We start from the raw sequence: 110,726 nt of genomic DNA, 5'->3' as shown, positions 1-110,726 counted from the left end.
AGTAGTTGGGCCCGCCCCCGACAGAGGGGGCGGGCCGGCTGCCTGAGCGGAGGGGTGGGAGATGGGCTCGACCTCGGGTTCGGAGGAGCCGTCGACGACGGGCTCGTCCTCGGGCGCCTCAGAGGTGAGGTGAAGGCCGATCACGCCACCGATGATCGCGAGGAAGCAGAACACCTTGCCGAGCGTGATCTCCTCGCCGTACAGCACCGCCGCCAGGAGGACGGAACCGACGGCACCGATACCGGTCCAGACCGTGTAGCCGATGCCGACGTCAATGGACTTCAGGGCGAGACTGAGGATGTAGACACCGCCGCCGCCCGCGACGACAGTGATGATGGACGGGACGAGCTTGGTGAAGCCGCCGTTCGCGCCGGAGCTGAGTGCGAAGACGACCTCGATCGCCGCGGCGGTCAGGAGCAGCGTCCAGGCGGTCGCGGCGCTCTGCTTCTGGGGGGCCGGCTGCTGGGGTGCATTCATCGTCACACCCCCGAGAGCGACTTGAGACCGACGACGCCGCCGATGATGGCGAGGAAACAGACCACCTTGGCCGGGGTGATCTTCTCCTTGAAGATAGTGCGCCGAAGAGCACCGTTCCGACCGCTCCGACCCCGGTCCAGATCGGATAGCCGACCCCCACGTCCAGGGTCTTGAGTGCGAGGCTGATGAAGTAGATGCCGCCTATGACGCCGACCACGGTGATCACTGACTCTTTGAGCTTGGTGAAGCCCTGGGAGGCGCTCGCACCGAGCGCGAAGATGATCTCGAAGACAACGGCGAGGGCTAAGTAGATCCAGGCCATGGTGGTGAAGGTATTCCTCTCAGACGGTCGATGCTCGGGCTGGGGCCTCGTCGGCCAACGACCCACTGCCCGCGACCACATCGTGGTCGGCGAACATGTCGGGATGCTTGGCACGCATCCGCTCCAGTAGGAGGTCGAAGGGGACGTCACCGTAGGCACCGTAATCCTTCAGGAATTCCATCCGGGCGCCGTCATGTCCGTCGTACGGGCGGTAGAGGCTGTCCGACGCGCCGTCGAACTCCAGTGGCGCCATGCCGTACAGACGACACAGCAGTTTGTTGAAGACCGGGGTCACCCGCAGCCAACGTCCGCCGAGGTGGATGGAGACCAGACCGTGGTGGAAGACCACCCCGCCGACCATCTTCTTCAGCCGGTCCGAGGCGAGATGGTTGCGCACATGGGCGTACACCAGACGGCTGGGGATGCCGACGGCGCGCACGGCGGGGGCGTACAGAATGGATTTGTGGACGCAGAAGCCCACTCCGGCACCTGCTCGACATGGGCATCGGCCACGTCCGCATCAGGCCCCGCACCCCGCGGCTGAACGGCAAGGTCGAACGATCTCACCGCATCGATTCCGAAGAGTTCTACCGCCTCCTGGAGGTGCACGTCATCGATGACGTCAACCTCTTCAACACCAAGCTCCAGGAGCGGGAGGACTACTACAACTACGATCGCCCCCACGGCGCACTCACCGCCCAGACACCCTACGAACGACTCCGACAGAAAGCCCAGAACCCACTGTCATAGGCCCCGTCAGCTGCACACCTAGAGCGTTTCGACAACCGACGCCGACTGGCGCCGCTCCTGGCCATATACCGACCGTACCGCAGTCCAGCGCGCGCACCTCGGACTGCCGCTGCTGCCACAACGACGATCGGTTCGTTCCCGCAGACCATCGAGCTGCGCACGGCACGGGCCGATCTGCTGACCGGGCGGATCGACACGGCCGACTGCGAGGACCGGGTCACCACATCCGCGTCCTGCCCGGCGGACTCACCGAGGAGGACGGCGCCGCGGCCGCCCGCACTCTGCTGGCCGCCCGTCCACGGCCCAGCGCGGTCCTCGCGTTCAACGCCCGCTGTGCGACGGGTGTCCTCGACGCTTCCTGCGCGCCGGTGTCCCGTCCTCGACGAGATGTCCGTGGTCGGCTTCGACGACAGCCGCCTGGCCCGCCTCGCCCACATCGGCCTGACCACTGTCGGACAGGACATCCCGCGCCTGGCGGAACTCGCCGTCGGCCGGGCCATCGCCCGGATGGAGGCGGAGGCGGCGCCGGGCCCCGAGACCGTCATCGCGCCGCGACTCGTGGTCCGCGCGACCACGGCGGCGCCGCGCCGGGCCCTGTCGTAACTCCCGTCGTCCGCCCGCCGGACAGGCCAGGCGTCGCCCGGCAGGCGCGAGGCCGACAACAGGGCTCCAGGGCTCCGGGCTGAGGACCCAAGGCTGACGGGATCACCCGGACGGCGCCGACCGGATGGCGTCGGGCGCCGACGCGCGGCAGGGCGCGGGCGCTCTTATGCTGGAGGTTCAGGACCTTGCGGCCCGTGTCCCAGGGCATTGCCGTGACCTGCGGCTTCTGTGCAGTCGCGCCGTAGGCGGACGCATGTTCATCCCGCGCTGGTGCTCACACGGGTGTGCACACACGCTCGTGCTCGGAGTTGCGGAACGTGGCCTCGCATGGTGGGGAGTCACTCCATGACGCATTCCCGTTTGTGTCGGGCTGCTGCGACGGCTGCCGCGGCAGGGATGTTCGCACTGCCGGTCGCGGGCGTGGCCGGATGCGGTGGCCCCGCCGTGCCGGCGAAACCGTCGCCGTCCGTTTCCCCATCGGCGTCCCCGGACGAGGTCCGTGACATCACCCCTGGCGTAACGCAGCAACTCGACACCGTCGTCCAGCAGATCATGCGGGAGGCGAACATCCCGGGTGTGACCGTGGGACTGTGGACGCCCGACGGTAACTATGTGCGGTCCTTCGGGCTCGCCGACCAGAGCAACGGCCAGGCCATGTCGCCGGATCTGTACATGCGGATCGGGAGCGTGACAAAGACGTTCACCGTGACGGCGCTGCTGCAGCTGGTCGACCGGCACAAGGTGGACCTGGACGATCCGATCGGGAAGTACGTCGAAGGCGTACCCAACGGAAGCAAGATCACCCTGCGCGAGCTGGCCGGGATGCGCAGCGGCCTGTTCAACTACTCCAAGGACGAGGCCTTCTACCAGGCATTGACGTACGACCCACACCAGCCGTTCGCCCCGAAGGAGTTGCTCAGCTACGCCTTCCAGCACCCTGTGCTGTTCCCGCCGGGAAAGAAGTACGAGTACTCCAACACCAACCTCATCCTGCTCGGCCTCGTCATCGAGAAAGTCACCGGTCAGCAACTGCACGACTACATCAAGAAGGACGTCCTTGAACCGACCGGCCTGGACCACACGCTCCTGCCGGTCGACGCCACGTTCCCGACTCCGCACGCGCAGGGGTACACGACCCAGACCGCGAACGGCGACGTCCAGGACGCGGCCGACTGGAACTCTTCATGGGCCTGGGCGGCCGGCGCGATGATCTCCAATCTGCAGGACCTGCGCGTATGGGCGCGTGCGGTGGCCACGGGCAAACTGCCCGGCGGCGGCGACCTGATCAGTCCCGCCCTGCAGAAGCAGCGGCTCACCACACCACCGACCCCCATCCCGGGCATCGGGTATGGCCTCGGCATCTTCAGCGTCCAGGGGTGGATCGGGCACAACGGTTCGCTGCCGGGCTACGAGTCCCTGGTGGTCTATCTGCCGTCGGCACGGGCGACCCTCGTCGTCCTGTTGAACACCGACATCGACCATGACAACCAGGAGCCCACCACGCTTTTCGGCGAGGAGATCACGAAGATCGTCACGCCGGGCCACGTCTTCAACCTGCCCGCGGAGCCCGCGGCCAGGTAGGCAAGGATGCCGGGGCCGGTGCGGGCGGAAGAGAGGGAAATCCAGTGCTCCGCCGCCGACCGGCTCTCACCAGGCAGTGCGCGCCGCCCCGTTCTCGCGGCGCGCGTTCCGTGACGAGTGAGGGGAGCCAGGCCGTGCGTGAGCGCACCGCTGTCGTCGTTCCCCGGTCACGGTACGAGGTGATCCTAGATGAATGAGTCCGATGTTTGTGCTGGCCGCGACCACGGCGAAGGGCGCCCGTTGGCTCGTGTATGACGCTACCGATTCGCTTGGACCGGAACCATCGACGGCCAGCCGCGATCAGGAAGAGGCCGCGGCACCAACGTGCTCGTCAACCACGCCGGAACCTGGCAGATGCTTCACGAACACCTCAGCGCATCACCGGGCGGCGCCATCGATCCATAGGAATTGACAATTACTCCGGACAAAAACCCACAGTCACAGACCTGAGCACAGGGCCAGCGAGCACGAGGTATGTGGAGAGAGAAATGAAGGCAATCGTCGCGACTGATCAGGGCGCGGAAGCGGCCGGGATCAAGCTGGCGGAGCGGCCTGAGCCGACGCCGGCGATCAACGACGTCGTCGTTGAAGTCCATGCGTCGGGCTTCGTCCCGGCAGAGTGGGAATGGCCCTCGACGTGGGTCGATCGCTCCGGTCACGACCGAGCCCAGGCGATCATCGGCCACGAGTTCGCCGGAGTGGTCACCTCCCTCGGCTACGGCACGACGGGACTCTCGCTGGGCCAGCGGGTGTTCGGGATCACGGACTGGCACCGCGATGGAACCCTGGCCGAGTACGCGGCCGTGGAGGCACGCAACCTCGCGCCGCTGCCCGGGGCCGTCGACTTCACGGTGGGTGCGAGCCTGCCGATCTCCGGCCTGACCGCATGGCAAGGCCTGTTCCGGCACGGTCGTCTTCAGGCGGGGCAGAGCGTCCTCGCACACGGCGCCGCTGGCGCGGTCGGATCCGTGGTGACGCAGCTCGCCCGGGAGTTCGGCGCCTACGTCATCGGTACCGGGCGGGAGCCGGACCGTCAGGCGGCGCTCGACTTCGGCGCGAACGAGTTCCTCGCCCTCGACGACGAGGATCTCGAAGACATCGGAGGGGTCGACCTGGTCTTCGATGTCATCGGTGGTGACATCCAGAGGCGCTCGGCGAGCATCATCCGGCCTGGCGGGACGCTGGTGTCGGTGGTCGGGCCTGCTGAGACTCGCCCTGTCGACGGTCTCGCGGTCGACTTCGTCGTCGAGTCCGTTCCGAGTCAGCTGGTGGAGATCGTCGACCGGGTGCGGGACGGGCGCCTTCGCACGCACATTGGAACCGTCGCGACCCTCGACGACGCCGTCCCCGCGCTCAACCCGACCGAGCGGCGCAAGGGCAAGACCGTCATTCGCGTGCGCCCCTGAGCTTCCTGGAACGGCTGGAGCAGCAGGAGCTGACGAGCGGGAAGTTCAGACAGGCCGAGGCGTGGCCGCTCGTGCGACCCGACCGATGGCTCGTGAACGAGGCGCTTCAAGGCCCACGCCGCCGGAATCGTCGCCGCGGTCGCTGCTGCCGGCGGGTGACGCAGCCTTGCCGCCGGTCGGGAAACCGTCACGGTGACGGTTTCCCGACCGGCACCGAAGCCGAGCTCCTGCGGCAGCCACTCCCATGGGATACCGGTATGCAGTACGAACAGAATCCCCTGCAGACACCACCGGTCGTCCCACGGCAGGCGCCCAGCGTTGCGGGATCTGCACTCACGCACTGGCAACAGAGGCTCGAACCGCCCCCACAAGTCATCCGGGCTCCTCACCTGACGAGCTCGTGCATGGTTGGCGGTGAAGTGCGATGAGCTCTTGATCGTCGATCACGGTGGCGTGGTGGGGAATGCGAACCGTGCGGCAATCATCAGCGATCGGCGGATCACGGGCCTGGCGGCCGATGCGATCGCTGAACTCCTGCCCGAAGTAGATCCGTTGTGGTTGGAACGGCATCAGGCCAGGCCGGCCTCCCGGCCGCGGAAGCGAGCCGTGGGCGCCGGTGCGAAGCACCGGCTGGTGTTCGTCGACCGTCTCCTGGCCACGCTCGTCCATCCGGCAAGAGACCTGGTGCCTCCCAAGCCATCAACGAGGGCGGTCAGACGTTGGGGACCTGCAGCTTGTCCCAACTGGTCTTGCCGGGGGTGCCGTTGGCATCGTCACCTTCGAAGCCGAGCTTCTCCTGCCAAGCGGCGTAGGACTTCACATCGCCCGGGCCCCATACGTCAGCGTTGGCGCTCGACTGGTACCGGTTGCAGCCTTCGGCAACGAGCCGCTGGTGCATGGCGGCGATGATCGGCGATTTCCGTCCCGTGTGGAAGAACGACGCACCAGGGAACGGCTCGGTAGCCGGCCCGGGGACGGGGTGTGAATCCTTGAAGTGGTCGTACGCCTCCTGAGCCGCCGCGAGGGCCTTGTCGTAGATCTGGTCCATGAACGGGCCGGCGCACTCGGTCGAGGACCAGTGGTGGTGGTAGAAGAGGTTGCTCTTGCTGGGGCGTTCGCCGATCACCTTGGCGAAGAGCCAGCCGGCGAGTCGTGCGGCGTTCGTCCAGGTGGTCTCGGCGACCTTCCAGCCGGGCGCGAGCGTTTCGTCCGCCATTTCGATGCTGATCGACCTCTGGTTGCCGGGCACGTCGCCGACGGCCCAGGCATACTCGTTCACCTTGACGTACTGAGCGACGGCACCGGCGGCGTCCACGTCGAAGTGGGCCGAAGCCCGACGCTTCGTCCAGAGGTCGAGCAAACCCTGGTGCGAATACCGGCCGGCGTTGTGGTGCAGCGTGACCGACGTCTTCCTGTAGGACTTGTGGGTGACGTGGCCCGTCGCGTTGAGCTTGCCGATGAGGTTCGAGACGGTACGGTCGTAAGCGATGGTGGCGGTCATTTGGGGTCCTCCGCGTCGTTCTCGACGCCGTCCTCGGCGAAGGCGACGAAGTCGCTCTCCGGAAGGTCATCGAGGTTGTCGGTGCCGGGTCCGTCGGCGGTGTCGGTCTTCTCGAGGGCCGCCTTCACGTCCTCGTCGTCGAAGTTCTTATCGGGCATGACGCCGTCCTTTCAGTTACCAGAACTTTGTGTCGCCAGTTCTACGTTCGACGAGCGGCCGGGAAGAATCCTCTCGTCGCCGTTGTGAATGGCGTGGTAGGTTCGATGGTTGTTGAGATCAGGTGCTCTGGGTCAGGAATTCTCGCGTCACCAGTCGAGATGTCGTCAACCGTCATCGAATTCATTTGGATGTAGATACGGTCGTAACTCTCGTAGCCATCTACACCAAGATCACATCCATCGTCACGAACGATGATCTGGATTCGAATCTGAGGCCACTGAGTCGAGGCGTAGAACTGCTGGTTGATGTAGCGGTCGAATAGGCAGCTTCCTAGACGTTGGGAACCTGCAGTTTGTCCCAACTGGTCTTGCCGGGGGTGCCGTTGGCATCGTCACCTTCGAAGCCGAGCTTCTCCTGCCAGGCGGCGTAGGACTTCACATCGCCCGGGCCCCATACGTCGGCGTTGGCGCTCGACTGGTACCGGTTGCAGCCTTCGGCGACGAGCCGCTGGTGCATGGCGGCGATGATCGGCGATTTCCGTCCCGTGTGGAAGAACGACGCACCAGGGAACGGCTCGAAGGTGGCGGGGCCGGCGGGGCCGTCACCTGACTGGTAGGCGGTCAATGCCCTGTTCGATGGTGAGCGGCGTTGCTTGAAGACCGTCTGCACGCGGGCGTCGGCGCGTGGCAGTTTGCTGTGGCCGCTGAGAATGGCCCCTGGAATTTCGAAGTTGTAAACGACTTCGTCGCTTGCAGCCTCAACCGACACCACCTGGCTGGAAAGGACATGGTGGACTCCGGAGTAGCTCGTACGCAATTCGTGGTCGAGATAGTCCAGTTGGGCATCCATGTTGAACAGGACGTCCGCCCCGAGCGCAGCTCCGTTGTAAACGTGGCTGAAAAGCCCCGACCGCCGAGAGGGCGAAGTCCACTGGGCGAGGCCGACGCCGGGTAGCTTGGGCCCCTGATGAGGTGATTTCCGATCCATGATTTGGGCGGCTGTGAAATTCGTGGTTACTCCGGCGAAGTTCTTCGCTCGCATCGGGGTGGACGGCGAGCTGCCCTCGATGCGATTCGGCAGAATGCCCGACTCTGCCCACAAGTTCCCGACGATCCCGGCGGCGCCTGCGGGCGGAAAACCGTACCGGTCGACGAGTTGCTTCATGCAGTAACGCATGCGGTCGTCGGTTCCAACCTTTGTCCAGTCGCCAGCCGACGGAACCACCGCGACCGCGGCGGGCGCGTGTCCCAGTCCGGGGCCGGGAGAGTCGGCATCGGCTGGAAGATGCCCTGCTTCGATGTGCGAAAATTTGTCGTCCATTTCAGGCTCCTCGCGCGAAGCCCGCTTCGCCGGTCGCGAGGGCGCACGGCGTCCACCACGGCTGGAGAAGCCGGGTAAGGGGAGGACAGACATGCTGTCTTCGAGTTGTGCACTGGTGGGCCGCCAGTGGCGATCGCCCTAGCCCCGTTCGAAGCCCAACCCAAAACCAATCTCATTGTACTGCGAAGCATTGCAGCCCGCTCTGCATCACATTACGCGGCCATCAGGTAACCAAACGCGGCCGCCTGGCAGGCTGTCACGCGGGGTCACACGTCTGGGACGCGCTACCGGACAACATGAGCTTCAGGCACGGGCATAATCGCGACGACCAAACGCATAGACATCTCTCACAGCGACTAACGAGCTCGTGCACAGTCGGCGGTGAGACGTCCGGGTCTTCGGTGGGGCCCGGTGTTCACATTTGCCGTGCCGATGACTGACACTGCGAATCACGGAGAAACTCATCAGCTGTCGCCCTCCTCCCGGCGGCCTCGGCCGTCCGGATCACCTCGGAGAGCACACACACATGCCCGACTGCGGGACCCACCAGCAGCGCATCAGCGCAGAGCGGTGCATAGCCCGCCCCAACCCGTGGCAAGGCAGCTTCCCTTCGTTCCATGCCAGATCGCGATGGATGACCTCCGGCGTACAGCCTCAATGACGAGTTGCGACCTCGCGACCCCTCACGCATCGTGACTATAAGGGCGGCTTCCAGCAAACCCCAGGGGCACTCGATGGACGAGAGGGACTGGAATCGACTGATCGACCAGCTGAAGGCGGGAGAATGCCCCCCTTTCTCGGAGCGGGAGCCAAGGGGGACACGCTGCCGACCGCCTCCCGTCTCGCAGAAGAGTGGGCCACCAAGTACAGCTATCCGTTCAGCGACCGCACGAACCTGGCCCGGGTCATGCACTACGCGGTGATCAAGGAGGGAGTTGACGGCGGCTTTCTCAAGCAGAAGTTGGTCAACGAACGCTTTGCGAATGTTCGGCCCCCGAATTACGGTGATCCGGTCGAGCCCCACGCACTGCTAGCCGTTTTCCCGGTCCCTGTTTACCTGACGACAAACTACGACAACTTCATGGCCGAGGCGCTGAGTAGCCGCCAGCGTACGCCTGCGTGCACAGGAAATTCCCGTCAGCCGTTCCGACCATGCAGGTGGTTACCTGTGCAACCACATCTTCTGCATGGCCGGACCAACGGGTGCGGCACGCGGTACGCCTGTGCACCGAGGTCCGCCTAGGTCCTCTTGAGCTGACGAGTCCTGGGCCCTCGCGGGCGGATCTGCTGAGTCTTGACAGTCGCACGACTTCGTGAATAACTGGATAAAATAGACGAAATATATAGATTCTACCGGCTGCTGACTTAGCGTCACGGCGCGGGCGGGCGTAGTGGCCGGCTCGACGAGTGAGGCCCTGATGAGTGCTCCCAAGAACGGCATCGAAGATCTTGTCGAGCACACCTTGGCGCCTGGCAATATCTCGGCACCACCCCAACGCCAGGCGGAGCCGGACGCAGCCCCGGCATCCCGCCTCAGGGTGACTGTGGTGTGGGGTGACCTCCCCCAGGTAAGGGCCGACTTGCATGTCACCGGGCACTACCAGGGCATCGCACCCACGGCCGCGGAGCGTGCGCTGGACCGGACGATCTCGGCCGGTGAGCGGCAGGTAATCGCGGAACACAATCGGCGTGGCTGGATCGACGCCAAGTTGGGAAAAGTGTCGTACTTCCCTTGCCAGGCCGGCGATTCGGTCCATTCCGCCGCTGTCGTGGGCATGGGCCGGATGGGCACCTTCACCGAGCGGCGCGCTACGCGCCTGTACGAGTCCCTCCTCAGCGAGCTGCTGGCGCTCGGTCATGTAGGCAAGGCGGCGACTGTACTCATCGGTTCGGGCGCCGAGAACCTGCCGGTGAAACATGCCGCGCGCGCCCTCATCCGTGGCTTCGTGGCTGCGCTGAAAGCTGCCGCGCTCCCGACACTGACCGAGGTGCTGATCGTCGAGATCGATCGGCTGCGCGCCGAGAAGCTGCGTCGCGCCCTGCGCGTGAGCGGCGACGCCCTGCGGTACCTCGACGTCGCGGACGAGGTGACCGAAGCTGCCGGTGGAAGGGTCAAGCGCACTTCAGCGGCTGCCTACGCGGTGGCCGAACTCGTCCGCCTTGCCGGGGCAGTCGCAGCGTTGGAGAAGGGTGAGGGCGGGCCGGATGCCGCAAGCGACGGCCTGGCTCTGCGCGCAGTGCTAGCGGGAATCCCGAACGATCGTCTCCGTGACGAGGTCAGCCGGACGCTTTTCGACCTCGGGCACGTCGACCCCACCGACATCACAATATCCACTCATATTTCCTCGGGGCCACAGGACTCGCTTCCGGTCAATTTCTCGGTTCTGAAAGGGGAACAAAGTTTGCGCTGGACGGCTCTGGCCGAGCGCGCCACGCTGCCGGAGCGCAACGTACCCGTCGACGGGGATCTGCTCCGTCAACTGGCGGACCGTCTCACCGAACCAACCGTCACGGACGCACGCGAACTCCCCCATCTTCTTTCCCGACTGGTGGTACCGACCGAGTTTCAGTGGCTGGTTTCGGACGAGGCGCCGGTGGTCCTGGAAGTTGACCAGAGTACGGCGATAGTGCCTTGGGAGTTCCTGGCCGACATCCAGCCGGATGTGGGCAGCGGTCAAATCCCACTGGCTGTCCGCACTCCCATTTCTCGAATTCTCCGCACCGAGTACTCGGCGGCCGAGATCGTCGACGTCGCCGAGGAACTGAGGGGCGGACCGCCGCAGGCACTCGTCATCGGTGACCCCGGCGATCCAGCGAAGGGCATGAGCCTCGCAAAGGCCCAGGCAGAGGCGCGTACCGTCAAGAATGTACTGCGCCGCAATAACGTCAGTGTCCAGGCGTTGATAGGCGCGCCGAATTATGAACTGCGGGAGCCGGATGAAAGGCCGGCGAGCCGTATCGATGTCCTGCGTGCCTTGCTCAGCGGGCGGTATCACATCGTCCATTACTGCGGGCACGGCACATTCAACGAAGCCGGGCCGTCCGGCTGGGTCTTCTCTGATGGTCTGCTGACGGCACGGGAGTTGGCGCAACTCGCCCGGCCACCTCGGATAGTCGTCGCCAACGCCTGCTATTCAGCAAAGGTGAAACCTTCAGCTGCCGGAGCTTTGAATGTCGCCGACGAATTCCTGCGGGCGGGCGTGCTGCACTACATCGGCGCGGCATGGCAGGTGCCTGACGAAGAGGCCCAGATATTCGCTGACGTCCTGTACCAGGAGCTGTTCGGCGGAACACAGACGGTGGGCGATGCCGTCCAGATTGCCCGCCGAAAGACATACGAAGCCGCGCCTCCGGACCATCATCGCTGGAACGCATGGGCCGCCTATCAGCACTACGGCGACCCGACCGACCGGATCCGTGGCCCCGTACTGCCCTGAAGGAGGCCGGATCATGAGCAAAACCCCGTTCGGCGATATCATCGTCCTTCTGCCTGGTATCACCGGAAGTGTTTTGAAAAAGGATGGCAAGGATATCTGGGCCCCGACACCCAGCGCGGCTTTCAACGCCCTGCGCACCCTCGGCGAGTCGGTGACCTCACTGGCTCTCCAGGGCGACGACTGGCATGCCCCCGACCTCGGGGACGGGATCGTCGCCGACCGCCTGGTGCCAGATATCCACACCCTTCCCGGGCTGTGGAAGATCGACGGCTACACCGCGATCAGGAATTTTCTGCTGGACCAGTTCGATCTGACGGAGGGGCGCAACTTCTTCCCGTTCCCGTACGACTGGCGCCGTGACAACCGGGCCTCCGCGCGCCGTCTAGCCGAGGAGAGCCGAACCTGGCTCAACGCATGGCGTCAGGGCCCCGGCGGCGACGATGCACAACTCGTCCTGGTCGGACACTCGATGGGAGGGCTGGTCGCTCGTTATTTCGTCGAGGTGCTCGGCGGCTGGGAGAACACCAGGGCCGTGGTGACCTTCGGCACCCCGTTCTACGGGTCTTTGAATGCGGTCGATTTCCTGGTGAACGGGTTCCGCAAGAACTTCGGCCCGTTCGTACCAGACCTCACCACCATGCTGCGCTCCCTCACGTCCCTGCACCAACTGGTCCCCGTCTACCGCTGCATATACGGCGCCGACGGCCAAGCCGTTACCCCGGCGCGTGCCGGACTGCCGGAGTGGAAGACAGCCTGGGACGACCACGTAACGCAGTTCCAGAAGGAAATGGAAGACGCTGCCACCGAGAACCGCGCCTCCGCCGCATGGCAGAAAAACCCGGTCACGTACCACCCCATTGTCGGGACCGACCAGCCCACGCGGCAGTCCTGCCGCCTCACCGGACAGAAGCTGGAACTCCTGATGGACCGGGGCGGGGATGACGAGACAGGCGACGGCACTGTGCCCAGCATCTCCGCCTATCTCTCCGGCGCCAAGGACGCCCGTACGTTCACACCCCAGTTGCACGCACAATTGCAGAGTCAGCGCTCCATGCAGGACCACCTGAAAGGGCTGCTCGAAACCCTGCACGCCCGCTCGGCGATGGATCTGCGCGACGCCGTGACGACCTGGTTCAGCTACCGCGGTGATGACCTCTACCTCCCGGACGAGCCTGTCACCGTGGACCTCTCCATGAACAGCAGAGCCAGTGAGAGCCAGCTGGCCCAGGTCGAGGCGAAGGTCACCGTGCACAACCGGGAAAACAACACCACTGTGCTCGACCGCCCGGTCACGGTGACACGACAACAGCAGCCTCTTCGCCTCGGTCTGCTCCCTACCGGCACCTACGACATCCAGATCGCCAGCAAGGCGGCCGCTGCCCCCGTGTCAGATATCTTTCTCGTTGCTGGAGCAGACTGGTGAATGCTCTCCGGCCGGCTACCGCACAGCGCCCTGGTGCTCGTGACCGGCACGACGCCGAGTACAACGAAGGTGCGGAGCGCCGAGGCCGCCCTGGACTGGTCCGCTGTCGCTTCCGGACCGGTCCCAAGGTGTGCCGGACTCGTCCACCGGAGCTCCTGGCGTGTGGCCGTTCGTGGGTGTGGGGTCAGGTGCTGGCCGCGCCATCCATGGTGATGACGCCACCGGGCATGTAGGCGGTGTCCGAGGTCAGCAGGTCAGCCGGAAGTCCACGAGCGTAGCGCCCCCCGGATGCGCTTTAGGTCAGCTGTGCCGCGGCCCGCGCACTCCATCTCCGTCGTCTGTGCCCTTCCGGCATCGCTCGGCGCCCGTCCCCTCTGTCGAGAGGGGACGGGAGCCGAACTGTCCTCAGGCGCGGGGCGTTGACGCGGGCGTCATCAACCAGGGCCTGGATTGACTCGCTCGGGCTGGACGAGAACGCCTCGGCCACCACGGGACGGGCGATCTGGAGGCAGCGCTGAGGCACTCGGGCTGCCCGGACCGTTCGGCACCTGGAGCGACCGCGACGACCAGGAGGAGCCCGCCGAGCCCGACTGGCCGACGCGGGTGGCGCCGAGTTCTGGTGCTGACAGTCCCCGGCTCGGCGTGCGGTGAAGACATGGCGGTGGCCAGGCCGAGCCCGGCCGGAGTGACCATGTGGGCGAGGCAGGTGCGTCGGTGCGGGCACTGCGGAAAGCCGCTGCCAGCGAGCGCCCGCACCGGCGATTGGCCCTGAAGCCGGGCCCGGCGGTGCACGGAGCCGGGGGGTGGGAATCGGTGCACCGCCGCCCTGCGGCCGCAGGTGGCGGATACAACGAGCGGACCCACAGCGGGGGCACGCAGGCGTACAGCGTGCAAGGCCACCCGGCCACGGCGCTCGCGCCGTGCCGTGGCCGGGCCGGCGGGGTCAGACGCCGGGGGCGTCGAGGTAGGTGTAGGTGCTTGTGGTGCTGCCGCCGAGGGTGGTGACGGTGACGGTGATGTCGCCGGCGGGGTGGGGTGGGGCGGTGGCGGTGATCACGTGGTCGGAGATGACGGCGAACGGTGCGGGCGCGTTGTCGAAGGTGACCTCCTGGGTGGTGGCCAGGCGGTCGCCGGTGAGGGTGACGTCGGTGCCGCCGCCGGTGGATCCGGAGGCGGGGCTGGCGCCGGTCACGGTGGGGGTGTCGAGGTAGATGAAGGTCAGGCCGCCGGCGCTGCCGCCGGGGGTGATGACGGTGACGGGAACCGGGCCGGAGGACGGGGCGGCGGGGATGGTGACGGTGACGGCGGTGTCGGTGGCGGACACGATGGTGGCCGTTCGGGAGCCGAAGCGCACCGAGGTGGCTCCGGCCAGGTTGGCCCCGGTGATGACCGCGGTACCGCCGCCCGTGACGGGGCCCATGGCGGGTTCGCCGCCGTTGGTGGTGATCCCGGTCAGCAGCGGGGCGGGGAGGTAGTAGAAAGTGCCGAAGACGGCGGTACCGCCCGGGGTGGTGACGGTGACAGGGACCGCGCCCGATCCGGCGGGGGTGCGGACGGTGACCGAGGTCGCGGTGTCGGCCAGGATCGTGGCGGGGGTGTCGCCGAAGCGCACGGCGGTGGCTCCGGCCAGGTTGTGGCCTCGGAGGGTCACGATGGTGCCGCCGGCGGTGGTGCCCTTGTTGGGCACGAGCGTCAGGGCGATCACGCTGACGGCGTTGTCGGTGTTGTCCGTCACGTACAGCCGGTTCCCGGCGGGGGTGACCGCGATGCCGACGGGGCCGTTGCCCACGGGGAGGCTGCCGGTGGCGGTGTTGGTCGCGGTGTCGATCACGGTGACGGTGTTGTCGGTGAAGTCGGCGGTGTAGGCGGCGGTCCCGTCCGGACTCACGGCCACGAAACGCGGCAGGGTGCCCACCCCGACGGTGGCGACGGTGGTGTTGGTGGCGGTGTCGATCACGCTGACGCTGTTGCCGCCCGCGTTGCAGACGTAGGCGCGGGTGCCGTTCGGGCTGAAGGCGACGATCACCGGCACGTCGCCGGCGGTGAAGCTGCCCGTGACGGTGTTGGTCGCGGTGTCGACCACCCTGACCGCGCTGTCGCCGACGCAGCAGACGTAGGCACGGGCCCCGTCGGGGGTGACGGCGACGCCGATCGGCACGGGGCCGGTGGTCACGGTGGCGGTGACGGTGTTGGTCGCCGTGTCGACCACGCTGAGGGTGTTGGAGGTCTGGCCGGTGACGTAGGCGCGGGCGCCGTCCGGGGAGAGCGCCACCCCGAGGGCTCCGGCCCCGACCGCGACGGTGGCCGTGAGGGTGTTGGTGGCGGTGTCGACCACCCCGAGGGCGCCGGCGTCGTTCAGGGTCACGTAGACGCGGGTGCCGTCCGGGGAGACCACCGTGAGGGTCGGGCCGCCCGCAGTGGCAACGGTCGCGGTGACGGTGTTGGTGGCGGTGTCGATCACGCTGATGGTGTTCGACCCCCGGTTCGCGACATAGCCGCGTCCCCCGTCCGGGGACAGTGCCACCCCCAGCGGGGAGAGGCCGACGGGGATCGTGGTGTCAGCCGACAGCGCAGTAAAGCGCTGCCGGAGCAGCGCGACGGCGGACAGCAGCGCATCGGGTCGGGTCAAGTCGGTCACGGCGCGGCCTTTCTGAGTGCGGATCGGGGCCCCGCAGGCCACTGCGCCGGGCGGAGATCAGTCCCCGGGACAGTGGCTGCGGTTGATGCCGCCACGAGACTCTCCGCCTGCGGCGGGTCGGCCCGCGCTGGGGCGGCCGACGGTCCTCGCTGGTGCCACGCAGGAGAACCGCTGCGACCGCTCAAGCACGGCCCCCGGCAAGGGATGGGCAGCCCACCGGTTCCACTACTCAAAGTGACACATAATATCAAATGGGTGACAAGGCTTGGTTGTGCGAATCACCCGAACAGCCCAGTGCGTGACGCCGGCGGCTTCTCGAAGGCCCCGCCTGGCAGGGCGGGAAAGCCGCGCCACGATGCGTGCAGCGCCGGCCTCCGCAGCGGCCGCGGCCGAGCCTTGGCGTGGCGTGGCGTCAGGCGACGGAGTGGGGCACGGTGCCCGTGTAGGTGCCCATCGCCGCGGTGGCGGGGATCGTGATCACCACGGTGGGGTCCAGCCCGTGGAGCTGTTCCCGCTGCCGGTGGAGGTGAAGGCCGGTCTCGGGCTGCTGAGCGCCGGTTTGGCCGAGGCGTCGCTCCGGCCCGGTGAGGCCGTGACGGTGCCGTTCGTACTGGTCGCGGGTCCGGACCAGTAGTTCGCGGTGGTGATCGTCTCGGCGGATGTGGCGCCGCCGGTGGTGAAGTTCGTGGCGGACACCGTCGCAGCGCTCAGATCTTCAGCGGCTCGTTCCGCCGCCTCGTCCCACGACAACCGCCTCGGTCCCCGCCGGCGCCGAACCTCACGCCGCCGCTCAAGGACACGGGCCACTCCGCCCACCGCACACCGGAGTTCGGCTCATCACTCCTCGAGCAAGATCATCCTATGGCCCCTTTGGGGCTCACCCCGGCGATACCCCTACAGCCCTCGGCGATACCCCTACAGCGGTTCCCGGATCACCGAACAAGATCGATCTCAGCGCCAACGGCTGTACCGCTGGTCCAACTGCCACCGTCATTACGCGAACTGCCCCGTAGCCGTGGCTACCGGCCGAGGCTTCGGCGGATCGCCTGCTCGACCGGCGATGTCCCGTGGTCCACGTCGTACGGCTTGACCGGGTCCAGGGGCGGCTGGGCGAGGAACCGTGGCCGGGTGCCGTGGTGCGCTTGGGCGGAGTGGACCAAGAACGGGTGGCACAGGTAGACATCGCCGGGCCGGCCAGTGGCCAAGGTGATCGGACGATGCTCGGTCGCCGGTATCGCCCGCGTCGAGATCTCCATCATCGTGAGGCCGTCCTCGCCGTAGGGCGCCAGCAGAGGTGCCACGTCGAGGTGCGAGCCAACCCGGATGCGCGTGGGCGCGTCGTTTTCGTCGATCTCGGAGAAGAGGAAGAGCATGAGCAGGGCCCGCCCTTTGGATGCCACGTTGACGCGGTATCTGAAGTAGTCGCCCGGGTCGGCGTCACCTTGGAAGCTCGCGTCGAGGTGCCATCCATCGTCGCCGGGTGGCGCGGCGCTGGGGAACCGGATCGGAAACGTTCCGAGGCCACCGCGCGGCGCCCAGTGGCCCGGCCCGACCAGCCGGTCGAACGCGGCCGTCAGCCGTGGGGTGTTGGCGGCCTCCCGGAACGGCTCTTCGGTATGCCCGTTGATCCTGATCACCGGCTCGGTCCAGGTGGCCGGGTCATCGGGGGCGCAGCCGGTCTCCCTCCAGAGGATCGTCCGGCACTCAGCAGCCGTCTCCTCGGGGAAAGCCTGCTCGACCTTGACGAAACCGTCCTCGATGAATCGGGTGACCTGGTCATCAGTCAGCATGGCCCTATGTTGCCAAGACTCAATTGTCAACGGCGAACGAATTTCAGGCGTACATCGCGAACTCAACCGCCACCCGCAGGCGCGGCGGGAAGGAGTTGGAGACCATCGGCGACTACGCACGGCCACCAGCAGGACGGGGCCCAGGGAGAACCGACGACAGTTGAATACTCAAGCTGCTCACCTACGCCCCCACCGGCGCGATCGTGGCAGCCCCCACCACCAGCCTGCCCGAGCAGCTCGGCGGCGGCCGCAACTGGGACTACCGCTACGTGTGGGTGCGCGACGCCGCGTTCGCCGTCTATGCCCTGCTCAGGCTCGGCTTCACCGAGGAGACCGAGGCGTTCATGGGCTTCCTCACCCGGCACACCGAACGGCGCGGCCACGCACCGTCCGGCCCGTTGCAGGTCATGTACGGCATCGACGGTCGCACCGAGTTGCCCGAACGCGAGCTGTCCCACCTGGAGGGTTACCAGGGCTCGGCGCCCGTGCGGGTCGGCAACGGCGCGGCCACCCAGTTGCAGCTCGACATCTACGGCGCCCTGCTCGACTCCGTCTATCTGTATGACATGTGGCGCCGGCCCATCTCCAGTGGCCAATGGCGCGCGGTGTGCGCACTGGTGGACTGGGTCTGTGAGCACTGGGACCAGCCGGACGAGGGTGTGTGGGAGACCCGTGGCGGGCGCAAGAAGTTCCTCTACTCCCGCCTCATGTGCTGGGTGGCCATCGATCGCGCCATCCGCATAGCCCAGCACCGCAGCCTGCCCGCCGAGCTCGACCGCTGGGGGCCTGTCCGGGACGCGATCTACTTGCGGATCATGGACAAGGGCTGGTCACCCACCCGGCAGGCGTTCGTCCAGCACGAGGACGGCGATGTGCTCGACGCCGCGGTGCTGATGATGCCGCTGACCAAGTTCGTCTCCCCCAGCGATCCCGTCTGGCTGTCCACCCTTGACGCCCTGGGCCGCGAACTGGTCTCTGACTCCCTGGTCTGGCGCTACGACCCCAAGGCCGGCCCGGACGGTCTGGAAGGCGAGGAGGGCACCTTCTCCATCTGTTCCTTCTGGTACGTCGAGGCCCTCACACGCGCCGGGCGCCTGAACGAAGCCCAGCTGGCCTTCGAGAAGATGCTCACCTACGCCAACCACCTCGGCCTGTACGCGGAAGAGATCAGCCACACCGGAGAGCAACAGGGCAACTTCCCCCAGGCCTTCACCCATCTTGCCCTGATCAGCGCCGCCTTCAATCTCGACCGCGCCCTGGGGTGACCTCCCCCGCTCCGCAGTCTGCAAGAACTGACGATGCGGCAGCTCGGCCCTCTGTACGGCTTCTCACCCGCGACCGTGCACCAGTTGGTCCAAAAACTCTGTCCGCTTCTCACACTCGAGGCGGCCCGAGCCTCTCAGAAACCAGTCGAGCGGCTTTCGAGCTGGCCGGCGCCCTCGGCACGCACGTGCCCCGGCATCTCCGGGTGCTGCATTTCCTCACAGGCGCGTTCTCCATCCTGCTGGGGTTGATCTGCTTCCGGGGCGCCCTGGAGTCGGTCCTGCTGCTCGCCCTGGGGATCGGCTTCAGCTGGCTGCTGCGCGGCACCATGGAGACGGCCGCGGCGGCCTCCGCCCAGGACATGCCGGCCCGAGGTTGGCACGTGGCCTTCGGGATCATCAGTGCTCTGGCGGGCATCGTGCTCATCGTCTCGCCGTTCGCCTCGATCGCGGCACTCCTTCTGGTGGTGGGCATCATGGCCATCGTCGTGGGGCTGTCCGAGGTGGGACGGGCCCTCATGATGCGCGTCGAAGTCGGCCGTCTTGCTCCGCCCCCCGCCAAGCAGCGGCGCCCCCTGTTCCACCGTCCGCACCCGCAGCACTGATCGATCGCCCCGACGTCCGCCGCCCGCCGTCCGCTCGGCACCCTCCCCAGATCACCGCCGCCCACCACGATCGGGAGTGATCCCGCACCTGTCCGGGGACGTCCGCGCCGTGCCCCGTTCGGCTTCGGTCAGCCGGGAGGACGGCCGTGAACCGTGCGCCCTACAGCCGAGGCCACCCGCCGGATGGCGCCCCAGCCTGGCGGCCGCCCGGCGTGCGCGACGTCAGGTCGATGGCGGGGAACCCGCACCCGTAGCGTCCCGGGGCTGATCCGGCACCGCACGGGAGTCGGCAGGGTGACGGCTTCACCGTCCAGCCCGACGGGGACGACCGGGACGTCGGCATCGACGACAACCTCCTCAGAGGTGGCCAGATTGGTCAGGCCGTGCTTCTGCCCCCCTCGCAGCCGGGCAGCCGTCTCGGCGGGCGTCTCCGCCCTGGCGGCCAGTACCCCGAGGAGTCCGGCGTCGAGCTGCGCACGCTGGCCAAGCCCGGCCGGGTCCTCGGCCTGGTAGGGGTTGTTGCTCACGAGCACGGCATCCGGCCGGTCCACAGTGAGCAGCCCAGCGTGTACCACCAGCTCCGGTCCCTCGTGGCGGGCCAGGAATTCCGGGAGGATCCGCACCACGGTGCCGATCTTGTCGTCCCGATAGGCCGGGTCCTGCACCAGGGCGGCATACGCTCCGAACGACACGTTGTTGACGAACGCCCGCTCGCCTGCGTACCCGAGATCCACACACAGCTCGACGCCGTCCGTCAGGGCCTCCAGCGCGGCCGAAGGGTCTTCACGGTCCAGGCCGAGATCCATCGCGAAGTGGTTGCGGGTACCGGCCGGAACGACCAGGAAGGGGACACCGCTCTGCGCAGCCACCCCGGCGACCACTGCCTGCGTGCCGTCTCCGCCTGCCACTCCCAGCAGGTCCGCACCGTTATCCACTGCGCGTCGGGCGACAGCCACCAGGTCCTGGGGCCGGGAAGGATCAAGCAGGAGGACCTGGGCCCCCGACTCACGGGCTCTTTCAGCGATGCGGAAGCGGCTCGCCTTTCCTCCTCCCGAACGGGGATTCACGATGAGATACGGCCGCCGTGCGGCGGCCACCGGTCGGAACGCGCTCTCGGTCATGGCAACCGCCAGCAGGCCGCGTTCATCAGCCCGGTGCCCGTCACAGTCACAGGCGCCGGCACAACTGCTGTTACTACGCCCGCTGCTGTCTGTGCCGTCCGCCACCGGCCCGGGCCGGCGATCGCACCGGTCACCGTCTCCATGACGTCTCCTCCGACAGTTACGGCCTGCGGCACCGGCCCGGTCACGTTGAGGGCAGTACTCACGGGTGGGGGGTGATGACGGCGCGTCCTTGGATCTTGCCGTCGTGCAGGAGCTGGTATGCCTCGTTGGCGCGTTCCAAGGGGAAGTGCTCGACCAGCATCTTGATTTTTTGCTGCTGGGCGAGAGTGATCATTTCCATCAGTTCGGGAAGGGAGCCCCAGTAGGGCGAGGAGACCGAGCACTCGTGCGGCGGGCTCGCGAAGTTGACGGGCAGGGCTCCGCCGCCGAGACCCACGATGGTCAGGTGGCCGAGCATCCTGGCCACCTGAGCGGCCATCCGCAGGGTCGAATCCATGCCGACCATGTCGAGCACGAGCTGAGCGCCCTGTTGTCCCGTCATGTCCTTGATGCGTGTGACCGCCTCCTCGCCCGAGAGCAGAGCCTCGTCCGCACCCATGCGCTTGGCGGTTTCCAACTTGCCGGCATCGGTGTCCACGGCGACGACGGTGGTCGCCGCGCTGAGCGCTCGGACCATCTGGATGGCCATCTGGCCCAGCCCGCCCACCCCGATCACCACCGCGGTCGAGCCCGGCCCCAGCAGGTGCACCGATCGCTTGACGGCGTGATAGCTGGTCAGCCCCGCGTCGCTGAGCGGGGCAGCCTGGCGGGGGTCGAGGGTGCCCAGTGGAATCAGGAATCGCGCCGCCGGGACCATCAGGTACTCGGCCATTCCGCCGTCGTGACCGCCGCCCAGGCCCCCGCCCTGACCACTGGCCTTCTGGCAGTAATTCTCCCGGCCCTCCCGGCAGTTGACGCACGTCCCACAGCCCCAGGGACCGTAGACCATCACAGGGTCTCCGGGCGCGAACCCAGTCGCCCCCGGCCCCAGGCTCTCCACCCATCCCGCATTCTCATGGCCGAGCGTGAAGGGCAGTTCTGTGGCGAACCCGGGTGGTGGTCCGGGTGCCTCCATGAGGTGCAGATCCGAGTGGCACGCCCCGGCACCCCCGACCTTCACCAGGACCTGCCCCGGCCCGGGCTCGGGCACCGGCACCTCGCGCAGCTCGGGCGGTTGCTGCCATCCGACGAGTTGAAAAGCCTGCATGGCGATCCCTTACGCACGCTGATTCAGTCGCGGATCCCGTCGATGTCGACCAGGACGTGGCGCGGGCCCCGGAAAATCTGGTTGTGGCGGTACGGCGGTGGGTCCTCCACGAGCCGGGGATTCTCCACCCGGCGGACGAACTCACCGACCGCGACCTGGACCTCGAGCCGCGCGAGCGGAGCGCCGAAGCAGAAGTGGATGCCCTGGCTGTATCCGAGGTGCTGGTTGTCCCGGCGTTCGAGGTCCAGCTCGTCAGGGTTGACGAACCGCTTCGGGTCGCGGTTCGCCGAGCCGTATGCCAAGAAGATCGGCGCGCCCTTCGGGATGGTGGTGCCTGCGATGTCGATGTCTTCCACGGCGGAGCGGGTGTGCCAGAACTGGACCGACGACTCGAAGCGCAGCAACTCCTCGACCCCGGGCACGATCAGCTCGGGCCGGCGGCGCAGCTTCTCGAGCGCCTCGGGGTGCCGCAGCAGGGTGAGCACGCTGTGGGAGATGAGATTGACCGTGGTTTCGTGCCCGGCGAAGATCAGGAGCAGGGCGTTGCTCGCGAGCACGCCCTTGGGCATCCGTCCCTCCGGGCCGTCGTCGTTCACCATCGCCGAGAGCATGCCCGAGCCGGGCTGCTGGGCGTACCGGTCGAGCAACTCAGCTGCGTACTGCCCGAACTCCTGCACGGCCTGCCGCCCCCCGGCCTGTCGGCTCTGGATCTCTTCGGAGGCGGCCTCGGGGCCGAAGTCCAAAGCGTCCAGGGCCGTCTCGATCCAGCTGTGGAAGCGTGGCTCGTCTTCCAGTGGCACGCCCAGGACTTTGCAGATCACGGTCACCGGCAGGGGGTAGGCGAACTCGTCGACGGCATCGATCCGGGTCTTGCCCTGCATGCTGTCCAGGAGGCCGGTGACGATTCGGCGAATCTCGGGTTCCAGATCGGAGATCAGGTGAGGTGAAGGGGGCGGGCCGACGAAGTGCGGCGTCATCATCCGGCGATCTCGATCGTGCTCGGGCGGGTCGCAGGTGATGATGGTCGGCTCGGTCAGCGCCTCCCTGATCGGCTCGGCCACCGGCTCCGCGGAGCCCTCGTCCTGGGCCGCGACCGGGACGGGACACTTTCTTGGATCCGAACTGACCCGGGGGTCGTGGAGCAGCGCGACGACCTCCCGGTAGGTGCTGACGACATAGGTTCCATCCGGCTGCCTCGCCACCGGTGTCTTCCGCAGTTCCTCGTAGAAGGGGTACGGATTGGCGCGGTTGGCGTAGCGGAGGGCCTGCTGCCAGGGGGTTTCCTCGACCACGAGGCACCCCTCCTTCTTCCTGTCGATGCGGTCCGCTTGCACGCCCATCCGGCGGGCGCGTCAACGAGGGCGAGGCCGGAACTCGGCCCTCCGCTCGCTCGGGTCGTGGCCGGTCAGGACGACGTCGGGGATCGCCGTCGGGACGCCGGGTTGCGGGAACTCGGCCGGCATCGGCTTCACGTCCGGAGGCTGGTCCCAGCCTGGCGGCGGAGGCGGGAACGGACCCGAACGCTCGATCAGGTTCCCGTAGTACTCGAGCCACTTGCCGTGATCGAAGGTGACGGCGGCGACGATGCGGCCGCGGCGGCCGTAGGCGGCCGCGAAGTGGCGCTCCTTGACGGACCCCTGTGTGAAGACGATCTCGTCAGCGAAAGGCGGCACGCCGACGGACTTGATGTTGACGCCGAACTGACCGGACCAGAAGCCGGGCAGCAGCAGATGCGGGCGATAGAGGGGCTCGAGGTTCACCATGTTGTGGGCCGCTACCTCGGCGCCGAAAACGGCATTGTCCCAGTGCTCCATCGCGAGGAACTGGTACTCGTACAGCACATGGGGCGCGCGTGCCACGTCCCCTGCCACGTAGATGCTGTCGGTGACCACGCCGTTGACGTCGAAGGCGCGACCGCCGGCGTCGCAACCCACGCCCCAGGAACCGGAGGCCAGCCCGGCGCCCTCCAGCCATTCCACGTTGCGGATCGACCCCAGCGAGGCCACCACCACGTCGGCTTCGATGGTGGTTCCGTCCGAGAGCTGAGCACCCCGCACGTGTCCGCCGGAGTCGCCCTCCAGCGACGACACGCCCAGCCCGCAGCGCAGGTCCACGCCGTGGTCGCGCTGCATCTCCGCGGCAATCTCAGCGATCACCCCGCCGAGCGCGCCGACCAGCGGCGCCGAGCCCCGCTCCACGACGGTCACCGGGAGATCGAGTTCCCGGCAGACCGAGGCCACCTCCGAGCCGATGAACCCGGCGCCGATGACCATGACCCGCGACGGCGGTGCGGCCAACGCCTTTTGCAGCTGGGCGGCATCATCGCGCGAGCGAATCGTGTGCACCCCGTCCAGGGCCGCCTCGTCCGGGTTCGGCCACTGTCGCGCCCGGGTGCCCGTGGCGATCAGCAAGCGGTCGTACGGGACGTGCTCGCCGTCGGCCAGGCGCACCTGCTTGGCGACCCGGTCCAACCCGGTGGCCGTCACCCCGAGCCGCCATTGCGCATCCACTTCTCGCAGACGGGGCAGCTTGGTGTGATCGGCCGGCACCCAGCCTTTGAGCACCTGCTTGGACAGCGGGGGACGGTCGTAGGGCTCGTACGGCTCGTCCCCGATGATGGTCAGAGATCCGGTGAAGCCCTCCGCACGCAGGGCTTCAGCGGCCCGCAGTCCGGCCAGGGAGGCACCGACGATGACAATCCGGCCATTGGCCCTGAACTCGCGCACCAGCTCTGCGACCGTAGCCCGCACGGTCATGGCGTCTCGCTCTCGTCTGCGCCGTCCAAGCGCTCGATCACGATCGCCTGCACGGGACACGCCGCAGCGGCTCGCTCAACCTGCAGGCGCCGCTCGTCATCGGGGTTCGGCTCGTAGGTGAGCGCCTCCTGGCCAGTCAATCTGAAGTCCTGGTGCGCCAAATACACGCATTGTGCGTATCCCTGACACCGATTCAGGTCCACGGCGATCCGCATGGGCAGACTCCTTCCGATCTGCTGCCCAGCTGGACAGCCCACCCGTCGCCCCCGGCTGAGCACCCGTATGCTTTGGTCTTCTCCGCCACGGCGGCGCATACGGCCGGTGAGCGTCACGGTCCGAAGGTCGCGGTCCGATCCGATGGCATCGGCATCAAGGTTGCCCCACCGTTCGCCTAAAAATATCCTCGCGCCGTCTTCCGACGACCGCAAATCCGCTGTTCCGGAAAACACCTCACCGGTCAGCTGTAGTTCTTGACCTCTGACTGTGTCGTGCAGACCCAGGGGACTTCCGGGGTGCTCGCCCGCCCTGGAAACGGTCACCGTCACTATGAGCGCTTGCGGAGGCAATACGGCCCCGGCCGCCCGAGCAGACTGAAGCCGCTGCGCTGATCACACCCTGATACGCCCGGCCGCCGCCCGGAGATGTTGTGACCTTCAACGAAGCTCTACATGAGGGCATCCGCTCCGCGTACGCGGAGATGCTCCGTGGTCGCCATCGATCTGGGGATTCCAGTTCTCCGCGCACGGCTTTCAGCGCCTCATGACCCGCATGCACCGTGTGAGCCCGCAGGGTTGCTTCATCCCGCAAAGTCCGGCGTCGAGCCTCCCGGGTCGGCTCGCCAACGGCCAGCAAACGAATGGAACCTGAGCATTATCGGCCTCGCCGCCGCCCTGTGCTGCCAAGCGCCTCACCACATAGGACACGGTCTTAAGAAGCGTTAACCGCATATCGTGGTTGACCCTGCGCGCGCGAGGTTTGATCCTCGATCCAACTCTCCTCGCGCTGCAGAGATGATTTTCGATTGAATCGGGCATGGCCCCTTTTCGCGAGGGCGGTGTCAATTCCCTCTCGAAGGGAGGTCCAGCGGTTGCTCCTTGGGGCGTGTCTCGCTGTGGCTGATCAGCCTGGAACGCACTGCGAAGTTCTGCGCAAACTTCTTCCCTGGTGGGTCTGTCTGCACTGGTGGGTCTGTCTGCTGGGTTGCGGATCAACTCTGTTCAATGAGCTTGCCCAGGGGACCCGGTACGGTGATCGACCGGCGTGGCTTGTCCACGATGGCTTGCCGCTGATCCTCTGGGCTTGCGTCGTCCGGAGGGGACGCGTGCCGCCGGCCGGTTGCCGCCGCGCGGGTCAGTGAACCGCTGACTCTCTGAGTCCGGCGTTACGAAACCAGCGATGGATACCGCGTGACAGGCAGGGCCGACTGATCCTCGACAGTTCGGTCCGCCCGGCTGATCTCGGCCCAGACGGCGTCGAGAGACAGGCCGAGGGTGTCGGCGATCGCTGCGATGGTCGGAAAGGCGGGGGTAGCCACACGGCCGGATTCGATCTTCCGCAGGGTTTCCGGCGAGATGTCCGAAGCGAGCGCCACGTCCAGCATCGAGCGGCGGCCCCGGGCTCGGCGGAGCAGGGCGCCAAGGCGCTGTCCGCGTTCTACCTCGGCGGGGGTGAGCGGCAACCTGACCATGACCCCATTCTAATACCGGTACAGTTAGACCGGGATAGTTATTGGACACACATGAGAGGTCCCCCATGATTGAGATCCTGAACTCCGCGCAGCTTGAGCGGGCGAGGGACACCGGCGCCCTGGTCGGAGACATCCTGCACACGCTGAAGCAGCGCAGCACGGTGGGGACGAACCTGCTGGACATCGACCAGTGGGCCAAGGAGATGATCACCGAGGCGGGAGCGCAGTCCTGCTACGTCGACTACGCGCCTTCCTTCGGGCGCGGCCCGTTCGGGCACTACATCTGCACGGCCGTCAACGACGGAGTGCTCCATGGGCGGCCGCACAACTACACGCTGGCAGACGGAGATCTGCTGACTCTCGACCTCGCCATAGCCAGGGGCAGGGTGGCCGCGGACGCCGCGATCAGCTTTCTGGTGGGCAAGGCCAGGCCGGCGGAGAGCGTCGCGATGATCGAGACGACCGAACGTGCACTCGCCGCCGGCATCGCCGCCGCCAAACCTGGGGCGCGCATCGGCGACCTCTCCCACGCCATCGGCACGGTCCTCAGCAAGGCCGGCTACCCGATCAACACCGAGTTCGGAGGCCACGGCATCGGCTCGACCATGCACCAGGACCCACACGTCGCGAACACCGGACGGCCCGGCCGCGGATACAAGCTGCGCCCCGGACTGCTGCTCGCCCTGGAACCCTGGGTCATGGCCGACACCGCCACACTCGTCACCGACGCCGACGGTTGGACGCTGCGCAGCGCGACGGGCTGCCGGACCGCGCACAGCGAGCACACCATCGCCATCACCGACAGCGGAGCCGAAATTCTCACCCTGCCCACGCATCTGCGTGTCGGCTGATCCCGCAGCCGCACCCAGCGACTTGTCCTTCTCCGGCGACTCGACGAGCGTGGCGACATCGACCTAAGTGCCGCTGACGGCGGCCGAGATGACACCAACGGCACGTTCGGCGGCTTGTGGGTCCGCACGGGGGTCGCGGATGCTCGTTCTACAGGAAAGCGCACTCTTGGGGGCTTGCTGCCATCAGGCGAGGACGGGGACGCCCAGGGCTTTGCCGATGTCGGTCCCCTCAACCCAGCCGCGCGAGGCAGACAGCAGATCGAGGAGCCTCCTTTCCCCGAGGCCCGGGGCGTCGCGCAGAGACAGGCTCCCCGTCCTGCGTGACACCGGTATCAGGACCGTGACGAACTGCTCGTACAACTCGTCCGCCTCGGGGTGCGGAGCATGCTCGTTCAGGTGCCGGCAGATGCTCTCCTCGAGGGTGACGGCGAGTTCTGCGAGGGTGGCGCACCGGTGTGCCGCGTCCCGGAAGGAGCCCATGATCACAGAGGCATCGTTGATGGCGGTCATGCCTTTGCCGCGGACGTCACCGATGAGCAGGCGCGCCCCGTCTCCCGTCCGGGTCGCCGCATACAAGTCCCCGCCGATCAGTGCCTCGTCATCCGCGGCCCGGTAAGCCGAGGCGATCCGTAGCGGACCCATGCGATGGGGCAACGGCGGCAGAACCACTCGCTGCGTGGCTTCAGACACCGAACGTACTCGTTCCAGCTGGCGCCTGCGGCGCTCGCTCTGATGGCTGAGGACCACGATGACGAACGAGAGCAGCGCGAGAGAGGCTATCTGTACCTGGTGGTTCGTTGAGAACAGCTCGCTCGGGTCGCGCAGGACAGCGATGATCGCCTGGCCGCCACGGCGAGTACTCCCACCAGACCGGTGAGCCAGGGCCCGGCGAGCCACGGAGTGATGGCGGGGGCGACGATCAGCAGCGGCCCCAGATGGATGTCACCCGGAACCAGCACGTCCACGACCGAAATGGCGACGATCAGCCCGAGCGGTATCGCCACGAGCGCGTGACCGGTGTGCCACGGTTGCCACAGATCGGCAACGCGCCGCCGGAAGCCCATGCCCCCATACTGCACCGGTTGCGAACGCGCCGCAGGGCATCTCGCGGCCCTCGCGTGCAGACGATTCCAGCCGGAGAAGCGGAGCCGATAGCGCGTACGCACCTCCGCGCTCGCCCCCTGTGGGCTGCTCCAGATGAGCCGCACGCACCTCCCGCCGAAGGGAAGGTCTTATCGCCTCCGGCGTGGCGGGAAGGGGCCCGCGGCAAGTGTGCGACGTGCTGGGCAGCGCGAGCACTTGTCGCTCGCAGCCAGTCACGATGCGACGGCAGGTCTTCGGCCCGCGCCGGAGGCGACGCCGGTGTGGCCATGCAGCCGTGACTGCACCGGCGCCGTTCGGACATTTCAGGCTACGACTAGGCTGCGAATATCCAACCCATTGGTGTCCGTGTAGTGAGCGCTCCATGATGGGGGCATGACGGCGGCCTCGCGCGCCATGACCCAACTTGTCAGCCGGCCCGACCTCGCGGAGGCCCGGCCCAGCTGTGGCACCGGCCGGGCCCTGCGCTCGGTCAGGGCGGAGATCGCACACTTCCGCTCCGACCGAAGCGCCGACCTGCACCTCACGGCCGGGAAGATCCCCCGCCTCGAGGACAATCTGCGAGGATCGTCCGCCATCCGGCTCGTCCCCGACTCGCACTGGGTGACCATCCACCTGGAATGCAACGCGGACATCGACCTGCTTCTGACCTTGGCGAGTGTCGCTCTCCAGGCCCACCAGCAGTGGCTGGATACCGGCGACGCATCAGCCGCCCGGTGCAACGATCGCCACGGCGGTCGTGCACGAGAAGTCCGGTGACGGCCGAAGCGACCATTCTCCAGTCAGGGGAGAACACTGTGGCGATCGATGCGCGCGAAAAGGAAGCCATCCGGGCAGTCGCTGAACGTCTCGCGGACGCATACGGCGCGACGCGGGCCCCGGAGGAGATCGAGGCGGCCATCGCCGAAGCGCATGCGTCCTTCACCGACCGGCCGGTCCGTGACTTTGTACCCGTCCTCGTCGAACGCAAGGCCCGCACTGCCCTCGACAGGAAAACCTGAGGCGGCTGGGAGGTGGCGATGAGAGTCGTGTTCGTGCACGGGGCGTGCGTGCGCGACGGGTCGTGGTGGTGGCACCGCACCGCCGAGCTGCTGCGGAAGCGGGGGGTGCCGAGCGTGGCCCCGGCACTGCCGAGCTGCGGCGAGGCGGGTCCGCCCGGCGGCATCGACGGTCCGGGGCTGCCCGAGGATGTTGCCGCGGTGCGGCAGGTGCTGCAGGCCGACGACGAACCGACCGTCGTGGTCGCCCACAGTTACGGCGGCGTCGTCATCGCGGAGGCCGCTGCGGGCATCGGGGCGGTGCGTCACCTGCTGCTGATCTCCAGCTACCTGCCCGAGGCCGGGCAGAGCCTGTCGGAGTTCGGGGACGGCAGCCCCGCCCCGTTCCTCGACGTCGACCCCGACGCCGGCACGTTCGGGGTCCGCCCCGAGCTACTCGTGGACACGTTCCTGCAGGACTGCGACCCCGAGGTCCAGGCGCAGGCGGTGCACCACCTCTCCCGGCAGAACGTGCAGGTCACCACGCAGCCCGTCGGGGCGGCCGCATGGCAGCAGTTGCCCTCGACGTACCTCGTCTGCGCTCAGGACCGGGGCACCCCGCCGCGGCTGCAGCGCGAGTTCGCCCGCCGTGCCGGCCGCGTCATCGAGCTCGACGCCGGCCACCACCCGTTCCTGTCCCAGCCCGCAGCCGTCCGGGACCTGCTGCTGAGCCTGTGACGACAGCCGCGGACGAGCCGAGCCGACGATCCGCGGGCCCCGCGCCGACAGCCCGGTGAACGTCTCCACCCACAACGCCTCAACCTCAACACCGCACCCATACAGGGAAAATGCCCGGATCAAGCCTTCTGCAACACGCTTTGGGCCCAGCTAGGACTTGTCCGGTCGATCATGTGCGGAGCCAGATGGTGAGTGCCGTACAGGCGCCCGCGGTTCCACCTTCGGGTGCGTGTGATGGCGGTGTCGCCACCGTGGTGCGAACCCCGACCCTGCGGGGTTCGAGCGGCTCCACAGGGCGATCTTCAGGAAAAGAAGGTTTGCTGAAGGGACGCGCAAGCCTCCGGTGGGCCGGCTCCGCAGTCCGGTGCGTGGTCGATTCGATCAGGGTCAGTTCAGTGCGAGGCTGCATGACGCCTGCCCAGGCCCCTCCTGTTTGGTGCCATACCGCCGACCCGAAAGGACGTGGCCATGTCCTATCCAGAGCCCCGCTATCTCGGCGAAAGGGGCCAGGTCAGCGCATTGTTCCGACCTGCACCCCCGGAGCCCGACACCGGCTACATCAGCTACGTGGCCAAGCAGGAGAACACCAACGGCGAGTTCGGCCTGTACAAGATCGACATGGGACCGAAGGCCAAGGGCGCCGCGGAACACTTCCACCGTACGATCTCCGAGTCCTTCTACGTCCTCTCCGGCGAAATCCGGCTCTACAACGGCGAGCGCTGGGTCACGGGAGGCGAGGGAGACTTCCTCTACGTACCGCCCGGCGGGCTCCACGCCTTCCAGAACGACAGCGACGACCCGGTGTCGTTCTTGCTGCTCTTCACACCGGGCGCTCCCAGGGAGGAGTACTTCGAGAAGGTGGCGGAGTACTCACAGCGCAGCAGCGAAGAGCTGAAAGCCTTCCGGATCAGGCACGACCAGTACAACACCACCGATATGTTCGACGACTAGCCAAGGGCTGTCCACGCGCATCACGCCCGATCGAGCCAAGCACGCCCGGGCAGCCTGTATGTGGCACCGAGCCAGATGTGCGCCCACCGGAGGCGGACAGGGGCGTGTGGCAGGGGCGTGGGCTGACGAGTGGTGCGGTTGGCCCCAACTGGGCGGCGTCGTGGGCGTTGGGGGCTTCCTACCTGTTGTCCTTGCTCCGGCCGTCCTCGAAGAGGAACAGGGGTTTGGTGCCATGTGCGGGTGCTTCGGCAAGCGAGATGGCCTCGGTGAAACGTTCGAGTGGGAATGGCTGGCCTTGGGGGATGCTCAACACTTCATCAGCGACGAGTCCGCGAACCTGGGACAGCGCGCGCAGCGCATCCTCGGGTGAGGCAGTGCCGAACCAGCGGTTCAGCCAGAAGCCACGGACTGTTTTGGTCTCGTAGATGACCGAGCGGGCCTGCAGCGGGATCGTCAGCGCTGCCGGGTCAGTTTGCCGATGGGTGGAGAGCGCGCCGTAGACCACGACCTCTCCTCCCGGAGCCAATGCCTGGGATACCTGGGCACCGAGGTCGCCCGCGACACAGTCGGTGGCCTTGTGCACGCCGGTCGGTCCTGCAATCTCAGCCACGCGCTGCAACAGGTCCTCGTCCTCAGTGCAAATGACCTCGTCACCACCAAGCGCTTTGATCTCCTCCACGGCAGCGCGTCGCCGCACGACATTGATCGTGCGAATACCCAGATGCCTGGACAGCTGAATGACGAGTCGGCCGACGGTGGAGCCCGCCGCCGTCTGCAACAACCATTCACCCGGCTGTACGTCGAGTTTGCGAGTCACCAGGAGCAGCGCGGTCAACGGGTTGACTGCGAGTTGACAGGCGCTGGAGTCGCTCAGATCGTCGGAGACCGGCAGGAGCCTTCGCGCATCGGCAACAAGGAATTCCTGCCAAGTGCCGGCCACGTGGGGCCCGGGTACTACCGGGACTGCAGCGACCACCACGCGCTCGCCGATCTTTAGTCCCTCGGTGTCGGGGCCCAGGGCCTCAATACGGCCCACACATTCCATGTGCCCCCCAACAGTGGGAAATGCGGGGGAGAAACCGTAGCGGCCGCGCAGCACGTGCAGATCACTGGCGTGAATCGGAGTCGCCTTCACACGGATCAACGCCTGACCGGCTTTTGGCGTGGGCACAGGCCGGGATTCGAGCCGCAGGACATCGGCAGGCTCGCCGACCTTTCCTGCTACGAGCGCGCGCATGTGATTCATTTCCCTCGCTGACCTTGTCCACGAACTCGTCCAGCGCCTCGCCGACGCCCTTGAGCCGTCGCGTGTCCACGACCATCAGGTTCGGACTCGGAACCCTGTGTCGTCATGGATCTCTCCTGCCGGCTGGGCTGCGAAGCTGCTCCCGTTCCGGGATTGCGCCCACAACCAGCCTAGTGAGCCGGGCACCATCCGGCTTGGCGATCACGACGTTCTCACGCCCATTGATCTCCTGGAGCCGATCTGTGTTCCAAGCGGTGTGCGCAGCGTTGCCTGTACCTGCTCTCCGTGACGCGTTGTCCTGGCGTGGCACCGCAACTCCCCTTTGGGAGTGGCACGGGCGCTACGAGCGGAGGGGTGGCGCAGATTGCTCAGCGCGCGGTGGGGGCGGTGCCCCGTCGACTGGAAGTTGCGCTGGGCAAGGTCGCGGAACGCTGACGGGCCCCGGCCCGGCACCGCTCCGCCGCGCGACGTATTCGGGCGTGTCCACCGTCGGTCATCGCGGGTTCGGAACGCTCCGCCCGTACGCTGTCGGCTGGTGCACGTGGACGGCGGTCGGGAGTGGGCATGAGCGGCGCGGCAAGCGGTCCCGGTGGGCAGGGTGGTCCGAGGGGCCCTGGCGGCCTGGCTCTGCGGCTGCAGCGCGAGCAGGACGTGCTCGCGCGGATGCGCGGGACCGAGGACCGGATCGCGGACGCGATCACCGCCTTCGCCGGCACCATGCTCTTCGTCTACATCCATGCGGCGTGGTTCACGGTCTGGATCGTCTGCAACGAAGGCGTGTTCGGTCAGGAGACCGTCTGGGATCCCTTCCCCTTCGGGCTGCTCACGATGATCGTCAGCCTGGAGGCCATCTTCCTGTCCACCTTCGTGATGGTGAGCCAGAACCGCCAGGCCGCTCGCGAGAATGTCCGCGCCGACCTCGACTTCGAGACCAATGTGCGCTCGGAGGTGTGGTCGATCCACATGGGCCGTGCCCTGGGCGTCGACCCGACGGAGGTCGAGCGCAAGGTGCAGGAAGTCCTCGCGGAGAACCGCGCTCGGATGACCGGCGCCGGCCACTCCTCCCGATAACTAGTCCTCCCGTGAGAGGGACGAGGTCCCTCGGTCCGACTGACGGCGCAAGGCCTGGCTCGGGCCGCCCTGCGGTAGGACGATGAGAGCCAAGTCCGGGCCAGGCCGTGGGAGCCGTGCGCGAGGCTGTGGATGACCTCCGGATTGAGCGGACAGCCGGGTTCGTGGCTCAGCACCCCTGAGGGTTCTTGACATCCAGCCCGGCCGTTCACTGGTGAGCCAGGGCTCACAAGGATGAGAGCCTGCCGACCTCGTCCGTGATCCCGCTTCTCCGCAAACTCGAGAGAGCGGCCCCGAAGCCGCAGGCGGTGGGGAGGCCTGACAGCGATTCACGTCGGGAGTTCGACCCGGGCAGTCCAACCCGTCCGCTGGAGCCCCGCCATTCCGTCAGGGCGCCTGACGCACTCGATGGACGTGGGGTCAGGCGAGCCCCTGATTCACCCGTGCGGGTGCTGCGCCGAAATTCGAACATGTGATGCAATCCGAGGGTGATGTCCTCCTTCGAATTTCCCGACGATCTGCTGCAGGCCCAGCGGGCCTGGTACCGCGCCTACCGCCAGCTAGCCCAGGAGGGGAACCCCTCCCAGACCACCGTCCTGCGCCGTACGCTGCAGCGTCTGTCGGTCCGGATCGCCACACACCCGTACTGGGCGACGATCCCAGGCGAGGCGCCCGCGGCACGGATGGCGCTCAAGCAGCAGACCTGGGAATCGGGTCCGGCAGAGGCCCGCCGATGACCGCTTTCCTCACCGCCAGCCAGCGCCGGATCGCACGGGCCCTGCGGGAGTTGACCGACGAGGCCGGCTACCCGCCCTCGATACGGGAGAGCGCGGATGCCGTCGCGCTGGCCGCCTCGACGGTCGCTCACCACCTGCAGGCCCTGGAGCGCCGCGGCGTCGTCAGCCACGAGCCACGCCGCAGCCGCTCGTACCAGGTGCTCTCGCAACCAAGCGGGATACGAGGACTGTTGCGTCAATGTAGTTCTTTGACGTTGCGCATGTCTGCGCATGTCGGGGCCGGCTTCTGGCCCTTCCGCGCCGACCTCTGGGTCTTGTCCCTTCCGTAAGGGTTCGCTCCCCCAGGTCAGAGTGCTTCGATCTGGATGAAGTTCAGGTCCGCTCGCGGAGTGGGAGCGGGCCATCGGCAACTTGCGGGCACCGGCGAGGCCTACGCCCCGGCGGCCGACACCATCGTCCAGCTGACGATCGTCCAGCTGATGCGTCCGGTCAGAGCCGGCCCGGCCGGACTCCACGTGCCGAAGCAGGGCGGGTTCACGGGTGGCGCTGTAGCGTCTTCGCATGATCACAGAGAGCGCCTCCGTGCTGGTCGACATTCGAAAGTACGACGGCACCCTCAGCGCGCAGTGGACCGCCACCCGGCTCGGTGAGGACGAGCACGGGGTGTGGTTGGGCACGGCGCAAGGTGTTCCCGTCACTTCGAATACGGGCAGCCGGACAAGCCGGTACGCCTACGTGATGTTGATCCCGCGCGGTCAATGGTGGACGGCCACCTTCTGCGCGGACCCGGGCCCCGAGATGTACTGCGACGTGTGCACGGTGCCCGAGTGGAACGCGGACGAGACCGTCCTGCGCACAGTTGATCTCGATCTCGACGTCGTGCGACCTCGTGGCGGCGAAGTTCATATCGAGGACGAGGACGAGTTCGCTGAACATCGAGTGAGCTACGGGTACCCCGACAACGTCGTCGTCAAGGCCCGAGAGACCTGTGAGTGGCTGGCAGAAGTGGGTCGTCGCGAGGGCGAGGTCGTCGAACCCTTCGCCTCCACGTACCGCCACTGGCTCGGCCTCGTGGAGTAGGCCGGGGGCACGTCTCGCCGCGTGCACTGTGAAGTAGCACGCCCCTTGTCCATACTGGACATGGGCGCAGGTGGCGGGCCATGCGCGGCCTTGCATGCCCTGTCAGAATCAGGGCATGGCGGACTCATCTCTGCAGATCAACGCCCTGATCGTCGATGCCACCGACCCCGAGCGGCTTGCCGCGTTCTGGTCAGAGCTGCTCGGCAGGCCCGTCGTGGGGCGCACCGGTCCTTACGTATGGCTGCGGCGCGAGAACGGCCTGGGCCTGGGTTTCCAGCAGACCGCCGAGCCCAAGTCGGGCAAGAACCGCATGCACTTCGACATCACCTCATCCGACCCGGCCGCCGAGCAGCAGAGGATCGAGGCGCTCGGCGGGCGCAGGCTGGAGGAGTACGCCGACGGCGGGTTCCTGGTGATGGCCGACCCCGAGGGCAATGAATTCTGCATCATCCCCGACAGCACCTTCGAGCTCGACAACGAAGGGCGCGCGAACTATCTCAGCTGACCGCCACCATGTTGCGCTGCTTGTCGAAGGCCGGCGGGCGCCCGCCGGGGCTGCCGCGCCGGAGCCGGTTGCGGATCTGTCGGCCCGTTCAGGGATGGTGTGGCTGATGCCCGTCGCCGCAGCCTGGTCCGGATGGCAGCAGCGCATGCGACATCACCGGCGACAGGCTCCCGATATGGACAGCGCACTCCCCCACTACGGGGCATGCCGCCACCACACGTGGAGCACCACATCACCACCAGCGGAGACCGCGGCGGCCTCAGTGGCACATCAGGCGCCTGGACGGGGAGCCCGCAAGTGTTGACGCCGGGCCAGCTCTTCGTCGTCGACCAGGGTGAGCATGGGCTGGCCCGGTGCGCACATCATGGTGACGAGAAAGCGGCTCCTGGAGTCCGTCCGGTTGTTTCCGTCCTGGTAGTGGATGACATCGCCGCCCGGTTCCCAGAACGTCTCACCGGCCTTGATCACCCGCTCCGGCTCTCCTTCCAGCTCGAAGAGCATCTCCCCCTCCAGCATGTAGCCGAAGGCGGGCCCCGAGTGGCGGTGCGGAGGGGTGCCGGGGTCGCCGGGAGGGAACTCGACCAGAACCGTCATCGCCTCTGCCCCCTCCGGAACGGCCGGCGGCTTGACCGACTGCAGCACAGTGAGTGCCGTCTTCCACGCCTCCGAGCGAGGTTGGCTCTCCGTGCCATCCGCTACCGGCTCATCGTGGGACATGCGGGGGCCTCCAGTGGTGGGCCGGCTGGTTCAGGAGAGCCAGTCGCTGTAGTGGGTTGGGGCGATACGGGCGTCGTCCTTAGCGGTCAGAACGTCACCCGGAACAGCGGCGAACATGCCGGCGGTGTCGTCGGTGACGACCGTGCGGCCGTCGGGATGGGCAACGAGGGTGATCCGGCCGAGTTCGTCGAGGGGGACGACATCGGGCCCGGCAATGTCGAGGGCGCCGTTCAACGGGGCGCCGACAGCGACGTCTGCGACGGCGTCGGAGACGTCCTCGGCGGCGATCGGCTGAAGCGGGGTGGTGGGCAGGCGGACGGTGTCGCCCTCGGTGGTCCAGGACAGGAACGCGTCCATGAACTCCATGAACTGGGTGGCGTGGACGATCGAGTAGGGGATCGGCCCGGCCTTGAGGATGTCTTCCTGCAGGACCTTGGCCCGGTAGTAGTCGAGGCCGGGCACCTGGTCCGCGCCGACGATCGAGAGGATGACGACGTGGCCCACCCCGCCCTTCTGAGCAGCGGCCAGAAGGTTGTCCATCGAGGTCTGGAAGAACGCCGGTGACGCGTCGTCGAAGGTCGGCGAATTCGTCAGGTTGACGACAACGTCGGCGCCGGCCACCGCCTCCGCCAAGCCTTCCCCGGTGATCACGTCGACACCTGTGGACTGCGAATGCGGCACAGCCTCATGCCCGGCCGCGTTCAGCTTTTTCACGACCCGCGACCCGATCAGGCCGGTACCACCGATGACTGCAATCTTCATGGGTCACCTTTCGTCGCCCGCCAATAGGTCATACGTCCAGATTGCGACGGGGCGGTGCGCGGCGCACGCGGACCGTGCGCTCCTGCACACACCGGTGGCGCTCGTGCAGCAGGCCGATGTCGGCCAGGCAGTCCCCGCCGAGTGCTACCGCCAGTGCCACAACCAGCAGGACCTTGCCCGGATCGTGGATCGCACGCGCCTTGCACGGCGCCAGGGCTGTGGATATCACCTGATCCAGACCGGTCTTGCGGAGAGATCTTGGCCTCCGGGACCTCCGGGACCTCCGGGACCTCCGGGGAACTGAAGCGGAGTCAGCTTCATGGGTCCACCCATGGCACCAGGCCGCGTCTACCGAGGAACCAAAGCCGGGAGCGCTTCTTCGCACCGCGGGCAGCTCACGGGAGCGCCTGCCCACGCCGGGTGACTTCCACGGTCTCGACGAACTCCCTGACGGTCGCGGCGCCTGCCTCTCCATGCGGAGGAAGATTTGGCCGGCCTCTCGGCGATTGCCATCGCCCTTGTCGACGTGGAGCTTTCGGCTCCGCCCCGTTCGCCCTCCTGTCAGCCTCGCTCCTGGGCGATCAACTCGATGCCCGGCACGAGGAGCTGCGCGCCACGCTTCCCATCCGGCGGGTCGTCGGGCCGGCAGACGTCGCCGCGCTGGCCGTCCATCCATGTGCAATGACGCCCTCACCGGCGGCACCTACGACATCGACGGCGGACAGCAACTCCTCGCCCACTGATGCCACGACGCAGGCCAGGGACCACCGCGGGCAACGCCTTCGGCCCATTCGAGCAGTCGCGGGCCGTCGGCCGACGACCTGGGGTTCACGCCGCCGTATGCCATGACGTCCAAGGCCCACGAAAGGGGATGGTGCGCGAGAACCCCAGCGCAGGCCGCGTGGCGACGGTGCTGCTCCAAACCGAGGGCCGATACTCACTCCGGCAAGTGTTTCAGATGCATTCCCCGATGCCGGAAGCGTGAGGCAGAAGGAGACCCCGGTGAAGCTGAACCTGACGGACAAAGTCGCCGTTGTCACTGGAGGCAGCAAGGGCATCGGCCTGGCCGTCACCGAGGCACTCGGCTGTGAGGGAGCGCGCGTGGTCGTGGGCAGCCGCACGGAAACACCCGAGCTGGCAGCCCTGCGCAAGCGGTACGACGTCGCCTTCCACGCCGTCGATCTCGCCGACCCCGACGGTGCCGACATGCTGACCCGGGCAGCAGCAGACCGACATGGCCGGATCGACGTACTCGTCAACAACGTCGGCGCCACTCACCCACGCGTCGGCTTCCTCGACGTCGATGACACCGCATGGATGCGGTCCCTCGAGATGACATTCCTGAGCGCGGTGCGTGCCAGCCGTGCGTCGTTGCCGCACTTGCTGGCTCACGGGGAGGGGGCGATCGTCAACGTCAGCTCGGTCAACGCCCGGCTGCCCTTCCCCATGGTGGTGGACTATTCAGCGGCCAAAGCCGCCCTGAGCAACCTGACCAAGGCTCTGTCGGAGGAGTTCGCTCCCCGAGGTGTCCGCGTCAACGCCGTCGCCCCCGGCCCGGTACGCACCCCGTTCTGGACGGCCCCCGGCGCCTTCGCCGACACCGTCGCGGCCGGTGCTGGCGGCACGGCACAGGAGGCACTTGACCAGGTCGTACCTCAGCAGATGGGCATCTCCACCGGACGCATCACCGAACCCCAGGAGGTCGCTGACCTCGTTGTCTTCCTGGCCTCCCCGCGCGCCGGCAACATCACCGGTGCCGAATTCGTCATCGATGGGGGCCAGATCAAAACCACCTGACATGAACGCGAGCCAACCGGCACGGTGGGCACTTCTGTTGCCGCCAGGGACGGGGCCATCCCCCGGAGGGAGAGGACGTTTCGTCCCCGTGCCTGGCAGCTGTCGACACCGTCCGACGATGGTGCGAAAGACGGGAGGTCGGCCGCGTCCCCATCGACGTGTGGAGTTGCGCTTGTCAATGATCGACTGCCGACATCCTGGAGGCGTCGGTTGGTACTCCGTCCCTCCAGCGGCGTCGACAGTCGAGGATCGCAAGGGCCGCGACTACGATGGGCATATCGCCCCATCGAGGGCTTGGCCAGGGACTCGGCCAGAAACCGGACGTGCGGTGACGCCGAGGCCCCGGGCGGGTAGCACGTGCCTGGCCCTCTTCACCATGGGCTTCTCGGTAGTGACAGGGAGCATTGTCATGACTGCTCGATCCGCCTCCATCGTCCTGGAGCCGCCGGCGCAGGAGCTTGCCGACGCGACTTCGCACCACCCGTTCCTTTACGAGCTGAAGCCCACCGAAGCGCGCAAGGTCCTGGACGACCTGCAGGCTGCGCCCGCCGACAAGCCGCCGGTCGACGAGGAGTGGATCACCGTAAGTGCCTCCGTGGGCGATGTGCGGGTGCGCATCGTCAAGCCGAAGGGCGCCACCGGCACGCTGCCCGTCGTGCTGTACATGCACGGTGGCGGCTGGGTACTGGGCAACGCCGACACCCATGACCGTCTGGTGCGGGAGCTATCGGTCGGGGCCCGCACAGCGGTGGCCTTCGTGGAGTACACACCCTCACCAGAGGCCCACTACCCCGTGGCCATTGAGCAGGGCTACGCCACCGCGCAGTGGATCACGCGCGAGGGGGCGTCGAAGGGCCTGGACGCGCGGCGCATGGCGGTGGCCGGCGAGTCGGTCGGCGGCAACATGACCGCTGCGCTGGCCCTCATGGCCAAGGAGCGCGGTGACGTCACCTTCGTGCAGCAGTCGATGTACTACCCGGTCACGGACGCGGCCATGGACACCGCCTCCTACGACGAGTTCGCCGATGGCTACTACCTCAGCCGCAAGCTGATGGAGTGGTTCTGGGACGCCTACACCACGGACCCGAAGCAGCGCGCGGAGATCACCGCATCACCCAATCAGGCCACGGCCGAGCAGCTCAGCGGCCTGCCGCCCGCCCTGCTGCTCGTGGACGAGGCCGACGTGCTGCGCGACGAGGGCGAGGCCTACGCCGCAAAGCTGCGGGGCGCCGGCGTTCCGGTCACCACGGTGCGCTACGACGGCACGGTGCACGACTTCATGATGCTCAACTCGCTCAGTCAGTCCAAGGCCACCCGAGCAGCCGTCAATCAGGCCGTCTCATTCCTGCGCGACGCCCTCGGAACTATCTAGCTGTTGCGGGTCATCGCTTTTGACAGCGCACGGCGGTGAAGACGGGTGGTTACGTCATCGCCGGAGGACGCCGAACGCCAACGGGACCAGGCCAGGGACAGCACGAACCTCGCGACAGGCACCTGAGCGAGACCCGCTCGAACCCACCGCGCCCCGCAACTGCCCGCACTGCCCGCAGCCCGTCACCATCGTCGCTCTCCTTGCGACACCGGAAGCCGCCCGGCCGTCGATGCCGAGCGGCCTTCCCGATGTCGTACCGCTCCGCAGGGCTCCATGACAGCCAGACCGATGGGTCGGCAGTCCGGAAATCCGGCTGCCGACCGCAGGCCGTAATGGCAGGCTCTGCCCATGGTCTTCTTGCGTTGCGAAGCGGTCCGATGGGTCAATGACGAACCGCAGCCCGGCCTGGTCGAGGTCCGCTTCGCCGACGCCCACCAGCAGCGATGGGCCTTCGTCGACAAGTGGCCCGTCTTCACCGGCGACGGCCTGACCCCCGACTCCGACTATCCCGTTGAGGTCGGCATCCTCTGCGACATCCTGACCACCGACAACACCGCGGACACGGTCACCATCTCCGTCGCCCCTTGGGGACTCGAATCACTCGACGGACGCGTCGAGTTCGAAGTGCGAGCTGATCAGTTGACCACGAGCTGAGGTTCACGATCACCGGGCCCCGCCGACCTGACGGCTGGCGGGGCCCACGCATGCTTGCCGATCTCCGCCTTACCCACACCGTTCAACCAACAACAAAGTGAGGCGAAGAGCGGCAGCGGCCGTTTTCAAGAATCGCCCTCCACCACTGTCGGATGGCACGAAAGTGTCACTGCCCGGCGACATGTGCGTTGTCAGTGAGACCCTGTGGTCCAAGTGACGGATCAAGAAAAACAAGCCTCCCCCAGGGCAGTCCGACCCGGCCCCTTTCACGTGCGGTGACTTGCTGTCACGAAGCGACTGATCCGGAGCTCGCCACTGACGTGGGCCCGGACGACGACCACCTTGGCGAAGTTCAGGAACGGCCGAAGGCGGCAGCAGGGGTCTCGCCCTTCAGCGCCTGCTGGGTACGGGTGGCAACCGTCTGGCTGAGGGCGCTGAGCGTGTCGAGATCGACGCTGCTCCCGTGCTCGTTCATGACGTAGACGCTGAACATGACAGTCCCGCAGCGGACGACGCTCCGTGCCTCCCCTCTGTCCACGCCGTCGAGGATGCCGGGATAGGCCACGCTGAAGAAGGCTGATTGCTCGCAGTAGGAGGTCAACTTTTCCTCCGTCACGCCGCTGGGCGGGTTGTTGGCCTCCTCCGCTTTCTCACCGAGGTATCCCTGAGCGGCGGCGTCATGGCTGGAGTACGTCACGACCTCGATGTGCACCTTGTCAAAACCGGCCGCGGCTCCCGGGTCGTACCACGCTGTCAGGTCCAGCAGCGAGCCCTTGCAGATGTATCGGAGCGTCCCATCTTTCTCAGTGCCCAGACGGCCCTTGCCGCACGAGTCCCTCTGCGGTGAGCCGCTGGCGAAAGCCCATCCGTCGGGCAGGCTCTTCGGACCGGGAAAGATCTGCTCCGCCAAGGCCGCGTCACGCACTACCGGGACGGAGGCGTCACCGGACGGCGACGGGGTGGAGGACGCCGTGCGGAGACTTCGCGGGGAAGTGCCACTGGACACCCCAGGAGAGTCGTCGCCGGCAATCACCTGTGCCCCGCCGTATGCAGCCAGGGCCAGCAGCGCGAGCAGCAGCGCGGCGGCCGCAGTGAGGGATACGCGAGCGCTCCGGGTGTTGTTGATCGTCAGCGGGCCCAGTGAGATCTGGCTCCGCCGCACCCTGCTGCCGGCGCCGATGACGATACTGCCCTCGTACGAGTGGCTGATCGTACAGTCGGGGGGAGCAGCCGGAGACGGTCCGGCCAATGCTGCCGCCACGCGGCCCTGAAACTCGGTGTCGGCCGCGATGGCCTCGCGGATCGCCTCCTGGAGTACCTGTGCCGCCGCCGGATCCGCTGGGTCTGCGCTCACCCTGGCCAGAGCGGCCCGGCCCTCATCCGAAGTGCCCAACCGCGCCCGTACCACGTCTCCTAACGCTCGGCCTGCCTCGGTCCCTGCCCCTGTCGCCATGGCGGTCAGTACCTGTACAGCCGATAACGCCATGCTTCCCGCTGCGTCCATGCGCCCCCCCTACATATCCGGGCCCTGAGACAACCACGGCAGCCGCCGGCAGCGCTAGATGTGGGCAGCCGCGCCGGCCACACGCAGGTCCTCCACCGTCGTTTCCGTGGCGGCGCCCTGTCCTGGTCCGGCCCCCGCCGCGACATCGCGCTCGACCACGCGCGTACCCCGCGCGCAGAAGCCCCGCCGAAGGTTCCGGCGGGGCTTCTTGTCTCACGGGCTTCTTGTCTCACGTGCCCTCACAGACGCGTGCCCGCAGCATCGTCAACGGCACTTCTGCTCTCCTCCTGGCTGACTATCGGGAGGCGTAGGGGATGAGTGCCATCTCGCGAGCGTTCTTGATGGCGCGGGCGATCTGCCGCTGCTGCTGCCTGGTCACGTTGGTCACCCGGCGGCTGCGGATCTTGCCGCGGTCGGAGATGAACTTCCGCAGCAGGTTGGTGTCCTTGTAGTCGATGTAGGTGATGCCGGCGGCGTCCAGCGGATTGACCTTCCGCCTGGCGGGCTTGTTCTTGAGATGGGGGCGGCGGGGCATGGGGTTCGGTCCGTTCCTTCCGGTTCTTGCGGGTGACTGGGTTTCGGGCTCAGGCGACGGAGTCGAGCAGTTCGTCGAAGGCGTGCGACAGCTCTCTCCAGGACGGCGGCCCGGCCGCGTACTCGGCGTCGGTGAGCAGGCACGAGTCCAGCAGGGCCAGCAGGTTGTCGCGATCGAGTCCGGGACAGGTGAAGGTGAGGTGCTGGCACCGGTCACCGTGTTCGGGGTGCCAGTCGAGGGAGGCGGCGACGCGGCGTTCGGCGGGCACCATTTCCCAGGCGGCGTCCGGCAGCGCGGCAAGCCAGGGGCCCGCCGATTCCACGCACAGCGCGCCGCCGGCAGCGTCCCACGACAGCAGCGTGTCGGGCCGGTCCGCCAGCCAGAACCGGCCCCGGATGCGAGCGGCGGCGCACACCAGATCCTCCAGGGCCGCGTGGAGCCGCCCCGGGTGGAAGGGCCGCTCACGCCGCCACACGAGGGTGTCGACCCCGTGTTCGTCGGCCTCCTGCGGCAGCAGCGCGCACGCCGGATGCTGCCGGGCGGCCGCCGCCTCGACGTCGAATCCGGCCGTCAGGGCCGGGCCGAGTGTGCCCTCGCCGACCCACAAACGCTGTGCGGCCGGGGTGAGTTGGGCGAGCAGTGCGAGGTCGGCGTCGTCCGCCGTTTCGTCGCCTGGGGCGAGGGCGAGCACCGTGGGGTATTCGATCTGCCGGGCGAAGGTGTCGGCGACCGTGCGCTGATCGGCGGGAGCGGCCGCGAGACCGGCCTCAGCCAAGTCGTCCCCGTTCGACAGGTACGGCAAGACGAGGGCGGGGTCGACCGCGGTGGCGACCCCGGTCAGCTCCAGCGATTCGCTCTCGGCAGCGATGACGGCGGCCATGGCCTGCGGCTCGACCGAGTCCCACAGCTCGACGACGGCCAGGCGGTACGTTCCGGCGTCGGCCAGCCGCACCAGTTCGGGGACCAGGTCCTCGCGCAGCGCACAGCAGGCGCAGTCGTTGACCAGAGGGGTGTGACCGCTGTCGACCGGGCCGGTGTTGTCGCGAATGGTGCGGTGGACCGAGCTTTCGGGCCCGGACGACAGGTCGTGGTGCAGCACCACGGTCCCGGGCACCGAGTGCAGGATGTCCCCCACCGCGGCGCGGCGGGCGCCTTCGCACAGCCCGCCGACGATCACCACCGGCAGACGACGCTCGGCCGGACTCACCGTTCCCTCCGCCCATACCGGCGCTGGAAGCGCTCAACACGGCCCGCGGTGTCCAGCACGCGCTGGGTACCGGTGTAGAACGGGTGGCTTGCCGAGGAGATCTCGACGTCGATGACGGGGTAGGTGTTGCCGTCCTCCCATTCCATCGTCTTGTCGCTGGTGGCGGTGGAGCGGGTGAGGAAGGCGAAGTCTCCGGCGCTGTCACGGAAGACGACGGGCCGGTATTCGGGGTGGATTCCGGGCTTCATGGGGGTCAGCGCTCCTCGCGGAAATCGACGTGACGACCGACGACGGGGTCGTACTTGCGCAGGGTCAGGCGATCCGGGTCATTTCGGCGGTTCTTGCGGGTCACGTACGTGTAGCCAGTCCCGGCCGTGGACCGCAGCTTGATGATCGGACGCAGTTCGTTACGAGCCATGCCGAGCAGCATACACAAATGGTTTTCATTTTCACCAAGCTGCTACGGTGCCAACCTGACGACCACCCACGACGCAAGAGGGACCATGTCCGCCCACTGCCAACTCACCGGCCGGCAACCCGGCTTCGGCAACAACATCTCCCACTCACACCGCCGCACCAAGCGCCGGTTCGACCCCAACATCCAGCGCAAGCGCTACTGGCTGCCGAGCGAGAACCGCTACATCCGGCTCACGCTCAGCACCAAGGGCATCAAGACCGTCGACACGATCGGCATCGAGGCCGCCGTGGCCCGTATCCGCAACCAGGGAGGAAAGGTCTGATGGCGAAGAAGAGCAAGATCGCCAAGAATGAACAGCGGCGCGGGATCGTCGCCCGGTACGCCGAGCGCCGCGCCGAGCTGAAGGCGATCATCGCCAATCCGGGGACGTCCGACGACGCGCGCGCGGCCGCGCAGCAGGAGCTGCGCCGTCAGCCGCGCGACGCCAGCGCCACCCGGGTCCGCAACCGCGACGCGGTCGACGGACGTCCCCGCGGCCACCTGCGCACCTTCGGCCTCTCCCGCATTCGTGTACGCGAAATGGCCCACGCGGGCGAGCTCCCCGGCGTCACCAAGAGCAGTTGGTGACCTTTATCGCGCCGGACTGACGCCGGCCCCCGGCACTTCCACCGAAGCTGGGGGCGGGCACAGGATGCCGACCCCCGTGCCGTCCGGACTCCCGGACGGGACACCACCTTCAGCCCGGATACACGTCTGCGAGCGCGGCCCGTGCCGGGCGACGATCTCGTGACGGGCACGCATTGCCACGTCCGGCCCGCTCCAACTCGGACGATATGTCCGGGTCGCCGTCTGCCTCACGCTGACCGCGGCCGGCATGTGCTGATGTCCGGCATGTGCTGATGTCCGGCACGGGCCTCCCATGTGGGCCTCGGCCGCGGCCACCATGGCGGTGTTCGCGGCCGCGACCCTCGCGACCCGCAAGGAGCGTTCCCTGAGCACGATCACAGCCGGTGCGCTCATGTGAAGCCGCCACTTCCGTTTGGCAGCCCCGACCGCCGGGCTCCCCAGCCAGTCGACGCGGCACCTCGCACCCGAGGCGGGCCTGACACCACGCTCCGTCCACACACGCCATGCCGTCCCCGCACCATGTACCGGAATATGATTGCGGTGCACCTCGCCGCGGCTCTCGCGTGCGCCTGGTCGCCAAGGACGACTGGATCGAAGGCCACCCGCACAAGCCCGAGAGCTGGCCCGGCCTGCGCACGATGCCCGGGCTCACACCGGCTGAACTGGCCGGTGTCGAAAGACTGGTCAGGTCGGCCACCGGCGCGCGTCGGCTGTGGCAGGAAGCCGCCCCCGGCGGCGGCACCCGCAACCACAACTGCATCCAGGTCGTGGGCGAGGACGAGTGCGAGCCGCGACCGCACACCGATTCACGATCGCTGTGCCGCTACGCCGCTGTGCTCTACCTCAACCCCAATGCGCCCAAGGACTGCGGAACCAGCTTCTACCGCCAGGGCCTGCCCGGCGGCCGGCTCGGCGGAAACATGGTGGCCTCGCCGCACAACAACCTGGTCGACCGCCCTCGGAACGCGCTTCGTGCCACCTGACTCCTTCACCGGGGACGTACGGGTACCGCACCGCTACAACCGGCTGCTGCTCTACACCGCCAACATGATGCACGGCGCCACCGGCTACTGGGGCAGGAATCTGGAGGACAAGCGGATGACCGCCGTCTTCTTCTGGATGGCATAACGCCAATGCCGGACCAGCAGGTAGCTGATCCGGCATTGGTACATGGCTTTCAGCCGGCGGGGACGGGCTCGCGGCCCTGCTCATGCTCGCATGCATCGTCGTTGCCGTACGTCTCCCAGGACGGGAACGGGTCGTCCAGCCCGGCGGCGGTCTCGCCGTCCCGCAGGAGGCAGGCGGCGAGCCGTTCGGCCAGGGCCTCCCTGCGCAGGGCGGTGCCGATGAAGACCAGCTCCTGCGCCTGCTGTTCGCCACTGCGGACGCCGGCCGGCTCGAAGCGGGCGACCACGCCGGCCTGGGACCACAATCCGGTGACGGCGGGCCGGGTCGCGAGCCGGAAGAAGCCCTTGGAGCGCAAGATGTCGCCGTGCGCCCCGCTGCCCAACTCCTCGGTGACGAAGCGCCACAACCGCACGGGGTGGAAGTGCCGTTCGGCGCGGAAGACGACGCTGGAGATCCCGTACTCCTCGGTCTCCGGAACATGGTCTCCGTTGAGTTCGGCGACCCAGCCCGGGGCCTGCTGGGCCTTCTCCACATCGAACCGGCCGGTGCCGAGGATCTCGGCCGGGTCCACCTGCCCGTGGCGGACCGGCACGATGTGGGCCGAGGGGTTGAGGCGGGCCAGGGTGGCCTTGAGCCGGTCCGTCTCGTCCTCGCCGACGAGATCGAGCTTGTTGAGCACGATCACGTCGGCGAATTCGACCTGGTCCATCAGCAGGTCGCTGACCGTGCGTTCGTCGTCCTCATACTGGTCGAGACCGCGCTCCGTCAGTTCGTCGCCACGCGCCAGTTCGGAAAGGAAGTTGGCGGCGTCGACGACTGTGACCATGGTGTCCAGGTCCGCGACGTCCGCGAGCATCGCCCCGTCGTCGCGGGCGAACGAGAACGTGGCCGCCACCGGCATGGGCTCGGAGATGCCGCTGGACTCAATGAGCAGGTAGTCGAACCGGCCCGCGCGAGCGAGCCTGTCCACCTCCTCCAGCAGGTCATCCCGCAGCGTGCAGCAGATGCAGCCGTTGGTCATCTCCACCAGCCGCTCCTCGGTACGCGACAGCTGCGCTCCCCCGTCGCGCACCAGCGCCGCATCGATATTGACCTCGCTCATGTCGTTCACGATCACCGCCACGCGAAGCCCCGCGCGGTTGTTCAGGACGTGATTGAGCAGCGTGGTCTTGCCGGCCCCAAGGAATCCGGAGAGCACGGTGACGGGCAGAGAGCGGTCGATGGCGGCGGGTACGGCAGCGGCAGGCACGGCCGGTTCCTGTTCGTACGGGATCGACTGGGGTACCACGGCGTGCACCTGTCACTTCCCAGGGAGCGGCAGCAGCCCACGCTCATAGGCACGCGCCAGACGACGCGGCACCTGGTACTCGACCCCGTCGACGTAGACCGGGGCGAGGTGGGGGGTGCTCGCCTTCCACTGCGCGCGGCGGTGGCGAGTGTTGCTGCGGGACATCTTGCGCTTGGGAACGGCCACTGAGGGAACCTCCTGATGAATCAAGGCTGCAGACCCAGAAAGCTACATGAAAATGAATGTCATACGCAAAAAATCCCCGTCCGGAAGGCTGCGGCGCTGACCCGGTGCATGCGCTTTCCGGTCGCCACACATCACCTACAACGTCACCGAGGTGGTCGTCGCCCTCACCACCGACGCCGTCGCCTCGCCCCCTGCCCTGATCAGCTTTGGGCTGGACCTGGTCATCGAAGTGCCCTCCGTCGCCGCGGTCACCGCCCCCCTACTCCGCCGATAGCAGCGAGCCGGAGTACAGCAAGACCGCGTCGAACAGCACACACACCAGACCCATCCCCGAACGCAGAAACCCCCGCCGGAGCATCCGACCGGGGCTACTCACCTCTCACCTGCTCTCACAGCATTCGCCCGCGGTCTCAAGGCGAGCCGGCCCCCTGCGCCGTACGGCTGCATCAGGACAACGAGGGAGCTGCGGCTGTCGTGGAGGGGGTGACGAACTCGACGTCTGTCGCGAACAGCGGTGCTCGGCCATCAGAACGCTTGTGAACACCGTGGGCCTTCCCTCGGCGCACCCGGACCGGTGCGGACGGTGAGAGCGACACCAGCTGTATCCGGCGCCGGCCGACGGCCGTCGATGTCTTCTCGGTGTCGGCGACCAGCGCGCCCTCGGCCGTCGCGACCGGTGTGCGCGGCGTCCGCGACGGGCGTGTGCGCCCCGGACGTCCGCCTCCTGTTGCGGTGGAAGTGGTGGGTGTTGACCGCGAGCCCGTTGGCGGAACGCCTCTACCACCTGTGGTGGCTCAGCCACCGCGAAGACCAGTCCGAGGAGTTCCGCGAACGCGTCCCCGGCACAGACGAAGGTGAACTCGACCTCGCCAACCCCGACGGTGCGGCCGGCCAGGTCATCGCCCTCGCCCAGCGCCTGGCCGAGCAGCGCCGCGCCCTGCCCTGGGGCAAGACCGAAGCGGACCTGGCCGCCAGTATCGATGCCCACTACTCCCACTACGGCTCACGCGCCGACCGGCGGCTGATCCGCGTGCCCGCCCAGGACTACGAGTACTCCGCAGACCCCGTGCTCGCCCTGCAAGGCGCTCATCTGCACGCCCCGCTCACCCGCGACACCCCGCTGCCCTGCCGCACCCCCGACCGGCTGGTCACCCGCGCATCCGGCATCACCACCAGCGACGTCGCCGACCTCGTCACCCAGGTAAACCTCAGCCACCTGCCCCCTGCTTCCACGCGCTGCTGACCGAATTCCTCATCCTCGACCGCGCCCTGGCCACCACCGGCCAGATCCGCGACGTCACCGGCACGCTGCCCGAGTACGGCACCGACGCTTGGGAGATGCCCTGGCAGCCGCTGTATCTGATGTGGAAGTCCGAGTACTTTCCCCTGCCGTTCCGCGACGGCACCACCGCACACTGGGAGTTCATCGAACGCTCCCGCTACCAGTGGCAGGGCACCGGCACCCCCGGCACACCGCTGACGATCTCCGGACGGCAGATCCTCACCCCCGCCGCCGGACACGCCCTCGACGGCTCCCTCACTGCCTATGCCCGCGTCCGCGACCAGCTCCCGGCCGACAGCATCCAGCACCTGCACGCCAAGGTGCGCAGCACCGACCTGCTCTCACAGACCCTCGACGGCTTCGGCGCCGCCATCGCCCAACGCCGGCCCGACTCCGGCCTGCAACCCGCCGGCCCCCTCGCCGACCTCGTCGGCAACGGCAACTACCCCCCGCCGGACCCCGGCGGCCTCCCGTCCAGCGACTGGGATCCGTGGCCCGAATCGACCTTCCAGGAACTGCGCGCCGGACAACTCGCCTTCCACGCACTATCTGTCGTCGACCGCTTCGGCCGCGCCGTCAACCTCATCGGCGAGGCCAGCCACTTCCGGCCCGAAATGCCCCGCACCATGCGGCCCGCCCACCCCGTCAGCGGCCACGACAGCGAACGCCCGAGGCGGCGAGTCACCAGTGGTTCACTGACGACGAGATGCACGGGCGCAAGCACCGGATCTTTGTCAGCACTTCGGGGATCACGTACTACTTCGACCTCGTCGCACACGGGAAGAAGACCCAGCAGGGTTCTCAGGGAATCTGGGGAAACACGTCGGTCCCGCTGGCGAAGGGCTCCACCGTCTCCGTATGGATCACCGACGTCGACAATGCGGGAAGCACGAAGGACCGGGTGGCGATGAACATCTGCTGGTACACACTCGGCGCGTGACCCCGGCAGGGTCAGGTCACGAACGCGATTGAGGTCTTCCGCCGTCCGGCCGCGGGCCAGGATGACCGCGCAACTCCTCCGAAAAGTAGGCGCCGCCCTGGGCTGCGTCCTGGCCGGTGCCTGTCCTCGCCGAGCCGCCCAGGTCGTCGCACGAGACGACCCGTTGCACGCACGGGTACCGCCCGTCTTCGTCGTCGACCGAACCGACAACACCACGGCGTCAGGCGCGGCACGGCGCAGCGTATCCACTGCGTGGCTGCGGGCGTGCGGGCCTGCGGCCCTCCGGTCGACCGGGCGGCACCCGTCGGCCTCTCCCGTTCAGCAGTGATCAGGAGAAGATTGCATGCACCTGGTTGACCGCTTCAGGGCCGTAGCCGACCGTCCCCACGGGCACTGCACCGTCGATCGCGTCGATGATGCGCCCGGCCCAAACGGGGCCGAACCCTCCGCACAGCTCGATCAGTTGCACACCCTCGTCCACCAAGCGGCGCGCGACCGCAATGGCCTGCTCGGGTTTCTCCACCCCCACGAGGGCAGTTCGGCATTTGCCGGTGTCCACGACGTTGACATCGCCGTCTGCGGCGCTGCCAGCTGCTGTGTAAATGAATCCCCAATGTGTGAGCGCCATATGCGTGGGCCTCCTGTGACCGCCGAAGCCACTAGCCAAACAGAACTCGGACGAAAGCGCCCCGGATTGGGGGTACCTCAGGTGTGACCCGCACCTCACTCCGGTCCCGGCACCGGCTGGAGGCAGCAGCCTTCGCCACGTCCACGCAAGTTCGTCGGACGGGCCACTCAGCCCGCACCTTCCGCACCTACCTCCACCGAAGCGGGATCAAGGCGACGATTCCCGAACGCACCGACCAGCTCGCAGGCGGAGTGCGCCGTCGTGAACGTCCGTGCGGGTTCAACAAGGCGGTATACCGGCGCCGCAACGTCGGCGAACGCTGCTTCCACCGGCTCAGACAATGGCGCGGCATCGCTACTCGCTACGACAAACACCCCGACCGCCACCTCGCCGCGCTCACCCTCGCCAGCACCCTCAGCTGGCTCGACCAGTGATCGACAAGACGCTCCCCAGGCGTCACCGATGGCAGCAGCCGGCATCGGGACCGCAGGTTGGAGGGCCCTGACGCCGAACTGGTGCCCGGAGCGAGTCAGATCAGGGCGGTGGGGCTCTCGGGCACGCCTTCTCAGCCCTGAACGCGTCGGTCATAGTCCATTTGGTGCGCCCGGATCTCGTCCGCGTGGTTGACCGTCCAGTCGTACAACCGGCCGAACGGCTCCCGCAGGGATTCGCCGAGCGGGGTGAGGGAGTACTCGACCCCGACGGGCGAGGTGGGCAGCACGCGGCGCACGACCATCCCGTTGCGCTCCAGACGGCGCAGGGTCTGGGTCAAGACCCGTTGTGTCACGCCCTCAAGACGGCGCTTGATCTCATTGAACCGAGTGGGCTTGTCAAGGACTGCCATCACCATCATCGACCACTTGTCAGCGATCTGGTCGAGGATCGGGCGGCTGGGGCAGTCGGACCGGTAGACGGGGTCGATGCCGGCGTCGGCGCCGGATTGAGAAATGGCCATGTCGGTATCCTCCGCGATCCTTGCGATGCCGAAAGTGCGTTATTGACTCCGGTCGCCCACCCTCGCACCGTAAGTATGCATCAGGAACCTAGATGCATACCAGGTACCGATCGGAGATCTCCATGAACCACGACGCCTACGCGACCCTGCGGGTGAGCCTCGAGGAGGGCATCGCCCGCGTCACCCTCGACAACCCACCGGTCAACGTCCTGAACGTCGCCCTGATGGCCGACCTCCGGCACCTGCTGACCACGCTGAGGGACGACGACTCGGTCCGGGTGATCGTGTTCGACAGCGCCAGCCCGGAGTTCTTCGTCGCCCACGCCGACATGACGCTCGTCGACACGCCGGACGCCTTCGACAAGCTCGCGGCCGACCTTCCGGACGGCGTCAACGTCTTCCAGGCTCTGGGGGAACTGCTCCGGCACCAGCCCCAGGTGACCATCGTCAAGCTTGCCGGGATGGCGCGCGGCGGAGGGGCGGAGTTCGTCACAGCCGCGGACATGGCGTTCGCGGCGATCGGTCGCGCCGGCATCGGCCAGATCGAGGCTCTCATGGGCATCGTCCCCGGCGGAGGGGGCACGCAGTACCTCGCCGGCCGGGTCGGCCGCCATCGCGCCCTGGAGGCGGTGCTGGGCGCCGACCTCTACGACGCCGAAACCGCGGAGCGCTACGGCTGGGTCAACCGGGCCGTTCCCGCTGACGAACTCGACGGCATCGTCGACCGCCTCGCCCGCAACATCGCCGCCCTGCCCGAGGGTGTGATCGCGGCGGCCAAGCGCGCCATCGCCCCCGAGGACCTGGCCGAGGGGCTCCTGCGGGAACACGACGCCTGGGCGGCTCAGTTCGCCCGCCCCGCGGCCGAGCGGTTGATCCGCGGCGGACTGGCCAACGGCGCCCAGACCCGTGACGGCGAGCGCAATCTGGTGTCGCCTTCGCGATGATGGCGTTCTCGCAGCACGGTGCCCTACGTGCTCAGCGCCAAGCGTCCCTCGTCGGACGAGGTCTGAGCTTGAGTCAAGCAGGCCATCGCGAAAGTCGGGATGCCGTCCGAGTGTCACCCCGCGCGCTGCCTCATGACTCCACGAGCTCTGCGCCACAATCCCGGCATACCCAGGAGCAGTGTCTGCGCACCGATTTCTCGTTGGAGCCGCCATGCGCACCACCGTTAAATGCCGTCGCACCCGGTCATTCGGGGCTTTGACGGCGACGGTCACCGCAGCTGGCCTGCTGCTGACTTCCTGCGGTGGCGATGGCTCGCCGCCCCGGCCCGCAAAAGGCAGCGGCAAGACCACTCTCACCGAAATGGACTATTATATTTCGGAACCCGGGCGGAGTGCGCTGGCCAAGCAGCTCACCCGGTGCGGGAAGCCGGCGGGGGTTGTCATCAAGCGGCAGATTGTGCCGGACCTGCGCACAAAAGTGCTCCAGTTGGCCAACAGTCGGGCGCTACCGGCCCTGATTCTCCTGGACAATCCTGACCTCCAGCAGCTCGCTGCCACGGGAGCGCTCGTCGACCTCGGTGCGGCCGGCGTGAAGACCGACGGACTGTATCCGAACATCGTCGCCGCGGGTAAATACCGGGGTAAGACGTACGGTGTGGCGCCCGGTGTGAACCAGTTGGCGCTCTACTACAACACGTCGATGCTGGCGAAGGCGGGCGTCAAGCCGCCTGCCACATGGGATGAGTTGCGCATCGCGGCCAAGAAGCTGACTCAGGACGACAAGGTGCACGGAATCGGCTTTGCCGTACCGGCCACCGAAGAAGGCAGTTTCCAGTTCGAGTCCTTCTTCTTCAGCGCCGGCGCTTCCCTGAAGAAGCTCGATTCACCGGAGGCCGTGTCGGCGCTGAGCCTCCTGAAGGACCTGGTCTCCTCCGGTTCGGCGCCCAAGGACGTGCTCAGCTGGAATCAGATGAATGTCGGGGAGCAATTCACAAACGGTTCGCTGGCTATGATGATCAATGGTCCCTGGGAGATTCCCCTGCTACGAAAGGCAGGCATGAAGGATTTCGGCATCGTGCCGGTGCCCGCCCCGGCCGGGAGAACCTCCTCCGGTGCGCTCGGCGGTGAGGTGTGGGCGGCCGGCAGCAGTGGGGCCAAGTCTCACAAGGCAGCCGAGGTCATCAAGTGCCTGGTGTCGAAGGGAAACAGTCTGGAGTGGGCCAAGCTCACCAATTACGTGCCGTCCGACCCGAAGGTGGCCGCGGAATTCAGTGCCGCTGTGCCCACGATGAAGACCTTCGTGGAGACCATCGGAAGCGCCAAGAGCCGCACGGCGGAAGTCGGGCCGGACTATCCGGAGTACTCGCAGGCGCTGTGGACCGCAGTGCAGGCAGCATTGTCAGGGGGCGAGTCGCCCGGCGCGGCGCTGACTGACGCACAGAAGCAGGCGACGCAATGAGCACCGAGCCGCCGATCCGTGGGTGGTACACGCCGACGGCCACCCTCCCGGAAAGGTAGCCGTGGTTCCGGCAGCGCCCAAGAACTCGGCGTCGGTCGTCGGCGGCAAAAGGCCGCCGCCGGACCGCTCCGTGGCTCCGGCGGCTCGCAACCGACGGCTCGGGATCGGGTTCATCGTGCCGGTCGTCGTATTCGTCGCCGTGTTCTATCTCTATCCGCTGGCCCGCAATGTGGTGCTGTCCTTCCAGGACTACGACATCAAGTCCCTCTACAGCGGCAACGCCCCGTTCATCGGCCTCGGCAACTACCGCCGACTGCTGAGCACCCCCGCCTTTGCCACTGCCGTCGTCAACACCGTGGTCTTTGTTGCGGGCTCGCTCTTCTTCCAGTTCACGATCGGCCTGGGACTCGCCGAGTTCTTCCGCCACTCGTTCCCGCTCAGCCCGCTGTTGCGGTCGCTCATGCTGATCCCCTGGCTCTTGCCCCTGGTCGTCTCCGGCACGCTGTTCCGGTGGCTGCTCGACACCAGCAACGGCGTCGTCAACCAGATCCTGCTCACCCTCCATCTGATCCAGGCCCCGGTGCCGTGGCTCAACACCCCTCACACCGCGATGGCGGCGGTGCTGATCTGCAACATCTGGATCGGTGTGCCGTTCAACATGGTGATCCTCCACAGCGGAATGCAGGCCATCCCGGCGGAGCTGTATGAAGCGGCTTCCCTCGACGGTGCCGGCCGCCGGCAGCAGTTCCGCTATGTCACCCTGCCCCAGATCGGCCCCGTGATCGGCATCGTCGTGACGCTCGGCCTGATCTACACGCTCAAGGTCTTCGACGTGATCTGGGTGATGACCAAGGGCGGCCCGGCAAATGCCACCCACACGATCACCACCTACGCCTACCAGCTGTCCTTCGGCGGGCTGTCGGAGTTCGGGCTCGGAGCCGCCGCGGGTGATCTGCTCATCGTCGTGGCCGCCGTCTTCGCCCTGCTGTACCTGCGTGCGCTGCACGCTGATCCTGGAGCCCGTGCATGACCGCCGCCCGCGCCGCTCGGAGCCGGCCCACCACGGTCCGTGGCAGGCGGAGCCGGGCGGCCGTGGTCACCTGGGCGAAATCCGCGTTCGGTGTCGCCGTCGTCGCCGTCATGCTGTTCCCGCTGTACTGGATGGTGAACGCGTCCTTCCAGACCAATCAGCAGTTGGCCCGGCCGTCACCGCACTGGCTGCCCCTCGGCGGCACACTCAACGGCTACCGGGACGCGCTGTCCCAGCAGGGAGGCCATCTGCTGGCATCCCTGATCATCGCCACGGGCGCCACCCTCCTGACGCTGACCCTGGCCGCGCCGGCGGCCTACGCGCTGGCGCAGCTGCGTTCCCCGGGCGGCAGGACGCTCCTGAGCGTGCTGCTGGTCGTCCAACTCGTGCCCGGCATCGTCATGGCCAACGCGCTGTACCGGATCTTCGCCTCGGTCCGGATCCTCAACTCGGCCCTGGCGCTGATCCTGGCCGACGCCACGCTTGCCGTCCCCTTTGCCGTGCTCATCCTGCGGGCCTTCATGACCGCCATCCCTCGATCCCTGCTGGAGGCAGCGGCATTGGACGGTGCGGGTGCGGTGCGCACCTTTTGGCAGATCGTGCTTCCCATATCCCGCAACGCGCTGATCACATCAGGCCTTTTCGCGTTCCTCTTCGCATGGGGCGACTTCCTGTTCGCCACCACGCTCAATCTCAACACCACGACGTGGAAGCCGATCACGCTGGGTCTGTACGACTACATCGGTGGCGGCACCAATATCACCACCTGGAACTCGGTGATGGCCACCGCCGTCATCTCTGCCCTACCGGCCGCAATGCTGCTGACCATTGCCCAGCGGCACATCGCTGCCGGAGTCACCAATGAAGCGGTCAGGGACTGACCCGGCGCCGCAACCGCCACTCGCGCCCCTGCACCGTCACTGACCCGTGCGACAGCCCTGCAGAAAGGAGCAGCATGTCTCCGCCCGACGGCACAAGGCCCGCCCCCTCCGCCGCCACGTCCGACGCAGCCGGGAGCAATTCCCGGACTCCCGCCTTCTCCCCTCCGGCCGTCTGCCTTGAGTTCGGTGACGCCGAGCACGTACTGCGGGTGGAGCCCTGGGGAGCCGACAGTGTCCGGGTGCGCTCGGCCCGGCACCGGGTGCGCGACGACCTGCCGGGAGCCTTGAGTGCGCCCCCTGCCGCCGTGGCCGCGGAGTTGGGCGTGGGGCCCCACGGCAGCCGGACCCTCACCGTCGGGCGGCTGCGGGTGGAGCTGTCTCCCCGGGGCCATCTGCGTTTCGCGGGTACGCAGGACGGCACCGAGCTGTTGCGGGAGTCCGTCGGCCACTTCGCCTGGCCCGGTCCCCGCACGTTCACACCGGTCGGCGAGGGCCGCTATCAGCTGGACCAGCGCTTCGCCGCCTATGACGGGGAACAGTTCTTCGGGCTGGGCCAGCACTCCCACGGGCGCCTCGACCACAAGCACATGGTGATCGACCTGGTGCAGCGCAATGGGGAGGTCACCATCCCCTTCACCCTCTCCTCCCGGGGCTACGGTCTGCTGTGGAACCTGCCCGCCGTCGGACGTGTGGAGTTGGCCGCCAATCAGACCCGGTGGGTCGCCGACGCCGCCGATCAGATCGACTACTGGGTCACCACCGGTCCGACTCCCGCCGCCATCATGGCCAACTATGCCGATGCCACCGGACACGCTCCCGTGCTGCCGGAATGGGCCCTGGGCTTGTGGCAGTCCCGCCTGCGTTACCGGACACAGGAGGAACTGCTGAGCGTCGCTCGCGAATACCGGCGCCGGGGACTTCCGCTGTCGGTCATCGCCGTGGACTTCTTCCACTGGCCGCATCTGGGCGACTGGCGCTTCGATGCTGACGACTGGCCCGACCCGGCCGGGATGGTCGCGGAATTGGCGAGCATGGGCGTACGGCCGCTGGTGTCCGTGTGGCCGTCCGTCAGCTTCGTGAGCGAGAACTACCGCCACATGCGGGATCAGCAGCTGCTGCTGGGAACGGAGCACGGCCAGCCTTTCCAGCATGTCTTCCCCGACACTCAGGTCGGCGACGAGCCGCTGCCCGTGGTGTTCTACGACCCCACCGACGAGCGGGCCCGTGACTACATCTGGAGCCGTATCAAGCGCAACTACTACGATCTCGGCTTCCGGCTGTGGTGGCTGGACGCCTGCGAACCCGAGATGTACCCCGAACAATTCGGCAACCTGCGTTACGCGGCGGGGCCTGGCCGGGCGGTGGCCAACTTGTATCCGCGCGAACATGTGCGCGGGTTTTTCGAGCATATGCGGGCCGAGGGCGAAGACGTTCCCGTCAGTCTGGTGCGTTCCGCCTGGTCCGGCAGCCAGGCCTACGGGGCGGCTCTGTGGTCGGGTGATATCCCGGCCACCTTCGAGGCACTCGCGGCCCAGGTGTGCGCTGGGCTGAGCGCGGGTCTGAGTGGCATTCCGTGGTGGACCACCGACATCGGCGGTTTCCACGGTGGCGACCCGGACGACCCCGATTACCGGGAGTTGCTCATCCGCTGGTTCCAGTTCGCCGTCTTCTGTCCGCTGCTGCGGATGCACGGCCACCGCGAACCGCGGGACACCACCTCTGCCGGCCGAAGCGGGGGGCCCAACGAACTGTGGTCCTACGGTCAGGATGCCTACCGGATCCTGACCCGGCAGCTGCGGCTACGCCAGGACCTTCGTGCGTACCTTCACCGTCAGATGGTCTCCGCAGCCGACTTTGGTGCACCGGTCATCCGGCCGCTGTGCTTCGGCTTTCCCGACGATCCGGCGGCGTGGACGGTCGAGGACCAGTTCCTGTGCGGCCCGGACCTGCTGATCTCCCCGGTGACCCGACTCGGTGAGCGCCGCCGCCAGGTCTACCTGCCGGCCGGTGCCGACTGGCGGGCCGCCGCCGCCACAGGAACTGACCATGCCGGCGGCCAGACCATCACAGCTGACGCTCCCCTGGAATGCATCCCCGTCTTCGTACGTCGCGGCTCCACGCTGGATGTGAGATTTCCGGGCTGATCTCCGACCGGATCCGCCGCTGTCCCTGAGTTTCAGTGCAGCTTGTTCGATTCTTTTCACGCAGGCACTATGGGACTGTGGGTAATGACGCTCGGGCGAAATGAGCAAGAATGGCCACTTCCGTGGGGGGAAATGGTCACTCTGGGTGGTTGAATCATGTCCCCATGGCCATTATCAGCGTGGGGGGCACGGTCACAGGGTGGAGTGAAGGGGCCCGGAAACTGCTGGGCTATCGCCCCCCGGAGGTTGTCGGACACCCCGTCTCGGACCTCCTGATCAACGGGGAGTACCCCGCGGTGGCCGGGCCCTGCCTGAGCGAAGCCCGGGAGTGGAGCGGCACAGCGGCAGTCCGCCACCGGGATGGCCACCGCGTCGATCTGCCCCTGCATCTCCATCCGACATTCAGTGACGACGAAACGCCCCAGGCGTTCGTCGTGACGGCGGGTGCGGGCGAGGCGGAGCCCGACCGGCGGATGGTGGAATGGGCGTTCGCCCAGTCCTCTGTCGCGCTCTCCACCTACAGCACCACGTCACGCTCCTGGCAGTGGAACGCGGTCGCGCACGGGGGCGAGCAGCCCACGCCGACCGGGCGCAGGACGGGCAGCCCCGCTGACGGCGACGGGGCGCAGACGGCCGCAGGGCAGGCCGGAGCTGTCGAATCCAGGCAGGGGCAGGCGGCTGAAGCGGGCGCCTGGCCCTACGCGGACCTGCTGGGCGCAGGCCGCGCCGACGAGGGGTTTTTGCGCTGCGTCCGCAGGGTCGCCGAGGAGGCCAAGCCACGCCGCTATGAGCACCTTGCACCGGCTACGCCGTCCGCGCACCGGCGTGCCTGGACCATCGAGATGTGGCCCGTCCGCAGCCCCGACACCGGCCAGGTGGCCGGTGTCGGAGCCGCTGCGTTCGACAGTACCGAGCAGGTTGCCGCACGGCAGCGCCTGGCCCTCCTCAACGAAGCCGGCAGCCGTATCGGACCCGCCCTGAATGCGCGGCGCACCGTTCAGGAACTCGCCCACCTGGCCGTTCCGCGGTTCGCCGACTCCGTCACTGTTGACCTGTTCGACTCCGTGACCCGTGGGAAGGAACCGCCGCCCGGTCCGGCCGCCGCCGCCGTGGTGTTGCGCCGGGTCGCGCACCAGACCGCCGAGGGAGTGCCCGAAGCCGACACCGAGATCGGCGCAGCCGGCACCTACCCTCCGCGCTCACCCCCCGCACGTGCCCTGACAAGCGGTCGAACGGTGCTGTGCGGAGCAGACGACCCCGAGTTCGCCCGATGGGTCGCCGCCGGCATCGGGGGATCCGCTCACGCGGCGGAGCACGGATTCCACTCGATCATGGCTACCCCGCTGCGAGCTCGGGGCTTGACCCTCGGGGTCGTGGTCTTCGCCCGCGCAGAAGGCTCGCAACCGTACGAGCCGGATGATCTGCTCGTCGCTGAGGAGCTTGCAAACCGGGCGGCCGGCAGCGTGGACAACGCGGGCCGCTTCTCCCGCGAACGTGCCAATGCCCTGACCCTCCAGCGCAGTCTGCTGCCCCGTCACTTCCCCAAGCAGGCGGCCGTCGAGGTGGCACACCGCTACCTGCCGATCGGCAGGGGGGCCGAAGTGGGCGGCGACTGGTTTGATGTGGTCCCCCTGTCGGGCACTCGCGTCGCGCTGGTCGTTGGCGACGTGGTCGGCCACGGCATCCATGCCTCGGCCGCCATGGGCCGACTGCGTACAGCGGTGCGCACGCTCGCCGGAGTCGACCTGCCTCCGGACGAGCTGCTCACCCACCTCGACGAACTGGTCACCCACCTGACCTCGGACAACGACGTCCGGAACGCACCCGACCCCGGCCAGGTCGGTGCGACCTGCCTGTACGCGGTCTATGACCCGGTCTCCCGCCTCTGCACCATGGCCAGTGCCGGCCATGTCCCACCCGTCGTGCTGTTCCCCGACGGCACGGCCAGCGTCGTCCAGCTCGCCCCGGGGCCGATTCTGGGTGTCGGCGGCCTGCCTTTCGAGCCCACCGAGCTGGAACTCCCCGAGGGAAGCCTGCTCTCCCTCTACACCGACGGCCTGATAGAAGCCCGCGGCCACGATCTCGGTGTCGGCCTTGAACGACTCTGCGCAGCCCTGGCTTCCGCCGAGCCCTCGCTGGACGTCACCTGCGACATCATCCTCAGGGCCCTGCTGCCCGAGAGCCCCGCCGACGACGTGGCGCTGCTCCTGGCGCGCACCCGTGCGCTGCACACCGATCAGGTCGCCGCCTGGTCGCTGCCGTCAGATCCCGCCATCGTGGCCGATGCCCGGGCACAGGCCTCCCGTCAGCTGGCGACCTGGGGGCTCACCGACGCAGCGTCCATCACCGAGCTGGTGGTGAGCGAGCTGGTCACCAACGCCATCCGCTACGGGGACGCCCCCATCGGGCTACGGCTGATCCGGGACCGGACCCTGATCTGCGAGGTCTCCGACGCCAGCAGTACGTCCCCCCATCTGCGCCGGGCCCGCACCTACGACGAAGGGGGACGAGGACTGCACATGGTGACCCAGCTGACCCAAGGCTGGGGCACCCGCCACACCCCCACCGGCAAGACCATCTGGGCCGAACAACGTCTACCGGTCAACGGACCATGACGGAGCGCACGGTCAACCTGTCAACAGGACGCGGCGCCCAGACCCATAGTGGTGCTGCGGCCCGGGACCTGACACATACGCTCGCGCTGCTCTATCCACCGTCCGGCGCCAACCGGGACTACCCGGCGGTGCAGCTCGCCTTCATCGGCGGGGTGGCGGAAACCGCCACCACATACGGCTATGACCTGCTGCTCACGCCCTGCACGTCGGGTAAGGACCCCGCGTTCCGGCGGATGGTCAGCGAACGGCGCGTGGACGGCGTCATCGTGATGGAGGTCCGCCGGGAGGACGACCGCATCCAGCATCTGACGGAAGCGGCCTTCCCCTTCGTCACCATCGGCCGGAACAGCGAAACCGACGGGGTCGGCTGGGTCGATCTCGACTTCGCCGGCCTGGCAAGCGGATGCGTTCGGCACCTGACCGAACTGGGCCACCGCAGCATCGCCTTCGTCAACAAGTCGGAGCAGATCGTCAACAGCGGGTACGGATACGCGCTGCTCGGGAACGAGGGCTACACCGAGGCGATGACGGAGATGAACCTGACCGCGCGTGCGTACCCCAGCGGCGACGATGTCGGCGCCGGGGAGGACGTCGTGGAACGGATCTTGCAGGACGATCCGGCCACCACATCCCTGGTCGTCATGAACGAAGCCGCCCTGGAAGGCATTTACCGCGGGCTGACCCGTCACGGCCGCAGCGTACCGCGGGACTTCTCGGTCGTCGGTGTGGCGGCCAGCCGCTGGGCGGAAGAGGTGAGCCCGCCGCTGACCGCTGCCGAGATACCGGCCAAGGAGATGAGCCGGCTCGGCGTCGACCTGATGATGGAGCGGCTCACCTCGCCTGCCTCGTCACCCCGGCACATCCTGCTGAAACCGCTGATCACGCTGCGCGCCAGCACCGGCCCCTGCCGGCCGGTTCTCGATTCGGAGCCTGACCTGGAGGACGAGTTCCCTGACCTGGACTTCTGACCCGCCCGCCGCCCCCGGCTGTGACCGGGTGACCGGCGACGCGGGACAAGGAGACGCTCGGGGCCGGCCAGGTAACCCTTGGTGCCGCCCTTGAACGGGACGATCTCCAGGGCCAGGGCGACGTCGTAGCCGATTTGACTTCAGCGTTCCGTCTCCCGAGAGAGCGGCCGCACGGGAGGATGGGGCCATGCCTGCTGACCACACGCCCGTGATGGAGCTGCTGTACGCCTCCCACGCGGCCGCACAGCGAGAAGCCCCGATGCGCCGGGGCGATGACCCTGCCTGCCAAGTCGTGCTCCGCGCCGCGAAGGCCGACGCGGACAACGGCGGCATGGAGCGGCTGACCAGCCTGGCTCTGGGCACGGCGGTCTGCGCGAGCGACCTGACCGCTGTCCTGGCCGGCCACAAGAACATCACCCCCAAGCAGCTGATGGACGAGCTGGTGGCCGCCCGCCGCGACCAGGGCGCCGAGGACACCGCGATGCCGGACCTGCTGCTCGCTATGCGCGCGAAAGACCCGGACCAGGCCGTCGAGCTGCTCGGCAACCTCATCGCAGGCGACGACGACGTCTTCCTCGACCTGATCGTGGAGCTCGGCGGCTACGCCGCCACGTGTGTGTCGCTGCTGGCGATCCTTGAGATCAGCCCCGTTGAGGACACCCTCGCCGAGCTGACAGAGACGATGCAGCAGTTCTTCGCCGACAAACAGCCGCCCCGCACCGGGACCACGGGACAGCGCCGATAGCCCGTCCCTGCGGAGAGAGAAAGCGGCGTAGCCACAGGGGAGGGCAACACACGATGGGCACGGTGCTGTTGGCGGCGTTAGCCGCGGTCGTACTCGCAGTCGTCGTCACGGGGCTCGTGCGCGCCGGGCGGCGCGAGGCACGGGCGGAGAAGAAGCGGCTCGCCGAGGACGCGCAGCTCCAAGCCCGGCGCTCCTTGGCAGCGGTGTGGGCGATGGACGACCGCGCCTTCGAGGAGTATGTCGCCGAGCTGTGCCGCCGCGACGGCTGCACCAAGGTGGAGCGCGTGGGTGGCTCGGGCGACCTCGGCGCTGACGTGATCGGCTACCTGCCCGACGGCAGGAAGATCGTCGTGCAATGCAAGAGGTTCGCCAAACACCGCTCGGTCGGAAGCCGCGACATCCAGACATTCAACGGCACGGCCCGCGCCGAACATGACGCCGATGTGCCGGTGTTCGTAGCGTCCTGCGTCTTCACACGTCCGGCCCGGGACTTCGCCGCGCGGCACGGCCTGTGCCTCATCGACGTCGACCTCCTCGGCTTCTGGAACAGCGGCACCACCCTCAGCTCCCTGGTGGAACTCGACATCCGTCGGTCCGGAACCCACCGCAAGCTCAGCCCCGACCACGACTGACGAGGACCCGCCGTGCAGGAAACCGAGACCCGCATCCACGCGTGGCGCATCGAGGAGCGCGAGTACCGGCGCCAGCAGGAGCGGCGCGGCCGCCGCTTCGCCTACCCGCGCCTCACACCCGCCCGCACCGCCCTGATCGTCATCGACATGGTGCCGTTTTTCGTCGACGCCAACCCCTACGCCCGAGGCATCGCCCCAAGCATCCAGCAACTCGCCGACCGGCTGCGGGCGGCCGGCGGGACCGTCGCCTGGGTCCTGCCCGCGCGCACCGAACGCACCCCGGTCGGCGACGAGTTCCACGGCCCCGAGGCCGCCGAGATGTTCCGCAACTCCGGCGGCACCGGACCGCTGCCCGGCCGGCTGTGGCCGGGCCTCACCACCGCCCCGGACGACATCTTCGTGGAGAAGAGCGCGCCGAGCGCCTTCTTCCCCGGCCGCTGCCCGCTCCCGGCCCTCCTCCAGGAACACGGCATCGACACCGTCCTGATCACGGGCACGGTCACCCAGGTGTGCTGCGAATCCTCGGCCCGCGACGCATGCACCCTCGGCTACCGGGTGGTGATGGTCGCCGACGCCAACGCCACCGGCCGCGACCAGGACCACAACGCCACGCTCGCCACGATCTACCGCTCCTTCGGCGACGTACGCCCCACCGCAGAAGTCCTCGATCTGATCGACGCAGCACCGGCGCCATGAGACCCCGCCGACGTCCCAGACCCCGGCAAGCAGCCAACTAACACGCATGGCACCCGGCCAGGGCCGGGGTAAGGGGGTCCAGCCGTCCAGGCCCTGGGGCCGACTCATGCAGGGGCCTGGGACACGTCGACCTCGTTGAAGCAGCTCCTGGCAAAATGCGCGGCCGGTGGCTGAGTCGTGAAAGAAGGCTCTGGCCACCCGGGAAATGCACGGCGGCGCGGTGGCCGCCGGCCTCAGAGCGCGGGTGCGGTCGTACACGGGCAGGTAGGCGTGCCGAAGGAGCCTGCTGCGCGCCGTGCTCCTCGGTGTACGGGATCGCATCCAGTTCGATCGCCTCCAGCGGCAGCATCAGCGGCTCCTCCGAATCCGCATCCCCCAGCACCGCCGTCTAAATATGCCGCCTGCCACCCCGCACGAACCCCACCCTCCGTCCCAACTCAGCGTGCCACCCCGAAGTTTGGTCACAAAGGTCATCGCTGGGATCAAGACGTCGTAGAAATCGCGGCCGCGCTCGAAAAGCTCGTGGCGTCTCAGCGTCGGAAGGCGGCCCGGCGGCGGTGGCGGGCCCACACGGTCTTCCAGGATCCGAACCCGGCTGGGAGGTCTCGCCAAGGAATACCGGTGCGGTACCGGTAGACGATCACCTCCACAATGCGGCGGTGATCGGCCCACGGCCTGCCGCGACGACCGGTACTGGAGGGCAGCAGAGGTCCGCTGCGGTCCCACTGCCGGTCGGTCAGCCGGGCGTGACGAGGCATCAGGATCAGACTGCAGAGGTGCTGCGCAGTCGGCCAGTGGCCCGACCGGGCTCAGTCGATCGTCTTGATCACCCGGGCGGGCACTCCCGCGACCACGGTGCCGGCCGAAACATCACGCGTGACCACCGCACCGGCAGCGACCACCGCACCGGCGCCGATGGTCACCCCCTGCGTGATCACGGCAGCCGTCCCGATCCAGACGTCGTCCTCGATGACGATCGGGGCGAAGGAGAGGTACTCGCGGCGCTCGGCCAGGGGCAGTGGATGGCCTCCGGTGATGAGGCTGACTTTCGGGGCGATCATGACGCCGTTCCCTATACGGATGCCTCCCTTGTCCATGAAGGTGCATCCCTGGTTGACGAAGACGTTCTCCCCGAACGTCGTGTTAAGCCCGTGCTCGGTGAAGAACGGCGGGTAGATCATCACCGACTCCGGCAGCGGGCCACCGAACACAACAGAAAGTAGTTCCGCGCGGCCTTCGCTGTCGCTGAACGGAAGCACGTTCAGTCGAGACGTCGCATCGGTCACCTCCCCGATCCGCTCCGCATGACGCGCGAACTCAGGTGTCTGGACATACATGACCTGCTCTGTGCGGGTGGACATGCGCTGATCCCACCACCGCGCAGAGCACTCGATCAAACAACTCTGCACCGCCCAGACACAACCAATGGTTGTGGAAATAGGGTGGAAGCGTGGATGTTGAAGCGCTGCGGACGTTCGTGGCCGTCGCTGGTACTGGCCAGTTCCAGGCTGCGGCCGACGAGCTGGGCATCAGCCAGCAGGCGGTCTCCAAGCGGATCGCGGCCCTGGAGAGGCACATCGAGGTCACGCTCCTGATGCGGACCTCCCGAGGCTCCCGGCTGAGCCTGGACGGGCAGGTCTTCTTGCCGCACGCCAAGAAGGTTCTGGCGGCCATCGAACAGGCCGAGCAGGCTGTGCGCCCCGGAAGCCGTCCCTTGCGTGTCGATGTCCTCAATCGGCGCATCTCCCCGGCCCAGGCCGTCTACCGGTTTTACCACTCCCACCCCGGGGCGGACCTGGACGCGGTCACGCTGAGCAAGGAGAACGCCGCCCAGGCCGCCCAGGCGGTGCTCGAAGGGGCCGTCGACGCGTCCTTCCGTGCCCTGCCGGCAGACCATGTCCCGGCCGGGATCAGCGCCGAACGACTTCTGGACGCACCACTGGAGCTCCTGGTCGGGCCCGGCCACCCGCTGGCTGACGTGCCCTGGGTCAGCCCTGCGGACCTGGGCGGTCACCGCATCTGGATCCCCGGGATCAGGCCGGGCACGGAATGGGCTGCGTTCTACCAGGCGCTGTCCGGGGCCTTCGGCCTGAGCATCGACGCGCTCGGCCCCAACTTCGGCGACGAGGCCCTGATGGACGCTCTGGCCGACTCGGCCTCGCTGGCCACCCTCGTCGGCAGCGGGGACCGGTACGTGTGGCCCCAGGCCCACGACCTACGGCGCATCCCGTTGCACGACCCAACCCCGGTCTACCCGCACGTGCTGCTGTTCCGCAGCGGAGACCAGCACCCGGTGCTGACCGCGCTACGCGACCATCTGCGCACCGCAGGCCCGCGAACCCCGCACGACCTGTGGGCACCGGACTGGGTAGCCCGCTGACCGGACGACCGAATTAACAGACACGCCCTAGTTGTGCGGAGCTGACGGGGGCCTATGACAGTGGGTTCTGGGCTTTCTGTCGGAGTCGTTCGTAGGGTGTCTGGCCGGTGAGTGCGCCGTGGGGGCGATCGTAGTTGTAGTAGTCCTCCCACTCCTGGAGCTTGGTGTTGAAGAGGTCGACGTGGCCGTGTACTGGTAGCAGCGCTTCTTGCGGCCCGTCTGGCCAAGGGGCTCGATGAACTTGACGTCTACCTGCGGCTGGTGGCCCGGGCGCTGCTTCTCGTACCGCTTCCAGGGGGTAGAACGGCGCTTGTAGCGCTGGGAGGCCGGCAGCCGGTTGAGACCCACCTTTTTCAGAATGCGCCACACGCCGGACGAGCTGACCTTGACGTCGTGGTACCGCTCCAGATACATCGCGATCTTGGACGGCCCAAAGTGGTACTGCTGACGCAGCCACAAGATCTTCTCCACGACGTCCGCCTTGGTGGCATGCGGCGTGTGGTGCGGTGCGCTCGAGCGGTCCTTCAACCCCTCCAGGCCCTCAGCCTCGTAGCGCCGCAGCCATATGTAGCAGCACTGACGGCTGATGCCGTCATAGCGGCACGTAGCGGCCACACTGCCACTCACCTCTTCCCCATGGCGCAGCACCGCCAGCCGGTGCCTCGCACGCCTCGATAGATCGCGTTCGGTCATCATGCACGCCGGGGAGGGCCGGGTGTCCCGGCCCTCCTGCCCGGCTCGGTTACGGCCAGCCCTGCTTCACCTCGGCGGGGGCGGTGTTCCAGCTCTTGGGTATGAACGTGATGACGTAGGTTCCGCGGTCGAAGTCCGCGTACCCCGCGGACCAGTTCCGGAACTTGCTCTCGTATACGTTCATAGGGCCCATGCCGTTGGGCGCGTGATAGTGGTTGGCGTGGGTCCATATGGTCTTGTCGGCATCCGCTTCTGCCTGAGCCCCGAACCAGCCGTAGTCGAAATTGACCCAACTTTCGCCAGGCTTGGCGGGACTGCGCGGAATGTTCCTGTCCCTCGACATGTCCACCAGGCCTGTGCCCTGGTCGGGGCGGAAGGCATCCGGGTCGCCGTACTTCCTCTTGTCAGACGAGTCCCGCTGATCCTGCCCGCTCCAGAAGTGTTTCGAGTAGACCACCGCCTTCATCTTGGATGGGTCGTAGTTACCCCCATCCCTTTCCTTGAAGGACGGCGTATTCCTCAGCGCCGAGTAGAAGTTCGAGCGGCTGTCCTCGTAGAGCAGAGCGTCGTTTTTGTTCGTGAGCTCTGTCTTGAGGTGGTCGATGTAAGTCCCCTCGTCGTGCGCGTTTTCCAGGGCCTTGTTCATGACGGACGCCACCTCACGCGCCCGCTTGAAGCCCTTTGCCTCGTCGAAACTGTCCTTGGCGATGCGTCCCTCGAACTCCGCCTGCGTCTCGTTGGGTCGTGGTCTGCTGTTTTCCAGGTCATTCTTGTACTTGCTCTCGTCGAAGAACGCGAACGCCAGTTTGTTCGTCGGGTAGGGGCCCGTATTGACCCAGGTGACGCCGACGCAGCCGTAGGACAGCTGCTCCCGCTGCTCTTCGGTCATTTGCTGTTGGCTGCCGCCGCGTTGACTGTAGACCTGCTGCCACTTGCGTATGTAGTTGTTGACGACCGTAGTGGCCCGGCCCCCGTTAGCCCGGTACGCGTCCGGCATCCGGTTGAGCGGCTCGGCGGGAGGGGTCACCCTGTCGTCGGCAGCGTCGGGGGCCCGGAAGAGTGCAGTGGCGCTCGGCGGCAATTCCGCCGGAGAATTGCCTGGTTGACCCGCAGTCAGAGCCCTTTTGTTCAGTGCGTTGATGTTCTTGACGTCCTCCGCCGTCAGACCGTGCGTTGCGGCGTAGGACCCCTCCCATTCCTCGTCGCCGCCGCTGGCGGCATGGCTGACCGATGGCATGACTCCGGAGGCGCAAATCACCGCACCCACAGTGGCGAAGGCGAGTAAACTCCGGCGTTTGAACATGGAAATCAGTAACTCCCTTGTTGTGGATTCTTCTGAAACGGGACATGCGGGCGAACGACGCAATGAGGGGTTTGCGGTAAACAGCCGCTCCGGGCCTCGGCCGCGCCGTCCTGGGGCACTGCGCCGGCGGCAGGAAGGAACGCCGCCACGAGGCGGAAGGAGATGCGGCTGAGGCGGGAGATGGCGGTGGCAGTGCGGTCGTCGCCGGTCATGACCTGGTGTCCGGCGGGCCGCCCGGCTCGGGCGGCACCGGTGCCTCGCTACATCAGCCTCGCCGCCGAAGGGACGACGCGGGCCCGGTCCGAAGGGCCGGGGTCGCTGTAGCGGACCTCGACGCGCGGGTGGGAGCGCATGAAGTCGGTGTCGAACAGGCGGACCTGGCTGGGATGCCCGAGAGCGGCGGTCGCCGGGGCGACAGGGGTCGGGGCGGCCGCCTGGGCTCCCTGGGCGAGGGGCAGGGCGGGGGCCGCGGTGACGGCAACGGCAGGGAGAGCGCGGAAAGCGGTTGGGCGTATCACGTATCGACTCCTGGATGAGTGATCAGGTTGATACGAGCAGTGATCATGTCCCCGCGCCGGCTCCCTGGCAACGTCGCGGTTTCAAAGTCGGCCAATCTGTCACGCAGGCCGTATCCGGCCATGCAGGAGCCGGCCCGCGGGGAGGCGATGGGGCGGCGTTTCCCCTGCTGGTGGCGTGTGGTGCGCAGCGAGGCCGGTACCGATGTTGTCGAGAATCCCACGGTGCAGTGGAAGCCGTCGCTCGCCGCCCGGGACGAAGAGCCCCGTTCAGCGGGCGAACCGGCTGTGGGAGCTCCGTCAACACGCCTCGGGGCCGCAGTCGAAGGGCCATCGCCCACCCGAAGTACTGGAAGGTCTTCGCCACTCGCGACCGGCGGACCCCTCGCTCGTCTGGGGTCATCCGTCCCGCAGTGCGTCGAGCCGGTCCGGGGCAGGGAGATCGGCGGGGTGCGGTCCTTCCATCCCTCGTCTGATGCACTGCGCTGCCGGCCTGCAAGCCGTGCAACAGACGAGCCTCACCTGGCCCGTGGCAGCGGTGCGCCGCAGGAGCACGATCCTGCGGCGCACCGTGGGTGGCCGGGGAGGTGACTTCAGGTCTCACCGGCGGGTCTGGTGGGGGCGGGTAGTGGTGGTGGCTCGCAGTGGCCCGAGCCACAAGTACGGGCCCCGGGCGAGTGCGACCGGTATCCGACGATGCCGAAGTGGGTGGCGGTCGACAGGACTTGGGTACGGCCGCCGCACTGCCCGTTCCCGCGTGGCTGAACGCCCCGCCGCGGGCGAGGGGTTATGGCTCGATGGTGAGGGGCTTCTCGGCGTGCAGATCGCTGACGAAGCCGTCCTTGACGACACGGATCCAGTAGGCATGCGTACGGGCCGCAGGGGGGATGTCGGAGTCACGCTCCAGCTTGCGGTCCATCGATGTGGCGCGGACCTGTACGTCATGTTGGAACGTGTAGGGATGCCACAGTCCGATCTCGCTGCTGTAGAAGGGCTTTCGCTCCATCAAGAGGACCTGGTCCGGATGGTCCGCGGCCGGTTTCCAGGTGACGCGGACGGTGTCCGCGCCAAGGCGGTCGATAGACGTCATCGCCGGTGCCTTGGGAATCACCGAGGCGGCAGCGGGCTTGAGGGCGTCGCTGTGGATCGTCCGCGGTACGGACGGGTCATAGTGCTCCGGGTTCTCCAGCTTTCCTGTGACGCGGAGCATGGTCGGTCGCTGGTCCTGCTCGCCCGCGCACGCATCGACTTGGGTGACCTTGCGCCAGTCGCCGGCGACTCTCACATCGTCCTCCGCTTGGATCTTCAGCTCGCGCGTGCCGCCGCCGGCGGCTCCGCTCACGGAGTAGGCGTAGCGGGAGTCGTGGGAGCGGACTATCTGGTAGCTGCACCGGTCGATGGCCGCGGCACGCGCGGTGATCGCCGACCGTAACGACGGCGCGTCACCGGCAGGCCCGGCGGGGGACGATGAGGCGGCCGTGGCAACGCCTGCGTTCGAGGCGAGGGCCCCGAGACTCAGCGCGCACGTGGCGATTGCGGCAGCGATACGAGAGGGCATGCATCCTCCGGTGACATCCAAGCAGAGCCGCTTGGCAGTTGGCGTGCTGGGCCAACCCCAGCCGCTTGTAGGACCCGGGCACGGAACGTCTCCGATGCGGAACACCTCGGCGGTGCCTTGGGCCCTGATCGGGGTCACCGATCAGGGCTGGACACTACTGGCCGTCAAAGGTCAAAGCCAAGCAAACAAGAGGCAAAGCAAAGGTTTTGCGTCAACGTGCTTCACCGGACGCCCCGCTGGAGGGCGATGGCACTCCAGTCGCGCTCGCCCTGGCCGGCGGAGCCGAGCTCGCTGTTCAGCCCCCGTCCGAGTCTGGAGTGGATCAAACCCGTACTGGACACCGGACCGCAGGGCGTCGCGAACGCACTGGCCGTTCGGATCGTGTCGGGCACGCGAAAGGCTGAGCGGGACCGCCCAGTGCAGTGTTCAGGAGCTACGGGAAGGGTTCGGTCAAAAGGATCTGGTTCCGCTCATGGTCAACCATGGCGATCTGCACGGACATCTCCTGACCCTGGCGGAAGGACTCCGCGGGCGCTGCCAACCCGGTGAGCGGAACGAGTCCCCCGACGCAGTCGGCGAGGCGCACGAAGATGCCGATGGACGCGATCTTCGTGACGCGTCCGCCGACGACCTGACCGACGCGAAAGCGGGGCAGGAGGTCTTCGTGCTCGGTCCACTCGCCGAGCACGATTCCCACCTGGTGATTGTGGTCGGCGTGCCAAACGACCTCGCCGGTGACGCGCTGCCCCACGGTTGGCAACTCCATGCACCTGGGCATTCTGTCGATCCTGGCCAGGCCCACGGCGTTGGGGCGGTCGTCGATGGCGAGGAAGACACCGAATGGCTGCCGGCCGATGACCTCGCCTGCGATGCGAGTACCGACAGGCAGAACGCGCACGGTCTCGGACCAGGCCGAAGCCACGTCGGGCAGGCGCCTGCCGTTCTCCCCGGGCCAGGAGTACTCACGCATTCGCAGATCATGGCACGGGCCGGTCGTTGCCCGGAGAAGCGTCGTTATTGTCTCCTACCGCTGGGAACAGGCCCTGGGGGGCTTCCGCAAAGCCGCGCCTGATTCACCGGACGTCATCTGGCGCAACGCGTCGTTCCGGGGTTACGCCGCCTACACACGCGACCCCGCCTTCGTCACCGCGATGGACAAGCTGCTCCAAGACGCCCTCGCGGCCCGTACGGCAGTGATGTGCAGCGAAGCCGTTTGGTGGCGCTGCCACCGGCGCCTCATCGCAGACTTCGCCGTCGTGGCCCGAGGTGTCACCGTGCTGCACCTGATGCATGACAAGCGACTCGTAGCTCATGCACCGACACCCGGGCTGCGTCAGCGTCCCGATGGCCTTCTCGTCTACGACGACACCGCAGCAGTACTGCCCAAAGACCCGTGAAGACGGGACCCTGGGTGTCCTTGTTCAAGAGCCTGGGTGCTCGTTGCCTCCGACGGCAGGCGAACCGCAGACCGTTCCGGCTCACGCGCCGGATGGCGCCATGCTGCTGCCGCGGGGCCCGGCGGAGTCCGCTCGGGCGAGCGGCTCACATAGTCGCGATCGCCGCCTTCATGCGGGCGGCCAATGCGGTCTACGACGTCGATGAGGGCCGCCCGGTGTGGAAAACGCTGCCGGCCCGTCTCGGCATGCAACGGAGGGCCGGGGAAGGACAGTTGCGAGGCATCGGGCACGGCTCTGGTCCCCTTCGTGTGGTTCACGTACGCAGGGGTGAGTCCGGCGGACGGTGTCGCGGAGCCAGTGGTGCACTGTCGGCCGTGTGTGGGGGCCAGGCCAGCTCCATGAGGCCCTTCGCCATGATGGGGTGATGCGTTGACGGACTCGATCGCGGTGGTCGTGCCGACGGTGCGGCGGAGCTCGGTGCCGAAGCACCGGAACGGGGTGATCTCTTCCCACCCGTCCGGCGAGGCGAAGTCAGGTAGGGGCCGAGTCGCGGTGGCCTTCTTCTTGTGGTCCGGGTGGGCCGAGCCGGTGGTCGAGCGCGGCACCGACGTCGGGGCAGTTCGTGCGGATGACGTTGAGGAAGGCGTTGAGTGCCGGGGAGCGGTCCCGGGCTTGGAAGGACAGGACCAGATCGGGCAGAGGTGTGTGCGGGGTCACCTCGCAGAACCACGTGCCCCGTCGTGGGGCCGTCAGCATCCGGGAGGGTCCCAAACCGACGCCCACCCCGCAGGCGGCGAGGCCGATGATGGTGTGGATGTCCCTCGCGACGGTCGCGCCGGAGAGCGCCGGGGAGTCCTTGCCCAGCAGGGTCCGCAGCCCGGTGACGACGGCGGGCTCGTCCTCGCCCGGCGCCACGATCAGCGCCTGTCGCCGCAGCTGGTCCACGTCCACCGACGACTGCCCCGCGTACGGGTGCGTGCTGCTCACGACCGCGACCAGGTGGTCATGTCCGATCGGGACCGATACCAACTGCTCGGCCCCGACGCCCCGTGGGCGGCCGAGGCCGATCGCCACGTCCAGTTCGCCGGCGACGAGCGCGGCCGTGCTGCGGTTGGTCGCCATCTCGTGCAGTTCCAGCCGCACCTCGGGCCGTTCACGACCGAACCGGCCCAGGACGTCCGGCAGGGGTTCGAGCAGCGCCGAGGCGATGAACCCCAGGCGCAGCCGGCCCGTCTCGCCGCGTGCTGCCCTGGCCGCGTCGACCGAGGCCGCCGTGATCTCGTCGAGCGCCCTGCGGGCCCGGGCGAGGAAGGCCGCGCCCGCAGCCGTCGGGAACACCCCCTGGCGGGTGCGGTCGAACAAGCGGGCGCCCACTTCCCGTTCGAGGTCGGCGATCTGCTTGGACAGCGGAGGCTGCGCGATGCCCAGCGCACCGGCCGCCCGGCCGAAGTGTGCGTGCTCGGCGAGGGTCAGTGCGTATCGCAGGTGCCGCGCCTCCATATCGGCCTCTCGGTCATATCTCACATGTATTGTCGGCCAGCTTGCCAGATCTTTCGCTGGATGATCGGGACAGGGTCGCATGGAATGCGGTCATGACCGATTTTTCCTCCACAGACACCGTCTTCGTCTTCGTGCACGGGGCCTGGCACGGCTCCGGGCAGTGGGCGGCGACGCAGCGAGCACTCGCACGACTCGGTGCCGCGAGCATGGCCATCGACTTGCCGGGGCACGGCTTCGACGCGCCACTGCCCGGCGGATACCTCCAGCCGGGCCAGCCGGGCCTGTTGACCGAGAGGTCCGCGCTCGCCACCGTGACGATGGACGATTGCGCCGCGGCCGTGCTGGACACGCTGCGCCAGGCCCGCCACCACCGTCGTGTCGTGCTCGTCGCGCACAGCGCGGGCGGCGGCCCCGCGTCGCTGGCCGCCGAGCGCGCACCCGAACTCGTCGACGAGATCGTCTACCTCTCGGCCTTCGTGCCCGCCGGACGGCCCCGGTTCTTCGACTATCTCGGCTCGCCCGAGAACGCCACGGCACGAGGCCAGAGCCTCAACCTGGGCGACCCCGGAGAACTGGGCGCCGTGCGGATCAACCCGCTCTCGCAGGATCCCGCCTACGTCGAGGAACTGCGGCAGACCCACTACCACGACACCCCCCTGGACCGCTTCGACCGCTGGCGCTCGGCACTGAGCCCCGATCTGCCGCTGGCGATCCCCACCACCCCGGTCATCGTGACCCCGGGCCGGTGGGGGCGCGTCCCGCGGACCTTCCTGCGCTGCGCGGACGACCGGGCGCTGCCGGCGGCCGTGCAGGATCTGATGATCGCGGAAGCCGACCGGGCCATGCCCGGCAACCCGTTCACCGTGCGCACCCTCCCCGGCAGCCACAGCCCGTTCGCCGCCCGGCCCCGTGAGCTCGCCGCGGCTCTGCTGCCGTGAGCGGCGGACGCCTCGTGCTGCCGGTGGTGCTCAGCGCCACGGGCCTGGGCGACATCCTGGAGCACACCGGAACCGGGCAGCTCCCGCGGCTGCGGTCAGGGGCGAACCAGAAGTCCTGCTGGGCCTCAGGCTCGGGCACTGCACCTCGGCACGGCCCGGTTCAAGGCCGGAAGGGACGCAAGGCACGGCCCAGGGCATGACCACGACACCGCCGCCGGGTGGCCAGTGGGTCGGATAGCCAGCAGTCTGAAGAAGACGAGCACGGACCCGCCCAGACCCTCGTTCTCGGCTCTCGGAACGGAGGTGCTTGATGAGCACGTGGCCGGCCACGCTCCCCCGACGCCATCCGCTGGTGACGCTTGCCGGTGTCTATCTGCCACAGCACGACACGCGACTTCTGTTGCGCGCCCTGTACCGCGAAAACGTGGGGTCGGGCACCGAGCTCCTGGACCTCGGTTCGGGCAGTGGGGTCCTCGCGGTGGGAGCAGCGCGACGTGGTGCTCTGGTCACTGCCGTCGATATCTCCTGGCAGGCAGTCCTGGCCACAAGGGTCAATGCCTGGCTCTCCCGGCAGCGCGTCACCGTACGTCACGGCGATCTGACCGCAGCCGTCGGCGGCCGTTCCTTCGACGTGCTCGTCAGCAACCCGCCTTACGTCCCCGCACCCGGCAACCGGACTCCCCGGGGGCCGGCCCGTGCCTGGGACGCGGGACGCGACGGTCGGCTGCTGGTCGACCGCATCTGCGACGCCGCACCGCGGGCGCTCCGCCCTGGTGGTGTCCTGCTCATGGTCCATTCCGGACTGTGCGGCACCGAGGACACCTTGGAGCGGCTGGCCTCCGCGGGGCTGCGGGGGACGGTCAGCGACCGCGCGGTCATACCGTTCGGCCCGGTCCTGCGCTCCCGGTTGGCCTGGCTGCGGTGCGAGGGCCTCCTGGACGAGGTCCAGGACTCAGAGGAATTGGTGATCATCCGTGCCGAGAACTCCTGAGCGTCCACGCCGCGTCACCCTCGTCCGAAACGGCCCGCTCCTGGTGGAGGGGCCGGTGGAAGTGGTCGGTGACGACGGTTCGGTATCCGTCTCCCGACGCTTCACCGTCGCGATCTGCATGTGCCGGCGCAGCCGGAGCTACCCCTGGTGCGACACCAGCCACCGCAATCATTCGAAACTCTCGTCCGACCGCGCCGCCGGCACCCGCTGCCCGGCAGCCGACCGGGGCTCCAAAGGAGATCAGCGGTGAAGGCCGGCCTCGGAGCCGCCCGGCCCGGCAAGCCACAGCTTCCGCGAGCGCGCGGCTACCTGTCCGACACGGTGATCTCGTGGCTCCGCACCGGGGAGGGGCCCTTGCCCACGCGCGAGGAGGTCCAGCGCGAGGACCCGTACGCGGCAGATCTCCAGCTCGCCCTGTACGTGCTGTATGAACTGCACTATCAGGGGTTCGACGGCGTGGACGACGACCGCGAATGGGCTCCGGCACCACTGTCGGCGCGACGTCACCTGGAGGAGCGGTTCCTCCGGGCCCTCCGAGCCGACGTCCCGGCGCTCGGCGCGCAGGAGGCGATGGCGAGCCTGCTGACCGAGCCCGCCGACGACGGCAGCAGCAGCGTCAGCCACTACTTGAAGCGCGAGGGCCGGCTGTGGCAGCTGAGGGAATACGCGGCCCTCCGCTCGCTGTACCACCTCAAGGAAGCGGACCCGCACGCCTGGGTCCTTCCCCGGCTGCGGGGACGCGCCAAGGCGGGGATGGCCGCCATCGAATTCGACGAGTTCGGCGCGGGACACGCCGAAGACATCCACGCGCAGCTCTTCGCCGACCTCATGGCAGACCTCGCCCTGGAGACCGCGTATGGCCACTACCTCGACCTGGCGCCCGCCGAAACTCTCGCCCTCGTCAATCTCATGTCCCTGCTGGGACTGCACCGATCTCTGCGCGGGGCCCTGATCGGCCACTTCGCCACGGTCGAGGTGACCTCGTCGCCAGGATCACGACGTCTCGCGGAAGCCATGCGTCGTACAGGTGCCGGCCCCGCTGCGGAGAGGTTCTACGACGAGCACGTCGAAGCCGATGCCGTCCACGAACAGGTCGTCCGCACAGAAGTGGTCGATGGTCTGCTCAAGGACGAGCCGGATCTGGAACCCGATGTCGCCTTCGGAATCAGTGCCACCACGCTTCTCGAGGCCCGACTTGCCGCATATCTGCTTGCCGCCTGGCGGGCGAACCGCACCGCACTGCCGGCACCGTTGCCGCGCGTCCGCGCCCGCAGCCCCGCAAGGAGCGAGACCTGAAAGCCGCGTCCTCATCCATACGACCGCAGGGGACGACAGGAGTGTGTGATGGACGAGAGTGCTGAAAGGTTCCAGGATCCGGCGCAGAGCACGGTCTTTCAGGAGTGTCCGCCCGCCGTGGCGGCGGCGCGCGAGTCCTTGGCCTCGACCGGCGTCCACCTCCTCCCCGCAGCCACCGTGAAGGCACACTTCGGCACCGGGGAGGAGGAGTGGACGCGTTTCGCCACGCACTGGGAAGACCTTTCCCAGGACCGGTACGCCTCCGCACGCGGCACCTGCCGGCTGCGCCGCTACGGACAGTTCTCGGTCACCCCCGCCACCGGTGAGCTGACCCAATTGCCTCACACCCCGTTCGTGCAGCCGGACCGCAGCAACCCCCTCTACGTGGACGTCGACCGTCACTTCGACCCGCTGACCGACGCCTTTGCGGCGGACCCGCTCCTGCGCTCGGTCGTGACGCTCCTCGGGGACGTCGCGGGCGCCCTGGACTCCGCCGCATGCTGGATCGCGAAGGTGCATCCGTTCCGGGTCGTCGCCAGGGCCGGCGGTGAAGGGCAGCCGACTCCGGAGGGCCGGCACCGCGACGGAGTGACCCTGGTCTCTTCACTGCTCGTCGGCCGCAACAATGCGACCGGGGGCCGGAGCTCCGTCTTCACTCCGGAAGGGCCCGAACTGGTTTCGGCCACTCTGGATGAGCCCGCGAGCCTGCTGCTGTCGGACGATCGCCACACCTTGCACGGCGTGTCACCCATCCGCCCGTTGGATGCGTCCCGGCCCGCGCGCCGGGATGTGCTGGTCACCACGCTCACGCCGGCCTGCCGGTGAGGCGTCCCGGTGGGCGCCCTCCCGGTGGCTCTCCTCGCCGAACGTCAGCCGCTCAAGATCGTCCACTACGTCCGCCAGGACTGCACGACGGCGCCACGAGGCCCGCTGACGCTGAGCTCCACAGCCCCGCTCGGCAAGGCGGCGCAGGAAGGCGACGGCTCGGTCGAAATCCCCGTGCCGCTCCAGCGCGGGGCGGACATGCTCGACGAGCCGGGCGGCCTGCACGGAGCAGGGCAACATCCGGCCCGTCAGTGCATCGAGCCCCTTGCCGGACCACCCGTCGCGCGCGGTTCGCCAGTAGGCGGCGCGCACCAGTTCGCCACAGGCCTCGGGGCCGGTGTGGCCGCGCTCTACCGACCCGCCGGCCGTCACCACGAGTGCCCGGATCAGCACCGCCAGGCCGACGGTGTCGGCCGCCTCCGCCGGGACATCCATGACCCGGATCTCCAGCGTGGGGAACCGGGGATTGGGTCGCACGTCCCAGAAGGGGATGTTGGCATCCAGCATCGCCTCGGACTCCTGCAGGGCGGCGGCAAGCCTCTGGTAGTGGTCCAAGGACTCGACGTACGGCGGGGGGCCCAGGGCTGGGAAGCGGCCTCTGATAGCGGTGCGCCAGCTGGCATACCCCATGTCACGCCCGTCGAGGTAAGGCGAGTTGGCACTCATCGCCACGAGCAGCGGCAGCCACGGCCGCAGGTGATTGCCGACCAGCACAGCCACTTCTCGGTCGGGCATGTGCACGTGGACGTGCGCGGCGCAGATGGCGAATCCCTCGAGCAAGGTCCCGAACTGGCCCAGGCCGGCCCGGTAGCGCGGATGGTCCCCCACGATTGCCGGGCCCTCGCGCCCAATGACGGGTGTACCGGAAGCGCAGATACCGAGCCCTTCGGCCTGCGCGGCTGCTGCGGCGGCCCCTCGTACGGCGACCAGCTCGTCGTACAGGTCAGCGCCCTCCCGGCGGGGAGGCGTTTTCACCTCGACCTGACACTCGTCGAATTCCCCCGAAACGAGGTCCCCCACCGCGTTCCGGGCACGCGCCACCACCCGGCTGCCCAGCGATGCCACCGCCCGGCTGCCTGGATCGATGAGAAAGAACTCTTCCTCCACGCCCAGCAACGGGGCCGGGGCGCGGCCCGTCGGCCCCGCTCCAGGGCACGGCCCGCTGTTCATCGTCCCTCCGGCCCCTGCCGGCTCTCTGCCACTGTTCCGGGCCGGCGGCCGCGGAAAGGACCGGGAGCACGCCCGGTCGAGCAGCTCCGCCGAGCCCCGCTCTCGCCCGGTGCGGCCCTTGACCCCGCCGACCAGGCGGTGGCACCCGAACTGTCGACGACATTCACCGTCATGGTGCCTCCTTGCTCCAGTTTCTCCTGTCTACGCCGTACCCGGTCAGGGCGCGACTCCAGGAGCCGGGGTGGCAAAGCCGGCAGGACCAAGACCTCGCGGAGAGGGCGCCAGACCGGAGTGGAGCGCCACTTCGGCACTGACCTCAGTCCGCCGGTGCCCCAAGGGGCACGGGCTCTGGAAGGACCCCGCTCGCCCCACCGAGTGATGCGGCGCACGAGTCGCGAGCCAGGACAGCCAGCATGACTCGGCCGCCAGTAGACGGGCCTGGATCAGCGGCCGAGGGCCTTGCGCAGCTCTTCCTTGTTCATGTGGGAGCGGCCGTCGACGTTCTTCTTCTTGGCCTCCTCGTACAGCTGGTCCTTGGTGGGGCCCCCGGGCCCCTTGTGGGAGCGCTCTCCGCCACGCTGTGGGGCGGATTTCCGATCCCGGGTGGAGGTCTTGCTCGCTGACTTCGCCTCGCCGGAGCGGGCCCGTTCCTTGTTGACGGTGCGCGCGGCGATCTCCTTCGCCCGCTTCTCGGACGTGCCCCGTTCCTCGGCCTGTTCCTTGATGTGCTCGTACTGCCGCTCACGTTTCTTACTCGACCCCGCAGGCACGATGCGCCTCCTCAACTGACCCATTCCGGTGTCTGGGCGCACCTGGCGACAGGGACCACTGGCACTCCGCGAGGACGTCAGGTGCGCGTTTCTACTCCACGCCGAAACGGGCACTCGCGCCACCCGGGAGCAAGCCGACCGGGCCCTCGCCGGTGCCGCGAAGTGGCGGGTTCAGCCGGTGGAGAGGGCTTCGGGGCGATGCTGCCGTTACTTACCGGCGCGGTAAGAGCAGCGATTCCCTACAGGGAGCGCGCACCAAGAAGGGCCTTGCCTCAGCCGTCAGCCGCCCGCCGCGTATCGTCCACCACCGACTTGTCCAAAGAAGCTCGCACCAGCGCCGACGCGAACGCAGCTACGTCGCCCTCCTGGACCAGCCTCGCCAGCTTGCCACTGTCCGTTGGCAAGCCCAGCCGCTCAGCCCCCTGCACGGCCTTGGCGTCGAGGTGCGGGGCGAACTCGGTCCAGACGCCCTGCACCTCGCGAAGGAAGATGTCGGAACCCGCCGGCCCGAGGCCGGGGACTTTCCGCAAGGCCTCCCGCAATTTCCCGAGGTCGCCGCCCGCAGCATCCCGCATCCGCCGCAGATCGCCCTTGTACTCCTCCAGTAGAAGCTCCGCGGCGTCACCGAGCTGGGTAGAAGTGCGCTCGTCGTAACGTCGGTAGCCGCCCTCGCCCAGGGCATCGACCCGTTGCTGCCAGGTAGCGTCCGCCATCCGCCGTGGCGAACGCATCCCCGCATCGAACAGAGCACGCGCCGATGCCACAGCCACCGACGCGCGGATGCGGGCACTGAGCAGATGGGCCAGCACCAGTACCTGGTAGAGCGGCTGCGGGGTATTGCGCAGCCGGATACCGCTCTCCTCCGCATAGGTCCGGCCGTGTCGCTCCACCAGCGTGCGGGCAAGGGCCCGGCCCGAAGTGCCGCCCATGTCTCCTCCTCCGTCGCGGTCGCTGCCCGGTCTGCAGAGGCCCCACTGTCCACGTCCCCGTTCCGGAGTGGCCCCCGCCCGGGACGGGTTCTACTCAACCGGCTTCCAGCCGTAACGAGTGCCGCACCCGGCCGCTGTGTGTGACCGGCTTCCCTCGCAAGGTCAGCACATGCCGGACGGGCGCGCACGTCGGCTCTGTGGTGGCCTGGAACCGGGCTTCATCCCCGCCGGGCCAGTGGGGAGCGCCGCCCCAGCGGCCCGATACCACCGTGTTGGCCCCACGCGCGGCTCACCCCCTGGAATCTCGGTGAGACCCCCCTGTGGCAGGTGATGCCGCAGAGTGGGCTGGTGACGGGCGCAGTGATGTCGCTTCGCGCCCTTCTCAGGGGTTGCTGCGTTTGTCGTGGCTCGCCTGCCGGAGCTGAGCGGCGTGCTCGCCGAGCGCGGTGATGCGTGCGGCGAGGTCGGGGCGACATTGCTGCAGGTACGGCTCAGCAGTGAGGAGGGGCTCCATCAGAGTGGCGGGATCGTTGCCGGCGAGCGCACGGTTGAGGTTATCGAGGGGAGCGCGTGCCGCGGCCGGCAGGTCCGTGAGGGCGGTGATCTGCCCGGCGAGGCCACGCAGTTCAGCGGCGTGACGGCGCGCCCACTCGGTGACGGTTCGGTTGGCGGCACGATGGTCCCGGGTGGCCTGGACCGGTAAAACGGTACCCACCCTTGCGCGCTCGTCGGACAATCGGCCGCATGGTCTTGTCATCTCCCGTACGCCTGTGGCTCCTCCCCAACGCCACTCTTCTGACCGCACTGGCCGTCTGGGGCATCATCCGCTATCCGCAGCTGCCGGGCCGGATACCGCAGCACATCGGCACCGATGGGGTGGACGCCTGGACGAACCGGTCCGTCGGTAGCGCCTTCGTCCTCGTATTCGTGCACATCGGCGTCACTGTCCTGCTGACCGCCTGCGCAGAGCTGACGCTGCGGGTAACTCCAAGCGCCGAACTCCCCGACAACGTTGCGCCCTTCGGCAACGGGCTCGTGAGGTCGTCGCTCAACCGGCCTCGCACACGGGCCTCCGCCCTCCGGACCGCCCGGGCGTTGTTGGCATTCAACGCCTGCGTGGGCATGTCGCTCCTGATCGGCTGCGCAGTCTTGTGGCGTTCGGCGCCGGAGCCAGAGGTATCCGGCTGGCTGTTCATCGCGATGATCGCGCCGATCCTCGCCGGGACTGCGCTGACGGTGGCATCCGCCGTTCGCGACCGCCGGGCACCTGCACACTGAGCTTCACCTAGGGGGTGTCGTTCGGATCATGGCGGGCTCGCGGGGCCTGGCACGCACTCCCCCACGCCTGAACGGCGCGGGGGGACCCCCATCCGCGTTGTCGTCACTCGCCGACGCTCCGCGTCGACTCCCTCCTCCGCCTTGCGATCGCACGCGCCAGGCCCCGCTCCCTGATCCACCATGATCCGAACGACACCCCCTAGCTTCCGCCCTGACCATCCGATGCGAAGGTTCACTGCCCTCACACCTCAGGTCCGGTCTTGAGGCAACAGTCAAGGTCGAACGGCAGAGCCGCCCCGGCCGGCGGCACGATGCGCACAACGGACGCAGACGAGCCTCGCCGGGATCGGCGCCCCCGAACGATCAGCGAAGGCTGTGGCGGTGCCCCGTGACACATGGGGCCGGGCGACCACCTCGACGGCGGCCACAAAGCCCTCCCCTGCTTCCCCGCTTCCCCGTCGACGTCCGCACCGCTGCTGCCAAGCACCGCGCTCATGGGCCGACACCTCGCGCTGCATGATGCATGAGATAACAGCCCCTGTAGCTGGCCGGCACAGCGTCCTGAAATGGGCATCCGGAGCCCCGCCTCTGGAATTAACGCGTGTCGCCAGACCTCTCGACCGGTCGGCCACCTCGTCCAGCGGGGCCACGGCGTGTTCCTCCCGTCGCAGCAGACCGGGTGACGTGGGGTTTTCGGAGCCGGTGCGATCAGCCCGGGAGGGGGATGAACAGCAGGATGCCGTGGGCGGTGGCGGGGGTGTAGCAGGCAGTGCCGGCGAAGGTGGCGGTGTAGAAGGGGGTGGCGATGGCGAAGACGGGGACGATGGCGTTGTGGAGGGTGGCGGTGCCGTTGGCGTCGGTGACGGCGGTGCCGAGGTTGACCGGGCCGAAGAGCGTGGTGGCGGTGAAGGTCACCGGCTGACCGGCCACCGGCATCCCCGAGGTGGTCGTCAGGGTGGCGCTGAGGGTGGGGATGTAGAACTCGGGCAGCGGGGTCAGCCGGAGCCGGATCGTGCCTGGCTGCGCGGTCAGCGTTGTGGGGTTGGGGCTCACGGTGACGGGGGTGCTGGCGTTGGAGCCGGTGAAGCAGCTGTCACCGCTATAGACGGCGGTGAGGGTGCCGGTGGTCAGCGCGGTGGTGGCGAAGCAGGCCTGCCCCGATGCGTTGACGGGGACCATCTGGGTCTGGCTGTTGGGGAGGGTGAAGGTGACCGTGCCGGTCGGCACGGAGGTGGTGCCTGGTGCCGGGGTGATGGTGGCGCATACGGTCACACTCTGCCCGCAGGCGGAGGGGTTCGGCGTCACCGACAGCGTCGTCGTTGTGGGGTTGGGGCTCACGGTGACGGAGGTGGGGTTGCCGTTCACGGTCGCGGTGAACGTACCCGCGGTGTAGGTGTGGGTGGTCTGCCCGCTCCCGGTGGCGTCCAGGGGGACGGTGACCGTGGGGCCGGCGTCCCCGAAGTTCACCACCGCCGTCCCGTTGGGAGTCCCCCCGGAAATGTTGAACGTCACCGGTTGCCCGCACACCGGCGACGCCGGCGAGGTCGTCACCGTCAACGGCGAAATCTCCGTCACGTTTGCCGAATTGGCGTTGGTGACATAGACGTTGCTGTTCTGCGCCGCCGCCACCGAGAACGGGAACGCGCCGACGGGGACGGTGGCCAGGACGGTGTTCGTGGCGCTGCTGATCACCGTCACGTTGTTGGAATTGCTGTTGCCGACGTAGACGTTGCCGGTCGGCGCCACCGCCACTCCGAACGGGCCCAAGCCGGTGGGGACGGTGGCCAGGACCGTGTTCGTGGCGCTGCCGATCACCGTCACGTTGTTCGAAACGGTGTTGGTGACGTAGACGTTGCCGTTCGGCGCCACCGCGATCACTCCCGGGACCGTGCCGGCGGGGACGGTGGCCACGACCGTGTTCGTGGCGCTGTCGATCACCGTCACGTTGTTCGAGCTCTGGTTGGCGATGTAGACGTTGCCGTTCTGCGCCACCGCCGCCGCGCCCGGGAACCCACCGGTGGGGAGGGTGGTCAGGACGGTGTTCGTGGCGCTGCTGATCACCGTCACGGTGTTCGCGTTCCGGTTGGCGACGTAGACGTTGCCGTTCGCCGCCACCGCCACCGCGTCCGGGACCGCGCCGACGGGGACGGTGGCCAGGACCGTGTTCGTGGCGCTGCTGATCACCGTCACGTTGTTGGAAGTGCTGTTGGCGACGTAGACGTTGCCGTTCGGCGCCACCGCCAGCGCGAACGGGCCCCCGCCGACGGGGACGGTGGCCAGGACCGTGTTCGTGGCGCTGCTGATCACCGTCACGTTGTTCGAGCTCTGGTTGGTGACGTAGACGTTGCCGTTCTGCGCCACCGCAATCATGGCCGGGTTGCTGCCGGCGGGGACGGTGGCCAGGACGGTGTTCGTGGTGCTGCTGATCACCGTCACGTTGTTGGAATTCGCGTTGCCGACGTAGACGTTGCCGTTCGGCGCCACCGTCACCGCCAGCGGGCTCGTGCCCGCCGGGATCGTCACCGTGGAGAACGCCGCACTGAAGGGCGCGACCGCAAGCCCCCGGATCGCGGCCACCTCGGATTCACCGGCCGGTACAACCGGCCGAACCCCGCCGGCTACCGCCGGAGCTCCCCACCAACCCGTAATCGGTTCCATGACAAACCTCTCTCAGCTGAGAGGGCCGCCCGAGAACTCCCATCCGGGGCCCGTGTCGCACGGCGCCGGTATACGCGCCGGACCACCGCTTGCACACCGGGACAGAGAGACCCACCGACACGTACCGCGCATCCGCGCACCACAGGGGGTGCCTCTCTCCCCGGAGAGATGGGCAACCCACCGGATAACGGTCGCCACCATTAACCCGAAATGGCCAACGAAACACCACCGCCTTGACCCGACTATCACCCGGACAGACCAACACACAGCCCCACCCGGGCACGACGGCGCCGGCCCCAGGTCAGTGACCTGGGGCCGGTGTGTTCTCGGCCGAGGAGGTGGCCGGGGGTGGTGAGGGCTCCTGTTTACCGGTGCGGGGCTCGCGATCCGCACCGGGTCGGCAGGCCCTCATCCCGACTTGTGGCCTTTTACGGAAAGGCGGTGGCCGCCGGGACTCCGCGCGAACTGGTCAGCTGGGGCTTGTGTTGCCGCAGCGGGTGGTGCGCTCTTCGTCGGTCATGGGGCGGGACTGGATCCTGATGATCTTGTAGGTGATGTCCCCTCGACATCGGTGAAGTCGTGGGGACCATGGGAGTTGTGATCGTTCACGGGAGCGAAGGGGTTCGACTGGTCGACGCCGTTGAGGTGCCAGTTGCCCTTTGCCTTCCGGGTGACCGACACCTCGTCGACCCAACCGATTTCGCCGGGCTTCAGAGTGCCCGTGGTATCGCTGCTCTCCGTGTTCTGCTTGAACCAGGTGTGCTCGATCTTCGGCAGCACCGAGACGGGGTTCGCACCGACCGACATGCCGACGACCGTCGACTCGCCAGTGGTCTCCGCCTCGCCCTGCTTGAAGTCGGCGTTCTCGGTGGTGCAGTTGTCGCGGTAGTCCCCCACCTTCGTCGGCGTGCCCTCAGTCGGCTCACCGACCCATGAGGTGGGGGTGAAGGTGCAGTTCTCGCCGCAGTCGGCGAGGAACTCCGCGACTTTCTCGGGGGTGCTCCAGATGCCGTCGCCCTGGGGAACGGGCATGTGATAGTCGGGGTTCACCCAACCGCCACCGCCGCCGTCCGCCTGCGCCGGGGTGATGGACAGGCACAGCGCCGCCGCGAGGGTCATCGATCCCACCGCGACCGCCTTTGCCCGCCGGCTTCTGCCGGACGGGAAAACATCGCGTACTCGTATGTTCATCTTGTGCGTCCCTTACTTTCCACCTGAAGCGCGATGACGTCCTGCGGTTGCGCTCACGACTCCAGGCGTTGCCGTCCCGGGAAGGTGACACCCGGGGTGAGTGAGGTGTGCGTCAGCTCCAAACCGGCAGGCACGGAGCCCCACCGGTCACGCGCCCCTGAGGGACTGCCGCTGCGACCGGCACACCACCGATATTTGGCCCCATGGCTCATGTTCGGCTCACAAACCGCTCACAGGCGCCGACCGCGCGGCCGTCGCCGCCGGCTTGCTGTGCGCCCGTCGGCACTTCGCCGCGCTATGGGCGGGCAGCGCAAGGCGAACCACACCGGCCCCGACGAGTACGACAACAAGGCGGGCCCCTACTTCGAGGTCGGGCGCGCGACGGCGGCCGAAGCACCCTGGGGGTGCCGGCGAAGGCGGGCCGATGAGGACGACGGTCAGGGAGTCGCTTGCGGACAGCGGATGGTCGTCGCCTGATTCGGATAAGGCGGCGCGCGGACGAAGCCTACGGTTTCGACGACATCAGATGCTCTGGAGGCGTACATGAACAGCTGTCGCGGTGCGCGCACCGCCATGATCGTGGGAGCGGGCGTCGCCGGTCTGACAGCGGCCGCCGCCCTGGCAGGCGCGGGATGGCAGGTGGAGATCGCCGAGGCCAGCCCGTCCAGGGCGACTTCCGGATGGGGGTTGTGCCTGACCGGTCCTGCCCTGCGCGCGCTGGCCGGGCTGGGTCTCGCGGACGACTGTCTGGCCGCGGGCTACGGCATGAGCGTGATCACGCACGTGGACGTGGACGGCGAACCCGCGGGCCGGGCCCGGCTGCCGAGCTTGATCGGTGCGCGGCGGCCGGCGATGGCCGGCATAGCGCGCCCCGTGCTGCACCGCATCCTGCACGCGGAAGCCGAGCGGCGCGGCGTCGTCGTACGACACGGGCTGACCGTCACGGCGGTGGACCAGGAGGGAGAACTGGTCCACGTGCAGTTGTCGGACGGGTCGGTCCGGCAGGTCGCGCTGTTGGTGGGCGCGGACGGGATCCGCTCATCGACGCGGAGCCTGCTGGGCCTTGCGGCCTCGCTCGACTATCACGGGCAGATGGTCTGGCGGGCTCTGGTGCCCCGCCCGCAGTGGGCCACCGGGATCCACCAGTTCGCCGGGAAGGCCGGCACGGCCGGCCTGGTGCCCCTCTCGGTCAGCCAGGCGTACGTGTTCCTGACGGAGAACGGAGTGGAGCGGAGCGTCCTGCCCGAGGCCGAACTCGTCCCGCGCCTGCAGCAGATGCTGGAAACCTTCCCGGGCAGGGTGGCGGAAGTCCTCCCTCTGGTGTCCGCGTCGGAGTCGGTGGTGCGCCGCCCGGTGCTGACCGCGTTCCTGGCGGGCGCCTGGAACCGGGGCAGCGGCGTCGTCATCGGTGACGCCGCGCACGCTCCCGCACCGCAGATGGCGAGCGGCGCGGCTCTGGCCATCGAGGACGGGCTGGTGCTGGCCGAAGAGCTCGGGCGGCACAGGCCGGTCGGGGCGGGGCTCGAGGCGTTCGTGAGACGGCGCGGGCAGCGGTGCCGAACGCTCGTGGAGACCTCGGTGACGATCGCCGGCCTGGAACGTGCGCAGCGCCATCGCGAAACGTATCCGCTGACGGAGGCCGGTCACCGGCTCATGGCCGAGCCCGCGTGACCGTCCGGCGCGAAGTGAACAGCCGGCGCGAAGTGAACAGCCGGCGCGAAGCGACCAGACGACGCGAAGCGTCCAGACGACGCCAAGTGGACGACGAGACGAGGGAGTTGTGGCCAGGACCCGCATCTTCGGCGGCAGCACCTTGACCTGACCAGTGCGACTCAAGGGAGTTCACCATGAGCAACAGCAGCAGCCTGATCACCCATCTGCGGCACATCGATGTCGCCATGCCGAACTTCGCCGAGCAGCGTCAGTTCTACACCGAGCTGTGGGGGCTGACGGAGACCGCCGGTGACACCGGTGTCTCGTTCCTGGCGGCCGAAGGCTCCCCTGAGCAGTACGTGGTGCGACTGCGCGAGGACGCCCACAAGCGCACCGACCTGATCGCCTTCGGCGCCGCCGGCGCGGGCGATGTCGACACCCTGGCGGCTCAGCTGATCGCGCAGGGCGTGCGGCTGGTCCACGAACCGAAGCGGCTGGACACACCCGGGGGCGGCTACGCGGTGCGTTTCTTCGACAACGAGGGCCGCGTGGTGGAGGTCTCCGCCGACGTCGCCGCGCGCCGGCACCGCAGGATCGAGGCCCGCGAGCCGATCCCCGTACGCCTCTCCCACGTCCTGATGAACTCTCCCACCCCCGAGGCCACGGTTGCCTGGTACATCAGGCACCTGGGGTTCCGTCTCTCGGACACCATGTGCCGGGGCGACCGCGGCGAGATCATGTGGTTCCTGCGGTGCAACCCCTTCCACCACAGCTTCGGTATCGTGCGCGGGCCGCACGCGGCCTTCCACCACGCCTCCTTCGAGATGCGCGGAGTCGACGAGTTCATGCGCGGCACCGGCCGGATGCGGCGCAGGGGCGTCGAGCGGCTGTGGGGGCCGGGCAGGCACCGTGCCGGCGACAACTCCTTCAGCTACTTCCTCGACCGGGCCGGCAACACCGTCGAGTACACCACCGAGCTGGAGATCCTGGACGAGGACACCTGGCACCCCCACCTCTACGACCTGCGCGACCCCGCCAATGCGGATGAGTGGGGTACGGCCAACGAAATGGACGAGTTCATCGCCGCCAAGTCCCACAACGACGTGGACCCGGGGCTGTTCGTCGCCCCGCCGATGTGAGCCCGCCCGCACCGGGCACCGGGCACCGGCACCGGCACCGCACCGGGCAGGCCACCACGGCTGAGACTTGAGACACTGACGCCGTACGCGGGCCCCGCCGCATACGCCCCCAGCGCCGCGGCGGGCGCACCAAAGGAGGAGGTGAACGCCGTGCCGGAGCCGCTGCGCACCTACCTCATCAGCAAATCCCGGAACCCCGTCGACCTGCTGAACGCCGCCACCCTGATCTTCGGCGGCTCCATCGCCACATCGCCGCTGGACGGCCTGGGCAGCGGCGATCACGAACTGCGCGGCGTGGCCGCCCACGGCTTCGCAGTGGGCTACTTCGTCTCGCCGCTCGACGTGCGCGTCGCCTCGGCCGAGGGCCGCAGGTCCTACTTCGTCAACATCGGCGTCTCCGGCGCGATCTCGGCAGCGCGCGGCAGCCTGCGGGCGACCTTGGACAGGTCGACGGCGGGAGTCGTCAACCCCGGGGACTCCCAGGAACTGCGGCCCGTGCCTGCCCGCGGGACGCGGTTCCTGGGGCTGCGCCTCGACGCCGCCCTGGTCGACCAGGAGTTCAGTGCGCTGACCGGGCACCCGCCGCTGTCCCCCATACGCTTCGACTTCGCCCTGGACCTGGCCACGTCCAAGGGCCGGGCGGTGCGGCTGCTGGTCCGTGCCCTGCTCGAACAGCTGGACTCGGGAGACCCCCTCTTCCAGCGCACGGACGTGCAGCGCAGCCAGCTGCGGGCCCTCGTCACCGCCCTGCTCCTGACCCAGCCGCACTCGCACACGGCCGAGCTGCGCGACGGCCCTCCCCCCGGCCACCCGCGTGCGGTGCGCGCAGCCCTCGCGTTCATCGAGGCGAACCTCACCGAACACATCAGCCTCGGTGACATCGCTCGGGCCGCCCACTGCAGCCCTCGCACCATCAGCTCGGCGTTCCGCAACCGGCTCGGCCTTCCGCCCCTGTCCTACGTCCGCAACCTCCGGCTCGACCGGATCCGTGCGGACATCCTCGCCTCCACCGACCCCATCGGCACGATCGCCTACCGGTGGGGCGTCTCGCACCTCGGCCGCTTCGCGAGCGCCTATCGCGACCGCTTCGCCGAACTCCCCTCCGACACCGCGGCCCGGAGGTAACCCCGACCTCCTGCCTGACCGTCGGATCACGACGATCCAGCCCTGGCGCTGCCACCAGCCGATCGCCTTGCGTGCGAGGGACAGTTCGCGGTTGACGGTGTCGGCGTCCGTCGCGTCCGCCCCTGCCGCCTTTCCGGCGCACCAGGAGGACGCCGCGTCGGGTGCGGTGGCTCCCAGGCGGAGAACGCTCGATTGCAGCGTTACCGGCAGTGCGGCGAAGGCAACGCCCCACAGGGCCACGGCCACCACGGCGAGTGGCTGCAGCCGGACGCTCGCACCGAGCAGAACCAGTGAGCCGGCCATCAGGGCGATGGTGCCGAGCAGGACGGTGTGCGGGCGACGGTCCCCCAGGACACCGCCGAGCCAGGTCCCCAGGAAGCCCGCCAGCCCGTACAAGGCAAGGAGCATGCTGGTGGCGGCCTCGCTGAAGGCAGCGGCGTCGTGCAGGAGCGGGGGCACGTAGGTGTAGACGGTGAAGGCGTACACGGTGACCAGCAGCCCCACCCGTGATCGCGCGACTCCCAGATCGTCGCTGATCGGCGTCAGCAGCCCGACCGGCAGCAGCTCTGTGGTGACGACGACGAAGGTCGTAGTGGCGAGAACGAGCAGGCCGGCCCGTTGCCGGGCCGGCGACTTCGTGAGCGGACCGGCCTGATCCGTGAGCAGCGGTGCGCTCACGCTGACGTGGTGGGCAGAGCGGCGAGGAACTCGCGGACGTGGCGCAGCCAGGTCGCTCGGTCTGCCGTGCTCAGGACGTGGGCGGCGCCGGGCAGTTCGATCAGCTGGGCACCCGGGATGCCGGCCGCCAGGCGGTACGAGCTCTCGGGCAGCACAAGTCGGTCGCCGGTCGGCGCCACCACCAGGGTGGGGGCGGACACCCGAGGTCGTCCAGGTCCAGTGGTTCGATGGAGCAGCAAGGACTGCTGACGCCCGAGCGGCTGCCCAGCGGCTACCGTGTCTACGGCGAGTCGGACGTCGAGACGGTGCGCCGCATTCGCTGTCTGCTGGCGGCAGGCCTTCCGACCGCTCTGATCGCTCAGGTTCTGCCGTGCATCCGGGCGGACGACCAGCACCTCGTGCCCACCTGCCCGGACCTGCTCGCCCAGCTGCGCCGGGAGGGCGAGCGGATCACCCGCGCCATCGAGGATCTACAGGCGTCGCGCGCGATGCTCGACACCATCATCGCCGCCGCGCCCCCCCGGGGGCGACGGGACGCCGAGGTCGCCTCAGCCTGGCGTTGCCGAGGCAAGCTGACAGGAAGCCGCACCGGCGGACAGCGTGACCGATGTCGTCGCCCGCTACCGGGACGCGGTCCAGCGCGCGAACGACGTTCTCGACGGGTGCACCGAGCTCGGCGACGTTCTTTTACCGTCAGGCACTTCTGCCACAACTCACCCTTTGCTTATGGTGACTTGAGACCGCAGAGCGCGGTCGAGAGGAGATCGTCATGCCTACGCAGACCAGCAGCGCACCGCGCCACCTTCCCCGCTTCGAAGACGCAGAACCGCTCGGCCCACAGGACGCGGAGTTCGCCAGGGACATCAAAGCCGTGCTGGAGAAGCACGGCAATCTGGACCGGTTCGGCCTGGTGCTGTTACACGACCACTTCTCCATCGGCAGCGACGAAGTGCCCGTCGAGACGAACGACCCGCAGGCCCGCACACTCCACGTCAAGGTGGAGAAGAAGGCAGAGACCCAGCACGCCCAGCCCTCGCAGTGGCGGTTCCTGGCGGACTCCGAGGAGACACCCGCCGCAGAGAGCGACAGCACCCCCTACGAGGTGCTGATGCTGTGCCTGACACTTGCCTGCGAACGCCGCTGAGGCCGGACACCCCCGGCTGACACGCCCGCACACAGGGGGAGGGCTGTACAAGCTCCCACGGGTACAGCCCTCGCCGTGCTGATGACCGTCCGTTCAGGCCAGACCTGGCGGTCCGGTCCGTCATGCCCCCCTGTCCAGGACGTTGTGGTGGTCAGGAGCCGAGGACGTCGTCGGCGACGGCGGCCCAGCCAGGCACTCGAAGTGCGCGCGTGCCCGTTACACGTCCTCCTTCAGGATGACCAACTCGCCCTTGCCGATCGGGGAAAGCGAGCTGAGGTAGCCGTCCGAGGCCGTGACCAGCCGGGTGAAGTCTTCCATCTGGTGGGCATGGGAGGTCGCGTTGTCGACCACGAGGAGGTGGCCGGGAGCGAGGATCCGCTGTAGCAAGGGCCACCAGCCGGCGTACTGTCCGCGATCGCTGTCCAGGAAAATGAAGTCGTACTCGCCCGCTTCGCGCGTTGCGAGGAAGCGGCCGGCCTCGTCGCCGATCTGCTGAATGCGGGGGCCGAGCCCGGCACGCTGAAAGTTCCGCTCTGCCATCGCGCGCTTGTCAGGCGCCTTTTCGATGGTGGTGACCGAGCCGCCCTCGCCCACGGCGTCGGCGAGCCACAGCGTCGAGTAGCCGTTCGACGTCCCGATCTCCAGCACCTTCTTGGCCTTGGATGCCTTGACAAGTAAGGCGAGGAACACGCCGGTGTCGTGCGTGATGTTCAGCATCTTCCGGCTTCGGTCGTCCGTCGCCGCATCGTTGGTACTGCCGAATTCCTCCAACTCACCCAGCAGTTCGGCGAGACCGTGTTCCATGGCGAATCCTCTCCTTGCTTCATGAAGCCTCATCAGCCGGCCAGACTCTGTATCGCGACGTACAGGCCGAGGATCAACAGGGCGACACACAGTACTGTGCGGAACTTTTCCTCGGAGATCCTCCGGCGAATCCGATTGCCGACCGACATCCCGAGAAAGGCCGGCGCCAAGGCGGCGGCCGACATGACGCCGAGATCCATACTGAGCAGGTCCTGTGTCCGCAGCGACCATGCCAGACCAACGGTGGAGAGCGTGAAGAGGATCCCCATGCTCTGCACCAGTTGGTCCCGCAGCAGACCGATGGACTGCAGGTAGAAAACTCCCGGGACGGCTGACGAGCCGGTCATTCCGGTAAGGAAGCCGTTGGTGGCTCCGAAGGCCACACCCGCGGGGTGGTGCCACCATCTGTCCCTGATGTTCACCCGGAGCTTGAACAGCCCGAGCAACCCGTACACCGTGAGCCCCAGGCCGAGCAGTGCGGACATCACGTCTGCCCGGAAGTAGCTCAGCGTGAACGCACCCGAGACGGTGAAGACCGTGGCGGCCAGAAGAAACGGCCAGGTGAGCCGCACGACTTCCCGGCCGTGACCACCGCGCGACGCCTGAAGGACATTCGTCAGGAACGTCGGAATGAGAATCAACGCCTTCGCGGGGTGGATCCCGACCGTCGCCGCGAGAATTCCCAGGACGACGGGCGGCAGGCCGAGGCCGGTCAAACCCTTGATCAACCCACCCGCGAAGAACGTCAGAACTATCAGCGTGACGGTGGCCACGTCGAAGGAGAGCGGTGCCGTGTCGGTCAAGAGTTGCGGCCACTGCGCGGGTGCGCCGTCTCCACTCCACGGGAGGCGAAGCACCGCAGGGCAGCCACGACGTCAGCCTGCTCCTCCGCGTCCAGGACCTCGGGCTTCTCCTGTTCGAAGTGGTCGGCGAGCTTGATGATGTCGGTCTTGCGATCCTCGATGTAAACGGCGTCGCCGGTGACCTGCGTCGCGGCGCGCTCGGCGAATTGCCCCGCAATATCCTTGGCGGCGGGAACGAAGTTGATGTCGAAATCGCCGATCTGCAGGAGGACATAGCGTGAGGGCGTTCCGACAGGTGCTCCGTTGACGAACCTGTGCTTGCTCGGGTGGGGAACCTGGAACACCTGATCCGGGTGGACGGTGAACACCTCGTCCGTATCGGGCAGCTCGATCGTGATCTGACCCCGTGAGCAATACATCATGTCGGACACTTCATTATGGAAGTGATAGGGGACAGCCTTGTGGTCGAGATTGAACAGGCTGACCCGCAGGCCGTCCTGGTAATGGAACTCTTTCATCTCCATCGTTCAACTCCCTGTCTCGCTGGTGACCAACCCGGGACCGTCGACGGCGACGGAGCGTGCGGTGACGGCCGCCGCGACATCGAGCCACGCCTCGGCAACCCACTCGGCCGCCTCGACGAATGCGCCGGCGAAATTGTGTTCGTGCTGCCAGAACCTGACGGGCGAACCGTAGGAGGTGAGATGCGGCGACGGAACACACCCGCCGCCCGCCCGCTTCATCACCCGGTACCCGCCGCGGGCGTCGAGCGCGATACCGCCCGTGACATATCCCCCTTCCTCATGCGGGACGATCTCGCCTCGCCTCAGAAGGTTCTGCACCAACGGTGACGGATGGTTCTCCATGTTGAAGTCCTGCCCGCTGGCACGGATCACGCAGTCCGCCCGCAGGGTCGACTGTCCGCCCTCGTCGGACCGGTAGGTGATCCGGAAATCACCGTCCTCCCCCACTGCTGGACGCGGCGCGTCATAGCCCTGCCTGACGGTCGTCAGCATCCCGGCGTCCATCAAAGCAAGAAGCTTCTCCGCGTTCGCGGACGGCATCGGCACGGCCGTCCGAATGAAGTGGGTGTCGAGCAGCCGGTCGTACGTCGCCTTGTCAGACGGTTCGAGCTGGTTGTAGAAGCGCATCCGCCGCGCTTTCAGCACAATGGTGTGGACGAGGTTTCCGGTGTACGAGTCCCGAAGATCACTCGCGAGCTTTTCCTTGGCGGAGTGATAGCCGGGGTTGGTGATGTCGTTCCACCCCACTGCCCCCTCGGTTGCCCGGCGCAGGTCCTTGTCCAAGAGCTCCAGAATGCGCTCGATCGTCAGCTGCCCTTGGTGATCGCGCCGGATCTCCGCCAGGCGCTCCTCCGTGAGATGGTGCGGCTCGTACGGAACGAGCGGCCCCCGCACGGGAGGGAAGAACCCGCAGCGCGACCCGGCGACGATGTGCAAGGGCTCCTCGCCGGCCTGCGCCGCCGGCTGGTACGACGCGATATGACCGTCGTCGGTGTACGTGAACTCGCCGTCACCGCACAGCGTCATGATGGCGTCGATACCGCTCGGGCCCATCCCCTGAACGAACACACGGGGCCGCTCGCCACGTGCGCGCCGTAACCGGATGCGTTCGTCGACGGCTGCTTTCACCGCGTCCGGTGGATAGGGCGCCATGACGTATCCACTCTCTCCGGAAAGCGAGTCGGTCGCCTTGGACTGCCAGTGTCCGGTGCTCAGCAGGACGCGGTCGATCCCGTCCACCGTGAACTCGTGGTCGGTATCGAGGCTACGGAGGGACAGGGCGAATCCCTGCTCCGTTGCGTAGCCGTCGACGGCCTCGTGGCGCACGTACTGCTGAACGTCAATGCCATGTGCACGGGCCCGCTCTACGGTCTCCTGGAACCGCTTCTCGAGATACAGGCCGAACAACGCCCGCGGATAGAACTCGCCGTTTTCGGGCTGCCATTCACTGAGCGTGACTCCGGGGTGGGTCTCCCGGACCAGCTCCGGACAGTCCCTGATGAGCCATGGTTTGCTCGCGGCCAGCCAGTCGACGAAATCATTGCCGTGGATCCCCATGGTGCTCGCCTCGTTGTTGCACCGATGCGCAAGCTGGACGTTGTCCTTCGCATAGGGATATCCCGGCCCGTTCACCGGCCCCCGCTCCACCGTGACGATCGTGACGGCCGAGGGGGAGAGCGAGGGCCTGCGGCGTGGATCGGTAAGTCGTTGCACCACGTGCCACAACGCGCAGGTTCCTGCGAAACCCGTGCCGATGATGCAGAAGGTGATGCTTCCCCTCATCTTGGCATTCAGGTCAGGACTCCAAGCGTGTGAGGGCGCGCCTGATACGTATGCCGGCCTTGCTCACGAGCGCACCCGTCCGGCCGCAGTTGATCCGCACGAGGTGATTGAGGAAGTGGCCCTCCGCGAAATGGCTGCCGCAGATCGTGGCGACCTTCGCCTCGTTCAGCAGAAACTGATCGGCGCTGCTGTAGCCCTGCTTCTGGTAGGCGTCGGCGTAGCTCGAAAAGTCGACGAAGAGGAAGTAGCCCCCTTGGGCGGGGCTGATCTTCAACGAGGGGACGGCTTCGAGCTCGCGCAGCATGGTCTGGAGATTGGCGCGTGCGGTCTTCGCTCTGGCGGCCGCCACCTCGTCCATTTCCGGCTGCAGGGCGATGTGCGTGGCGACCTGCCCGTAAGTGGAGGCGAACGAGGTGATGTTGACCTGTGCGCGCGCCGCCGCGTCCACGATGTCCGGTGGACCGCAGAGGTAGCCGATCCGGTCGCCGTGCATTCCGTACGTCTTGCCGGGTCCGGTCACTGACAGCGTCCACGGCCGCATGGAGCAGCGGCTGCCGTCGGGCAGCGGAACGTCGATGGCGGCGAACGTCTTGGCGCGGTCCCCCACGATATGGGCCTCGTAGGGAGAGTCGAACAGGACATGGACGGGGCTCTCGCCTCGGGACTCACACCGCATATTGTGCCGGGCGAGGACATCGGCCAGCGCCGACAATTCCTCGGTCGAATAGACCTTGCCCGTCGGGTTGATGCAGTCGCCGAGCACGACGATCTTGGTTCGCTCCGAGAGCGCTTCCTCAAGAGCCGGCGCCGTGAGCCCGTCGTGCGCCGTGACCAGGACGGTCTTCGGGATGGCTTCGTGCAGCCGCACCATGTCCGAGTAGTGCGGCCAGTTGGGCACGGGGATCACGACTTCGTCGCCCGGGTTCAGCAGGGCGTGGAAGACCACCGAAATCGAACCCTTCACACCGCCCGGTGTGACCATGATTTCACGGTTCGGGTCGTACGCAATTCCATGGAGGCGGGCCACGCGCGCGGCCACGGACTCCAACAGGAACGGAAACCCTCTGACGGGCGCAAAGGCATGAATCGCGTCGGACTGCTTCTCCACGAACTCGATCACACCTCGGTCGATCCGGGGATCGGTCGGTGTGTCCAGCGCGCCGATGCTGAGGTCGATGATCTGGTCGTCCTCGGGGAGCGACTTGTTGAGCGCGGCGATCTTCGCCGCGGTCCCGTGAGTCACCGATTCTGGAATGCTCAGGACGGCATCGGAAATTCCACGATTTTTCTGCACGGTCGGCCGATTCACCTCTCCCCGCTAGGAATTCAACTCGCGGACGGCCTTGTGCATCGCGTTCCACATTTCCTGTTGTATTTTCAGCGTCTCGTTCGCACCGTAGGCGATCTCGGCGACGTCGGCTTCGGTGCGGCAGTTGTTCTGGACGCACTTCTTCGCATCGGCGGCATGGCGTTCCTCGACGCCCTCATCGCCGACGTGGACGTTGAAGTAGATCTCGACGTTGTTGACGAACTCGACTTCGGGCTGCTTGTTGTTGCTGTTGCGGAACGCCGTACGGCAGACCTGCAGCATCCTGTCGGCGTGGGACTCCAGAGCCATCGCGACGCCCAGCATCCGGTGGTAGTTGGCCCCCAGCAGCTCCCGGGTGCGCTCGCGGTACGCGAACGTCTCCGGGATGACCAGGTCACTGTGGCGCGCATCCTTCACGAGTAACGGCGCCAGGCCGAACTCGATCTTTCCGTGCAAGTTGTGGGCGTTCTCCATCAACACCTCATGGCAATGGGCGGCCTCGCCGTTCCCGGCCTCCTCGTTGAGGATGTAGGAGAACAGGACCAGGGTGTCCCGGTCATCATTGGCCGCCGCCTGCGCACACACGTGAGCAATGCCTTTGACCGTGCCCTCGGTGCGCTGGAAGAAGTTCGCCCGGTGAAATTCATAGGTACGGCTGTTCCATGGCGAGTTCTCCAGGAACTTGAAGTACTCATTCTCGTAGACCGGGTGCCGGTCCAACTCGTCCATGAGCGAAGTGACTTGATCGTGAAGTGCCGTTGCCGTGCTTGTCGTCATCTTGCTTCACTCCAGTTCACACAGGTGTGGATCGCGGTCAATATGGTGGTCAAATTGACGCAACGATCCACTGGATAGATGCCTTGAGACGTCTTCGATTGCGCTTGATCACTATCACGAGCCATCGTGGCGGCCCGGCCGGCGAACCGCGGGGGTCACCCCACGAATCCACCGTCTCGCACCATGAGAATGTTCGCGCCCGAGGAAGGTCGCTTCATTCCACGGACGGGAGAGGATTGCTCGCTCCCTCGCACACCCCAGTGCGCCGCGAAGAGCTGAGACCCGGAATCGGACAGGAAACCTACAGACCTTCCTCCTGATGAAGGCAGAAGAATCGCTGAACGTATATCCACCCTCCAGGTGAGCCACGATGACCACCCCGGTGGTCGGCCGTGCTCCATGATTGCCTAAAGGTTGATTCAGGAACAGTCTTTACCGGCCACTTGTCGAGAGCCGCACCACTACCCATGGTCATGGTTCCGTTACTCCACCGGGAGCGTCGACACGGGGTAACGGATGGCCCCGATGGTGCGGAAGTGGCTCCTGCGGCAGCACTGCCCCAGGAAGAACCGCCCTCCGAGGCTCCGGAGCGACGGGTACGGCGTCATGACGTCGCGGCGAACTCCTGGGGCTACTGGCCCTGCATGCCCGGAAGTCATAGTCGGCTTGAAGTAGGCAGTTTGGACCGAAGGATCGCCTCTCGGCCGGCGGTACGGCGACCGAGCCCGTCGCGGGCGCGGAGGGCCGGGCCCGCCGCGGCGCGCCGATCCGGACCAGCCGACGTACGCCGTCTCCCGGTTATCGCAGCCCGCATCGCACCGCTGAATGTCCATCAGCTGCAGCTTCCCGTCTCCCAACTCGGCAGCACTCGCCCGGCTCTTGAGGCTCGCCTTGGCGTCCATCCCTTGCTCAGCAGCGTGTTAGCCGGGTGTTAGCGGAGCGGCAGCCGTGCGCTAGTGGCACCGAGCAGAGTGGGTGACGTACCGAGAAAACAACGACACCGACCGCCCCGGGGAATACGAAATGAGCTCCAGCTCCACTGTCCGCACCGCTCGTCGCCGCACGCTGCGTATCGCCGCCGCGGCCCTGACCGCGGCCGCCGGTCTCACCCTGACCGCCTGCTCCGGCTCGGACGCCGGCGGCACGAAGTCCGCGGGCCACACGAACATGCGCTCGACCGCCGCCGAGTCCACCGCCTCGGGCTGGTCCGGATTGCAGAGCACCGACGCCAAGGCCGACGTCAAGGCGGGCGTCGCGGACAAGCAGTCGGGCCGGCAGCAGTCGGGCAGCGCGCACACGGCCGGTGCCACGGCGGCATCGCCGGTCCGCACCCAACGCCTGGCGGACGGCATCAGCAAGGCCGAGATCTACAAGCTGGGCGACCAGCACTACCGCGCCAAGATCGTCGCCCGCGGTTCGGTCCTGGCCACGCTGGAGACGAAGGGGCACGACGACGGGCTCGACGCCAACGACATGTTCGTCACGCTCACGCTGGACGGCCAGGTCCACTCCTGGATGGGTGGCGGACACCAGGGACCGGGCACCTTCAAGCTCGCGGGCGGCTGGACGGCCAAGGTCACGAAGATCGGCGAGCTGCGGTACCGCGCACAGATCATCGGCCACGACGGCGTAGCCGCCACCCTGGAGACGAACCAGCACGACGCCGGGCTCAACGCCAACGGCATCTACATCGTGCTCAGCGCCGGCGGCGTGATCAGCGCCCACGCGTAAATACCCGCCCGGCCACCTTCGTCAGCCCGATCGACTGACCACTCGACTGACCACTCGGCTGACGACCCGGCTGACCATCTCGGTACCGCCCTGGACATGGGCCAAGACCGTATCCGAGCAGGACCGGCTCGGGGCAGTGATGACAAGCAAGGAGAAGAAGACCATGAAGTCGTGGCGTACCCGTATCGGTGTCGGTCTCGCTGTCAGTGCCGCAGCGGTCGCCATTCCGCTGACCGCCACCACCGCCTCCGCCGCCCCTCCGCCCGGCGACGGCTGGGTCCCCGTCGGTGCCATGAAGTACCCGTCGAAGACGGCGTGCGAAGCGGCGGAACTCCCGCAGGCCCAGGCGAACGGCTACCACGAGGTGTGGTGCGACGACAGCGAGACCATCATGCCCATCTACAGCCGCTGACCGTTCTCGATCCGGCGAGGAGGCGTCCCCCCGACGCTGCGCCAAAAAGTCCGCTGCCCCGGTGTGTCACACCGGGGCAGCGGACTTTCCGCTTCCACCACCCGCCGACCGCAGGATCCGTTCCCCCAACGGCAGTCCCCGCGGCCGGCGGACCTTACTCGACTACTCGACCGCATACAGCAGGTTGTACTCAGCACCATCCGCCCTGAAGCGCAGACTGCGCTCACCGGGCGTATCCGTGATCCACTGCTCCCCGGGCCTGCCGTCCCCGACCGCTCCGCCGGCCTCCCCGAGGGAGACGGCAATCGTTCCCGTGAAGTCGCAGTCGTACTTGACGGTGTACATCCGGTCTCCCAGCACCGTCCTGTTCCACACGGTGCCACGATGCTGGACAACAAGCCTCGGCTCGTCGACGCCGCTCCAGCCCTCAGTCGTGACGCACTGGAGCTTCTCCAGATAGAGCTTGGCCATACCGTCCCCTGTGAAGGATCCTTCCCGACACTTCACATCCTGCCGAGCCGCAATAAACGATCACTAAACGTGCCGCGGGACCGGTCAGGAGGCGGGGGCAGGGGCGAGGGCGGGGCCGACGGTGCCGCATGCGGTACGCGCTCAACGCCGGGGGCGCTGCCCGTTCAGTGGGCGAAGCCCCAGTCGAGCATCTTGGCGGCGTCATCGAAGCGGCTCCCCTGGTCGTCCTTGAGGATCGCGCCGACCAGGGTGCGGTTGTCCCGCTTGGCGGCGAAGACGAGGGCGTAGCCGGCCTCCGGGCCGCTGCCCGTCTTGATGCCCAGGGCGCCGTCGTAGCTGCCCAGCAGCTTGTTGGTGTTGTCCCAGGTGTAGTACCGGGTGTGGCCGTTGGCGGCCGGAGCCTCGGCCTTGAACTGCTTGTTCTTCACGATGTCGGCGAACACCGGCTGCAGCATGGCGCGCTGGCCGAGCTTGGCCAGGTCGCGGGCGGTGCTGTAGTTGCTGCCGTGCGAGATGCCGTCGAAGCCGTCGAAGTGCGTGCCGGCCAGGCCCAGTTGTTGCGCCTCGACGTTCATCTGGCTCACGAAGTCGTCGATCCGCGCGTCCGCGGTGGCACCGGCGCCGAAGTTGTCGGCCAGGGCCATCGCGGCGTCGTCGCCGGACGGGATCAGCATGGCGTGCAGCAGCTGCTCGACGGTCAGCGTGTCGCCGGTCTGGAGGTCGGCGGTGCTGCCGCCGACCTTCTGGACGTAGTCCCGGTACTCCTGCTTCACCGTGATCTGCCGGTTCAGCCACTCCGGGTGCTTGAGCACCACCATGGCCGTCATGATCTTGGTGGTGCTGGCCATCGACACGCTCTCGTCCGCCTTGGCCCCGCCCCACAACTCCCGCTCCTGGCTGCCGTCGCGGGCGTCCAGCAGGAAGGCGTGGTCGGCGTGGATCTGCGGAGCGTCCTGGTCCTTCGCGGCCTGCGCGGCGGCGGCCTTGCCCTCGACGGCGTGCTGCCGGCCCGCCTGCGCGGACCCGAACTGCCGCTGCGTTCCCTGCTTGTGGGCCGCCCCCGCGGTGGCCTCGCCGCCCTGCCGGCCGTTCTCGTCCGCGGAGTGCGTGGCACCGGGGGTGGCCGCCTGGGCGAGGCCACTGGCGGTGATCGGCAGGGCGGCACCGACAAGGGCGACCATCGCGACCCGGACTCCGGTGCGGTGGATGCGGTTGGGGCGGGCGTGGGAACCCATGGGGCGTCCATCCATCCTTCCGGCGAAGGGACGCCGGTATGTAGTAGAACTCAGTTCATACTGAACCTACTTGTGTGGCGACAGTTGACTCAAGTCGGCTATGTCATAGCCCTGCAACGGGGGTTCGCCGCTGTGGTGTGTGGTGATCAGGCAGTGGTCTCCTCTGCCCGGGGGCCGTTGTCCAGGCGGCAGCGGACGAAGTCCCGGAGGACGAGGCGGGCGTCGTCGACGGGGGACCACGCGACGCCCACCTGGCTGGGGCTGACGCCGCTGACAGGGCGGCAGACGACGCCGGGGCGAGCGGAGAAGCGGGCGGCGGATGCTCCTTGCGGCGGCGCTGCCGATCTCACCCCGGTGCCGGACGGTTGTGGTGGTGGCCGGCGGTCGTCCTCACATCCGTTCCGGCGCCGAGACTCCGAGCAGCTGCAGCCCGTTGCGCAGCACCAGCCTGGCGGCCTCCGTGAGCACAACGACCGCAAGATCTTCTGGAGTCACGGCAGCGACGCTACCGGGGACAACGGCGCCCGAGACACTGGTTATCCGCGAGGAATGGCGGAGGCCGACGGGGCGGCCGAGGCTGTGGTGACGGCTTCGTCCGCGGGACTGCCCCTCGACGAAGTGCGGTCTCCCTCGCGGACCGTCAGCCGAACACCACATCCGGTCCACCGTGGCCGACTTCGCCACCGCCGCCCGCAATGTATGTCGGCGGAGAGACCGGGTACACCGACCATCCCGTGACGGCCGGGGTGCGGCACCGTGTCGGGCCTCAGGGAACATGCGCACCGGCTCAGGCGGAGGTGCTTTCGTCTTCTGAGAACAGGCTGATGACCCCGGCGGGGGCGTTGGCGCCGAAGATGAAGTCGATGGTGCGGTGGGCGTCGGCAGCCGCCTTCTGGCTCCGGGGGAACATCCTGCTCTCGTGGTCGGCGAGGGCCTGCTCGATGTCGTCGGGGTGGGCTGCGATCGCCGTGCCGAGTTCGGCGCCGTCGAGCATCGCGAGATTGGCTCCGTCCCCTCCGGGGACGGTCGCGTGTGCCGCGTCGCCGAGAAGTGTGACGCCGGGGACCCGGTCCCAGCGGTGGTCGTCCGGCAGCTCGTAGATGCTGCGCAGGACGGGTGCGGACGCGCCGTCGGTGATCAGGGACAGCAGTTCCGGTGCCCAGCCGTCGAACTCTGCCGCCAGCCGTGCCTTCGCCGCCGGGGCGTCGGTGAAGTCGAGCGCATCGAACCACTCCACAGGACGGCGCAGCACGACGTAGGTGTGGACGACGTCACCGGCTTCACGGTGGGCGAGGAGTCCTTTGCCCGGGACCAGGGCGTACAGGGCGCCGTTCCCGACGAGGGCGGCCACGCGCGGGTGGGCCGTGTCGACGTCATGGAGGCGGGTGTCGACGTAGCTCATGCCCGAGTACACCGGCCGCTCGTCCGACAGGAGCGGCCGGACGTTGGACCAGACCCCGTCGGCGCCCACGAGGACGTCGGACACGGCCGACGAGCCATCCGAGAACGACATCTGGTGTCGTCCGTTTCCGAGGGGGGTCGCCGAGACGAGTTTCTTGTCCCATCGCACCGTGCCGGGCGGCAGTGAGGCGAGCAGGATCCGACGGATGTCACCGCGCAGTGCTTCCGGCCGTGCCAGGGAGCCGTCGTCCGGCCGGTCGACGACCACGCGTCCCTGCTCGTTGACGACACGTCGTGCTCCGCCGCCCCGGTGGATGATCGAGCGGTACTCCTCGGTGAGTCCGGCCATCTCGAGGGCGAGCTGGCCGTCTTCCTCGTGGAGGTCGAGCTGTCCTCCCTGGGTGCGGACGCCTGCGGACTTCTCCGCCTCGTAGACGGTGGCGGGGATGTCGTGGAGGTGCAGGATCCGGGCGAGCGTGAGTCCGCCGAGGCCGGCGCCGATGATCGAGACCGAGGTCGTCATGGTGATTCCTTTCGCGGTGGTTTCACTTCCCTGACGAACATTGTTCGGTCGACGATCATTGTTCGTCAACAGGTAGAGTGGCGTCGTGGCAGGACGACGGGCAGCGCGTGACGCAATCTCCCGGGATCAGTGGGCGGCGCTGATCTCGGCCAAGAACGCCGACTCGGAAACCGGAGGGCGCCGGGCCGCCGGCCGGAAAAAGCCCCTCACGGTGGAGCGCATCATCGACGCCGCTCTCCAGGCCGTCGAGGAAGGCGGCTTCGAGGACCTGACGATGCGGATGGTCGCGGCGAGGCTCGGGACCGGCCCCGCGTCGCTGTACGCGCACGTGCGCAACAGGGCGGAGCTAGGTGACCTGCTCATCGGCAGGCTGTGCTCGCAAGTCGCTCTCCCCGCACCGGACCCCGCGTGCTGGCGGGAGCAGTTCATGGACGTATGTGCACAGCTGCGCGATCAGTTTCTGCGCTACCCCGGTATCGCGCAGGCCGCTCTCGCCGTGGTGCCCGCCGATCTGGCAACTCTTCGGGTCGGCGAGGGGATGCTCGCGATCCTGCTCGCCGGTGGTGCGCCCGCCCGACAGGCGGCCTGGACCAGCGACGCGGCCTTCCTCTACATCACGGGCTACTGCCTGGAGGCATCCGCGGCCCGACGGCAGGGTGAGGACGCCGACGGCCGTGTGATCGACCGCGCCGAAATCGCGGAGCGGCTCCGGATGCTGCCGCCCGACCTGTTCCCCCATACCGTCGCCCATGCACGGGAGCTCACCTCAGGCGCCGGACACGACCGGTTCACCTTCACCCTCACCCTGCTGCTGCAGGGGCTGGTCCCGCCACGGCCGTGAACAGTCTCAGGACAGCCGGCGCTGCACCGTCGGGACCCCACCCTCAGCCCGTCGCCTTCAGAACCTCACGGTCGAGACGGTGTGGACGACCGGGTGGCCCGGCTCGTCGTAGTTGACCATGATCCGCTGGTACGGGTGCGGTGACCGGCCCGTGGTCGTGGTGCCGGCCCAGGGCGCGTCGATGCCGAAGTCCCAGCCGACCTTCGACGCCTGCTCGGGCGCGATGGTCTGACGGTTCTTCTTGAGGGCGGCGGTGCTGGTGCCGACGGCGTTGAGGTAGTGCTCAAGTCCCCACTTGTTGGTCCTGAACTGCACGAACAGCGAACTGGTCTGCCAGGAGTTGGTCTCGTAGTAGTAGACCGGGGTGGAGCCGATCGGCACCGGCACGTTGTAGATCCGCTGCTGGACCTTGGAGGGGAAGGCGTTGGTCAGGCCGGTGGCGGCTGCCTCGGCCTCCTTGCCCTCGCCGCTGTCCCGGCTCTGCTCGGCGGAGATGACGATATAGCCGGCCGGGATCGCGATCAGCAGAAAGATGATCAGCGCCATCAGCACCGGGCGCCGGCGCTTGACGCGGGGCGGCGGGACGGGCTGGGCGTCGTCGTGCACGGTGTGCAGGTCGGTGTCGGTCATCGGCGGCCTGCCCGTTCGTATCGTTCGTAGCGCTCGACCCGGCGCCGGTTGGCGCGCCGGAAGCGGCGAGCCACCAGTCGGGCCAGGTCGGCGGCGCCGACCATACCGGCCTCGGGGCCCAACTGGGCCTTGGTGAGGGTGGCTTCGGGACGGTAGCCGCGGCCGGTGAGATGACGCCGGAACGCCTCCCTGGCCGGGCCGATCAGCAGGTCGTCGGCGGCGCTGACGCCGCCGCCGATGACGAAGCACGACGGGTCGAGGGCGGCGGCAAGGTTGGCGATGCCGACGCCGAGCCACTGGCCGATCTCCTGGAGGAGTTCGACGCACATCGCGTCGCCCTCCCGGGCCAGCTCGGTGATCAGCGGTCCGGTGATGTCGCCGATGCGGCCGCCGACCCGCTCGATGATGTTGTACGCGACCGGGGAGTCGGCGGCGGCCAGCTCACGGGCCTCACGCACCAGGGCGTTGCCGGAGCTGTACTGCTCCCAGCAGCCGCGGTTGCCGCACGGGCAGCGATGGCCGCCGGGGACGACCTGCATATGGCCGAATTCACCGGCCACGCCGTACTTGCCGCGCTTGACGGCGCCGTCCTCCAGTATCGCGCCGCCGATACCGGTACCGAGCGTGATCATGACGAGATGGTCCTCGCCGCGGCCGGCGCCGAAGCGCCACTCCGCCCAGGCGGCGGTGTTGGCGTCGTTGTCGACCATGACCGGGACCGCGAGGCGGCCGGCGAGGCGGTCGCGCAGCGGTTCGTTGCGCCAGTTCAGATGAGGTGCGAACAGCACGTTGCTACGGTCCGCGTCGACCCAGCCGGCCGCGCCGATGCCGACCGCATGGACGTCGTGCCGGTCGGAGAGGTCGAGCACCAGCTCGGTGATGGTGTCCTCGACGACCTTGGGGCTCTTGGACTTGTCCGGCGTCTCGGCGCGGACCTTCTCCAGGATGGTGCCGTCGGCGTCGACGACGCCCGCCATGACCTTGGTGCCGCCGATGTCGATACCCACGGTGGGCACCCGGGGGGCGGTCAGGTGCGAGCGCCGCTCACGGGTGCCGACCGTGCGCAGCACGGTGGCCCTGGCCGATCCTCGGTGCACCCGGTCCCGGTACATGCTCATCGACCCACCTCTTCGCCGTATCTCCCCCACTGCCTCACGGGCGTGGGTGGTACCCCCATGCGGCGGCTGTGTGCACGCAAGAGTCGTCTCGTCCCTGCGGGTCTCGGGAGGCCGGGGCCTCGATGTGCGGGTTCGGTGCGATTGTGCATCACCGGCGGCGTCCGGCGCACCGCGACGGGGAGTGACGCGCCCCGCACAGCTCGGGGGCCGTGCGGGGCGCGGTGGCGATCACTCGGGGCGATGACCGCCGGGAAACTCCGGGGTCGCGGTCCGGGCCAGCTCATGACTGAGCTGTTCCAGTTCGCTGCCGCCTGCCATTTGGCGGGTCAGCTCCTCCAGGGTGATCTCCGTTTTGGCGTGGCTGCCGGCCATGGCGCCGCGCTTGAGCAGGACGAAGCGGTCACCGACGAGATACGCATGGTGCGGATTGTGGGTGATCAACACCACGCCGAGCCCGGCGTCCCGGGCGGCCGCGACGTACTTGAGGACGACGCCGGACTGCTTGACGCCGAGCGCCGCCGTCGGCTCGTCCAGGACCAGGACCTTGGCGCCGAAATAGACGGCGCGGGCGATGGCCACGCACTGGCGTTCGCCGCCCGAGAGGGTGCCGATGGGCTGGTCGACGTCGCGCAGGTCGATGCCCATCCGCAGCAGCTCGCTGCGGGTGGTCTCGCGCATCGTCTTGACGTCGAGCCGCTTGAAGGGACCCACGCCGGTGGTGGGCTCGGAGCCGAGGAAGAAATTCCGCCACACCGGCATGAGGGGAACGACGGCCAGGTCCTGGTAGACGGTGGCGATCCCGCGGTCCAGGGCCTCGCGCGGGGAAGCGAGGGCACTCTCCTCCCCGTCGATGGTGAAGGATCCGGCGTCATGCCGGTGCAGCCCCGCGATGATCTTGATGAGGGTGGATTTGCCGGCGCCGTTGTCCCCGAGCACACAGGAGATCTCGCCCGCGTGCACCTCCAGGGACACGCCTTCCAGCGCCCGGACATTGCCGTAGTACTTGCTGACGTCGCTCAGCTCGACCAGCGCGGTCATGCCTTTTCCTCCGCCCGCTTGCGGACCCATGCGTTCAGGAGTGTGGCGAGCAGCAGCATCGCGCCGAGGAAGAACTTGTACCAGTCCGGATTCCACTGCGCGTAGACGATGCCCTTGCTGGCCATGCCGAAGATGAAGGCGCCGACGGCCGCACCGATCGCCGAGCCGAAGCCGCCGGTCATCAGACAGCCGCCGACCGCCGCGGCGATGATGTAGAGGAATTCGTTGCCCACCCCGTCACCGGACTGGATCGCGTCGTACGAGAACAGCAGGTGCTGGCCGGAGACCCAGGCGGCGAAGGCGACGCCCATGTAGAGGCCGATCTTGGTTTTGGTGACCGGGACGCCCACCGCCCGTGCCGCGTCGGCGTTGCCGCCGACCGCGAAGATCCAGTTGCCGACGCGGGTGCGCAGCAGGATCCAGGTGGCGAGGGCGACCAGCACGATCCACCACAGGATGGTGATCTGGATGTCGACATTGCCGAGCGTCAGGTGCGAGGCGAAGACCTTGCGGGCCGACTCGAAGCCCTCCATGTCGGCGATGGACTTGGTCGAGACGGTGCCGTCGATCAGCTTGGTGAAGCCGAGGTTGAGGCCGGTCAGCATGAAGAAGGTGCCCAGCGTGATGATGAAGCTGGGCAGTTTGGTGCGGGTCAGCAGCAGGCCGTTGAAGGCCCCGATGGCCAGGGTGACCAGCAGTGACACCCCGACGCCCACCCAGGTGTCGGCCGTCATCTGGTAGCTGAACATCGAGGAGATCAGTGCCGAGCTGACGACCATGACGCCGGCCGAGAGGTCGAATTCCCCGCCGATCATCAGCAGCGCCACCGGCACGGCCATGATGCCGATCGTCGAGGACGCATAGAGCACCGTGGAGAGGCTGGAGGCCCGCAGGAACGGTTCGGCGACGATCGAGAAGAACACGAAGACCGCGGCGGCGCCGACGACAGAGCCCAGTTCGGGGCGGCCCATCAGCCGACGGGCCAGGGAGCGGTGCAGCAGCCGTTCGTCGCCGCCGCTCTTGGCGGGCGGCTCCGCGGGCTGCAGCGGCGGTGCGTCGGTGTGGCTCATCGCGTCCCCCGCTTCGTGTACTCCTGCAGTGCGGCGGCGTCCTTCTTGGTGATCACCTGGGGTCCGGTGAGCACCGGCTTGCCGCCGCCGAGGACATCGGAGTTGTACTTGTAGAGCCACAGCAGGTCGACGGCCTCGTAGCCCTGGAGGTAGGGCTGCTGGTCGACGGCGAAGCCGAGGGAGCCGTCCTTGAGGCCGGTCGCGACCTGGGCGTTGAGGTCGAAGGTGTCGATCTCGGCCTTGCTGCCGGCCTGCTCCTTGGCCTTGACGGCGGTGGGGGCGAACGGGGCGCCGAGCGTGACCACGGCGTCGATGGAGCTGTCCGCCTGGAGCTTGGACTCGATGGAGGACTGCACATCGGGCATGTTGGTGCCCTCGACGTACAGCTTCTGCAGATCGCCCTTGAAGGTCTTCTCGGCGCCGTCGCAGCGCTGCTCGTGGCCGACGTTGCCCTGTTCGTGCAGGACGCACAGGGCCTTCTTCCGGCCGCGCTTGTTCAGCTCCTCGCCGACCGCCTCACCGGCCACCGTCTCGTCCTGCCCGATGTGGCTGAGCGCACCGAAGGCCTTTGACGCCTCGGCGCCGGAGTTCACCGTGATCACCGGGATGCCGGCCTTTTCGGCCTTGGCGATCACGTCCTTCATCGCATTGGGCTTGGCCAGCGACACGATCAGCCCGTCGACCTTCTGATCGATGTAGGACTGCACCAGCTCGCTCTGCCGCTGGGCCTCCTTGTCGTGCCCGTAGACGAACTTGATGTTGTCCTTGACGGCGGCCTGCTGGGCGCCGTTCTGGACGATGTCCCAGAAGGTGTCGCCGTCTCCCGAGTGGGTGACCATCGCGAACGTCCACCGGGGGGTGTTCACCGCGGCCTTGCCGCCCGCGGACTTGGCGGCGCGCTCCTGTTCGGCGCGCAGGCCGCCGGTGCTGCTGCATCCCGCCAGCGCGACGCCGAGCGCCGCCGCCAGCACGGCGCCGACGACGCGTCCCCTTCTTCGAACCCGTGCCACGAGGACTCGCCCTTCCCGCTGGTGCTGCCGTATCGGCTGCGTTGGTTGACTGCTTGGCTGCGTTGGTTGACTGCGCTGTCCGGACCGGCTGGTCCGTGCGTGTGCGGTGTTCCGCACCGCCTCCGGCACCGGTCGGCCGGGACCGGCCGGCCAAGTATCCGTTACCGGTGATCTGTCCGGGTTCATCGGGTCCCGTCTTCCCTGGGGCTTCACCGGGTGCCTCGCCCGGTGTAGGCGGTCAGCTTTGGTACGTCCTTCTCCGTGACCAGGGCGGGCCCGGTGAGTACCGGCCTGCCCCCGCCGAGCACATCGGCATTGGCCTTGTGGAGCCAGAGCAGATCCACCGCCTCGTAGCCCTGGAGGTAAGGCTGCTGGTCGACGGCGAAGGTGACGTCCTTCGCCTTGAGCAGCTTGACGACGGCGGAGTTCAGGTCGAAGGTCGCCAGCTGCGCGGAGCTGCCCGCCTCCTCCTTGGCCTTGACGGAGATCGCCGCCATCGGCGCACCGAGCGTGACGATCGCGTCGATGTCCTTGTCGGACTGGAGCTTGGCCTCGACGGAGGACTGCGAGGCGGGCGCGTTGGTGCCGTCGACATCGAGATTGTCGACCGTCCCGTGGAACGCCTTGCGGACGCCGGCACAGCGGTCCTCCAGCGACACATTGCCCTGCTCGTGGACGACGCAGAGGGCCTTCTTCCGGTGCCGGTGGTTCAGCTCCTCGCCGACCGCGCGCCCCGCCACGGACTCGTCCTGCCCGATGTGCGTCAGGGCCCCGTACGCCCGGGAGAGCTCGCCGCCGGAGTTGATGGTGATGACGGGTATGCCCTGCGCCTCCGCCTTGCGGACCGCCGCCTTGACGGCCTGCGGCTTGGCGAGGGTGACGATCAGTCCGTCGACCTTCTGGTCGATGTACGACTGGATCAGCGCGGCCTGCTGGGCGCCCTCCTTGTCGTGGGCATACAGGAACTTCACATTGTCCTTGGCGGCGGCCTGCTCGGCACCGTTCTGCACGATGTCCCAGAAGGTGTCGCCGTCGCCGGAGTGGGTGACCATCCCGATCGTCATCCGCGGGGTGGTGGCGCCCTTGCCGGACCCGGACGCCGTGCTCCCGGCACCCTGCCCGCCGGAGGCGCTGCACCCGGTGGCGAGGGCGAGGGTCGTCAGTAAGGCGGCGGCGCCGCGCACCGCGACGCCGCGGACAGTGAGGGGACCAGCCGTACGCACGCCCATCATCGTGGGACCGCCTTTTCTCCCGGCCGCCGGACTGCGGCTGGAGGAGTTTGTAACGGCGCGCACAGAGCCGCGTCAATGGTTTGTCAGAACATTCTGACGAGGGGGTTCCGCAGACATATCCCATAGGGGGACATTGCGGCTGGAATTGGTTCACTGGCCGGAGACCTCGGGGCGCCGCATGCCTCCGGGCGTCGCATACCTCGGGGGCGTCGCATGCCTCGGGGGCGTCGCATGCCTCGGGGGCGTCGCATGCCTCGGGGGCGTCGCATGCCTCGGGGGCGTCGCAGCGGGCCGGGGGTCCGGGGCCGCTTCCAGGCGCGCCCCTCTTGGCCCTCAGGGGCGCTCAGGGGCACTCAGGGGCGGCGCTCAGAGGCCGTGCTCTCAGGGGCGCTCTCAGGGCTGCCTCAGGGGCATTCTCAGGGGCGCACGAGCAACTGGAACTCGAAGGCGTACCGGGAGGCGCGATAGACATGCGAGCCGAATTCGACCGCGCGCCCGGTGTCGTCGAACGTGGTGCGCTGCATCGTGAGCAGCGGGGCGCCCTCGGGCTCGTCGAGCCGTTCGCCCTCCTCGACGGTCGCGGCGCGCGCGCCGACCGCCTGACGGGCGCTGTGCAGGGTGATGCCGGCCGACCGCATCAGGCGGTACAGACCGGTCTCCTCCAGCTCGGCCGTCTCCAGCTTGAGCAGCCCCGCGGGAAGGTGGTTGCGCAGATGCGCGACGGGCTCGCCGTGCGTCAGCCGCAGCCGCTCGACGAGCGCGACCTCGGCCCCCTCCGCGATCCCCAGCGCGGCGGCGACCTCGGCGTCGGCCTCGGTGGTGGTGTTGAGCAGCACACGGGTGGCCGGCTTCTGCCCGGCCGCCTCCAGGTCGTCGTAGAGGCTGCTCAGCTCCAGCGGGCGCTTGACCTGACTGTGGACAACCTGCGTGCCGATCCCCCTGCGGCGTACCAGGAGCCCCTTGTCGACCAGCGACTGGATCGCCTGCCGCACCGTCGGCCGGGACAGACCGAGCCGGCCGGCCAGCTCGATCTCATTCCCGAGCAGGCTGCCGGGAGCCAGCTTGCCGTGCTCGATCGCGGCCTCCAGCTGCTGGGACAGCTGGAAATACAACGGGACCGGACTGTTCCGGTCCACGCTGAACTGGAGGGGGCTTTCGGCGCCCCGGGCTTCTGTTTCGCGTTTCCCCACGCTGGCGAGCGTATCCGCCCGGACAGATGACGGGAAGTCCGGAGGTCACATTGTCCGGACAAGGGGCCGTAGACCTGCGCGCGCCGTACCCTTCGGAACGCCCCGCCCCCTCCCCGAGGAGCCAGCCGGCCATGTCCGTACGTCGCGTCGTCCCCGACCTCCAGTCCGACGCCCTGGAGGAGAACCGCACGTTCTACGGCCTGCTGGGGTTCGAGGAGGTCATGAACCTGGGCTGG

General features: G+C 68.0%; 112 protein-coding genes and 13 pseudogenes (1 of these 125 cut by a window edge). 61 read left to right on the top strand and 64 right to left on the bottom strand.

The window, feature by feature from the left end; all coding sequences use genetic code 11:
• Positions 1-174: 174 nt before the first annotated feature.
• From CFW40_RS29335 to CFW40_RS29325, 3 genes and pseudogenes are all read right to left on the bottom strand, one after another.
• Positions 175-477: pseudogene (locus CFW40_RS29335) on the bottom strand (multidrug efflux SMR transporter); the annotation flags it as partial.
• 154 nt (positions 478-631) lie between these two features.
• Positions 632-799 (bottom strand): annotated as a pseudogene (locus CFW40_RS38375) (multidrug efflux SMR transporter); the annotation flags it as partial.
• Between the two features lie 19 nt (positions 800-818).
• Positions 819-1,280: a transglutaminase domain-containing protein gene (locus CFW40_RS29325; RefSeq protein WP_088800826.1), complete on the bottom strand. Its 462-nt coding sequence runs from the start codon at positions 1,278-1,280 to the stop codon at positions 819-821.
• Between the two features lie 17 nt (positions 1,281-1,297).
• On the opposite strand from CFW40_RS29325, the gene CFW40_RS29320 reads away from it, so the two are divergent.
• From CFW40_RS29320 to CFW40_RS29300, 6 genes and pseudogenes are all read left to right on the top strand, one after another.
• Complete coding sequence (locus CFW40_RS29320; protein ID WP_371127252.1) at positions 1,298-1,549, top strand: integrase core domain-containing protein; 252 nt, start codon at positions 1,298-1,300, stop codon at positions 1,547-1,549.
• Positions 1,550-1,571: 22 nt separating this feature from the next.
• A pseudogene (locus CFW40_RS38370) lies at positions 1,572-1,768 on the top strand (hypothetical protein); the annotation flags it as partial.
• Positions 1,769-1,882: 114 nt separating this feature from the next.
• The gene (locus CFW40_RS38365; protein WP_256331220.1) at positions 1,883-2,152 is read left to right on the top strand and encodes a substrate-binding domain-containing protein; all 270 of its coding nucleotides are present in this window, start codon (positions 1,883-1,885) and stop codon (positions 2,150-2,152) included.
• Between the two features lie 396 nt (positions 2,153-2,548).
• Positions 2,549-3,733 carry a serine hydrolase gene (locus tag CFW40_RS29310; RefSeq protein ID WP_256331221.1) on the top strand — a complete coding sequence of 395 codons (1,185 nt, stop codon included), beginning with the start codon at positions 2,549-2,551 and terminating at the stop codon, positions 3,731-3,733.
• A 282-nt stretch (positions 3,734-4,015) separates the two neighbouring features.
• Positions 4,016-4,138, top strand: a complete 123-nt coding sequence (locus CFW40_RS29305) for a nuclear transport factor 2 family protein (protein WP_088800824.1) — start codon at positions 4,016-4,018, stop codon at positions 4,136-4,138.
• Positions 4,139-4,221: 83 nt separating this feature from the next.
• Entirely contained in the window at positions 4,222-5,139 is a 918-nt protein-coding gene (locus CFW40_RS29300) for an NADP-dependent oxidoreductase (RefSeq protein ID WP_088800823.1), read from the top strand.
• 206 nt (positions 5,140-5,345) lie between these two features.
• Here the strand turns inward: CFW40_RS29300 and CFW40_RS36350 are convergent.
• The 5 genes and pseudogenes from CFW40_RS36350 to CFW40_RS37290 all read right to left on the bottom strand — a co-directional run.
• Positions 5,346-5,528: pseudogene (locus CFW40_RS36350) on the bottom strand (transposase); the annotation flags it as partial.
• Complete coding sequence (locus CFW40_RS37300; RefSeq protein WP_176956354.1) at positions 5,512-5,808, bottom strand: hypothetical protein; 297 nt, start codon at positions 5,806-5,808, stop codon at positions 5,512-5,514. The gene CFW40_RS37300 and the pseudogene CFW40_RS36350, both read right to left, overlap by 17 nt.
• 43 nt (positions 5,809-5,851) lie before the next feature.
• Entirely contained in the window at positions 5,852-6,640 is a 789-nt protein-coding gene (locus tag CFW40_RS29285) for a peptidoglycan-binding protein (RefSeq protein WP_088800821.1), read from the bottom strand.
• A complete protein-coding gene (locus CFW40_RS37295; RefSeq protein ID WP_176956355.1) occupies positions 6,637-6,798 on the bottom strand; it encodes a hypothetical protein in 162 nt (53 codons plus the stop codon). The genes CFW40_RS29285 and CFW40_RS37295 overlap by 4 nt, the downstream gene beginning before the upstream one ends.
• A 331-nt stretch (positions 6,799-7,129) precedes the next feature.
• Entirely contained in the window at positions 7,130-8,119 is a 990-nt protein-coding gene (locus tag CFW40_RS37290) for a phage tail tip lysozyme (RefSeq protein WP_176956356.1), read from the bottom strand.
• Between the two features lie 1,418 nt (positions 8,120-9,537).
• Here CFW40_RS37290 and CFW40_RS29270 point away from each other — a divergent pair.
• Entirely contained in the window at positions 9,538-11,556 is a 2,019-nt protein-coding gene (locus tag CFW40_RS29270) for a CHAT domain-containing protein (protein ID WP_088800819.1), read from the top strand.
• A 13-nt stretch (positions 11,557-11,569) separates the two neighbouring features.
• A complete protein-coding gene (locus CFW40_RS29265; protein WP_088800818.1) occupies positions 11,570-12,979 on the top strand; it encodes an alpha/beta fold hydrolase in 1,410 nt (469 codons plus the stop codon).
• 943 nt (positions 12,980-13,922) lie between these two features.
• Here CFW40_RS29265 and CFW40_RS29260 read toward each other — a convergent pair.
• Complete coding sequence (locus tag CFW40_RS29260) at positions 13,923-15,617, bottom strand: IPT/TIG domain-containing protein (RefSeq protein ID WP_256331222.1); 1,695 nt, start codon at positions 15,615-15,617, stop codon at positions 13,923-13,925.
• A 499-nt stretch (positions 15,618-16,116) separates the two neighbouring features.
• On the opposite strand from CFW40_RS29260, the gene CFW40_RS38360 reads away from it, so the two are divergent.
• Positions 16,117-16,251 (top strand): hypothetical protein, encoded by a 135-nt coding sequence (locus tag CFW40_RS38360; protein ID WP_256331223.1) that lies wholly within the window; start codon positions 16,117-16,119, stop codon positions 16,249-16,251.
• A gap of 385 nt (positions 16,252-16,636) precedes the next feature.
• Here the strand turns inward: CFW40_RS38360 and CFW40_RS29255 are convergent, their stop codons facing one another.
• The gene (locus tag CFW40_RS29255; protein WP_088800816.1) at positions 16,637-17,407 is read right to left on the bottom strand and encodes a phytanoyl-CoA dioxygenase family protein; all 771 of its coding nucleotides are present in this window, start codon (positions 17,405-17,407) and stop codon (positions 16,637-16,639) included.
• A 167-nt stretch (positions 17,408-17,574) separates the two neighbouring features.
• Here CFW40_RS29255 and CFW40_RS29250 point away from each other — a divergent pair.
• A pseudogene (locus tag CFW40_RS29250) lies at positions 17,575-18,672 on the top strand (glycoside hydrolase family 15 protein); the annotation flags it as partial.
• Positions 18,673-18,827: 155 nt separating this feature from the next.
• Positions 18,828-19,274, top strand: a pseudogene (locus CFW40_RS29245) (HdeD family acid-resistance protein); the annotation flags it as partial.
• Positions 19,275-19,402: 128 nt separating this feature from the next.
• Here CFW40_RS29245 and CFW40_RS29240 read toward each other — a convergent pair.
• The 6 genes from CFW40_RS29240 to CFW40_RS29215 all read right to left on the bottom strand — a co-directional run bounded on the left by CFW40_RS29240 (position 19,403) and on the right by CFW40_RS29215 (position 26,087).
• Positions 19,403-20,395 (bottom strand): diacylglycerol kinase family protein, encoded by a 993-nt coding sequence (locus tag CFW40_RS29240; RefSeq protein ID WP_088800815.1) that lies wholly within the window; start codon positions 20,393-20,395, stop codon positions 19,403-19,405.
• Between the two features lie 202 nt (positions 20,396-20,597).
• Positions 20,598-21,644, bottom strand: coding sequence for an NAD(P)-dependent alcohol dehydrogenase (locus CFW40_RS29235; RefSeq protein WP_088800814.1), 1,047 nt, complete (start codon positions 21,642-21,644; stop codon positions 20,598-20,600).
• Positions 21,645-21,667: 23 nt separating this feature from the next.
• The gene (locus CFW40_RS29230; protein WP_256331224.1) at positions 21,668-22,936 is read right to left on the bottom strand and encodes a cytochrome P450; all 1,269 of its coding nucleotides are present in this window, start codon (positions 22,934-22,936) and stop codon (positions 21,668-21,670) included.
• A 60-nt stretch (positions 22,937-22,996) separates the two neighbouring features.
• Positions 22,997-24,400 (bottom strand): NAD(P)/FAD-dependent oxidoreductase, encoded by a 1,404-nt coding sequence (locus CFW40_RS29225; protein ID WP_088800812.1) that lies wholly within the window; start codon positions 24,398-24,400, stop codon positions 22,997-22,999.
• Entirely contained in the window at positions 24,397-24,615 is a 219-nt protein-coding gene (locus CFW40_RS29220; RefSeq protein ID WP_088800811.1) for a ferredoxin, read from the bottom strand. Before CFW40_RS29220 ends, CFW40_RS29225 begins: the two co-directional genes overlap by 4 nt.
• A gap of 1,166 nt (positions 24,616-25,781) precedes the next feature.
• The gene (locus CFW40_RS29215; RefSeq protein ID WP_088800810.1) at positions 25,782-26,087 is read right to left on the bottom strand and encodes a helix-turn-helix transcriptional regulator; all 306 of its coding nucleotides are present in this window, start codon (positions 26,085-26,087) and stop codon (positions 25,782-25,784) included.
• 65 nt (positions 26,088-26,152) lie between these two features.
• Between CFW40_RS29215 and map the strand changes: the two genes are divergently transcribed.
• On the top strand, positions 26,153-26,938 hold the full coding sequence (gene map, locus CFW40_RS29210; RefSeq protein WP_088800809.1) for a type I methionyl aminopeptidase: 786 nt from the start codon (positions 26,153-26,155) through the stop codon (positions 26,936-26,938).
• 183 nt (positions 26,939-27,121) lie between these two features.
• On the opposite strand, the gene CFW40_RS38355 is transcribed toward map, so the two are convergent.
• Both CFW40_RS38355 and CFW40_RS38350 read right to left on the bottom strand, forming a co-directional pair.
• On the bottom strand, positions 27,122-27,580 hold the full coding sequence (locus CFW40_RS38355; protein ID WP_256331225.1) for a SpoIIE family protein phosphatase: 459 nt from the start codon (positions 27,578-27,580) through the stop codon (positions 27,122-27,124).
• 134 nt (positions 27,581-27,714) lie between these two features.
• The gene (locus tag CFW40_RS38350) at positions 27,715-28,002 is read right to left on the bottom strand and encodes a hypothetical protein (RefSeq protein ID WP_143052947.1); all 288 of its coding nucleotides are present in this window, start codon (positions 28,000-28,002) and stop codon (positions 27,715-27,717) included.
• 412 nt (positions 28,003-28,414) lie between these two features.
• Here CFW40_RS38350 and CFW40_RS29200 point away from each other — a divergent pair, with 412 nt between their 5' ends.
• The 4 genes from CFW40_RS29200 to CFW40_RS29185 all read left to right on the top strand — a co-directional run bounded on the left by CFW40_RS29200 (position 28,415) and on the right by CFW40_RS29185 (position 30,705).
• Entirely contained in the window at positions 28,415-28,798 is a 384-nt protein-coding gene (locus tag CFW40_RS29200) for a luciferase family protein (protein ID WP_176956357.1), read from the top strand.
• A 38-nt stretch (positions 28,799-28,836) separates the two neighbouring features.
• A complete protein-coding gene (locus CFW40_RS29195) occupies positions 28,837-29,040 on the top strand; it encodes a three-helix bundle dimerization domain-containing protein (protein WP_218136784.1) in 204 nt (67 codons plus the stop codon).
• Positions 29,041-29,058: 18 nt separating this feature from the next.
• Positions 29,059-29,754 carry an alpha/beta hydrolase gene (locus tag CFW40_RS29190; protein ID WP_088800808.1) on the top strand — a complete coding sequence of 232 codons (696 nt, stop codon included), beginning with the start codon at positions 29,059-29,061 and terminating at the stop codon, positions 29,752-29,754.
• Between the two features lie 468 nt (positions 29,755-30,222).
• Entirely contained in the window at positions 30,223-30,705 is a 483-nt protein-coding gene (locus CFW40_RS29185; protein WP_088800807.1) for a cupin domain-containing protein, read from the top strand.
• Between the two features lie 178 nt (positions 30,706-30,883).
• On the opposite strand, the gene CFW40_RS29180 is transcribed toward CFW40_RS29185, so the two are convergent.
• Positions 30,884-31,942 carry a zinc-dependent alcohol dehydrogenase family protein gene (locus tag CFW40_RS29180; RefSeq protein WP_218136785.1) on the bottom strand — a complete coding sequence of 353 codons (1,059 nt, stop codon included), beginning with the start codon at positions 31,940-31,942 and terminating at the stop codon, positions 30,884-30,886.
• A 573-nt stretch (positions 31,943-32,515) separates the two neighbouring features.
• On the opposite strand from CFW40_RS29180, the gene CFW40_RS29175 reads away from it, so the two are divergent.
• The 5 genes from CFW40_RS29175 (at position 32,516) to CFW40_RS29155 (ending at position 35,344) form a co-directional block, all read left to right on the top strand.
• On the top strand, positions 32,516-33,022 hold the full coding sequence (locus tag CFW40_RS29175; protein WP_088800805.1) for a DUF1003 domain-containing protein: 507 nt from the start codon (positions 32,516-32,518) through the stop codon (positions 33,020-33,022).
• Between the two features lie 491 nt (positions 33,023-33,513).
• Positions 33,514-33,759: a hypothetical protein gene (locus CFW40_RS29170; RefSeq protein ID WP_088800804.1), complete on the top strand. Its 246-nt coding sequence runs from the start codon at positions 33,514-33,516 to the stop codon at positions 33,757-33,759.
• Positions 33,756-34,088, top strand: a complete 333-nt coding sequence (locus CFW40_RS29165) for a LexA family transcriptional regulator (RefSeq protein WP_088800803.1) — start codon at positions 33,756-33,758, stop codon at positions 34,086-34,088. The genes CFW40_RS29170 and CFW40_RS29165 overlap by 4 nt, the downstream gene beginning before the upstream one ends.
• 232 nt (positions 34,089-34,320) lie before the next feature.
• Complete coding sequence (locus tag CFW40_RS29160) at positions 34,321-34,839, top strand: DUF402 domain-containing protein (protein WP_088800802.1); 519 nt, start codon at positions 34,321-34,323, stop codon at positions 34,837-34,839.
• 115 nt (positions 34,840-34,954) lie between these two features.
• Entirely contained in the window at positions 34,955-35,344 is a 390-nt protein-coding gene (locus CFW40_RS29155; protein ID WP_088802434.1) for a VOC family protein, read from the top strand.
• 270 nt (positions 35,345-35,614) lie between these two features.
• Here the strand turns inward: CFW40_RS29155 and CFW40_RS29150 are convergent, their stop codons facing one another.
• From CFW40_RS29150 to CFW40_RS36340, 3 genes and pseudogenes are all read right to left on the bottom strand, one after another.
• Positions 35,615-36,061 (bottom strand): cupin domain-containing protein, encoded by a 447-nt coding sequence (locus CFW40_RS29150; protein ID WP_088800801.1) that lies wholly within the window; start codon positions 36,059-36,061, stop codon positions 35,615-35,617.
• A gap of 30 nt (positions 36,062-36,091) precedes the next feature.
• Positions 36,092-36,823 carry an SDR family oxidoreductase gene (locus CFW40_RS29145; protein WP_088800800.1) on the bottom strand — a complete coding sequence of 244 codons (732 nt, stop codon included), beginning with the start codon at positions 36,821-36,823 and terminating at the stop codon, positions 36,092-36,094.
• 106 nt (positions 36,824-36,929) lie between these two features.
• Positions 36,930-37,073, bottom strand: a pseudogene (locus CFW40_RS36340) (IS1380 family transposase); the annotation flags it as partial.
• Positions 37,074-37,381: 308 nt separating this feature from the next.
• On the opposite strand from CFW40_RS36340, the pseudogene CFW40_RS39010 reads away from it, so the two are divergent.
• From CFW40_RS39010 to CFW40_RS29115, 4 genes and pseudogenes are all read left to right on the top strand, one after another.
• Positions 37,382-37,566 (top strand): annotated as a pseudogene (locus CFW40_RS39010) (short-chain dehydrogenase); the annotation flags it as partial.
• A gap of 259 nt (positions 37,567-37,825) precedes the next feature.
• Entirely contained in the window at positions 37,826-38,620 is a 795-nt protein-coding gene (locus CFW40_RS29130; RefSeq protein WP_088800798.1) for an oxidoreductase, read from the top strand.
• A gap of 409 nt (positions 38,621-39,029) precedes the next feature.
• A complete protein-coding gene (locus CFW40_RS29125; RefSeq protein WP_088800797.1) occupies positions 39,030-39,992 on the top strand; it encodes an alpha/beta hydrolase in 963 nt (320 codons plus the stop codon).
• 348 nt (positions 39,993-40,340) lie between these two features.
• Positions 40,341-40,646 (top strand): hypothetical protein, encoded by a 306-nt coding sequence (locus CFW40_RS29115; RefSeq protein ID WP_088800795.1) that lies wholly within the window; start codon positions 40,341-40,343, stop codon positions 40,644-40,646.
• Between the two features lie 352 nt (positions 40,647-40,998).
• Here CFW40_RS29115 and CFW40_RS29110 read toward each other — a convergent pair whose 3' ends face one another.
• From CFW40_RS29110 to rpmG, 5 genes are all read right to left on the bottom strand, one after another.
• Positions 40,999-42,000, bottom strand: a complete 1,002-nt coding sequence (locus tag CFW40_RS29110) for a hypothetical protein (RefSeq protein ID WP_093491414.1) — start codon at positions 41,998-42,000, stop codon at positions 40,999-41,001.
• 445 nt (positions 42,001-42,445) lie between these two features.
• The gene (gene rpsR, locus CFW40_RS29105) at positions 42,446-42,685 is read right to left on the bottom strand and encodes a 30S ribosomal protein S18 (protein ID WP_088800793.1); all 240 of its coding nucleotides are present in this window, start codon (positions 42,683-42,685) and stop codon (positions 42,446-42,448) included.
• A 49-nt stretch (positions 42,686-42,734) separates the two neighbouring features.
• Positions 42,735-43,892, bottom strand: a complete 1,158-nt coding sequence (locus CFW40_RS29100) for a GTP-binding protein (RefSeq protein WP_088800792.1) — start codon at positions 43,890-43,892, stop codon at positions 42,735-42,737.
• Positions 43,889-44,140 (bottom strand): type B 50S ribosomal protein L31, encoded by a 252-nt coding sequence (locus CFW40_RS29095; RefSeq protein ID WP_088800791.1) that lies wholly within the window; start codon positions 44,138-44,140, stop codon positions 43,889-43,891. The genes CFW40_RS29100 and CFW40_RS29095 overlap by 4 nt, the downstream gene beginning before the upstream one ends.
• Positions 44,141-44,145: 5 nt before the next feature.
• Complete coding sequence (gene rpmG / locus CFW40_RS29090) at positions 44,146-44,310, bottom strand: 50S ribosomal protein L33 (RefSeq protein ID WP_026252351.1); 165 nt, start codon at positions 44,308-44,310, stop codon at positions 44,146-44,148.
• An 85-nt stretch (positions 44,311-44,395) separates the two neighbouring features.
• Here rpmG and rpmB point away from each other — a divergent pair, with 85 nt between their 5' ends.
• The 3 genes and pseudogenes from rpmB (at position 44,396) to CFW40_RS29075 (ending at position 46,065) form a co-directional block, all read left to right on the top strand.
• Positions 44,396-44,632 (top strand): 50S ribosomal protein L28, encoded by a 237-nt coding sequence (gene rpmB, locus CFW40_RS29085; RefSeq protein WP_088800790.1) that lies wholly within the window; start codon positions 44,396-44,398, stop codon positions 44,630-44,632.
• Positions 44,632-44,937, top strand: coding sequence for a 30S ribosomal protein S14 (gene rpsN, locus CFW40_RS29080; protein WP_088800789.1), 306 nt, complete (start codon positions 44,632-44,634; stop codon positions 44,935-44,937). Before rpmB ends, rpsN begins: the two co-directional genes overlap by 1 nt.
• Positions 44,938-45,440: 503 nt before the next feature.
• A pseudogene (locus CFW40_RS29075) lies at positions 45,441-46,065 on the top strand (DUF6445 family protein).
• A gap of 49 nt (positions 46,066-46,114) precedes the next feature.
• Here CFW40_RS29075 and CFW40_RS29070 read toward each other — a convergent pair.
• Positions 46,115-47,314, bottom strand: a complete 1,200-nt coding sequence (locus CFW40_RS29070; RefSeq protein ID WP_371127253.1) for a GTP-binding protein — start codon at positions 47,312-47,314, stop codon at positions 46,115-46,117.
• Between the two features lie 51 nt (positions 47,315-47,365).
• Positions 47,366-47,539 (bottom strand): 50S ribosomal protein L32, encoded by a 174-nt coding sequence (rpmF, locus tag CFW40_RS29065; protein ID WP_088800788.1) that lies wholly within the window; start codon positions 47,537-47,539, stop codon positions 47,366-47,368.
• 151 nt (positions 47,540-47,690) lie between these two features.
• On the opposite strand from rpmF, the gene CFW40_RS38345 reads away from it, so the two are divergent.
• The 3 genes from CFW40_RS38345 to CFW40_RS36770 all read left to right on the top strand — a co-directional run bounded on the left by CFW40_RS38345 (position 47,691) and on the right by CFW40_RS36770 (position 49,732).
• Positions 47,691-47,813, top strand: a complete 123-nt coding sequence (locus CFW40_RS38345) for a hypothetical protein (RefSeq protein ID WP_371127254.1) — start codon at positions 47,691-47,693, stop codon at positions 47,811-47,813.
• Positions 47,814-48,284: 471 nt separating this feature from the next.
• Positions 48,285-48,782 (top strand): hypothetical protein, encoded by a 498-nt coding sequence (locus tag CFW40_RS29060; protein ID WP_088800787.1) that lies wholly within the window; start codon positions 48,285-48,287, stop codon positions 48,780-48,782.
• Positions 48,783-48,877: 95 nt separating this feature from the next.
• On the top strand, positions 48,878-49,732 hold the full coding sequence (locus CFW40_RS36770) for a hypothetical protein (RefSeq protein WP_143034526.1): 855 nt from the start codon (positions 48,878-48,880) through the stop codon (positions 49,730-49,732).
• A 357-nt stretch (positions 49,733-50,089) separates the two neighbouring features.
• On the opposite strand, the gene CFW40_RS29050 is transcribed toward CFW40_RS36770, so the two are convergent.
• The gene (locus CFW40_RS29050; protein ID WP_088800785.1) at positions 50,090-50,389 is read right to left on the bottom strand and encodes a DUF6506 family protein; all 300 of its coding nucleotides are present in this window, start codon (positions 50,387-50,389) and stop codon (positions 50,090-50,092) included.
• A gap of 83 nt (positions 50,390-50,472) precedes the next feature.
• Between CFW40_RS29050 and CFW40_RS39005 the strand changes: the two genes are divergently transcribed.
• Positions 50,473-50,823, top strand: coding sequence for a transposase (locus CFW40_RS39005; protein ID WP_176956359.1), 351 nt, complete (start codon positions 50,473-50,475; stop codon positions 50,821-50,823).
• Positions 50,824-50,954: 131 nt separating this feature from the next.
• On the opposite strand, the gene CFW40_RS29040 is transcribed toward CFW40_RS39005, so the two are convergent.
• A complete protein-coding gene (locus CFW40_RS29040) occupies positions 50,955-51,344 on the bottom strand; it encodes a helix-turn-helix domain-containing protein (RefSeq protein WP_088800783.1) in 390 nt (129 codons plus the stop codon).
• Positions 51,345-51,466: 122 nt separating this feature from the next.
• On the opposite strand from CFW40_RS29040, the gene CFW40_RS29035 reads away from it, so the two are divergent.
• From CFW40_RS29035 to CFW40_RS28990, 10 genes are all read left to right on the top strand, one after another.
• Positions 51,467-52,288 carry an enoyl-CoA hydratase/isomerase family protein gene (locus CFW40_RS29035; RefSeq protein WP_088802432.1) on the top strand — a complete coding sequence of 274 codons (822 nt, stop codon included), beginning with the start codon at positions 51,467-51,469 and terminating at the stop codon, positions 52,286-52,288.
• Between the two features lie 211 nt (positions 52,289-52,499).
• On the top strand, positions 52,500-53,747 hold the full coding sequence (locus tag CFW40_RS29030; RefSeq protein WP_088800782.1) for an extracellular solute-binding protein: 1,248 nt from the start codon (positions 52,500-52,502) through the stop codon (positions 53,745-53,747).
• A 130-nt stretch (positions 53,748-53,877) separates the two neighbouring features.
• The gene (locus CFW40_RS29025) at positions 53,878-54,777 is read left to right on the top strand and encodes a carbohydrate ABC transporter permease (RefSeq protein ID WP_088802431.1); all 900 of its coding nucleotides are present in this window, start codon (positions 53,878-53,880) and stop codon (positions 54,775-54,777) included.
• A complete protein-coding gene (locus CFW40_RS29020; protein ID WP_088800781.1) occupies positions 54,774-55,658 on the top strand; it encodes a carbohydrate ABC transporter permease in 885 nt (294 codons plus the stop codon). The genes CFW40_RS29025 and CFW40_RS29020 overlap by 4 nt, the downstream gene beginning before the upstream one ends.
• A 74-nt stretch (positions 55,659-55,732) precedes the next feature.
• Positions 55,733-57,802, top strand: a complete 2,070-nt coding sequence (locus CFW40_RS29015; RefSeq protein WP_088800780.1) for a TIM-barrel domain-containing protein — start codon at positions 55,733-55,735, stop codon at positions 57,800-57,802.
• 164 nt (positions 57,803-57,966) lie between these two features.
• Complete coding sequence (locus CFW40_RS29010; RefSeq protein ID WP_088800779.1) at positions 57,967-60,417, top strand: SpoIIE family protein phosphatase; 2,451 nt, start codon at positions 57,967-57,969, stop codon at positions 60,415-60,417.
• Positions 60,414-61,385 (top strand): LacI family DNA-binding transcriptional regulator, encoded by a 972-nt coding sequence (locus tag CFW40_RS29005; RefSeq protein WP_088800778.1) that lies wholly within the window; start codon positions 60,414-60,416, stop codon positions 61,383-61,385. Before CFW40_RS29010 ends, CFW40_RS29005 begins: the two co-directional genes overlap by 4 nt.
• Positions 61,386-61,572: 187 nt before the next feature.
• Entirely contained in the window at positions 61,573-62,130 is a 558-nt protein-coding gene (locus CFW40_RS29000; protein WP_143034527.1) for a hypothetical protein, read from the top strand.
• A 53-nt stretch (positions 62,131-62,183) separates the two neighbouring features.
• Entirely contained in the window at positions 62,184-62,762 is a 579-nt protein-coding gene (locus CFW40_RS28995) for a restriction endonuclease (RefSeq protein WP_088800776.1), read from the top strand.
• A 12-nt stretch (positions 62,763-62,774) separates the two neighbouring features.
• Complete coding sequence (locus tag CFW40_RS28990; protein WP_088800775.1) at positions 62,775-63,458, top strand: isochorismatase family cysteine hydrolase; 684 nt, start codon at positions 62,775-62,777, stop codon at positions 63,456-63,458.
• A 551-nt stretch (positions 63,459-64,009) separates the two neighbouring features.
• Here CFW40_RS28990 and CFW40_RS28985 read toward each other — a convergent pair.
• A pseudogene (locus tag CFW40_RS28985) lies at positions 64,010-64,216 on the bottom strand (transposase); the annotation flags it as partial.
• 51 nt (positions 64,217-64,267) lie between these two features.
• The gene (locus CFW40_RS28980; RefSeq protein WP_088802430.1) at positions 64,268-64,795 is read right to left on the bottom strand and encodes a DapH/DapD/GlmU-related protein; all 528 of its coding nucleotides are present in this window, start codon (positions 64,793-64,795) and stop codon (positions 64,268-64,270) included.
• A gap of 113 nt (positions 64,796-64,908) precedes the next feature.
• Here CFW40_RS28980 and CFW40_RS28975 point away from each other — a divergent pair, with 113 nt between their 5' ends.
• On the top strand, positions 64,909-65,838 hold the full coding sequence (locus CFW40_RS28975; RefSeq protein WP_088800774.1) for a LysR family transcriptional regulator: 930 nt from the start codon (positions 64,909-64,911) through the stop codon (positions 65,836-65,838).
• 27 nt (positions 65,839-65,865) lie between these two features.
• On the opposite strand, the gene CFW40_RS28970 is transcribed toward CFW40_RS28975, so the two are convergent.
• The 5 genes from CFW40_RS28970 to CFW40_RS37285 form a co-directional block, all read right to left on the bottom strand.
• A complete protein-coding gene (locus CFW40_RS28970; RefSeq protein WP_256331227.1) occupies positions 65,866-66,531 on the bottom strand; it encodes a helix-turn-helix domain-containing protein in 666 nt (221 codons plus the stop codon).
• 49 nt (positions 66,532-66,580) lie between these two features.
• Positions 66,581-67,834: a protein-glutamine gamma-glutamyltransferase gene (locus tag CFW40_RS28965; protein WP_088800773.1), complete on the bottom strand. Its 1,254-nt coding sequence runs from the start codon at positions 67,832-67,834 to the stop codon at positions 66,581-66,583.
• A 260-nt stretch (positions 67,835-68,094) separates the two neighbouring features.
• Positions 68,095-68,352 carry a hypothetical protein gene (locus CFW40_RS28960; protein WP_088800772.1) on the bottom strand — a complete coding sequence of 86 codons (258 nt, stop codon included), beginning with the start codon at positions 68,350-68,352 and terminating at the stop codon, positions 68,095-68,097.
• Positions 68,353-69,136: 784 nt separating this feature from the next.
• A complete protein-coding gene (locus tag CFW40_RS28955) occupies positions 69,137-69,907 on the bottom strand; it encodes a hypothetical protein (protein WP_088800771.1) in 771 nt (256 codons plus the stop codon).
• Positions 69,908-70,340: 433 nt separating this feature from the next.
• A complete protein-coding gene (locus CFW40_RS37285) occupies positions 70,341-70,877 on the bottom strand; it encodes a S1 RNA-binding domain-containing protein (RefSeq protein WP_093491431.1) in 537 nt (178 codons plus the stop codon).
• On the opposite strand from CFW40_RS37285, the gene CFW40_RS28945 reads away from it, so the two are divergent.
• The gene (locus CFW40_RS28945; protein WP_176956360.1) at positions 70,762-71,304 is read left to right on the top strand and encodes a DUF488 domain-containing protein; all 543 of its coding nucleotides are present in this window, start codon (positions 70,762-70,764) and stop codon (positions 71,302-71,304) included. The two genes, CFW40_RS37285 and CFW40_RS28945, sit on opposite strands and share 116 nt — an antisense overlap.
• Before the next feature lie 158 nt (positions 71,305-71,462).
• A pseudogene (locus tag CFW40_RS38335) lies at positions 71,463-71,552 on the top strand (ribonuclease); the annotation flags it as partial.
• A gap of 283 nt (positions 71,553-71,835) precedes the next feature.
• Here CFW40_RS38335 and CFW40_RS28940 read toward each other — a convergent pair.
• On the bottom strand, positions 71,836-72,804 hold the full coding sequence (locus CFW40_RS28940) for a LysR family transcriptional regulator (RefSeq protein ID WP_088800768.1): 969 nt from the start codon (positions 72,802-72,804) through the stop codon (positions 71,836-71,838).
• A 92-nt stretch (positions 72,805-72,896) separates the two neighbouring features.
• On the opposite strand from CFW40_RS28940, the gene CFW40_RS28935 reads away from it, so the two are divergent.
• From CFW40_RS28935 to CFW40_RS28915, 5 genes are all read left to right on the top strand, one after another.
• Positions 72,897-73,742, top strand: a complete 846-nt coding sequence (locus CFW40_RS28935) for an alpha/beta fold hydrolase (RefSeq protein ID WP_088800767.1) — start codon at positions 72,897-72,899, stop codon at positions 73,740-73,742.
• A 310-nt stretch (positions 73,743-74,052) separates the two neighbouring features.
• Positions 74,053-74,733: a HemK2/MTQ2 family protein methyltransferase gene (locus CFW40_RS28930; protein ID WP_088800766.1), complete on the top strand. Its 681-nt coding sequence runs from the start codon at positions 74,053-74,055 to the stop codon at positions 74,731-74,733.
• Positions 74,717-74,983 (top strand): CDGSH iron-sulfur domain-containing protein, encoded by a 267-nt coding sequence (locus CFW40_RS28925; RefSeq protein ID WP_088800765.1) that lies wholly within the window; start codon positions 74,717-74,719, stop codon positions 74,981-74,983. Before CFW40_RS28930 ends, CFW40_RS28925 begins: the two co-directional genes overlap by 17 nt.
• Entirely contained in the window at positions 74,980-76,029 is a 1,050-nt protein-coding gene (locus tag CFW40_RS28920; RefSeq protein ID WP_088800764.1) for an iron-containing redox enzyme family protein, read from the top strand. Before CFW40_RS28925 ends, CFW40_RS28920 begins: the two co-directional genes overlap by 4 nt.
• 48 nt (positions 76,030-76,077) lie before the next feature.
• A complete protein-coding gene (locus CFW40_RS28915; RefSeq protein WP_088800763.1) occupies positions 76,078-76,854 on the top strand; it encodes a 2OG-Fe dioxygenase family protein in 777 nt (258 codons plus the stop codon).
• Here the strand turns inward: CFW40_RS28915 and CFW40_RS28910 are convergent.
• The 4 genes from CFW40_RS28910 to CFW40_RS36765 form a co-directional block, all read right to left on the bottom strand.
• Positions 76,774-77,961, bottom strand: coding sequence for a glutamate--cysteine ligase (locus tag CFW40_RS28910; protein ID WP_218136786.1), 1,188 nt, complete (start codon positions 77,959-77,961; stop codon positions 76,774-76,776). The genes CFW40_RS28915 and CFW40_RS28910 overlap by 81 nt on opposite strands.
• 506 nt (positions 77,962-78,467) lie before the next feature.
• On the bottom strand, positions 78,468-78,794 hold the full coding sequence (locus CFW40_RS28905) for a plasmid stabilization protein (RefSeq protein WP_088800761.1): 327 nt from the start codon (positions 78,792-78,794) through the stop codon (positions 78,468-78,470).
• A gap of 272 nt (positions 78,795-79,066) precedes the next feature.
• Positions 79,067-79,723 carry an endonuclease gene (locus tag CFW40_RS28900; RefSeq protein ID WP_088800760.1) on the bottom strand — a complete coding sequence of 219 codons (657 nt, stop codon included), beginning with the start codon at positions 79,721-79,723 and terminating at the stop codon, positions 79,067-79,069.
• Between the two features lie 382 nt (positions 79,724-80,105).
• On the bottom strand, positions 80,106-80,459 hold the full coding sequence (locus CFW40_RS36765) for a hypothetical protein (RefSeq protein WP_143034529.1): 354 nt from the start codon (positions 80,457-80,459) through the stop codon (positions 80,106-80,108).
• Positions 80,460-80,467: 8 nt separating this feature from the next.
• On the opposite strand from CFW40_RS36765, the gene CFW40_RS28890 reads away from it, so the two are divergent.
• Entirely contained in the window at positions 80,468-81,001 is a 534-nt protein-coding gene (locus CFW40_RS28890) for a DUF1648 domain-containing protein (protein ID WP_088800758.1), read from the top strand.
• A 708-nt stretch (positions 81,002-81,709) separates the two neighbouring features.
• On the opposite strand, the gene CFW40_RS28885 is transcribed toward CFW40_RS28890, so the two are convergent.
• Together CFW40_RS28885 and CFW40_RS28880 are read right to left on the bottom strand one after the other, a co-directional pair.
• The gene (locus CFW40_RS28885; RefSeq protein ID WP_088800757.1) at positions 81,710-83,578 is read right to left on the bottom strand and encodes an Ig-like domain repeat protein; all 1,869 of its coding nucleotides are present in this window, start codon (positions 83,576-83,578) and stop codon (positions 81,710-81,712) included.
• Between the two features lie 597 nt (positions 83,579-84,175).
• A complete protein-coding gene (locus CFW40_RS28880) occupies positions 84,176-84,787 on the bottom strand; it encodes a hypothetical protein (RefSeq protein WP_143680875.1) in 612 nt (203 codons plus the stop codon).
• A gap of 360 nt (positions 84,788-85,147) precedes the next feature.
• Here CFW40_RS28880 and CFW40_RS28875 point away from each other — a divergent pair, with 360 nt between their 5' ends.
• The 4 genes from CFW40_RS28875 to CFW40_RS28860 all read left to right on the top strand — a co-directional run bounded on the left by CFW40_RS28875 (position 85,148) and on the right by CFW40_RS28860 (position 88,767).
• Positions 85,148-85,327, top strand: coding sequence for a hypothetical protein (locus tag CFW40_RS28875; protein WP_088800755.1), 180 nt, complete (start codon positions 85,148-85,150; stop codon positions 85,325-85,327).
• A gap of 66 nt (positions 85,328-85,393) precedes the next feature.
• Positions 85,394-86,521, top strand: a complete 1,128-nt coding sequence (locus CFW40_RS28870; protein WP_256331230.1) for an FAD-dependent monooxygenase — start codon at positions 85,394-85,396, stop codon at positions 86,519-86,521.
• 176 nt (positions 86,522-86,697) lie between these two features.
• Positions 86,698-87,642 (top strand): VOC family protein, encoded by a 945-nt coding sequence (locus CFW40_RS28865; RefSeq protein WP_088800754.1) that lies wholly within the window; start codon positions 86,698-86,700, stop codon positions 87,640-87,642.
• 141 nt (positions 87,643-87,783) lie between these two features.
• A complete protein-coding gene (locus CFW40_RS28860) occupies positions 87,784-88,767 on the top strand; it encodes an AraC family transcriptional regulator (protein WP_088800753.1) in 984 nt (327 codons plus the stop codon).
• Between the two features lie 674 nt (positions 88,768-89,441).
• Here the strand turns inward: CFW40_RS28860 and CFW40_RS28850 are convergent.
• Positions 89,442-89,645 carry an alpha/beta fold hydrolase gene (locus CFW40_RS28850; protein WP_256331233.1) on the bottom strand — a complete coding sequence of 68 codons (204 nt, stop codon included), beginning with the start codon at positions 89,643-89,645 and terminating at the stop codon, positions 89,442-89,444.
• A gap of 27 nt (positions 89,646-89,672) precedes the next feature.
• On the opposite strand from CFW40_RS28850, the pseudogene CFW40_RS28845 reads away from it, so the two are divergent.
• Positions 89,673-89,978, top strand: a pseudogene (locus tag CFW40_RS28845) (MerR family transcriptional regulator); the annotation flags it as partial.
• Between the two features lie 236 nt (positions 89,979-90,214).
• Positions 90,215-90,589: a hypothetical protein gene (locus CFW40_RS28835; protein WP_088800752.1), complete on the top strand. Its 375-nt coding sequence runs from the start codon at positions 90,215-90,217 to the stop codon at positions 90,587-90,589.
• A 216-nt stretch (positions 90,590-90,805) separates the two neighbouring features.
• Here the strand turns inward: CFW40_RS28835 and CFW40_RS28830 are convergent, their stop codons facing one another.
• Genes CFW40_RS28830 through CFW40_RS28805 form a run of 6 tightly spaced genes read right to left on the bottom strand, consistent with a single transcriptional unit; the run spans position 90,806 to position 96,540 of the window.
• A complete protein-coding gene (locus tag CFW40_RS28830; protein WP_088800751.1) occupies positions 90,806-91,393 on the bottom strand; it encodes an O-methyltransferase in 588 nt (195 codons plus the stop codon).
• Between the two features lie 32 nt (positions 91,394-91,425).
• Entirely contained in the window at positions 91,426-92,196 is a 771-nt protein-coding gene (locus CFW40_RS28825) for a sulfite exporter TauE/SafE family protein (RefSeq protein ID WP_218136787.1), read from the bottom strand.
• A complete protein-coding gene (locus CFW40_RS28820) occupies positions 92,193-92,720 on the bottom strand; it encodes a cupin domain-containing protein (protein ID WP_088800750.1) in 528 nt (175 codons plus the stop codon). The genes CFW40_RS28825 and CFW40_RS28820 overlap by 4 nt, the downstream gene beginning before the upstream one ends.
• A gap of 3 nt (positions 92,721-92,723) precedes the next feature.
• Positions 92,724-94,502: an FAD/NAD(P)-binding protein gene (locus CFW40_RS28815; protein WP_088800749.1), complete on the bottom strand. Its 1,779-nt coding sequence runs from the start codon at positions 94,500-94,502 to the stop codon at positions 92,724-92,726.
• A gap of 13 nt (positions 94,503-94,515) precedes the next feature.
• Positions 94,516-95,811 (bottom strand): pyridoxal phosphate-dependent aminotransferase, encoded by a 1,296-nt coding sequence (locus CFW40_RS28810; protein ID WP_088800748.1) that lies wholly within the window; start codon positions 95,809-95,811, stop codon positions 94,516-94,518.
• A 9-nt stretch (positions 95,812-95,820) separates the two neighbouring features.
• Positions 95,821-96,540, bottom strand: coding sequence for an iron-containing redox enzyme family protein (locus CFW40_RS28805; RefSeq protein ID WP_218136788.1), 720 nt, complete (start codon positions 96,538-96,540; stop codon positions 95,821-95,823).
• A 1,071-nt stretch (positions 96,541-97,611) separates the two neighbouring features.
• Here CFW40_RS28805 and CFW40_RS28800 point away from each other — a divergent pair.
• A complete protein-coding gene (locus tag CFW40_RS28800) occupies positions 97,612-98,319 on the top strand; it encodes a hypothetical protein (protein WP_088800746.1) in 708 nt (235 codons plus the stop codon).
• A gap of 139 nt (positions 98,320-98,458) precedes the next feature.
• Positions 98,459-98,731, top strand: a complete 273-nt coding sequence (locus CFW40_RS28795) for a hypothetical protein (protein ID WP_256331234.1) — start codon at positions 98,459-98,461, stop codon at positions 98,729-98,731.
• A 162-nt stretch (positions 98,732-98,893) separates the two neighbouring features.
• Here CFW40_RS28795 and CFW40_RS28790 read toward each other — a convergent pair whose 3' ends face one another.
• The 5 genes and pseudogenes from CFW40_RS28790 to CFW40_RS28775 form a co-directional block, all read right to left on the bottom strand.
• Complete coding sequence (locus CFW40_RS28790; protein WP_088800745.1) at positions 98,894-99,202, bottom strand: hypothetical protein; 309 nt, start codon at positions 99,200-99,202, stop codon at positions 98,894-98,896.
• A gap of 164 nt (positions 99,203-99,366) precedes the next feature.
• Positions 99,367-100,437 (bottom strand): D-alanyl-D-alanine carboxypeptidase family protein, encoded by a 1,071-nt coding sequence (locus CFW40_RS28785; RefSeq protein ID WP_088800744.1) that lies wholly within the window; start codon positions 100,435-100,437, stop codon positions 99,367-99,369.
• Positions 100,438-100,583: 146 nt separating this feature from the next.
• Positions 100,584-100,757, bottom strand: a pseudogene (locus CFW40_RS38325) (LysR family transcriptional regulator); the annotation flags it as partial.
• 70 nt (positions 100,758-100,827) lie between these two features.
• A complete protein-coding gene (locus tag CFW40_RS38320) occupies positions 100,828-100,932 on the bottom strand; it encodes a DALR anticodon-binding domain-containing protein (protein ID WP_256331235.1) in 105 nt (34 codons plus the stop codon).
• A gap of 292 nt (positions 100,933-101,224) precedes the next feature.
• Positions 101,225-102,361 (bottom strand): NAD(P)/FAD-dependent oxidoreductase, encoded by a 1,137-nt coding sequence (locus CFW40_RS28775; protein WP_088800743.1) that lies wholly within the window; start codon positions 102,359-102,361, stop codon positions 101,225-101,227.
• An 85-nt stretch (positions 102,362-102,446) separates the two neighbouring features.
• Between CFW40_RS28775 and CFW40_RS28770 the strand changes: the two genes are divergently transcribed.
• Entirely contained in the window at positions 102,447-103,202 is a 756-nt protein-coding gene (locus tag CFW40_RS28770) for a TetR/AcrR family transcriptional regulator (RefSeq protein WP_088800742.1), read from the top strand.
• Positions 103,203-103,259: 57 nt separating this feature from the next.
• Here CFW40_RS28770 and CFW40_RS28765 read toward each other — a convergent pair whose 3' ends face one another.
• The 7 genes from CFW40_RS28765 to CFW40_RS28735 form a co-directional block, all read right to left on the bottom strand.
• The gene (locus CFW40_RS28765) at positions 103,260-103,832 is read right to left on the bottom strand and encodes a hypothetical protein (protein WP_088800741.1); all 573 of its coding nucleotides are present in this window, start codon (positions 103,830-103,832) and stop codon (positions 103,260-103,262) included.
• Positions 103,829-104,950: an ROK family glucokinase gene (locus CFW40_RS28760; RefSeq protein WP_088800740.1), complete on the bottom strand. Its 1,122-nt coding sequence runs from the start codon at positions 104,948-104,950 to the stop codon at positions 103,829-103,831. The genes CFW40_RS28765 and CFW40_RS28760 overlap by 4 nt, the downstream gene beginning before the upstream one ends.
• Positions 104,951-105,178: 228 nt before the next feature.
• On the bottom strand, positions 105,179-105,988 hold the full coding sequence (locus CFW40_RS28755; protein ID WP_088800739.1) for an ATP-binding cassette domain-containing protein: 810 nt from the start codon (positions 105,986-105,988) through the stop codon (positions 105,179-105,181).
• Positions 105,985-107,058: an ABC transporter permease gene (locus tag CFW40_RS28750; protein WP_088800738.1), complete on the bottom strand. Its 1,074-nt coding sequence runs from the start codon at positions 107,056-107,058 to the stop codon at positions 105,985-105,987. Before CFW40_RS28750 ends, CFW40_RS28755 begins: the two co-directional genes overlap by 4 nt.
• Positions 107,055-108,029, bottom strand: coding sequence for a sugar ABC transporter substrate-binding protein (locus CFW40_RS28745; RefSeq protein WP_088800737.1), 975 nt, complete (start codon positions 108,027-108,029; stop codon positions 107,055-107,057). Before CFW40_RS28745 ends, CFW40_RS28750 begins: the two co-directional genes overlap by 4 nt.
• Positions 108,030-108,277: 248 nt before the next feature.
• Positions 108,278-109,300 (bottom strand): sugar ABC transporter substrate-binding protein, encoded by a 1,023-nt coding sequence (locus CFW40_RS28740; RefSeq protein WP_088800736.1) that lies wholly within the window; start codon positions 109,298-109,300, stop codon positions 108,278-108,280.
• Positions 109,301-109,716: 416 nt separating this feature from the next.
• Positions 109,717-110,490, bottom strand: a complete 774-nt coding sequence (locus tag CFW40_RS28735) for a GntR family transcriptional regulator (RefSeq protein WP_088800735.1) — start codon at positions 110,488-110,490, stop codon at positions 109,717-109,719.
• 131 nt (positions 110,491-110,621) lie between these two features.
• On the opposite strand from CFW40_RS28735, the gene CFW40_RS28730 reads away from it, so the two are divergent.
• Positions 110,622-110,726, top strand: partial view of a VOC family protein gene (locus CFW40_RS28730; RefSeq protein ID WP_088800734.1) — the start only. The gene runs 306 nt beyond the window's last position; 105 of the gene's 411 nt are visible here — the first part of the coding sequence; the start codon lies at positions 110,622-110,624; the stop codon falls past the right edge of the window.

It is taken from the genome of Streptomyces sp. 2114.4 (genome assembly GCF_900187385.1).
Classification (GTDB): domain Bacteria; phylum Actinomycetota; class Actinomycetes; order Streptomycetales; family Streptomycetaceae; genus Streptomyces; species Streptomyces mooreae.
This window is presented reverse-complemented; position numbering and strand designations above follow the sequence as displayed.

What these genes read in the sequence shown, in the direction of transcription:
- CFW40_RS29320 (WP_371127252.1), top strand. Translation starts at nt 1,298, where the DNA reads ATGGGCATCGGCCACGTCCGCATCAGGCCCCGCACCCCGCGGCTGAAC.
- CFW40_RS29310 (WP_256331221.1), top strand. Translation starts at nt 2,549, where the DNA reads ATGTTCGCACTGCCGGTCGCGGGCGTGGCCGGATGCGGTGGCCCCGCC.
- CFW40_RS29300 (WP_088800823.1), top strand. Translation starts at nt 4,222, where the DNA reads ATGAAGGCAATCGTCGCGACTGATCAGGGCGCGGAAGCGGCCGGGATC.
- CFW40_RS37300 (WP_176956354.1), bottom strand. Translation starts at nt 5,808, where the DNA reads ATGGACGAGCGTGGCCAGGAGACGGTCGACGAACACCAGCCGGTGCTT.
- CFW40_RS29285 (WP_088800821.1), bottom strand. Translation starts at nt 6,640, where the DNA reads ATGACCGCCACCATCGCTTACGACCGTACCGTCTCGAACCTCATCGGC.
- CFW40_RS37295 (WP_176956355.1), bottom strand. Translation starts at nt 6,798, where the DNA reads ATGCCCGATAAGAACTTCGACGACGAGGACGTGAAGGCGGCCCTCGAG.
- CFW40_RS37290 (WP_176956356.1), bottom strand. Translation starts at nt 8,119, where the DNA reads ATGGACGACAAATTTTCGCACATCGAAGCAGGGCATCTTCCAGCCGAT.
- CFW40_RS29270 (WP_088800819.1), top strand. Translation starts at nt 9,538, where the DNA reads ATGAGTGCTCCCAAGAACGGCATCGAAGATCTTGTCGAGCACACCTTG.
- CFW40_RS29265 (WP_088800818.1), top strand. Translation starts at nt 11,570, where the DNA reads ATGAGCAAAACCCCGTTCGGCGATATCATCGTCCTTCTGCCTGGTATC.
- CFW40_RS29255 (WP_088800816.1), bottom strand. Translation starts at nt 17,407, where the DNA reads ATGCTGACTGATGACCAGGTCACCCGATTCATCGAGGACGGTTTCGTC.
- CFW40_RS29240 (WP_088800815.1), bottom strand. Translation starts at nt 20,395, where the DNA reads ATGACCGAGAGCGCGTTCCGACCGGTGGCCGCCGCACGGCGGCCGTAT.
- CFW40_RS29235 (WP_088800814.1), bottom strand. Translation starts at nt 21,644, where the DNA reads ATGCAGGCTTTTCAACTCGTCGGATGGCAGCAACCGCCCGAGCTGCGC.
- CFW40_RS29225 (WP_088800812.1), bottom strand. Translation starts at nt 24,400, where the DNA reads ATGACCGTGCGGGCTACGGTCGCAGAGCTGGTGCGCGAGTTCAGGGCC.
- CFW40_RS29220 (WP_088800811.1), bottom strand. Translation starts at nt 24,615, where the DNA reads ATGCGGATCGCCGTGGACCTGAATCGGTGTCAGGGATACGCACAATGC.
- CFW40_RS29215 (WP_088800810.1), bottom strand. Translation starts at nt 26,087, where the DNA reads ATGGTCAGGTTGCCGCTCACCCCCGCCGAGGTAGAACGCGGACAGCGC.
- map (WP_088800809.1), top strand. Translation starts at nt 26,153, where the DNA reads ATGATTGAGATCCTGAACTCCGCGCAGCTTGAGCGGGCGAGGGACACC.
- CFW40_RS38355 (WP_256331225.1), bottom strand. Translation starts at nt 27,580, where the DNA reads ATGGGTCCGCTACGGATCGCCTCGGCTTACCGGGCCGCGGATGACGAG.
- CFW40_RS38350 (WP_143052947.1), bottom strand. Translation starts at nt 28,002, where the DNA reads ATGGGCTTCCGGCGGCGCGTTGCCGATCTGTGGCAACCGTGGCACACC.
- CFW40_RS29200 (WP_176956357.1), top strand. Translation starts at nt 28,415, where the DNA reads ATGACGGCGGCCTCGCGCGCCATGACCCAACTTGTCAGCCGGCCCGAC.
- CFW40_RS29190 (WP_088800808.1), top strand. Translation starts at nt 29,059, where the DNA reads ATGAGAGTCGTGTTCGTGCACGGGGCGTGCGTGCGCGACGGGTCGTGG.
- CFW40_RS29185 (WP_088800807.1), top strand. Translation starts at nt 30,223, where the DNA reads ATGTCCTATCCAGAGCCCCGCTATCTCGGCGAAAGGGGCCAGGTCAGC.
- CFW40_RS29180 (WP_218136785.1), bottom strand. Translation starts at nt 31,942, where the DNA reads ATGCGCGCGCTCGTAGCAGGAAAGGTCGGCGAGCCTGCCGATGTCCTG.
- CFW40_RS29175 (WP_088800805.1), top strand. Translation starts at nt 32,516, where the DNA reads ATGAGCGGCGCGGCAAGCGGTCCCGGTGGGCAGGGTGGTCCGAGGGGC.
- CFW40_RS29170 (WP_088800804.1), top strand. Translation starts at nt 33,514, where the DNA reads ATGTCCTCCTTCGAATTTCCCGACGATCTGCTGCAGGCCCAGCGGGCC.
- CFW40_RS29165 (WP_088800803.1), top strand. Translation starts at nt 33,756, where the DNA reads ATGACCGCTTTCCTCACCGCCAGCCAGCGCCGGATCGCACGGGCCCTG.
- CFW40_RS29160 (WP_088800802.1), top strand. Translation starts at nt 34,321, where the DNA reads ATGATCACAGAGAGCGCCTCCGTGCTGGTCGACATTCGAAAGTACGAC.
- CFW40_RS29155 (WP_088802434.1), top strand. Translation starts at nt 34,955, where the DNA reads ATGGCGGACTCATCTCTGCAGATCAACGCCCTGATCGTCGATGCCACC.
- CFW40_RS29150 (WP_088800801.1), bottom strand. Translation starts at nt 36,061, where the DNA reads ATGTCCCACGATGAGCCGGTAGCGGATGGCACGGAGAGCCAACCTCGC.
- CFW40_RS29145 (WP_088800800.1), bottom strand. Translation starts at nt 36,823, where the DNA reads ATGAAGATTGCAGTCATCGGTGGTACCGGCCTGATCGGGTCGCGGGTC.
- CFW40_RS29125 (WP_088800797.1), top strand. Translation starts at nt 39,030, where the DNA reads ATGACTGCTCGATCCGCCTCCATCGTCCTGGAGCCGCCGGCGCAGGAG.
- CFW40_RS29115 (WP_088800795.1), top strand. Translation starts at nt 40,341, where the DNA reads ATGGTCTTCTTGCGTTGCGAAGCGGTCCGATGGGTCAATGACGAACCG.
- rpsR (WP_088800793.1), bottom strand. Translation starts at nt 42,685, where the DNA reads ATGCCCCGCCGCCCCCATCTCAAGAACAAGCCCGCCAGGCGGAAGGTC.
- CFW40_RS29095 (WP_088800791.1), bottom strand. Translation starts at nt 44,140, where the DNA reads ATGAAGCCCGGAATCCACCCCGAATACCGGCCCGTCGTCTTCCGTGAC.
- rpmG (WP_026252351.1), bottom strand. Translation starts at nt 44,310, where the DNA reads ATGGCTCGTAACGAACTGCGTCCGATCATCAAGCTGCGGTCCACGGCC.
- rpmB (WP_088800790.1), top strand. Translation starts at nt 44,396, where the DNA reads ATGTCCGCCCACTGCCAACTCACCGGCCGGCAACCCGGCTTCGGCAAC.
- rpsN (WP_088800789.1), top strand. Translation starts at nt 44,632, where the DNA reads ATGGCGAAGAAGAGCAAGATCGCCAAGAATGAACAGCGGCGCGGGATC.
- CFW40_RS36770 (WP_143034526.1), top strand. Translation starts at nt 48,878, where the DNA reads ATGCCCTGGCAGCCGCTGTATCTGATGTGGAAGTCCGAGTACTTTCCC.
- CFW40_RS29050 (WP_088800785.1), bottom strand. Translation starts at nt 50,389, where the DNA reads ATGGCGCTCACACATTGGGGATTCATTTACACAGCAGCTGGCAGCGCC.
- CFW40_RS29040 (WP_088800783.1), bottom strand. Translation starts at nt 51,344, where the DNA reads ATGGCCATTTCTCAATCCGGCGCCGACGCCGGCATCGACCCCGTCTAC.
- CFW40_RS29035 (WP_088802432.1), top strand. Translation starts at nt 51,467, where the DNA reads ATGAACCACGACGCCTACGCGACCCTGCGGGTGAGCCTCGAGGAGGGC.
- CFW40_RS29030 (WP_088800782.1), top strand. Translation starts at nt 52,500, where the DNA reads ATGCGCACCACCGTTAAATGCCGTCGCACCCGGTCATTCGGGGCTTTG.
- CFW40_RS29020 (WP_088800781.1), top strand. Translation starts at nt 54,774, where the DNA reads ATGACCGCCGCCCGCGCCGCTCGGAGCCGGCCCACCACGGTCCGTGGC.
- CFW40_RS29015 (WP_088800780.1), top strand. Translation starts at nt 55,733, where the DNA reads ATGTCTCCGCCCGACGGCACAAGGCCCGCCCCCTCCGCCGCCACGTCC.
- CFW40_RS29010 (WP_088800779.1), top strand. Translation starts at nt 57,967, where the DNA reads ATGGCCATTATCAGCGTGGGGGGCACGGTCACAGGGTGGAGTGAAGGG.
- CFW40_RS29005 (WP_088800778.1), top strand. Translation starts at nt 60,414, where the DNA reads ATGACGGAGCGCACGGTCAACCTGTCAACAGGACGCGGCGCCCAGACC.
- CFW40_RS29000 (WP_143034527.1), top strand. Translation starts at nt 61,573, where the DNA reads ATGCCTGCTGACCACACGCCCGTGATGGAGCTGCTGTACGCCTCCCAC.
- CFW40_RS28995 (WP_088800776.1), top strand. Translation starts at nt 62,184, where the DNA reads ATGGGCACGGTGCTGTTGGCGGCGTTAGCCGCGGTCGTACTCGCAGTC.
- CFW40_RS28980 (WP_088802430.1), bottom strand. Translation starts at nt 64,795, where the DNA reads ATGTATGTCCAGACACCTGAGTTCGCGCGTCATGCGGAGCGGATCGGG.
- CFW40_RS28970 (WP_256331227.1), bottom strand. Translation starts at nt 66,531, where the DNA reads ATGACCGAACGCGATCTATCGAGGCGTGCGAGGCACCGGCTGGCGGTG.
- CFW40_RS28965 (WP_088800773.1), bottom strand. Translation starts at nt 67,834, where the DNA reads ATGTTCAAACGCCGGAGTTTACTCGCCTTCGCCACTGTGGGTGCGGTG.
- CFW40_RS28955 (WP_088800771.1), bottom strand. Translation starts at nt 69,907, where the DNA reads ATGCCCTCTCGTATCGCTGCCGCAATCGCCACGTGCGCGCTGAGTCTC.
- CFW40_RS28945 (WP_176956360.1), top strand. Translation starts at nt 70,762, where the DNA reads ATGACCTCGCCTGCGATGCGAGTACCGACAGGCAGAACGCGCACGGTC.
- CFW40_RS37285 (WP_093491431.1), bottom strand. Translation starts at nt 70,877, where the DNA reads ATGCGTGAGTACTCCTGGCCCGGGGAGAACGGCAGGCGCCTGCCCGAC.
- CFW40_RS28940 (WP_088800768.1), bottom strand. Translation starts at nt 72,804, where the DNA reads ATGGAGGCGCGGCACCTGCGATACGCACTGACCCTCGCCGAGCACGCA.
- CFW40_RS28935 (WP_088800767.1), top strand. Translation starts at nt 72,897, where the DNA reads ATGACCGATTTTTCCTCCACAGACACCGTCTTCGTCTTCGTGCACGGG.
- CFW40_RS28930 (WP_088800766.1), top strand. Translation starts at nt 74,053, where the DNA reads ATGAGCACGTGGCCGGCCACGCTCCCCCGACGCCATCCGCTGGTGACG.
- CFW40_RS28915 (WP_088800763.1), top strand. Translation starts at nt 76,078, where the DNA reads ATGGACGAGAGTGCTGAAAGGTTCCAGGATCCGGCGCAGAGCACGGTC.
- CFW40_RS28900 (WP_088800760.1), bottom strand. Translation starts at nt 79,723, where the DNA reads ATGGGCGGCACTTCGGGCCGGGCCCTTGCCCGCACGCTGGTGGAGCGA.
- CFW40_RS28890 (WP_088800758.1), top strand. Translation starts at nt 80,468, where the DNA reads ATGGTCTTGTCATCTCCCGTACGCCTGTGGCTCCTCCCCAACGCCACT.
- CFW40_RS28875 (WP_088800755.1), top strand. Translation starts at nt 85,148, where the DNA reads ATGGGCGGGCAGCGCAAGGCGAACCACACCGGCCCCGACGAGTACGAC.
- CFW40_RS28870 (WP_256331230.1), top strand. Translation starts at nt 85,394, where the DNA reads ATGAACAGCTGTCGCGGTGCGCGCACCGCCATGATCGTGGGAGCGGGC.
- CFW40_RS28865 (WP_088800754.1), top strand. Translation starts at nt 86,698, where the DNA reads ATGAGCAACAGCAGCAGCCTGATCACCCATCTGCGGCACATCGATGTC.
- CFW40_RS28835 (WP_088800752.1), top strand. Translation starts at nt 90,215, where the DNA reads ATGCCTACGCAGACCAGCAGCGCACCGCGCCACCTTCCCCGCTTCGAA.
- CFW40_RS28830 (WP_088800751.1), bottom strand. Translation starts at nt 91,393, where the DNA reads ATGGAACACGGTCTCGCCGAACTGCTGGGTGAGTTGGAGGAATTCGGC.
- CFW40_RS28820 (WP_088800750.1), bottom strand. Translation starts at nt 92,720, where the DNA reads ATGGAGATGAAAGAGTTCCATTACCAGGACGGCCTGCGGGTCAGCCTG.
- CFW40_RS28815 (WP_088800749.1), bottom strand. Translation starts at nt 94,502, where the DNA reads ATGAGGGGAAGCATCACCTTCTGCATCATCGGCACGGGTTTCGCAGGA.
- CFW40_RS28805 (WP_218136788.1), bottom strand. Translation starts at nt 96,540, where the DNA reads ATGGACGAGTTGGACCGGCACCCGGTCTACGAGAATGAGTACTTCAAG.
- CFW40_RS28800 (WP_088800746.1), top strand. Translation starts at nt 97,612, where the DNA reads ATGAGCTCCAGCTCCACTGTCCGCACCGCTCGTCGCCGCACGCTGCGT.
- CFW40_RS28795 (WP_256331234.1), top strand. Translation starts at nt 98,459, where the DNA reads ATGACAAGCAAGGAGAAGAAGACCATGAAGTCGTGGCGTACCCGTATC.
- CFW40_RS28790 (WP_088800745.1), bottom strand. Translation starts at nt 99,202, where the DNA reads ATGGCCAAGCTCTATCTGGAGAAGCTCCAGTGCGTCACGACTGAGGGC.
- CFW40_RS28785 (WP_088800744.1), bottom strand. Translation starts at nt 100,437, where the DNA reads ATGGGTTCCCACGCCCGCCCCAACCGCATCCACCGCACCGGAGTCCGG.
- CFW40_RS28775 (WP_088800743.1), bottom strand. Translation starts at nt 102,361, where the DNA reads ATGACGACCTCGGTCTCGATCATCGGCGCCGGCCTCGGCGGACTCACG.
- CFW40_RS28765 (WP_088800741.1), bottom strand. Translation starts at nt 103,832, where the DNA reads ATGACCGACACCGACCTGCACACCGTGCACGACGACGCCCAGCCCGTC.
- CFW40_RS28760 (WP_088800740.1), bottom strand. Translation starts at nt 104,950, where the DNA reads ATGAGCATGTACCGGGACCGGGTGCACCGAGGATCGGCCAGGGCCACC.
- CFW40_RS28755 (WP_088800739.1), bottom strand. Translation starts at nt 105,988, where the DNA reads ATGACCGCGCTGGTCGAGCTGAGCGACGTCAGCAAGTACTACGGCAAT.
- CFW40_RS28750 (WP_088800738.1), bottom strand. Translation starts at nt 107,058, where the DNA reads ATGAGCCACACCGACGCACCGCCGCTGCAGCCCGCGGAGCCGCCCGCC.
- CFW40_RS28740 (WP_088800736.1), bottom strand. Translation starts at nt 109,300, where the DNA reads ATGATGGGCGTGCGTACGGCTGGTCCCCTCACTGTCCGCGGCGTCGCG.